The organism is Streptomyces sp. P9-2 (genome assembly GCF_051903975.1).
GTDB classification, from domain to species: Bacteria; Actinomycetota; Actinomycetes; order Streptomycetales; family Streptomycetaceae; genus Streptomyces; species Streptomyces cellulosae.
Genome location: NZ_CP192633.1, coordinates 4856004 through 4971346, shown reverse-complemented (window position 1 = coordinate 4971346; position 115343 = coordinate 4856004). Strand labels below are relative to the sequence as shown.

Sequence of the window (115343 nt, the reverse complement as noted above, 5' to 3'; positions counted from 1 at the left end):
TCGACTCCGGCGTCGACAACACTCACCCGGATCTGAAGGGCCAGGTCCTCTCGGGCAAGGACTTCTCCGAGCTACGCGGGGACGAACACACCGACATCGCCGACCACGGAACATCCACCGCGGCACTGATCGCTGCAACTGGGGCCCAGGGCCCTGTGCACGGCTCTTACGGCCTGGCGCCAGGAGCCAAGATTCTTCCGATTCGGATGCGCTACGCCACTGAGCAGTTTGGTCAGGTCGACGGCAAGGCGGAGTACTCGCGCACCCTGACCAAGGCGATCCGCTACGCGGCAGACACCGATGCCCGGATCATCAACATCTCCATGGGCAGTTCCAATGCGCCAGGCAGAAAGAATGTAGGGACTCCTGAGCTCGCTGCGGCAGTCCGGTACGCCATCGACCAGGGGAAACTGATCTTCGCCGCTGCCGGCAACACAGGAGACACCACCAATTTCCCGGAATATCCGGCAGCCACACCGGGCGTCGTCGGCGTTGGTGCTGCGGACAAGAACGCCAGAGTCCTCGACAATTCCCAGCGTGGCCCTGAGGTCGACCTCACCGCTCCCGGTGGCGACATCGTCAACGCCTGCGCGACCGGCACGAAGCTCTGCAAGGGAAGCGGCACGAGCTCTGCCGCGGCCCTTGCCTCGGCCTCAGCCGCCCTCATATGGTCCCAGCACCCCGACTGGACCAACCACCAGGTACTACGGGTCATGCTGAACACGGCGGGGAAGCCCAAGAGCGGGGACGAGCGCACGGACGCCGTCGGTTACGGCATGGTCCGGCCCCGCATCGCGCTGAAGAATCCGGGCGACCCGGGCCCCGCCGACGAATACCCTCTGCCCGACCTGGCAGCGGCTGCCTCGGCGCCTCCGTCGACGGAGAGACCGTCATCCACGGACGCGGACGACGGCACGGCAGCTAGCGAGAAGGCGGAGCCCGCGGCATCTGCTGCGGATGACTCGGACGACAGCGGCGTTCCGTGGGTGGCCCTGGGTATGGGAGCCGCAGCTCTCCTCGCGGCGGCGGTCGCCGTTTCCGCGGTCCGCGCCCGTCGCCGGCGCCCGGCCCCCGCGCCGGCGGCTCCGCCCTTCCCGCCCTCTGCCTACCCGTACGCGCCGCAGCAGCCGCCCCCGCCCTACGGGCCACCGCCGGGACACACCAACCCGCCGCCGCCGATGGCAGGGTCCGACCAAAGCCGGCATCTCTGAGGCCTGCCACACCGCCACGATCTTCCATCCGGGACAGCACGAGGGAACCGACGTGTCATTCGACGAGATGTGGGGCCAGGCCCGCAGCAACGCACTCGCGCGGCAGCGGAGCAGCATGCAGCTGAACCAGCTGCCTGCCGAGGGTGGCACGACCCAACCTCACTTGCATGTGGACGCCTCCGTGCTGGAGGAAAGATCAAAGAACGCCGAAACCGTGCGCAAGAACTTCATGGACGCGGACAACAAGGCGCTGAGCGCGACGAGTGGCATCAGCCTGAAGGGATTCAAGTCCGATTCGGGGGTCGCCGTCTTCCAGAAGCGCTGGCGCACCCAGATGCGGTATTTGGAGAGCCTGCTGGAGCAGGGGGTCAAGGGAAACCTTCAGGCCTCGGCAGCGGAGTTCAAAGCTGAAGAGGCCGAACGACTCAGCGACGTCAAGCGAGCGGGCAACGGCAGGGACAAGAACTGACATGGCCATCACCTACCAACAGTTGCGCACCGTGAATCTCTCGTCGTTGTCAGACGCAGTTGACGCATGGCGGCGCTTGCCAGGACAGTTCGACACCATCGCCCGGTCCTTCGGCAGTACCGTCACCAAGGGGCTCAGGGACTCGGACTGGAAGGGTGAGACAGCCACTGAAGCTCTTGAGAAGTTCGACCTCATTGAAAAACAAATGAAAGCGGCTTCTGACGAGGCTCACGACGTCCACACTCTGTTGCGCAGTGCACTCGACGCCTTTCAGGCAGCCAAGAACGAACTGAAGAAGATCGAGAAGTATGTAGCTGAAGACAAGTACCTCAAGATCACATCCGAAGGCCGTGTCTACTGCGACCCTTCTGCCGCGCCAGTAGAGAACCGCGAATCGTTGACTAAAGGATATTTCAACGCGGTACAGGACTGCAACAAGAGAGTGGAATCCGTCCTCAAGGATGCCGATGACGCCGACTCGGCCTTGCACTACGCGTTGACTTCAGACCCGAACGGCAGTGCGCGCGGGTTCAACACGGACACCGCCACCACGATCAAAGAGGCGGAGCAGCGGAGGAAGGAGGCTCTCCAGGATGCCAAAGCGATGGTCGAACTCGCCCGCAAGGGGGGCGACCTCTCCGTGGCCCAGGTCCAGCACATGCGGGGCATCTTCGCGGAGCATGAGGGAGACCCCCTGTTCAATGAGAGGTTCGCGACTTCTCTCGGCGCGAAGGGAACGCTTCAGTTCTGGGTCGACCTGTCGGAAAAGCATGCCGGTGCTCAAGGGGCGGATCTGAAGGATCTGAAGGGGTTTCAGGACCAGATCAGCACCAACTTGGCCAATGCGACCCACTCCGAATCTCGCGCTATGCAGCAGTGGAAGCAGGGAGTGATCGACGCTGGGAACATCAGTTTTAAAGCTGACTCCAGGGACCCCTTCTACCGCCCTCCCGGAGCGGTTGGCTTCCAGGTCATGAGCAGCCTGATGGGCAGCGGAAAGTACGATTCCGACTTCCTTGACGACTACGGCAAGGCCCTCCTGAAGGTGGACAAGGCTCCGGCCGGTGAAGGGAAGTACACGGATGAGATGTGGCAAAGAGGTGCCGACCTTGTTTTCGGTAAGGAAACCGGACGAGACCCCGTGATCGGCTATCTGAACGCACTTTCCCGCAACCCGGAGGCTGCTACAGAAACACTGGCGAGCAAGCCCGATCTGACCCATTTGCTCGAGAGCAGTAAGTACACAGACCGCGGCGAATCCTTGGGGAAGGCCTTGGAAGCAGCGGTAACTGGTGTCACCCCAGGAGAGCCGGCCTTCGGGGTTCCGCCTCACAGCAGGGAACAAGTAGGTATCGCCCAGAACGTCGTCCACGCGGTCGCAGAATCTGGCGGCGGGGACAGCCTCGTTTCCAAGGCTGGCTTGGGTGAGAGCTTCGGACACATTGCCTCGGCGTACATGCCGGAAATCAGTAACGTTTTGGCTGGACCCGGAGCCGACGCAGCTCTCCTCACAACCAGCAAGGCGTACGAAGGACTCGACCGGACGGACGTAACACGCTTCCTTTACGAAGTGGCCCGGGACCCCGACGGGAAGGCAGCAATTCAGTATGGTGAAAGCATCTATACCGCAAGCCTTCTTGCGGCGCATGTAGCCGATCCGTCCTTGTACGACGGAAGCACAGAAAGTGCGATCAAGACGGTTGCGTACAACGCGGGCCACATCCAGGGAATTGTGGCTCACTCGACAGCAGACTCCGGGATCGGGAGTGCCACCGGCACCGAAAAGGAATACAACGACGCCATCAAGAAGCAGGGAGATTTCATCAAAACCATCGTGGCCACCGGAATCGGGGTCGGCGCCAGTTCTTTCCCTGCCGTCTCCTCCCTGGTTACGGCAACTGCTGGAGGCTTCTTCTCCGGCGTATCAGGCATGGCCATCGACCGCTTCTATGATGGTAAGCAGCTGGAGGGAGCACTGGATGACTCTTTGTATCGGACAGGGAAGGATCTCAACAGGGCCCAGGATTCTGTCGTACAACAGACGCAGTGGTCTGCTCTCGATGCTATCGCAGCGCACGCTTCCGAGCTTCCGGTGGACTCCACCAGAGATCTGATCCGCGGCTCGGTGAATGACGGATGGAATCGCAGCGACGGCGCACTCGAAGACACACACGCGCGCCCGAGCGCCTGAGCTGTGACGGTGATGAGATCCATGAAAAAGAATGCCAGGGCACTGCTATACATCGGTGCGGGTTGCCTCCTTCTCACAGGAGGATTTACCGGTTACCGCTACCTCTTTACCAACGGGCTGGAGAAACTTCCGCATGAAGTATGCTCTGGCGCAGTGGACAGGGAGACCGCTGTACGGGCTCTCCCACCTTCCCGGAGCGCGGAAGAAGGTGACAGGAGCGGCAGTCCCGGCCAACACTTCTTCTTCTCGTGCTACATCTACTCCGGCGATGAATCTACTCTCTCCGGCGAATCCCAGGCTTCTGATTCCTCCGTTGCCACTTGGATGGATTTCTACAAGGGGAAGCGTGGGGGCGACAAGCTGGTGCGGATCAGGAAGGGACCAGTGCAGGCTCTGTCCCTGCCGGGCGGTTTGGTAAGCGTATACGTTCCGTGCACTCCCCCAAGGACCGATCCCGGTGAGGCAGTCCAGTCCTACTCTCTAATCACCGAAGCAAGGACGATCGGGGAGACTCGCGCAAAAGGGGAGGAACTGCGTCAAGCAGTTACCGATTTCGCATACGCTATCACTAAGCATGCATATCGAGTCGGCGAGTGCCAAGAACGTATTTCGTTGCCGGCGAACCTCTCGGATGTTGAATCTCAAGCGGGAAGCGAATGATCGCTTCGCCGAGGTCGCGTCCAGCGCCCTGCGCACGCTGGTGGGCAAGGACAAGCACAACTTCTCCGGTACCGAGTACGACTCCCTGAAGCAGGCAGGCAAAGCTCATCCTGGACAACTCACGTTTGGGGCAGATCGACAAGGGCTTCGAGAAGGACTCGGAGGAGTACAACAAGGAAGTCGCGCGAACAAACAACAGTTCCCCTGAACTCGTCTCGGAAGCGCCCCGCCCCGTTTCCGGACTCCATGCGTGAACCGGACACGACGAGCACGGCAAGCGCCGTTTCCGGGCCTCAACTGTCCATAACCGGCGGTAGCGGGTCTGATGGTGACGTCCTGCACTGCGGGCGAAATGCAGGCTCGACAGCGTCTGCATGTGCTGCGGCGTCGGCGCGAGGGGCGGAACGCCAGTGCGCCACGACTGCTGACGGTTGCGGTAGGAAGGGTTGCGTCTGGGCGCTCGTGTCAAAGCGTCCGGGAAACGACGATCACACCTCGCTCCAAAACACTCACGCCTTCGCCGGAGAAATCAACCTTCGCATTGTGAGGCGGATCAACAAAATCTACCGTTTCGCCGTAGCGGATGATACGCGTGAGCGTAATAGAGATATTTTCACCAAAGGAGTCTGGCGCAGAGTTTGTGGTGAATCGATGTCCCGTGCGAGCGACCCCACCTACACAGCGAACGACACAAGTGGCGTGAGTAGGCCCTCGATCTTCTACGGAGTAGATCTGCAACTTCCCGCACGCATTGTCATTTTCCATATTTGTACGCCTCCGACAGGAATTGTGCGATTTGCTCCGACGTGAGCTTCGGGATGTCCCACTCCAAGGCGTCGCTCATGCCCTCGTACGTCCTTACTTGTGGTACATGGATCCCCATTCCTTTAAGGATGTCATGTGCAACGTCCGACGGCAGATGAATACTTGCTCGCCGAGCCAACTCTGACGCCGGCAGGCCTACCGCGACCTCGGCTTCGGCTCGGATGTAGCCTGACTCCAGGGGTACACCGTCCAGTGCGCTCCGGGGGATCACTTGCACCACGGCTTCTCCGTACTGCTCGGAATGCCTGGCGAAGGCCGTGGCAACACCTGGGTCGGTGGAAGTTGGGGTGTATCCAGACTCTTGAGTGCCACTGCTGGCGTCGAAGCCTCGGGTGGTGCCGCGGAAGAGGTGCTCTTCGTTGGGGCACCCGTCGGGTGCCAGACCCAGTGAGTCGCTCCATGTGAACGGGTTAGCCACGTAAGCGCTGACGTTGAAGGCCGGCGCCAGACCGAGTGGGTCCGCCGTGAAGTACCGCGCTGTTTCCGGATCGTAGTGGCGGAAGTAGTTGTAGTGGAGGCCTGTTTCCGGGTCGTGGTACTGGCCGGGGAAGCGGAGGGGGGTGTAGGCCGTGCTGGAGGTCGGCCAGGTGGTGGTGCCCCAGAGGGTGCTGCGGGTGCGCCAGGCTATGTCGCCCTGCTCGTCGACGAGTTCGGTAGGGGTGCCGACCAGGTCCGTGACGATGGCGAAGAAACGGGAGTCGATCTCGTGCTGGGGGGCGTCCGCGGCGGTGATGCGTTCCGACTGGGTGATCGGGTGCAGGCCCCGGTGGTTCCAGGTCAGCGTGACCGGGTTGGGGAGGGACGCTGATCTCGTCGTCTGTTCGCAGAGGGTGGTGCCGTCCCAGGTGAAGAGGATCTCTTCCGTGACCGTTTCCCCGTCCGCTGCAAGGCGGCGTTTGGCCGTTCTGCGTCCCAGGGGGTCGTAGGAGTAGCTCCAGCGGGTGCCGTCCGGGGTGATGACCGAGGTCAGGCGGTCCTCCGCGTCCCAGGCGTAATGCCACGTGTCCGGCTTGCGGGACAGACGTGACTTCTGGCGGAGGGTGGTGCGGCCCAGGGCGTCGTGTTCGTATCGGACGCGTCCGGCTCGGGTGATGCGGGTGCCCGTGTAATCGCGGGAGCCGGTCGCCTCGCCGCCCGGATGGGACGTCGGCCAGGACGCGGACGTCTGGTTGCCGGCTTCGTCGTAGGCGTAGCGCTCCGTCCAGTTCGCCGCCTGCACCGCCGTCACACGGCCCGTCGGGTCCAGTTCGAAGCGGCGCGAGCCGGCCAGCTGGTCCTCGATGGCGGTCAGGTTGCCATCGGCACGGTAGGAATAGGCGCGGTGCTGCACGGGGCGGCCGGCCGGGCCAGTCACCGACTGTGTGGTCAGGCGCCCCAGGGCGTCGTACGCCTGGTCCAGAGTGAGCACTTCACCTATGCGGCGCGTCACTTCCCGTCCCGCCGGGTCGTACGCGAAGTCGATGGTGCGTCCCGAGGCCGTCATGCCGACGCTGCGGCCCGTCGTGTCGTAGGTCCATGTGGTGGTCACGCCCGAAGGGGTCGTGCGGGCCGTGCGGCGGCCGAAGTCGTCGTAGGTGTAGGTGAGAACGCGGCCATCGACCGTCTCGGAGAGGACGCGACCGTGGATGTCCCGGTCGATCGTCACCGTCGTGCCGTCGGGCCCGACGGCTTCGATCAGCTGGCCGGTCGGGTCGTACGCGTAAGTGGTGACACCGTCGGGTGTGCGCTTGACTGTCGCCCGGCCCAGCGCGTCGCGCTCGTAGGAGAGTGTCTGTCCCAGCACGTCTCTACGGGAGGCCAGGCGACCTGCTCCGTCGTAGGTGTAGGTGAGGGTGCGGCCGTCGAAGTCGGTCTCCGTGGCCAGGCGGCCCGCGGGATCGTAGGTGTAGTTCCAGGTCAGCCCCTGAGGATTGGTGACCTGGGTGAGGTTCAGCTCCGTGTCGTGCTCGAATTCGTAGCGCACGCCGTCGGGACCCGTGCGCGCCGTCAGCAGATCGAAGTGCGTGTATGCGAAGTGCGTGGTGCCGCCGAGTCGGTCGGTGTGGGTCGTGCAGTTGCCCTCGCCGTCGTAGGTCCAGGACTCGGTGCCGCCATCGGCCGTGGTGCGACGGGCCAGGCGGCCTTCCACCGTCCACTCGAGGCGCGTCACCGCGCCCGTGGGCTCCGTGATCGCGACAGGCCGGCCGAAGGGGTCACGGTCGTAGGACGTCGTCGCGCCGAGCGGGTCCACGACACGTACGGGCAGTCCCGCGTCGTCGCAGTGGACCGTCGTCGTGTTGCCCAGAGGGTCGACGACGCCCGTCAGGCGGCCCTGCTCGTCGCGGGTGAAGCGGGTGGTGTGGCCCGTCGGCGCCGTGGTGGACGACCTGTTGCCGCGGAGGTCGTACGCCTGGTGGGTGGTGGTGCCGTTGGAGTGCCGGACCGTCGTGGGGAGGTGAAGGTCGTTGTAGTCGGCCTGCGACTCGCTGCCGTCGGGGTGGGTGACCGAGGTGAGGTTGCCGGCCTCGTCGTAGGTGTAGCGCGTGGTGTGACCCAGCGGGTCCGTTCGGGTCAGCAGGCGGTTGTAGCGGTCCCGCTCGAAGCGGGTCACCGCACCCACCGGGTCGGCCTCTGCCACGACCTGGCACAGGTCGTTGACGAAGTACCGGTAGACGTGTCCGGTGCCCGTCGTGGCGGTGGTGGTGCGCAGGCCCGTCTCGGGGTCCCGGTCGGAGTAAGCGATGCGCAGGCTCATGTGGCCTTCGGTGCCGCCCTCGGCGATGCAGCGGTCGCGGTCGTCGTACTCGTAGGTGTAGCCGCGGTCGTTGGTGTCGGTCCAGGAGGTGATGCGTCCCGCTTCGTCGTAGGTGAAGCGCAGGGGCACGCCCGAGGAGTTCACCACCTCGGTGAGGTCGCCCGCCGGGGAGTAGCCGTAGCGGATCAGCTCCTGGTCGCCCCCGTCGGGAGCGGCACCAGCCAGGTGGAGGGCAATGATCCTGTGGTCCTCCGTGCTGACACGGATCCGGTAGCCGCCACTGTGCGTAACGGTTGTGGGGGTGCCGTCGGCGTCGTGTTCGAGCGTGATCCGGTTGCCGTTGCGGTCGTCTATCTGTTCCAGAAGCGCGTGGGCGTCGGTGTGCCGGGCGAAGTGCCAGGTGCGGCCCGCAGCGGGGTCGATGATCGTGTAGCCCTCGGGCTCGGAGCGCAGTTCCCAGCGTGGTCCTTCCGTGGGAAGGCTCGTACCACCCTCCCCCGGATGTGGGTACGCAAGGATCAGACCGTCCTCGTGGACGAAGACGATGCGCTCGGGCTCGATTTCGAGCCGCTGGTCCACGGTCGACGACCATGAGGGGCCGAACCAGCGGCCGGCACGGTAGCCGGACTCAGCGCGCCGCTTGAACAGGAGGGGCAGCGTCGCGGGAAGGGCCACGTCGGTCTGCGGCATGTACATCTTGCCGGTGGCCAGATCCACCGGGTCGGTGGGGTTGTGCTGCGTGGCGTGGCCGTCGCTGTGGGTGCCGGGGTCGCTGCCGTCCACGTGGGAGCCGGCCGTGCCCAGGCCCGTCGGACTGCCGAGGGCGTTACGGCCGTCCATGTGGCGCGCCAGGCTGCCCGCGCCCTTGAAGGCCGCTCCCCCGGCGAGGCTGGGCGCCATGTACCCGAGCATGCGGGCCGGGTCCTTCTGGAACTCGTCCCAGGTGTTGGAGGCGCCCTGGTAGACGTCCTTCGAGAAGCCGATCGGGTCCCTAACCGCGTTGACGCCGCCGTCTATGACCATCGCCGCGTCGTGCAGGTAGGCCTTCGGCTCGGTCAGCAGCCGGCCCGGGTTGACCGCCAGGCCGAACTCGACGAGGTCGTTCCAGCCCTCCTTCGCACCTTCGGTGGCGCGCTGCCAGCCGCTCGGCCGTTTCGGGGCCTTCTCGGCGGCTTTGTCGAGGCTCCGCCTGGCGGTGGTCGCTGCCTGCGCGACCTCCTCCTGCGCACCGTTGATCATCTCGACGAGTTCGGCCATCGCCGTTCTGCCGGGGTCCGTCTCGGGAGGCCGGGTCGGAAGGCTTGTCTCCCCGGCCTTGACCGCCGTGTTGTAGTCGTCCACGGCCTTGGCGTACTGACGCGAGAGGTCGCGGGCGAGCGGGGCCTCGTGGTCGAGGATCCGCTGGGTCAGTCGCTGGGCCCCGTCGAGCACCTCGCGGTAGGCGAGCACGGCGACGCCCGCCTCGACGAAGGCGTCCATCGCTTCGTCGAGGTCCTTGGGCAGTTTCTTGACCGTCTTGCGGAACTCCTCCGCGGCCTCGCCCTGCCAGGGATCGGTGTTGAGCTTGCGCAGTTGTTCCGCGCCCTCGCCGAAGTGGGCCGCCGCACCGCCGAGCTTCTTGACCAGCCGGTCGAGTTCGGCGGGCTTTCCCGGAACCCAGTCCTGGACGGTGTCGTCGGGGCCGATCCATATGCGGCGGAAGAGGAACCGTTTCTCCGACATGCTGGGTGTTCCTGCTCCTGCCTCTATCGCGGGGCCTGATCGGGGCCGGTTCCGCCGTCACGGTCGACCGGTTCCAGGCGGCCGCGGATCTCGGTGCGCTTCTCCGCGATGCCGTGCCCCTCGAAAAATTCGGTGACCGGATGGTCGTCCTCGAACTGCTGCTGCCGCTCGAGCATCATGGCCTTGTACCGGGTCTTGGTCTCGGTGACCAGGAAGTCGTTGATGGTGGCGCTCAGCGCGGCGACGATCACGTCCGCGTCGTCCGCGATGCAGCCGAGGCCGTGGCACCACTTGTCGAGGAAGTCGTTGACCGCGCCCGTCACTTCGTTCGCCCCAGTCTTGTCCTCACCGGCCAGCGAAGCCAGATCGAAGGCCGCCTCGGCGCGTTCCTTGGAGATTTTCCGCGCGGCGGCCGTGGACTCTTCGAGGGGGTGCGCGATCGACTGGAGGAACTGGACCTCCCACTTGAACTCGCCTCCGTCCGCGCCCAGCGGGATGAGCCATCCTTGGGTGTCACTCATGCCGCGCTCCCACGGGAGCGGTACGAGATGTGCAGGACCGGCTCGATCCTCGTGGCGGCCGAGGTGAGGCGTACCGCATGCTCGGCGGCCGGGTCCAGCCACACGTCGAGCCCCGGCGGCAGCAGGCCGAGAACGTCGGCGCCTGTCGTCGAGAACCAGGCTCCTCCGCCCGTGAACAGCGCGAACTGATCCAGCGATGTGAACACCGGAACCAACCGCGTCGGTTGCTCCGTGGCGTCGGTGGCGTCGGAGACGACGGCCAGGTCGAGGATGCGGGAGCCCCGAGGGGCGGGTTGGTCCTCGCCCGGGACCTCCGACGCGGTGACGGTCAGGAAACCGGGAGCGTCCGGTCGTTCGCAGTAGACGCGGGCCCGCAGGAACGTCTCGAAGACGTCATGAGGTGACGCCTCCCCGTTCCTTGCGCGTCGCACGACCTCGACCAGGCGCGTCTCGTCGTCCGGCTCACCCGGGTGTTCCGGCGCAGCCGTGGTGTCCGTGCTTCCCCCGTTCGCACACATGCGCCCAAAGATCACACATGCGCTTCACGGCGCGCAACGCGCCTTTGCGACACGGCTCGTGATGTTTCCCACATGCCAAGAGGTGGCCCGGGGCGGGCCACCTCTTGTCCGTTCAGGTCGGTGACGGGGGGTCAGCCCATCAGCATGCGGAAGCGGGCCGCGTTGCCGTGGTCCGTGTCCTTGTAGCCGATGACCGAGTCGTCCAGCAGCTTGGCGATGCGGTTCAGCTTCTGGCACATCTGGTCCATCTCCGAACTGCTGCTGCGCTGGATCTCACCGTAGGCGGTCTTCGCCTCGCCCTCCCAGGTCTCAGCGACGGCCTTGACCTTGCGCATGAGGACCTCGAGCTGGTCGGACAGCTCCTTGGCCGTCTTGCGCACGTCCTGGGCGGCCTGGGTGACGGTGTCGAAGTTGACTGCGGTGCGGTCGTAATTGACGCTCACTGTGCGTTTCTCCTGGGTAGCGGGCGGCGTTGCTGCGGTCAGGCGAGGTCGGTGATGCGGCTGGTGACCTGGTACGAGTTGTCCACCTGCCGGATCTCCGTGACACGCTGCTGCTCGTGCTCGCTGAAGCCCTTGACGCTCATCCGCATGACGTCCTCGAGGTCGACGAGGTCGTCCTGGATCTTCTTCAGGTGCTGGTTGACGCCGCGCTGGACGGAGTCGAACTCCTTGCCCGCGGCACCCTGCCAGCCCGCCTGGATCATGTCGACGACAGCGTTGAGGGACGTCACCCTGCTGCTCACGTCCGTATGGAAGTCGCGGATCTTGTTCGCGAGTTCGGTCAAGTCCGAGTCGCTGTAGTTGACGCTCATGGTCGCTTGCCCTCCTTCGATGCACCGGCGGCCGGGGCCACCGTGACGGGCCGCCGTGGATGGGTATCCAGGCTGTCCTGGCGGGCAAGAACCGCTGCACCCCGCGCGACGCGTGGTCGCAGCGCCGCGCCGCCCCCGTGCCGTACCACACTCGTGGCACCGAAGCCACTTTAGTCACTTGACGTGGGGGTTCCAACTGCAAAGCGAGGACAGGCCAGTTCGTGGCGGGTACCGTCCGCCAGAAGCGTGTGATCAGGTCATCCGGGGGTCTCGCGAAGCGACCCCCAGTACGGTGACCGATGGATCGTTGGTACGTCACGAAAGGACACCGTTCCGCCATGGCAGAGCTGCCGGACCAGGGGCGCGAGACGCCCGAGGAGATCAAGGCGCGCAAGGAGCGCGAGCGGGACGAGCTGTACGCGCTGGACATCTCCGGCGTCGAGTGGCACAGCGCCCCGGGCACGGAGACGCATGAGGAGCGGGTGGAGATCGCGTACCTGCCCGGCGGCGCCGTGGCCATGCGGTCGTCACTCGACCCCGGCACGGTGCTGCGGTACACCGAGGCGGAGTGGCGCGCCTTCGTCCTGGGCGCGCGCGACGGTGAGTTCGACCTGGAGACGTCTCCGGAGGGTGCGGCAGCCGCCGACTGACCTCCTGCAAGGGCCGGCGGCGGGCACGTCAGGTTGCTCGTGCTTGCCGGCGGCGGCGCAGGTCGCGCAGCACGACAGCCGTGCCGGTGACGACCGCGACCAGGACGGCGGTGATTCCCAGCGCGTAGGTGGCGTGGCGTTCGTCGCGTTCCGCCGGTGTCTCGGCCAGGGAGAACGGGGCCACGTCGGGAGCCTGGGCCCGTGGCACCCCGGGGTCGGGAGCGGGCGACGAGGGAGGGTCCTCGATGTCGGACTCCTGGACGGCGCGGACGGGGTCGATCACTCCCCAGCCGACGAAGTCGTCATGGCCGTTGACCGAACGCTCCGCCGTCTGCTCGATCTGCGTCACGATCTGGGCCGTGGTCCAGCCGGGGTGCTTCTCCTTCAGCAGAGCCGCCACCCCCGCGGCGAAGGGTGCCGAGAAGCTGGTGCCGCTGTCCGTGCACTGGCCGCCGCCGGGCACCGTGGAGACGATGTCGACCCCGGGGGCGGCCACCCCCACGAAGCTTCCCGTCTGGGAGAAGGCCGCGCGCTCGTTGTTCCGGTCGGAGGAGGCGACGGCCAGCACGCCGTCGAAGGCCGCGGGGTAGGTGTTCTTCTGCTTGCCGTCGAGGCCGTCGTTGCCCGCGGAGGCGACCACGACGACCTTCTGCTCGATTGCCTTGCGGACGGCCTCGGCCAGGGCCGAGGTGTTGGACAGCGGCTTGGTGGTGTCCTGGGAGATGTTGATGACATCGGCGCCGCGGGCGACGGCATGGTCGATGGCCCGGGCCATGCTGTCGGAGTCGCCGCTGCTGTCGGCGTCGTTCTGGCGGATGGGGATGATGGTGGCGTTGGGCGCCAGACCGACGAATCCGGTACCTTCCCGTGGCCGGGCGGCGATGATGCCCGCGACCTTGGTTCCGTGCCCTACCTGGTCGTCGGTGGGGCCGCCGTCCTTCCCTCCGGCGAGCAGATCCAGCCCGGCCGCCTTGTCGACGGCCCCGGCGAGTTGCGGGTTCTTGTCGTCGACGCCCGTGTCGATGACGGCCACCCTTACGCCCTTGCCCTTGTCGGTTCCTTGCCACAGCTCGTCCAGCAGGACGCGCTGCAGCGACCAGGGGCGGGCCTTGAACTGCCTCTCGCTGGGATACGTGCACTCACCGTTGCCCGCGAGCCGCACGGGCACCTGCGGGTTCCCTGGACCGTCCTGGCCGGCCGCGGCCGCAGTCCCGGGCGGGCAGACACCAAGAGCGGTCAGGGCTGCGGCGGCGGCCAGCAGGGCGGCCTTCGTCGGCGACACCGGTTCGGTCCTCTTCTCGTCCGTCGTCCATGGTCCGTACGCGCGAGGGGGACATGCGTCCACCCGTGGCCGGCGGATCACGAACCCTGGGGCTGCCGGGCGCTGTTGGTGGCGAGGCGCGGCCCCTTCGCCAGGAACTCCGACCAGGCCAGCGGGATCCTCGCCGGACGTACGTTCTGGTAGCCGAGCTTGACCTGCGCCTCGCTGAGCTCGGGGCTGCCGTCCGGACCGCCTTCCGGGTCGGCCCCGATGTCCGAGGTCTCGCTGTCACTGTCCCCGTTCGCCTGGACGGCGTACCGCAGTCCGGTGTCCGTCACCAGGAAGAGGGATCCGGCGTCGGACGCCGTGCCCTGGATCTGGGTGTAGAGCTGTCCCGTTCCCGGGGTGACGTACGTGCTCGTGCCGTCGGCCGTGATCTCCACGGGATAGTCCGTGCCCGCCCAGGTGCTGAGGACCGTCGAGTTGTCCTTGCCCACGTCCCGGAGCACGCTGCACACGGTGTCCCGCCCCCCGTCAGGGGAGTTGACCTGGCGGACGCGCAGATCCGGCCAGTCGTCGGACTGGCCCTCGAAGGGTTCGGTGTCAGGGGTGAAGTCCTGCAGGCCCACGGTGCGGGCCTTGCCGTTCATGTTCAGTCCGGCCGTCTGCGGCGAGGAGATCAGCAGCCAAGCGGTGAACTCGCTGACCGGCTGCGCTTTGCCGGGCAGGACGACGAAGTACCGGGTTCCTTCGCCGGTCTCCGTCCGGAGGACCATGCCGACCCGGTTCTCGTCGTCCGACAGTTGCCCGGGCACGTCCGCGGGGCCGCCGACGCCGGCAGGGAGCTCCGGGAAGCGGAGCGGGTCGCCCTCGTGCAGGGTGGCCAGCCACTCCTCGGTGACGAGTTGCGGCTCACGCGAGCCGACGAGCGCGATGGTCAGCGGGTCGGACTTCTCGCCGGTGACAGCGTAAGCGGTGCCGCGGGAGTCGACGAGGTAGCGATCACCCGCGCGGGTCTTCACGTACAGGGCGTCCCCGCCGGACAGACGGTCGGCGTCGTCGGTCTTCTTCCGGTCACCGTCGGCGAGTACGAACGTGGCTTCCTGGACCGTTCCCTTCCCGTCCTTGCCGCCGGGCTGGGCGCAGACGGCCCAGCGCTTGGCCTCGCCCGCCTCCTCGGCGGAGGGCAGACGGTCGGGCGCGTAGGGGATGCCGAGGATCGGTCCGCGTGGCAGCTTCCCGGAGTCGAGGACCTTGTCGCTGACCTGGACGACCTTGTAGCCCGCGTCCTTCATCAGCAGGCGCGCGGAGGCGAGGTTAAGGACCGGGTGCAGGCGGGTGACGCCGTCCGTCTTGAGGACGACGTAACGGGTCGTCGACTGCTTGCCCACGATCACCCGGGTACCGGGCTCGTCCCAGCCCGCGGGCGCCGTGGGCTTGAACATCCCCCACGCTCCGAAGACGCCCAGCGCCAGCACGCCGACGACGAGGCTGGGGACGACGGCCCGCAGCGGCCGTGGCGCCCCTTCCTCCGATCCCGACGGCGAGGGCTGGAGAAAAGCAGCCAGCATGCGCCGCTTCGCAAAGGTGTAGGCGTTGAGTTCGTCCCGCCGTGATGCCATCGGTGCCTGCCGCTCCCCCACTTACCGCCCCGGGTGCGAATCCCCGGCCGTCCACTGTCGGACGGGCCCCCTACTATGCCTGGTGATCGTCGGAGTGCGGCGACGGGTAGGGTACGCGAGCTCATTCTGAGCCGCTGACGGTGTTGTTGCTCAGGCTGTTGTGACCAGAGCGGGGGATGGAGTGAGGGCTTCGAGGACGCGGGCGCGCGGTCCCGCAGGGGCGACGCGATCGCCGGCAGCCGGGCCGGAGGGGGCCGCCGGGCCGTCGGCCGACGACCGGCAGGCGCGGGGTTCGCTCCAGCTCAGACTGCGTACGGGGCACGCCGGTTCGTTCCGCTTGCAACGACTCGTGCCGCTGGAGATCGCCGTGGCCCTCCTGCTCGCCGGGTGGGTGATCGGCCCTGTGGCGCTGGTGCCGGCCGCCGTCGTCGCCGTCGTGCTCACGGTGCTGGCCCTGGTCCGTCGCCGTGGGCGCTCGCTGCCCGAATGGCTGGCCACAGCTAGGGCGTTGAGGGCGCGGCAGAAGCGGGGCGCAGCCCTCGAACTGCCACCTGGGGCCGAGCCGGGACTGACGCCGGTGCTCGAGTGCGATCCGGCCCTGCGCACCTCCTCCTACGGCGTACGTGACCGCCGCCCCGTCGGGATCGTCGGGGACGGGACCTTTGTCACCGCTGTGGTGCAGGTGGAGGCCGACGCCACCGCGTTGCGGGCCGAGCGGAGCCGGCGGCCGTTGCCGTTGGCGCTGGTGCGGGACGCTCTCGAAGTGGACGGTATCCGGCTGGAGTCGGCGCAGGTGGTGCTGCACACCCAGCCCGCGCCCGCGTTGCATCTGCCGCCGCAGTCGGTCGCCGTCACCAACTACGCGCCGCTGCAGGCGCAGACTGGCGCTCCCGCGGTGCGCATCACCTGGATCGCGCTGAAGCTGGACCCCGAGCTGTGCCCGGAGGCCGTGGCCGCCCGGGGTGGCGGGCTGCACGGCGCGCAGAAGTGCGTCGTGCGCGTCGCCGACCACCTGGCCAGCCGGCTGACCGGCGCCGGGTTCCGTGCGACGGTGCTCGACGAGGAGGAGCTGATCTCCGCCGTCGCCACCTCCGCCTGCGCCAATCCTCTGGTGACCGCCGAGGCGGGGCGGGCCGACCGGCGGGAGCGGCGTACCGAGGAGTCCAGCCGCAGCTGGCGTTGCGACAACCGGCGGCACACCACCTACTGGATCCGCAAGTGGCCCTCCCTGGGCGGCGCTCAGGGTGCGTCCCTGCACCAGTTCGTCGCCCGGGTCACCGGCGTGCACGCGCTCGCCACCACGATCAGCCTCACCCTCTCCCCCGGCGACCGGCGCGAGATGTCGCTGACCGGCCACCTCCGGGTGACCGGACGCAGCGCCGAGGAACTGACCGGGGCCCGGCGCGCGTTGGAGGCGGCCGCCCGTGACGCGGGCGCCGCGCTGACCCGGCTCGACCGGGAGCAACTGCCCGGCGTGCTCGCCACTTTGCCGCTCGGAGGTGCCCGGTGACGGCCATGACGACACAGAACCCGCAGGGGCCCGGCAACTACGGCGTGCCGCCGGGTGCGGCGGCGGGTGACGGGCTGGCCGTCCCGGACGCCGGTGGGCGGCGGGCGCGTGGCGCGTTGCGTTTCGGCTTCGGGTTGTTCGGGCCTCGCCATGGTCGGCACACCCTGTCCGCGGACGACCTGGACGGCCTCGCGCTGCCCATCGGGGACGACGGTGTCGTCATCGGTGTGGACGCCCAAGGACAGCCCGCGGTCCTCGGGGTGAACCGGCCCACGCCGTACGACGTCGTGCTCATCGGCGGTCTGTGGACCGCCCAGGTGCTCGCGCTGCGGGCCGCTGCGACCGGCGCGCGGGTGGCCGTGGAGACCGGCCGGCCCCAGGCCTGGACGCAGATGATGCACGCCATGGGCGGCGGCCAGAACGGGCTTTCGGTGTACGACGTGGGGCGCGTGCCCCCGCAGGGCGCCTCGGCCGGCACCCCGGTGCTGGTGGTGCGGGACTGCGGCATGCGGCCTCCGCGGGGGCGCGTGGTGTCCGGACCCTGGCAGTCGGTGCTGACCCTGCTGCCCTACCTCAGCCCTGTCGCGCCCCGGCTGGTGCGGCAGGCCCGGCTTGTGGGCGTTCAACGGATATCTCCTGACGAGTCCGCCGAACTGGGGCGCACCATGGGCTTGCCCCGCGCCGACATCGACGCCCTGCCGACCCTCGTCGACGGTGTCACCCTGTGGTGCTCCGACCGCGACCGGCAGTACGTGACGACGCAGCCGACCGACGCGGAAGTGGGGTTGCTCGGTACGCCTCGGCGGATGGACTGACGTCCGGACGTTCAGCAGGACTCCCGTGGCCCGGGGGCGGCGCGTGATCAGCGCCTTTTCCCTTGGGGGAGTTCGTCGCGGTCGGCGTGCTTTCGTCCGGGTTCCCGGAGGGCGGGCCTCCCGGGGGGAGCGTCGTGGTGATTAGGCTGGTACCGGTGTGACGCCAGAACCTGTGCCAGAACCTGTTGTACGGGTACGGGCGTCCTGACGGGGAGGGCAGATGGTCGCCCCCAGCACGGCACAAGGGTGCTCGACCAACCAGGAGGAACTGTGAGCAGCGATCGGGACGGTACGCACGGGAGCTGGGCGACCCCCGGCGATGACCAGCCCGACGCGGAGTCCGCCGTCGAGACGACGGGCGAGTTCACCATCGACTACGCGCCGCCGGCCTGGTACACGCAGAACGCCTCGGAGGCTTCTTCGTCGGCTTCGGCCGCCGGTTCCTCCGGTTCCTCCGGTTCCACCCCTAGTTCCGACTCCGACTCCGGGTCCGGTTCCGGTGGCTCGTCCGGTTCGTCTGCGGGTTCCGCTGGTTCGGGGGCTTCGGGGAGTTCTTCGTCGCTGTCCGCCGGGGCCGTTCCGCCTCTGCCGGGGCTGACTCCGCCTCCGCATGCCGTGGGGGCCTCCGGGCCGTCCGCCCTTCCGACGCCTCCGGCGCCGGCTCCCGGCGCGCCCTTCACCCCGCCTCCGCCTGCGCCCGCTCCGGGCGCCCCGTTCACGCCTCCCGCGCCCGCGCCCGGTGCGCCGTTCACGCCTCCCCCTCCGCCCTCCGGCGGGCCTGTCGCCGTACCCCGGCTGCCTGTCGGCAGTGGGTTCGAGCCGCAGCAGCCGGAAGCGGACGCGGAGGAGGGGAAGCCTGCGACGGCTTCCTCCGACGCTTCTGTGTCTCCTGCCGCTGTACCCGTCATGCCGGTCGGGCAGGAGCCGTCGCAGCCCATCGAGCCCTCCGACGGGACCGACTCGGGCGACATCGAGAGCGGCGCCACCATTCGTTTCTCAGCCGCCGCCCTGAAGCGGGAGATCGCGGAGCGCGATGCCGCCGCCGAGGCGGAGAAGGCCGAGGCTGAGAAGGTTCAGGAGGAGGCCGCGGAGGAGGTCTCTTCCGGGGACGAGGACGGGGCCGAGTCCGAGTCCGACAGCCGCTCCGACGTCGACATCGACTCCCACACCGACAGCTCCGACGCTTCGGTTGATCCCGTCGTCGCGGAGGACGACGCTTCCGACGACTCCTCCGAGTCCGGTGAGAGCGCCGACGAGCCTGACGCTCTCGACGTCGACTCCTTCGGACCCGACGACGTGGAGAGCGCCGCTGCCGGGGACGAGGGCGACGAGGACGACGTTCCGACAGCGTCCCAGGACGAGAACGAGGCCGCAGACGAGCCTCAGGACGCCGTCCCCTCCGACGACGAGCCCGAGGACTCAATCCCCTCCGACGACGAGCCCGAGGACTCCGTCCCCGCCGGCGCGGACGAGCAGGACGACGGGCCCGAGGATGCCGTTCCGGCGTCGGTCGACGCGCCTCAGGCGCCTACGGCTCCGCCCGCCTTCCCGAGCGCTCCCCCTGCCGGTGGTGACTGGTCCGTCCAGCCCCCGCAACCGCAGGCGCCGGAGGCCGCCGCGCCCGCTCCACAGCCGCCTTTCCAGCCGCAGGCGCCCCAGCCGGCGCCCGCTGCCTGGAACCCCCCGCCGGTTCCCCCGGCGCAGCCGGCTGCCGCGGCGCAGCAGCCGCCCCAGGCTCCGACCCCGCCCGCGCCCCCGACCGGGTACGGCTTCCCGCCCACCGGGCCCACGCAGCCGCCCGCCCAGCAGCCCGGCTACGGGTTCCCACAGCCCACCGCCGAGCCCTCGGCGCCCGCCGCCCAGCAACCGCCCCAGGCTCCGACCCCGCCCGCGCCCCCGACCGGGTACGGCTTCCCGCCCACCGGGCCCGCCCAGCCGCAGTCCCAGCCCGAGGCGCAGCCCGGATACGGCTTCCCCCAGCCTCCCGCCCAGCCGCAACCACAGTCGGGTGCGCCCGCCACCCCGCCCGCCGGTTACGGCTTCCCCCAGCCCGGCCCCGCCGCCGGTGCCCCCGGTGCGCCCACTCCCCCGGCACAGCCCAGCGGTTACGGCTTCCCCCAGCAGCCCACCCCGCCCGCCCAGCCGCAGCCGCAGCACGCCCAACAGCCCCACCCCGGCATCCCGCCCCAGGCCCAGCCCCCGCAGGTGCCTCAGGCCCCGCAGACAGCCCAGCCCCAGCCCCCGCAGCCGCCCGTCGACCCGCGGACCGGCACCGCCTGGCCGCAGCCCGTGCAGCACGACCAGCGGCAGCCGGTCAACCCCGGTGCCGCGCCCCTCGGTTACACCGCCGCCGTCGAGCTGTCGTCGGACCGCCTACTCAACAGCAAGAAGCAGAAGGCGAAGAGCAGCCGTCCCGCGGCCGGCGGGTCGCGGTTCAAGCTGGGCGGGAAGAAGGAGGAGGCCGAGCGGCAGCGGAAGCTGGACCTGATCCGCACGCCGGTGCTGTCCTGCTACCGCATCGCCGTCATCAGCCTCAAGGGCGGCGTCGGCAAGACGACCACCACCACCGCGCTCGGCGCCACGCTCGCCAGCGAGCGGCAGGACAAGATCCTGGCGATCGACGCCAACCCGGACGCCGGTACGCTCGGCCGCCGGGTGCGGCGTGAGACCGGGGCCACCATCCGTGACCTCGTCCAGGCGATCCCGTACCTCAACTCCTACATGGACATCCGGCGGTTCACCTCGCAGGCGCCCTCCGGTCTGGAGATCATCGCCAACGACGTCGACCCGGCCGTGTCCACGACGTTCAACGACGAGGACTACCGGCGCGCGATCGACGTGCTCGGCAAGCAGTACCCGGTCATCCTCACCGACTCCGGTACCGGTCTGCTCTACTCCGCCATGCGCGGCGTGCTGGACCTCGCCGACCAGCTGATCATCATCTCCACGCCGTCCGTCGACGGCGCGAGCAGCGCCAGCACCACGCTGGACTGGCTGTCGGCGCACGGGTACGCGGACCTCGTGTCCCGCTCCCTCACCGTCATCTCCGGTGTGCGCGAGACCGGCAAGATGATCAAGGTCGAGGACATCGTGTCCCACTTCGAGACGCGCTGCCGTGGCGTCATCGTCGTGCCGTTCGACGAGCACCTGGCCGCCGGCGCCGAGGTCGACCTCGACATGATGCGGCCCAAGGTGCGCGAGGCGTACTTCAACCTCGCGGCGATGGTCGCCGAGGACTTCGTCCGGCACCAGCAGTCGCACGGGCTGTGGACGTCCGACGGCAACCCGCCGCCGGTCGCCGCCCCGCCGATGCCGGGCCAGCCGGTCCCGGGCCAGCCCTACCCCGGTCAGCCGGTCCCCGGTCAGCCGGTTCCCGGTCAGCCCGCCCCCGGGCCGTACGTGCCGGGTCAGGTCGTCCCCGGGCAGCCGGGCGCGTACCCGCAGCAGCAGCCCCAGCCGCCGCAGCACCCCCAGCAGGCCCCGCAGCAGCCTCAGCAGGCCCCGCAGCAACCTCAGCAGGCCCCCCAGAACCCGCAGGCGCCTCAGGCCCCACAGCCCCACCCGGGCCAGCCCTACGCCCAGCCGGGACAACCGGGACAACCGGGGCAGCCGGGGCAGCCGGGGCAGCCGGGGCAGCCGGGATACCCCGCCCAGCCCCCTGCCCAGCCGGGCCAGCAGCCCCAGCCCGGCCAGCAGCCCTACCCCCCGTACCCCGGCCAGCAGTAGCAGCGCGCAGCCAAACCCCGCCGTAACCGAAAGCGGCCCCTTCCACCGAGGGGCCGCTTTCCCGTATCCGCGTCGCCAGCCGCCCACCAGCACCGCGTCACCGGTCTCGACCAATGGGCGCAAACTCTGCGTCAAATCAGCGTTTCCGCAGGCCACACGGGGTGCCAGCGCCGTTGACGGCCGCACGGACCGCTGATAGACACACCCTCACTCATCTGATCAACCCGTCCCACCCGTGCGATCGACGACACGAGGTCTGCGCCCATGGACACGAACGATCAGTACGGCGGCCATCACCGCACCCCCGGCCGGGCCCCGCTCGGCCGCACTCCCCGCCGCGCCCGGCTCGTCGCGGCTGCCGGCGCCGCGGCGCTCGCGCTCAGCGCCGGGCTCGCCACTCCCCTCAGTCCCGCACCGTCACAGGCCCACGCGGCCGACGACGACGGCAAGAAGGTGCTGACGGTCGCGGTGGCGCAGAGCGTCGACTCACTCAGCCCCTTCCTCGCGGTGCGGCTGCTCAGCACCAGCATCCACCGGCTCACCTACGAGTACCTCACCAACTACGACCCCGAGGACAACAGCGTCGTACCGGGGTTCGCGACCAAGTGGGAGTCCTCCCCGGACAAGCTGACCTGGACGTACACGATCCGCTCCGACTCGAAGTGGTCGGACGGCGAGCAGGCGACCGCCGAGGACGCGGCGTGGACGTTCAACACGATGATGACCGACCCGGGCGCGGCCACCGCCAACGGCAGTTTCGTCTCCAACTTCGAGAAGGTGACGGCCCCGAGCCCCACCCAGCTGGTCATCGAGCTGAAGAAGCCGCAGGCCACGATGACGGCGCTGGACGTCCCGATCGTGCCCAAGCATGTGTGGGAGAAGGTCGACGACTACTCGAAGTTCAACAACGACAAGGACTTCCCGGTCGTCGGCAACGGGCCGTTCGTCCTCACCGACTACAAGCCCGACAGCTACGTACGGCTGAAGGCCAACAAGGACTTCTGGCGTGGCGCGCCGAAGTTCGACGAGCTGGTCTTCCGCTACTACAAGGACCAGGACGCGGCGGTGTCGGCGCTGCGCAAGGGCGAGGTGTCGTTCGTCGCCGGATCGCCCTCGCTGACGCCCGCCCAGGCGGCCTCGCTCAAGGGCGAGAAGAACATCCACGTCAACGACGCCCCCGGCCGCCGCTTCTACGCCCTCGCCACCAACCCGGGCGCCAGGGCGAAGAACGGCGAGACGATGGGTGACGGGCACCCCTCCCTGCTCGACCAGCGGGTGCGCAACGCGCTGTTCAAGGCGGTGGACCGCGAGGCCGTCATCGACAAGGTGTTCCAGGGGCACGCCGTGGAGGGCGCGGGCTACATCCCGCCGCGCTTCTCCCCGTACTTCTGGAAGCCGTCGCCCGGCCAGGAGTTGACGTACGACCCTGACGAGGCCGGGCGGATGCTCGACCAGGCCGGGCTGAAGAAGAACGCGGACGGGCGGCGTATCGGCAAGGACGGCAAGCCCATCACCTACCGCGTGCTGTGCCACGCCACCGACCCGAACGACAAGGCGATCGGCCAGTACCTCCAGGAGTGGTGGGGCGAACTCGGCATCGGCGTCACCCTCAACTGCCTGGACAACGTGACCGATCCCTGGCTGGCCGGTGAGTACGACCTCGCCTTCGACGGCTGGTCCGTCAACCCCGACCCGGACTTCGTGCTGTCGATCCACACCTGCGCCGCGCTGCCCGCCACCCCCGAGGAGACGGGAGCGACCGACAACTTCATCTGCGACAAGACGTACGACGAGCTGTACGCGCGGCAGCTCGCCGAGTACGACCCGGACAAGCGGGCGGCGATCGTCAAGCGGATGGAGTCGCGGCTGTACGACCTCGGGTACATGAACGTCATGGCGTACCCGAACGCGGTGGAGGCGTACCGCACCGACCAGATCGAGTCGATCACCACCATGCCGGCGAAGGCGGGCAACATCTACGGACAGGACGGCTACTGGAGCTGGTGGTCGGCGGTGCCGGCCGACTCCGGTGATTCTTCCGGGGGTTCGTCGTCGACCGGGGTGGTCGTCGGGATCGTGGCCGGTGTCGTCGTCCTCGCCGGTGCGGGCGCCTTCTTCACCCTGCGGCGCCGGGCGACGGCCGACGAGCGTGAGTAGCGGACGGAGGTGCCGATGACCGCCGACGCGGCGTCCGCACCGGTCGGGAAGACGGGCGCCGCCGGACCCGCGGCGGCGCCCCACGGGCCGGGCGCCCGCACCGCCACCGCGTATCTGCGGTACGTCGCCGGCAAGCTGGCGGGCGCGGCGGTCTCGCTGCTCGCGGTGCTCGTCACCAGCTTCTTCCTGTTCCGGCTGATCCCCGGCGACCCGGTGAAGTTCATGACCGGCGGGCGGCAGGTCTCGGCCGAGCAACTCGCCCATTACCGTAAGCAGTTCGGGCTCGACCTGCCGATGTGGCAGCAGTTCACCGACTACTGCGGCAAGGCCCTCACGGGAGACCTGGGGACTTCGTACCAGTTCAACGCCCCGGTGATCGACAAGATCACCGAGGCGCTGCCCAACACCCTGCTGCTCACCGGCACGGCCTTCGTGATCTACACCTTGCTGGGCATCTTCCTCGGCACCCGGTCGGCGTGGCGGCACGGGCGGCTCGGCGACCGGCTCAACACCGGTCTGGCGCTCACTCTTTACTCGGTGCCGTCGTTCTGGCTGGGGCTGCTGCTGATCGTCACGCTGTCGGTCGGGATCGGGCCGCTGCCGGGGCTGTTCCCCACCGGGGGCATGGAGTCGGGCGGCGAGGAGGGCTTCGCGTACGTCGTGGACGTGGCCCACCACCTCGTCCTGCCGGTGGTGACGCTGGTGGCCGTCGAGTACGGGCAGACGCTGCTGGTGACCCGGTCGGCGCTGATGGACGAGATGGGCAGCGACTATCTGACCACCGCCCGCGCCAAGGGGCTGCGCGACGACCTCGTACGGCGGCGTCACGCGGTGCCGAACGCGCTGCTGCCGACCGTGACGCTGATCTTCATCAACCTGGGCCGCACGGTGGCCGGGGTGATCCTGGTGGAGACGGTGTTCTCCTGGCCGGGCCTCGGCGGGCTGTTCTACCAGGCGCTCAGTGTGCCCGATCTGCCGCTGGTGCAGGGGCTGTTCCTCGTGTTCGCCGCCGCGGTGATCGTGATGAACACCCTGGCCGATCTGATCTATCCGCTGCTCGACCCCCGGGTGGGCCGATGACTTCCGAGAACGGAACGACCAAGGCGCAGACGGCGCTCGCGGTCCCGTCGCGCTCGCTCGCCTGGCGGCGGCGACGGGACTCGGCCGCGCGTTTCTGGCGGCAGTACCGGGCCCACCGGGCCGGGTTGTCCGGTCTCGCGGCCCTGCTGCTGTTCGCGCTGCTGGCGCTCACCGCTCCGCTGCTGGTCGGCTCCGACGTCGACAACGTGACCGATGCGCCCGGCGGCCCGCTGGAGGACCCGAGCGCTCGATTCCCGTTCGGCACCGACCGGTTCGGGCGGAACCTGCTCGGTCTGGTGATCTGGGGTGCGCGCGTCTCGCTGCTGGTCGGGCTGCTCGCGGCCGTCCTGTCGGTGGCGATCGGCACGCTGATCGGGGTCACGGCGGGGCACTTCAAGGGCTGGTACGCCACGGTGATGATGCGGATCACCGACTGGTTCCTGGTGATGCCGACGCTGGTGCTGGCGATCGCGCTGGCCACGGTGATGCCGCGGTCGCTGCTCACCATCGTGGTGGCGATCGGGGTGACCACCTGGCCGACCACCGCCCGGCTGGTACGCGCGCAGACCCTGGCCGTGGAGACCCGGCCGTACATCGAGCGGGCGCGGGCGCTGGGCGGTGGGCACTGGCACATCATGTCCCGGCATGTGCTGCCGAACGTGATGCCGCTGGTGCTCGCCCAGACGACCCTGATCATCTCCACGGCGATCCTCGCCGAGGCCACTCTCGCCTTCCTCGGGCTCGGCGACCCGACGGTCGTGTCCTGGGGCGCGCTGCTGCAGGACGCGCGGGAGGCGGGCGCGGTGAGCTCCGGGCACTGGTGGTACCTGGTGCCGCCGGGCGTCGCCATCGCCGTGGTGGCGCTGGCGTTCACGCTGTGCGGACGGGCCGTGGAGCAGGTTCTCAACCCGAGGCTGGGGGTGTCCCGGTGAGCCTGCTCGAGGTGAGGGACCTGACGGTGACGTACGCGGGCGGCGCGGCGGCCGTGCGCGGGGTGGACCTGCGGCTGGAGGCCGGCCAGAAGCTCGGGATCGCCGGAGAGTCGGGGTGCGGCAAGTCCACGCTCGCGCTGGCGCTGCTACGGCTGCTCCCTGCCGGCGCCCGGGTCGGCGGGGAGATCCTGCTGGACGGCGAGGACGTGCCGGCCATGAAGTGGGGCCGGGTGCGCGCGGTGCGGTGGGCCGGCGCCTCGATCGTCTTCCAGGGCGCCATGCACTCCCTCAACCCCGTGCACCGCATCGGCGACCAGATCGCCGAGCCGATCCTGTTGCACGGCCGGGCGACGGCGGCCGGGGCCCGGAAGCGGGCGGGGGAGCTGCTGGAGCAGGTGGGTCTGCCGGCGGCCCGTGCGTCGGCGTATCCGCACGAGCTGTCCGGCGGTCAACGGCAGCGGGTGATGATCGCGATGGCGCTCGCCTGCGACCCCCGTCTGATCATCGCGGACGAGCCGACCACCGCGCTCGATGTGATGATCCAGGCGCAGATCCTGCGCCTGATCGAGCAGTTGGTCGCCGACCAGGAGGTGGGGCTGATGATGATCAGCCACGACCTGGCGGTGCTCGCCGACACCTGCGACCGGCTCGCGGTGATGTACGCGGGGCGGGTCGTCGAGGAAGGGCCCGCCGCCCAGGTCTACGAGGACGCCCGACACCCGTACGCACGCGCCCTGTCGGCCGCGTTCCCCCGTATCGGCGACCCGTCCTCACGCTTCGCGCCGCGCGGCCTCCCCGGCGACCCGCCCGACCCGTCGGCGCTGCCGGACGGCTGCACGTTCCATCCGCGCTGCCCGGTGGCGCTGGACTCCTGCGCGGTAGAGGACCAGCCCCTGCGCGAGGCGGGCACGGCGGCCTGGCGGGCGGCCTGCGTACGGGTCGGGCGGGGCGGATCCGAAGGCGCGGGGGCGGAGGGGCGACGCGAAGGCGCGGGGGCGGACGGGTGGAGCAAAGACACAGGCCCGGCCCAGCGGGGAGAAGACGCGGGGCCAGACCAGCGCCCCGAAGACACGGTGCCAGACCAGCGGAGCGAAGACGCGAGCCCGGACGGGCGGAGCGAAGACGCGAGCCCGGACGGGCGGCGCGAAGACGCGGGCCCAGGCCACCGACGCGAAGACACAGGCCCGGCCCAGCGACACGAAGACACGGTGCCAGACCAGCGGAGCGAACACGCAAGCCCGGCCCAGCGACGCCAAGGCACAGGGCCAGACCAGCGACCCGTAGACGCGGAGCCGGACCAGCGGCGCGAAGGCCCCCCACCGCCCGGTGAGCCCGCCCGCCCCGGCAAGGAAGCGAGGCCCCGCACCCCATGATCCCCACGCCCCCCATCGCCTCCGTGACCCCCACGACGACCGCGCTGCTCAGTGCCCACCGCGTGCACGTCGCCTTCCCCGGGCGGCACGGCGCGTCCGACGCCCGGGCCGTGGACGGGGTCGACCTCGACATCCGGCGGGGTGAGATCGTCGCCCTGGTCGGTGAGTCGGGGTGCGGCAAGACCACGCTGGCCCGCACCCTGCTCGGGCTCGTCACCCCGACCGACGGCCGCGTCACCTTCGACGGGCGGCCCCTGGAGTACTCCGGCCACTCCCTGAAGGCGTACCGCAAGCGGGTGCAGCTGGTGCTGCAGGACCCGAGCGGCTCGCTCAACCCCCGGCACACCGTGTACGACGCGGTCGCCGAGGGGCTGCGCATCCACGGTCACCGCGGTGACGAACAGGCGGCCGTGGCGGGGGCGTTGTCCCGGGCCGGGCTGCGACCGCCGGAGCGCTTCTTCCTGCGCTATCCGCACGAGCTGTCCGGCGGTCAGCGCCAGCGGGTGGTGATCGCGGGCGCGCTGGTGCTGGAGCCCGAACTCCTCGTCGCCGACGAGCCGGTGGCGTCCCTCGACGCGTCCGTGCGCGGCGAGATCCTGGCGCTGCTGCTGCGCCTGCGCGACGAACTGGGGCTGTCCGCACTGGTCGTCACGCACGACCTGGGGCTGGCGTGGAACATCGCCGACCGGGTGGCGGTCATGTATCTGGGCCGGATCGTGGAGACGGGGCCGGTGGAGCAGGTGCTGACCGCTCCCCGGCATCCCTACACGCAGGCGCTGCTGTCGGTGCTCCCCGAGGCGCCCGGCGACCCGGTGGTGCTGACCGGTGAGCCGCCGGACCCGTCCCGTGTCCCGTCCGGCTGTCGTTTCCACGCGCGCTGCCAGATCCTGGCGGGCGGGGAGGCGGAACGGGCCGGGGTGGCCGAGGCCTGCCGGACGCGGGACCCGGGGATCCTGACCGGCGACGGCACCGCGCAGGTCGCGTGCCACTGGGCGGCTGGGCGCTGACCTCCCCGAAATACCTGAATGCCTCAGGCGTCTCTGGCCTGCTCGGCGGCCGCGGCGACGAGCTCCCTGCACCGCTCGACGTCCCGCCCCATCTGCTCCAGCAGATCGTCCAGCGTGTCGAACTTGGCCTGCCCGCGCACGAACGCCAGGAAGTCCACGGCGACGTGCAGCCCGTACAGGTCGAGGCCGACGCGGTCGATGGCGTACGCCTCGACGGTCCGCTCGGTGCCGTCGAACTGCGGGTTGGTGCCGACGGAGATCGCCGCCGGCATCGCCTCGCCCTGCGCGTGCAGCCAGCCCGCGTAGACCCCGTCGGCGGGGATCGCGGTGTGCGGGAGCGTCTCGACGTTGGCGGTGGGGAAGCCGAGGTCGCGGCCACGCTGGGCGCCGCGGACGACGACGCCCTCCACGCGGTGCGGGCGGCCCAGGATCTCGGCGGCGCCCTCGACGTCGCCCTCGGCGACCAGGCGGCGGGTGAGCGTGGAGGAGAACGGCTCGCCGCCGCCCGCCTCACCGGACACGTACAGGTCGACGACCTCGACGTCGAAGTCGTACACCTTGCCCTGCTCGGCGAGGAACTGCACCGTGCCCGCCGCCTTGTGGCCGAAGCGGAAGTTGGGGCCCTCGACGACGGCCTTGGCGTGCAGCTTGTCGACCAGCACCTTGACCACGAACTCGGCCGGCGACAGCTTCGAGAACTCGGTGGTGAAGGGCAGCACCAGCACCGCGTCGACGCCCAGCTCCGCCATCAGGTCCGCGCGCCGGTGGTGCGGGGCGAGCAGCGGCGGGTGGCTGCCGGGGCGGACCACCTCGCTGGGGTGCGGGTCGAAGGTGACGACGACCGCCGGGACTCCGAGCGCGCGGGCGCGGTCCACGGCGTGCCGGATGATCAGCTGGTGACCGCGGTGCACTCCGTCGTAGGAGCCGATGGTGACGACGCTGCGCCCCCAGTCGTGGGGGATGTCCTCCAAGCCACGCCAGCGCTGCACTGTGACTGCTCCTTGTCGAAACCTTGTCGGACGAACCCGAGTCCGTGACTTCTCTGCGCAGCTCTAAGAGTGCCATGCCGGGTGGCCCCGGCTCGCATCGGCATGGGGGCTGTGTGACGACGTGCACGCGCCGGGTGGCGTCACGTGCGCGCGCCGGTGGCGTCAGACGGGGACAGCCGCGCCCGTGAGCTCGTCGATCACCTCCCGGGTGGCGGGTCCGACGAGCGGTCCCCAGACGTGCGGGGCGTCGGTGAGCCAGCCGGCCACGGTGGCCGCGAGGCCGGGGACGTGGCGGGCCAGGTCGGCGAGGGTGCGGTCGAGGCGGACGGCGCCCTCGGCGGTGCGGACGAGCAGCAGTGCCGTGCGGTGGACGAGCACGCGCAGCTCGGGACCGGTGGTGCGGGCACCGGCGCGCAGCACCGCGTCCAGCACGCCGGGGTCGGTCTCCCGGTCGAGCAGCGTGTCGAGCAGGCCCCGTCGCAGGGCCCGGGAGGCGGAGGTGCCGGGCGCGGCCAGGACCCCGGCGAGGGCCTCCCGCAGGGGACGCGGACCGCTGTCCAGCAGCTCCGTGAGGAGCAGGCGCAGCACGGCGCGGGCGGCGGGGCCGAGCTCGATGCGGCGGTCGGCGTACCCGGCGACGCAGCCGGTCAGCTCGGGCCGCCGGGCGGCCGCCTCCCGGACGAGGGCGGCGACCGGCCGGGCGAGGGCGGGCGTGGTGGCGTCGGCGAGGGCGCGGAAGGTGTCGTCCGGATCCGTGCCCTGCGTGAGCCGGGTGCGGAAGGCGTCGAGGACGGGCTCGGTGTGGGTGGTGAGGGCGTCGCTGAGCGCGCTCGCCGGGAAGTGCGGGTCGCCGGCCGCGAACCGCTCCAGCGCGCGGGCGAGGTGGCGTCCCCTGCTGTCCGGGTCACGGACGAGGAGAGCGAGGGCGCCGCCGTGCAGCGCGCGGTCGGCGCTGCGCACCAGGACGGCGAGGGCGGCGTACCGCAGCAGGGTGCGGTCGCCGAGGTCGCGGGCGTAGGGCGCGACCCGCAGGCCGTGGGTGACGGCCGCGGCGCGGCGGGCGGGTCGGGGGTCCTCCGCCCACCGGTCGACGGCCCGGCACAGGGCTCCCGGGTCCTCCTCGGCGAGCACGGCGAGGAGTTCGTCGGCGCGCCGGTGCGGACTGTCGACGAGCGCCTCGGTGAGCGCGTCGGGCGCGCCGTGGCGGTGGGTGTGCAGCAGGGCCTGCGCGGCGGTCGCCACGGTGGCGTGCGGGGTGGCCGGCAGCGGCCGTTCGTCGTCGAACCAGCGGATCAGGTACGGCAGGACGGTCGCGGGGTCGGCGGTGAGCATCCCGGCGACGGTGTCGAGGAAGCGGGGGCCGCTCTCGCACGGGGGTCCGTCGGCCGGCAGCAGCCGGCGCAGCAGGGCACAGCGCGCCTCCACGGGCAGCCGCAGCCGCGTCCAGAAGGCGGGCCCCAGCTCGGGCGGGACGGTCCGCCGCTGCTCCCGCCAGGCCACGACACGGTCGGCGAGCAGCCGCAGCACGTCCGTGTACGGACCCGCGTCGGGTACGCGGGTGAGGGCGCCGGTGAGCAGGCGGGAGGCCCACCAGGAGCCGGGGTCGGCGTCCAGGGCGTGCGTCAGGTCCGCGAGGCGGGAGGCGAGCCGGGCGGGGCCGTGCCGGCGGGCGAGGCACAGCAGCGCCTCGACGACGGGGCCGATGCGGTGGCGCGGCACGGGGTCGGTGTCGGCGGCGGGGGTGTGCACGAGGGTGCGCAGGGCGCCGTCGAGGTCGAGGTGGGCCCCCTGGAGCCAGTCGGCGAGCTCCTCGCGCCCGAACCGGTAGCCGTCCCCGGCCGGGACGAGCAGCCCTTCGGCGACGACGGCGCCCGCCCAGCCGGGCGCTGTGCCGTCGGTACTGTTCACGGCGGTCGCGGGTCCGGACGCGGGGAACAGCTCCTCGAACGACGCGCGGTCCAGCGCCCCGTCCTCCGTGCCGAGGCAGCGGCGGGCCGCCTCGTGCGCCTTCCCGGCGGCCCGGACGGCCAGACGGCGTACGGCGGTGCCGCGGGCGCCGAGTCCCCCGGCGAGGCGCTGGGCGATGCGCAGGCAGGTCAGGTCCAGGTGGGCGGTGAGCACGTCGTCGCGGTCGACGGGGCCGTCGGGTGCTGTGGCGGCTACGTCGGAGCGGACCTCGGCGAGCAGGCGCAGGGTCAGCGGGTGGGCCGCGTCGGCGTCGGTGACGGCGCCCTCGGGGATGCCGTACCGGGCGCGGGCGTCGCGGGCCTCGTCGGCGGTGAGGTCGCCGAGGACCACACAGGGCGGGAGGTTTTCGGGGCACGCGCTTCCGTGGTGCAGCAGGGCGGGCGGGTAGCCGGCCTCCTCCCAGTGCTCGGGGGTGCAGGACACCACGAGGCGGGTGCCCGTCGCGCGCAGCCGGCGCACGGTCTCCTCGGTCCACGCGGCCCGCCGCCGGTACAGGCCGGGCTGCATCTGCTCGGGGTCGTCGAGGAGGAGCAGCAGGGGGCGGCCGGCCGCGTGGGCGAGCGCGGCGAGACGCTCGGGCGCGAGGTCGCCGAGGTCCTGCGGCGGGAACGGCAGGGAGGCGGCCACATCGGCGGCGGCCCGGTCCAGGGCGCGGCGGGCGGCGTCGGCGGCGGAGGTGTCGTCTTCGCGCAGGTCGGTTCCGCGCAGCCAGAGCGTGGGCAGGCCCGCGTGGTGGCGGCGGGCCGCGAGGGCGGCGAGTTCGGTGCTGCGGCCGCTGCCGGGCGGTCCTACGAGGCCCAGGACGGTCGCGTCGCCGCGCTCGAAGGCGTACAACTCGGCGCGGGCGGCGGCCCGTTCGGCCGGTTCCACGATCGGCCGCGGGGCGTGGCGGGCCACGGAGGCGGCGGTGAGCTCGACGACACCGGCGAGGTTGAGGTCGGTCCCGTACGCGGGGACCGTGGCCGCGTTCTCCATGAGCAGCGCGGCGAGGGCGGGGACCATGGGGTGCAGGGGGACGGCGAAGCCGACGTCGGAGGCGGCTGTGCGCAGCGCGGTGCCGAGGACGCCGACGACGGTGCCGGTCGCCGGGTCGAGCACCGGGCCGCCGGCCGCTCCGCCGCCGAGCCGCAGCGCGTCCCGGCCGGCCGTGCCGACGGCGAGTTCGAGGGCGCCGGGGACGTGGTGGGTGCGGTCGGTGGCGGTGTACGTGACCGTGGTCGTCCCGAGCACGCGCGCCTCGCGCCAGCCGCCGGCGGGGATGCGCACGTACGCGCCGGTCGGCACGGTGTCCCGTGAGGTGACGGGGAGGGGGGCCACGCCCAGGTCGCCGGCGCGTACGAGGGCCAGGCCGAGGGCGGGCAGCGGGGTGACGGCATCGGCGGTCACGATGCTGTGGCGGCCCTCCGCGCCGTGCAGGACGAGACGGGGGAGGCCGTCGACGGTCTCGTGGCTGGTGATCACGGTGCCGTGCCGGTCGGCCACGAAGCCGGTGCCGCGGGGACGGCCGGCCAGGTCGTGGAGTGTGACCAGCCCGGGGTCCGCGGGCGGGTCCCCGGCTGGCCGGAACCGCTCGAGGGCGTACCTCGGGGCGTCGAGCGACGGCATCATGGAGCCTCCTGCCGTGCCGTACCTGGTGCCTTGCCCGTGACCTTAGGGCCCCGATGATCAGCGGCGCAGTGCGGCAGGGGAACGCGCCCCCTTCCACTCCCCCGGTTCACTCCGAGCGCCCGCACATGAGGGTGAACAGGGAGGGGGTGATGGACAGACCCTAGGGGTGGGGGAACCGAGGGGGGCCGTGGAGCGGCGCAGAGCCGACCCCGTGCCGCGCCGCTCCACGGACGGCCTCCGGCGGTTCTGTGACACCGGGGTCGCTGCGGGTCCCGCCGTCCGGGATTCGCCCTCGCCGTCCCTTCCCTCCCCCACTCTCGGCTCCGCTCGAGGCGGGGGAACCCCGTCGTCCCCGGGGCTGCGCCCCAGACCCCCTCGTCGGCCCTGGCGGGCCTCGTCCTCAAACGCCGGAGGGGCTGCAGACAGCCCCTCCGGCGCTTGAGGTGCATGGTCCGGGGCGGAGCCCCGGGAACGGTCAGGGGGCGAACACCGCCACGCTCTTCGCCTTCCCCCGCTGCTCCTCCACCAGCGCCAGGAACCGCCCCTCGGGCCCGAAGACCGCCACCGGCCCCCGGCCGGCGTACTCCTCCGGCATCTCCAGGCGGACGCCGTTCGTCAGCAGCTTGGCCCGGCGTTCGTCGACGTCCCAGCGGGGGAACGCCGCCGCCGCGGCCTCGGCGATCGGCATGACCGTCAGGTTCTCCTGGAGTTCGTCCAGGGTCTTCGCCGCGTCCAGCCGGTAGGGCCCGACGCGGGTGCGGCGCAGCGCCGTGAGATGGCCGCCGACGCCCAGTCCCGCGCCCAGGTCGCGGGCGAGGGCGCGGATGTAGGTGCCCGAGGAGCAGACGACCGAGACGACCAGGTCCAGCACCGGTGTGCCGTCCTCGGCGACGGCCTCGCGGACGTCGTACACGGAGAACGAGGACACCGTGACCGGGCGGGCCGGGATGTCGAAGTCCTCCCCCTCGCGCGCCCGCTTGTACGAGCGCACCCCGTTGATCTTGATGGCGCTGACCTTGGACGGCACCTGCATGATGTCGCCGGTCAGGGCGGCGATCCCCGCGTCGATGGCCTCGCGGGTGACCCGTGAGGCGTCGGCGGAGGCGGTGATCTCCCCCTCGGCGTCGTCGGTGACGGTGGTCTGGCCGAGCCGGACCGTGCCGAGGTACTCCTTCTCGGTCAGCGCCAGATGGCCGAGGAGCTTGGTGGCGCGCTCGACGCCGAGGACGAGGACGCCCGTCGCCATCGGGTCGAGGGTGCCGGCGTGGCCGACCCGGCGGGTGCGGGCGATGCCGCGCATCTTGGCGACCACGTCGTGCGAAGTGAAGCCCGACGGCTTGTCGACGATGACAAGGCCGTCGGGCGGGGTCTGCTTCTGGGTCATTCGGCGGTGTCGTCCGTCTCGTCGTCTTCCGGCTTGCGGTACGGGTCGGCTCCGCCGGCGTACGTGGCGCCCGCGGACGCCTCGCGCACCTTCGCGTCGGACTGGCGCGCCTTGTCGAGGAGGTCCTCGATGTTGCGCGCGGTGTCCGGCAGGGCGTCCATGACGAAGGTCAGGGTGGGGGTGAACTTCACGCCCGCCGCACGGCCCACCTCGGAGCGCAGCACGCCCTTGGCGGACTCCAGGCCGGCCGCGGCCGCCTTCCGCTCCTCGTCGTCCCCGTACACCGTGTAGAAGACGGTCGCCTCCCTGAGGTCGCCGGTGACCCTGGTGTCCGTGATGGTGACGTGCGAGCCGAGCCGCGGGTCCTTGATCCCGCGCTGCAGCTTCTGGGCCACCACCTCTCGGATGAGGTCCGCCAGCCTCTTGGCACGCGCGTTGTCGGCCACTGGTCCGTCTCCTTAAGTGCTTAACGTCTTGCTTCAGTCTTCGTCGCTGTGGAGCCTGCGTCGAACCGAGAGCAGTTCCACCTCGGGCCGTGCCGCGACCAGCCGCTCGCAGCGGTCGAGGACGTCGGTGAGGTGGTCCCATTCCCCGGAGACCACCGCGAGGCCGATCTCGGCCCTGCGGTGCAGGTTCTGGTTCCCGGTCTCCGCCACGCTGACCGCGTACTTCCGCTGCAGTTCGGCGACGATCGGACGGACGACGGAGCGCTTCTCCTTGAGCGAGCGGACGTCGCCGAGGAGCAGGTCGAAGGACAGAGTCCCCACATACATGTGTGCATCCGGATGACCCGCCGGTTCGGGATCAGGGACCTCCCCGGCCCGGACGGAGCCGGTACCCCGGGGAAGGGCGCCGCAGCGGCGCCGGTACGGGAACCGTACACGCAACGGCCGGGGCCGATCGACGGAAATACGCTTCCGCCGACCGGCCCCGATCGCGTGCTGCTGCGGTCAGACGCGCGGCTTCTCGCGCATCTCGTACGTCGCGATGACGTCGTCGACCTTGATGTCGTTGAAGTTTCCGAGGTTGATACCGCCCTCGAAGCCTTCGCGGATCTCGGTGACGTCGTCCTTGAAGCGACGCAGACCCTCGATGTTGAGGTTCTCCGCGACCACCTTGCCGTCGCGGATGAGGCGCGCCTTGGTGTTCCGCTTGACCTCGCCGGAGCGGATGATGACACCCGCGATGTTGCCCAGCTTGGACGACTTGAAGACCTCGCGGATCTCCGCCGTGCCGAGCTCGACCTCCTCGTACTCCGGCTTGAGCATGCCCTTGAGGGCCGCCTCGATCTCCTCGATCGCCTGGTAGATGACCGAGTAGTACCGGACGTCCACACCCTCGCGCTCGGCCATCTGCTGCGCACGCCCGGCGGCGCGCACGTTGAAGCCGATCACGATGGCGTCGGAGCCCATCGCCAGGTCGATGTCGGACTCCGTGACCGCACCGACGCCGCGGTGCAGGACGCGGATGTCGACCTCTTCGCCGACGTCCAGCTGGAGCAGCGAGGACTCGAGGGCCTCGACCGAACCGGAGGCGTCACCCTTGATGATCAGGTTCAGCTGCTGGACCTCGCCGGCCTTGAGCACCTTGTCCAGGTCCTCGAGGGAGACACGGCGCGTGCGCTTGGCGAACGCGGCGTTCCGCTCACGGGCGGCGCGCTTCTCCGCGATCTGACGGGCCGTACGGTCCTCGTCCACCACGATGAAGTTGTCGCCCGCACCCGGGACGTTGGTCAGGCCCAGGACCTGGACCGGCGTCGAGGGTCCGGCCTCGGCGACGTTGTTGCCGTTGTCGTCGAGCATGGCGCGCACGCGGCCGTAGGCGTCGCCCACCACCATCGTGTCGCCGACCCGCAGGGTGCCTCGCTGGACGAGCACGGTCGCCACGGCGCCGCGGCCGCGGTCGAGCCGGGACTCGATCGAGATGCCCTGCGCGTCCTGCTTCGGGTTGGCCCGCAGGTCGAGCGAGGCGTCCGCCGTGAGGATGACGGCCTCGAGGAGGCTGTCGATGTTCTGACCCTGCTTGGCGGAGATGTCGACGAACATGGTGTCGCCGCCGTACTCCTCGGCCACGAGGCCGTACTCGGTCAGCTGACCGCGCACCTTGGTCGGGTCGGCGCCCTCGACGTCGATCTTGTTGACCGCGACGACGATCGGGACGTCGGCCGCCTTGGCGTGGTTGAGCGCCTCGACCGTCTGCGGCATGACGCCGTCGTTGGCCGCGACGACCAGGATCGCGATGTCGGTCGACTTCGCACCACGGGCACGCATGGCGGTGAACGCCTCGTGACCCGGGGTGTCGATGAAGGTGATCTTGCGCTCTTCGTCGTTGACCTCGGTCGTGACCTGGTAGGCACCGATGTGCTGGGTGATGCCGCCGGCCTCGCCCGCGATGACGTTCGTCTTGCGGATGGCGTCGAGGAGCCGGGTCTTACCGTGGTCGACGTGACCCATGACGGTCACGACCGGCGGACGGACGACCAGGTCCTCCTCGGAGCCCTCGTCCTCGCCGAACTCCAGGTCGAAGGACTCGAGCAGCTCGCGGTCCTCCTCCTCCGGGCTGACGATCTGAACGGTGTAGTTCATCTCGTCCGCGAGGAGCTGGAGCGTCTCGTCGGAGACGGACTGGGTCGCGGTGACCATCTCGCCGAGGTTCATCATGACCGCGACGAGCGACGCCGGGTTGGCGTTGATCTTCTCCGCGAAGTCGGTGAGCGACGCACCGCGCGACAGGCGAATGGTCTCGCCGTTGCCGCGAGGCAGCATCACGCCGCCGACCGACGGGGCCTGCATGGCCTCGTACTCCTGGCGCCTCTGCCGCTTCGACTTACGGCCGCGACGCGCGGGACCGCCGGGACGGCCGAAGGCGCCCTGCGTGCCACCACGGCCACCGGGACCGCCGGGACGGCCGCCGAAGCCGGGACGGCCACCGCCGCCGCCGAAGCCACCGCCGCCGGGACGACCGGCGAAACCGCCGCCGCCACCGGGACGACCGGCACCGCCACCGCCGCCCGGACGGCCGGCGAAGCCGCCGCCACCGGGACGGCCGGCGCCGCCGCCGGGACGACCCGCACCGCCCGGACCACGGCCGCCGGGGCCGGGACGCGGGCCGGCAGCGGGACGCTGCGGCATCATGCCGGGGTTGGGACGCGGACCGCCGGGACCGCCGCCGGGACGGGGACCGCCCTGCGGACGCGGCATGCCGCCCGGAGTGGGACGGGGACCGCCGGGAGCCTGCGGACGGGGACCGCCGCCCTGGCCGGGGGCCTGGGGACGGGGGCCGGCGCCGGGGGCGCCGGGACCGGGACGCTGGCCCTGCGGGCGCGGAGCCTGCGGACGGGCCATACCGGTGGAGCCACCCGAGGTGAACGGGTTGTTGCCCGGGCGCGGACCGGCCGGACGGGCGCCCGGACGCGGCGCACCGCCGCCGGGACGCTGACCCTGGCCTGCCGGACGGCCCTGGCCGCCCTGGCCCTGGCCGGGACCGGCGGGACGGCCGGCGGGCTTGGGAGCACCGGGACGCGCGCCGCCGGGCTTCGGACCGGACTGGGCCGGGGACGCCGCGGGCGGGGCCTGGAACTCCGGAGCGGCCGGCGCCGGACGCGGCGCGGGGCGCGGGCCCGGAGTCGGGCGCGGACCGGAGGCCGGCGCGGAGGGCGCCGACGGAGCCGCCGGCGGCTGGGCCGCGGCGGGCTTGGGCGCTGCCGCCGGCTTCGGGGCAGCCGGACGGTCCCCCGCTGCCTGACCGGCGCGGGAGGTGCCCCCAGCCTGCGCCGGGGAGGGCGCGGCGGGCCTGGGGGCCGCCTTCTTGGGCGCGCCGGGCTTCGCGGCGGACTTGCCGTTGCCCCCGCCCTGCTGGAAGGCGTCTGTCAGCTTGCGTACTACGGGCGCTTCGATGGTTGAAGACGCCGAACGGACGAATTCACCGAGTTCCTGGAGCTTGGCCATGACGACCTTGCTCTCCACACCGAACTCCTTGGCGAGTTCGTAGACCCGGACCTTAGCCACTTCGCTCCTTTGAGGTCCGGGTTGCGTCCGGACCGTCGCTAGTTCATGGGCGTACTCATCGCGTACTCATCGAGTGCTCATCGCAATCTCGACCTGCTTTCGACTCGCGAGGTACCAGGCCGCACGGGGGTTTCCGTGCGGCAAGTTCTTACCGTGCCGCCTGATCAGCCGACGTCTCGGCCGCTGATCGGCAACCTTGTGCCTGCTCGACGTAGTGACGCAACGCCTTTACGTCGAGCGGTCCCGGGACGCGGAACGCCCGCGGGAACGCCCTGCGGCGCACCGCCTGGTCGAGACAAGCCGGTACGGGATGCACATACGCACCCCGGCCGGGCAGCGTACCGCGTGGATCCGGGACGCATGCGTCCTCGATCACCACGATCCGCAGCAGCTCGCCCTTGACCGCTCGCTCGCGGCACCCCACGCAAGTGCGTTCGGGGCACACGCCAGCCTGTGTCCGGCCAGACACTCCTCAGTCTACCTCCCCGGACCGACCTCACCCCTCCGGGGCAGGAATCGAACAACGCCACGAGCAAAGCTGTCGTGATCTCAGCGGATCGCGGCCTGGATCTATTCCCCGGCCTGCTCGGTGTCCGGCCGGATGTCGATCCTCCAGCCGGTGAGCCGGGCGGCCAGGCGGGCGTTCTGTCCCTCCTTGCCGATGGCGAGCGACAGCTGGTAGTCCGGCACGGTGACCCGGGCGGACCGGGCCGCCAGGTCGACGATCTCGACCTTGGAGACACGGGCCGGGGACAGGGCGTTCGCCACCATCTCGGCCGGGTCGTCGGACCAGTCGACGATGTCGATCTTCTCGCCGTTCAGCTCCGCCATGACGTTGCGTACCCGGCCGCCCATGGGGCCGATGCAGGCGCCCTTGGCGTTGAGCCCGGAGCGGGTGGAGCGTACGGCGATCTTGGTGCGGTGACCGGCCTCACGGGCGATCGCGGCGATCTCCACGGAGCCGTCGGCGATCTCCGGCACCTCGAGGGCGAACAGCTTCTTCACCAGATTGGGATGCGTACGCGAAAGAGTGACGGACGGACCGCGCACTCCCTTGGCCACCCGGACGACGTACGACCGCAGGCGGGTGCCGTGCGGGTAGGTCTCGCCGGGGACCTGCTCCTGCACGGGCAGGATGGCCTCCAGCTTGCCGATGTCCACCAGCACGTTCTTCGGGTCGCGGCCCTGCTGGACCACGCCGGTGACGATGTCGCCCTCACGGCCGGCGTACTCGCCGAGCGTCGCGTCGTCCTCGGCGTCGCGCAGGCGCTGCAGGATGACCTGCTTGGCCGTGGTGGCGGCGATACGGCCGAAGCCGGACGGGGTGTCGTCGAACTCGCGGGGCTCCTGGCCCTCCTCGAGGTCCTCGGGGTCCTCCTTCGCCCACACGGTCACATGCCCGGTCTCCCGGTCGAGCTCCACGCGCGCGTGCCGGCGGCTTCCCTCGGTGCGGTGGTAGGCGATGAGGAGGGCCGACTCGATCGCCTCGACCAGCAGGTCGAAGGAGATCTCCTTCTCCCGTACCAAGCCCCGCAGGGCGCTCATGTCGATGTCCACGGCTACGCCTCCTCTTCCTTCTTGTTGTTCTTGTCGGACGCGTCGTCCTTGCGGTTGAACTCGACCTGGACGCGCGCCCTGGCGATGTCGTCGAAGGCGAGTCGGCGCGCGGTGGCCTTGCGGCCCTTGACGCCGGGCACCTCGAGGTCGAGGCCCTCGTCGTCGGCCGCGAGGATGCGGGCGACCAGCTCGCCGCCCTCGGCGAGCTGGAACCGCACCAGGCGGCCGGTGGCGCGCACGTAGTGACGGTGCTCGGTCAGCGGGCGCTCCGCGCCGGGGGTGCCGACCTCGAGGGTGTACTCCGCGCTGCCCATCGCGTCGGTCTCGTCGAGCTTCGCCGAGAGCGCGCGGCTCACATCGGCGATCAGGTCGAGGTCGGCCCCGGTGTCGGAGTCGACGACGACGCGCAGCACACGCTTGCGGCCGACCGTGTCCACGGCGATCTCCTCGAGATCCAGGCCCTGGGAGCTGACGAGCGGCTCCAGAAGTTCTCGAAGCCTCTCGCTCTGGGTGGTGCTCATCCGGGTGACTCCTCGGCCGCGTGTGCTGTTGTGGGACGGTGCGCGTGTCTGCACAAAGGGTATCCGGTCGCAAGGGGTGTTGCCGTCCACCCTTGCCGTCCACCCGGTCGGCCTGGGTGCCGCTGAGGGGCGCCGGGCGTACCTGCGGGTACGGTGATCGCGGGCCCTGCCCGAATCCCTGTTCCAGCCCCGTTCGTCACGAGCCCCCGAGGACGTCTGCCGTGTCGTTCCCCCTGTCTCCGCGCGCCCGTTCGGGGCCGCGCAGAAGGAGTCTGCTCGCCGCCGCCCCGGCGGCCCTGCTGGCGGCGGGGTGTTCCGCCGGGTCCGACGACCCGGGCGGCCCCGCCCCCGCGCGGCCCTCGGCCGCCGAGCGGACCCGGGCGCGCGCGGCCCGGGACAGCAGGGCGCTGGCCGCGCGGTACGACGCGGTCGCCGCCGCGCATCCGAAGCTGGCGGAGCGTCTGCGTCCGCTGCGGGCGGACGTGGTGCGGCACGCGGAGGCGTTCGAGGGGGGCGCGGACGGCTCGGCGTCGCCGGCGCCGTCGGCGTCCGCCGTTCCTTCGGCCGGGGCGACGGCGGCGGCCGCGCCGTCCGCCTCCGCTTCTCCCACGGCGCCCGCCGTGCCGGCGAACGAGAAGGACGCGCTGGCCCAACTGGCCGCCGCGGAGCGGGAGATCGCCGACCGGCGAGCGGAGGACCTGCTGACCGCGCCGGCCGAGCTGGCCCGGCTGCTGGCGTCGGTGTCGGCGTCCGGCGCCGCGCACGTGTACCTGCTGACGGAGGCCCGACGGTGAGTGACGCGCAGGACAAGGAGCTGCGGGCGCTGCAGGCGGCGCTCGCCGCGGAGCACGCGGCGGTGTACGGCTACGGCGTCGTCGGCGGGCGGATCGGTGAGCAGCGGCGCACGGAGGCGCGCACGGCGTACGACGCGCACCGGGCGCGCAGGGACGCGCTGGTGCGGGACGTGAAGGACGTCGGGGGTACGCCGGTGGCGGCGGCGGCCGGGTACGCGCTGCCGTTCCCGGTGCCGGACGCGGCCGGGGCGGTGCGGCTGGCTGCGGAGCTGGAGATGCGGGTGGCGGGCGTCTACGCCGACCTGGTGCGCTCCAGCGAGGGCGAACGGCGCAGGTCGGCGGCGGAGGCGATGCGTGAGGCGGCGGTGCGGTCGGTGCGCTGGAGCGGGGAGAGCGTAGCCTTCCCTGGGCTCGCCGAGCGGAGCGGAACGGCTCCGGGCGGCCCGGCGCCGGCGCCGTGACATGACGGGGGGCTCCGGCACCGTGTGACATCAGGAAGGAACGACTCGCGCATGGCATTTGAACCGCCGCGGCGTCTGGTGAGGGCGCTCGGTGAGACGGCGCCCGAGGGTGACGACTGGCTGGAGAAGCTGCCCGAGCTGGCGCGTGAGGCCGTGGAGCGGCGCGAGTTGACGGTGGAGCGGGTGCAGCTGCCGGGCGGGCGCAGCAGCCTGGTGGTGCTCGCCCGCAGGGCCGACGGCACGCCCGCCGTGCTGAAGCTGGCGCCGCCCCGTGCGCGTCCGGAGAGCGAGCGGGTGGCGCTGGCCCACTGGGGCGGCCGGGGGGCGGTGCAGTTGCTGGAGCCGGTGTCCGAGGGCACCGAGGGTGTGCTGCTGCTGGAGCGGCTGCACCCCGATGTGTCCGTGCGGACGCTTCCCGAGGCGAAGGCGCTCCTGGAGGCGGCGGGCACCCTGCGCAGGCTGTGGGTCGACCCGCCGGAGGGCCACGTCTTCGAGACGGTGGCCGAGCGCACCGGGCGGCAGGCGCGGGCGATGCGGGCCGGGGCGGACGCGGCGCCGGAGGTGGCCCCGCTGGTGGACGCGGCGTTGTCGGCGCGGGAGGAGCTGCTGGAGTCGCCTCCCGAACACCGGTTGCTGCACGGGACGTTCCGGCAGAGCAAGGTGCTGTCGGGGGAGCGGATGCCGTGGCTCGCGGTGGGGCCGGATCCGGTGGTCGGTGAGCACGCCTTCGACCTGGCGCGGCTGGTCCGGGACCGCGTGGAGGACCTGATCGCCCAGCCGTCGGGCGCGACGACGACGCGGCGGCGGGTGCGGCGTCTGGCGGAGTCGCTGGAGGTGGACCGGGAGCGGCTGCGGGGGTGGACGCTGTTCCGGGCGGTGGAGTCGGGGGTGCGGGCGCGGAGGGTCGGGCGCGAGAGGGACGCGGAACTCCTGCTGGAGTTCGCGAGCTGGTTGTAGGACGCGGGGCGTGTGACGCCGCCGGTGGGCTGGGCGTCACACCCAGGTCCCGTACCGCGGGGTGACGCCTCCCCGGCCCCTTCTCGACGCGCGGCCACTGCAGCACCCGCAAGGGGCGCGGGGAACTGCGTGACCAGCCACCGACGGGCCGCGATCGGCACTCAGCGGTGATGAGACGGCGAGGGTGCGCCCCCCCTGCGCGTGCAGGGGGGGCGCTCCGGTCGGCGGGCCTCCCGAGCTTGCCGGCCGGAGTCTCGGCCGTGCCGGGGTCAGAGAGGGCCGGCCAGGCCCGCCTGTACCGCCCCCTCCATCGCCAGCAGCCGCACGTGGCGACGAATCAGCGCGCCTTGGTCCACCGCGTCCGGCACGGCATGCTCATCCCCCGCCTCCGCCCGGAACGGCACATGCGCGAACAGCGCCAGATCCGCCGGCGGTATGTGCCACGACAGATGCCAGCCCCCGGCGATCAGGCACAGCCGGTGCGTCCCCTCGTGCTCCGGCCCGCCCAGCGGGGTCAGCACCGCGCTCGCGGGATGCAGCGCCGCGAGCCAGGACAGCAGGTGCGCCCGCTCCCGCTCCGCGTCGCCCAGCCGCCGTTCGTACGCGTCGGCGTGCTGCTGCCAGCGCTCCAGGCTCAAACGGCTCACGGCCAGTTCGTGCTCAAGACGCAGCCGGTCCACCGGCTCCGCGGCGGGGCGGCGGGGGCGCACGAGCCGCCCCAGCAGTCCCTCCCGTGCGTGCGCGGTCATCGGTCCCCTTCGTCCGGGGCCGGTTCCGGTTCCGACGGCGGCTCCGTCACGGGGGTCAACGGGCCCGCGTACTCGGCCACATGGGCCAGCGAGCACCGCTCCGGGCGGCCGTCGAGGGACATCAACGGCATCCCGTCGTAAGCGCGGTGCCCCTGGAAGTACCAGGTCTCGCCGTGCGCGTCGCGGTACGGCAGGGCCAGGTCGTACGCCGTGCCGCCGAACAGGAAGGGGCGCATGGGCCCGGCCGGCCCGTCCGGCGACGGCTCGTCGTCGGGGTGTGCGGCTGCGGCTTCCGGGGTCCCCTCCACCCCGGTGTCCGCTCCTCCGGTGTCCGCTCCCCGCGCGTGCTCCTCCTCGGGCTCGCCGTCCGGGCCGGACGGCAGCGGCTGGACGGCGGCGGTCACGCGGACCCCGTCCCTGCTGCCCTCCCCCGCCAGGATGTGCGGCGCGGTGCACTCGGCGGCCGCGGTGATGCCGAAGTACGCGCACCAGCCGGGCCAGCGGGCGTACGGCGGTTCGAGCTGGAGCAGGACGTGCACGGTGTCGCCGTCGGCCCGCACGGTGCGGACGTCCGGGTGGGTGCCGACCTCCCGCTCGATGGTCAGGGCCACGGACCGGGCGCGTTCGCGGGCCGCGTCCCAGGCGAGGGCCTGGCGTTCCAGCTCGGTCGGCGCGGGCGGCGGAAGGAGGCTCGGGTGCGGCAGGGCGCCGGACGGAACAGCGACCACCTCGGGCGGCGAGGCGGAGGCGAGGTACAGGTCGCGGAGGCCGGGCACGGCCACGGTGACGCGGAGGACGGGGACGGCGTCCGGGTACTCGTTCACGCGGGCACCGCCCCCGCCGCCCACCGCAGCCGGCACATGGCCCGGTGCGTCAGCGCCTTGACCGCGCCGACGGTGCGGCCCATCGTGTGCGCGGTCTGCTCGATGGACAGACCGCCGAGGAACCGCAGTTCCACGGCCGCCCGCTGGGACGGGGCGAGGGCGCTCAGGGCGCGGTGCACCGTCTCGCGGGCGTCGACGGCGTCCAGGTCGCGCAGGACCAGAGTCTCCGGCTCCGGACCCGGCTGTCTGGGGTCGCCGAACTCGGCGACCAGCATCTCGCGACGGTGGCGGCTGCGGCCCAGTTCGTCGAGGTGGATGTTGCGGGCGATGGTGGTCAGCCAGGCGGCGGGGTCGGTGCCGCGCCAGGCGAAGCCGGAGATGTTCCGCAGGGCGCGGGCGAAGACCTCCTGGGTCAGGTCCTCGGCGAGGTGCCGGTCCCGGGTGCGGGCCAGCAGATAGCCGTACACCGTGCCGTGGTACTCGCGGTAGAGAAAGGCGAACGCCTCGGGGTCCCCGGTGCGGGCCCGGGCCAGCCACGCCGGCTCCGACGCGCTCGGGGCGGCTCTCCCTACGGGAGTTCTCCCAACGGCGTTTCTCCCGCCCGTGGTTCTTCCGGCGGTGGATGAAGTGGTCGCTAAGGACACGTTCGTTGCTCCTCGGTAAGGGGGGCTGGCAAGGACGGGCGGACCGCCCGGCACGACCGCACGATGTCTGCGATCTTCATGTAGATGTAGATTCCGGGTGGGTGTTCGACGCGGGCCGGCGGACAGGGATGCGCGCACGGGGGCGGGTCCGGCCGGCGCGGCCGACCGTCGACGCAAGGGGTTCCGACTCCCGAAAGCATCTACAGTCTTCATGTAGATGAAGATCGGGTCAAGGTTGACAGGGCATATTCCGACCGACGAGTGAAAGGGCGCAGAGGGGGCGGACGGAGGAACGAAGGGCGGGGCAGGGTAGCGCGAATCGGGCCGAATGCACCGGCGCACACCCCCTGATCCGGCCGTCGATATGCAATCTACTTGCGCTTGTAGACAGGCATGACGGATGCTCGGACGCGTGACGAGCCGACAGACACTGCCTTCTTCGCCCGGGACCGCCGAGGGCGGTCCGGAGTCCCCGGGTGAGGATCTGGCGGCGCTGCTGGAGCGCCTCCTCGCACTTCCCCAGAGCGGTACGCAGAAGGACCTGGCGCGCGAGGCCGGCATCTCCTACCCGACCCTGAACGCCTGGATGAACCGCACGCGCGGCACGTCCCGCATCCCTCCCGAGAAGCTGCGGGCGATGGTCGAGGTGTTCCGGCGGTGGGGCGTGCGGACGACGCCCAAGGAGTTCTTCGAGGCGGTCGGGCGTCCCGTGCCGGGACCCAGCCGCGACGAGCGCGAGGCGCGGCTGCTGAAGCTGTACCGGCAGCTCCCCGAGGCCCGGCAGCGTGCGCTGATCAAGGACGCGGAGGCCATGCTGCAGGTCAGCAGGATCACCTGATCGTCCCCTGACGGCCGGAACCTCCCGACGCCCCACGAATGTCCCGAAAGCCCCACAGGTGCTCACCGGCATCGCTACGATCGGAAGCCGCTGGCCTCCCGAAGCGGAACACCGTGCCCTTGCGCACCCCTGGGGAGACAGTCATGTGCATTCGCGTTCACACGGCGGACGACCTGCCGGACATCGTGGTGTGGGACCCGGACGAGGTCAGCGTGCTGGTGGCGCGCGGCGCCCATCTGCTCGACGTGGTCCGTGAACTGCGCGCGCTCCTCACGGTCGACCTGGGCGCCCCCGAGGGCTCGGGCACGGCCCTCCTCTGCTTCTGCGGCGAACACGTCGACCTCCCCGCGAGCATCCTGAGCCGCGCGCTGACGGCGGAGGCGTGCTGACCGGCGCCCCTCCGGCCCGCCGCCCCACGAACAGCCTCCGCCCAGTGCGACGCCCAGGCAGGGCCACCTGCGGACACGCGTCGTCCCGGCCACGGACACCGACGGCGTCCGCGGCCGGGACGATTCCGGGGCTGCGCCGTGCGGATCAGCGCGCCGTCAGGCGGGCGATCGCCTCGTCCACCGTCAGCTCCTCACGCTCGCCCGTCCGGCGGTCCTTCAGCTCCAGGACGCGGTCGGCGGAGCGGCGGCCCGCCACCAGGATCTGGGGCACGCCGATCAGCTCGGAGTCGGTGAACTTCACGCCCGGGGAGACGCCCGCACGGTCGTCGACCAGGACGCGCACGCCCGCGGCGGCGAGCTTCTCGGAGACCTCGAGGGCCAGCTCGGTCTGGAGCGCCTTGCCGGCGGCGACCACGTGGACGTCGGCCGGGGCGACCTCGGCGGGCCAGCACAGACCCTTGTCGTCGGCGGTCTGCTCGGCGAGGGCGGCCACCGCGCGGGAGACGCCGACGCCGTAGGAACCCATGGTGACGCGGACCGGCTTGCCGTTCTGGCCGAGGACGTCGAGCTTGAGGGCGTCGGCGTACTTGCGGCCCAGCTGGAAGATGTGGCCGATCTCGATGGCGCGGTCCAGCTTCAGGCCGGTGCCGCACTTGGGGCAGGGGTCGCCCTCCTCGACGACCACGACGTCCACGTACTCGTCGACCTCGAAGTCACGGCCGGCGACGACGTTCTTCGCGTGGGTGTCGGCCTTGTTGGCGCCCGTGATCCAGGCGGTGCCGGGGGCGACACGCGGGTCGGCGAGGTACTTCACCTTGTCCAGGCCCTGCGGGCCGACGTAGCCGCGCACCAGGTCGGGGCGGGCGATGAAGTCGGCCTCGGTGACCATCTCGACCTCGGCCGGGGCGAAGTGCGCCTCGACCTTGCCCAGGTCGACCTCGCGGTCACCGGGCACGCCCACGGCGACGATCTCGCCGTCGACCTTGACCAGCAGGTTCTTCAGCGTGGCCGAGGCGGGGACACCGAGCTGGGCGGCGAGGGACTCGATGGTGGGGGTGTCGGGCGTGGGGATGTCCTCGGCGGCGGGCACCCCGGCGGCGTCCACCGGCTTCAGCTCGTACGAGACGGCCTCGGTGTTCGCGGCGAAGTCGCAGTTCGGGCAGTCGGCGAAGGTGTCCTCGCCGGCCTCGGCGGGCGCGAGGAACTCCTCGGACTTGGAGCCGCCCATGGCGCCGGCGGTCGCCGCGCAGATGCGGTAGTCGAGGCCGAGGCGCTCGAAGATCCGCTGGTACGCCTCGCGGTGCAGTGCGTAGGACTGCGCCAGGCCGTCGTCGTCGAGGTCGAAGGAGTAGGAGTCCTTCATCAGGAACTCGCGGCCGCGCAGGATGCCGGCGCGGGGGCGGGCCTCGTCGCGGAACTTCGTCTGGATCTGGTAGAGGATGACCGGCAGGTCCTTGTAGGAGGACGCCTGGTCCTTCACCATCAGCGTGAAGATCTCCTCGTGGGTGGGTCCGAGGAGGTAGTCGCCGCCCTTGCGGTCCTGGAGGCGGAACAGCTCGGCGCCGTACTCGTCCCAGCGGCCGGTGGCCTCGTAGGGCTCGCGCGGCAGGAGGGCGGGGAGGAGCACCTCCTGGGCGCCGATGGCGTCCATCTCCTCGCGCACGATCCGCTCGACGTTGGCGAGCACCTTCTTGCCGAGGGGCAGCCACGTCCAGATGCCGGCGGCGGTGCGCCGGACGTAGCCCGCGCGGACCAGCAGCTTGTGGCTGAGGACCTCGGCGTCGGCCGGGTCGTCGCGCAGCGTCTTCGCCATCAACTGGGACATGCGCTGGACCGGTGCGTTCGCCATGGTTCTCGTACTCCTGCTGCGTCTAGGTGATGAAGGCGAGGTTAGCCGGGCGGGACGGGACGGCGGAAATCGGTTAGCCGCGCGGCAGGGGCAGCGGGGCGCCCATGACGGTGTACGGGGTGGGCGCGCTGGGAAAGTGGACCTGCCGGGCGAGGTCCTGGTAGCCCAGCGACCGGTACAGGTGGCGGGCGGGGCTGTCGATGTCCAGCGCGGACAGGATCGACCGGGGCTGTTCGGCGGTGTCGGTGATCGTGGTGATCAGGGCGCGGCCGATGCCGTGCTTCTGGTGCCGGGGGTGGACGTGCAGCTCGGTGATGACGAAGGAGTCGTCGAGCCAGTCGTCGTGGCCGCGGGCGCGCAGGTAGGGCTCGACGACGGTGGACCACCAGTGGGAACGGTCGTTGGGCATGCCGTAGACGAAGCCGACCAGGCGTCCCCCGACGGTCGCGCCGAAGGCCCGCGCGCCGGGGAAGGTCATGTGACGCAGCACGATATGCCGGCGTACGGCCACCTCGTCGGGGCCGAGTCCGAACGCCACCGCCTGGACGGCCAGCGCCTCGTCGACGTGGGCGGGGAGGTCGAGGGGACCGATCACGATGTCGTCGGGCTGGGGGCGGCCGTGACCGGGAAAGCGCAGCATGCCGGGGAGACTACAGGGACGCGCCCGTCAGAACAGCACGCTCATGAAGGCGCCGACCTCGCGGAAGCCCACCTTGTCGTACGTGCGGCGGGCGGGGGTGTTGAAGTCGTTGACGTAGAGGCTGACCACGGGGGCGACGTCGGCGAGGGCGTAGCGCAGGACGGCGGCCATGCCGGGGACGGCGACGCCCTTGCCGCGGTGTTCGGGGGCGACCCAGACGCCCTGGATCTGGCAGGCGCGGTCGGTGGCGGCGCCGATCTCCGCCTTGAAGACGACGTTGCCGTCGGCGTCGAAGCGGGCGAAGGAGCGGCCGGAGCCGACCAGCTCGGCGACCCGGGCCTGGTAGAGCAGTCCGCCGTCGCCGGCCAGCGGGGAGACGCCGACCTCCTCGGTGAACATGGCGACGCACGCCGGCATGATCGTCTCGAGTTCGTCCTTGCGGACGCGGCGGACGTACGGGTCGGGCGCCACGGTGTCGGGCATGCGCTCGGTGACCAGCAGCGGCTGGCGGGAGCGGACCTCGCGGGCGGGGCCCCACTGGGGTTCGAGCAGTTGCCAGAGGGCGGCGGTGGGCTCGGCCGGGCCGACGATGGAGGAGCAGCGGCGTCCCGCGCGGCGGGCGCGGTCGGCGAAGGCGCGGACGGCTCGGGGGGTGGCGCAGATGGGGACGAGGTTGGCGCCCGCGTAGCACATCGACGTGAGGATGCCGTCCTCGTACCAGCCCCACATCTCGCCGCCGAGCCGCCACGGGTCGAGTCCGGCGATCTGGACGCGCGCGGTCACGAAGGCGTTGGCGACCGGGTCGCGGTCGAGTACGGCGAGGGCGGCGTCCAGGTCGCTCGGTTCGAGGACCCGGGAGGTGGTCTGCGTCAACACGTGCGGGGCCTCACACAAAAGGGTTCTGCCTGATTTCCGCACTGTACCCGCGGACGCCGGGGGCCGCCGCCCCCGGATCCCGCGTCCGCCGGGAGGGTCCGGTCAGCCGGCCACCGCGACCTGCGGCTCGCCGGAGACCACACCGTCCTTCTCCATCTGTTCGGCGATCTTCATCGCCTCCTCGATCAGGGTCTCGACGATCTTCGACTCGGGGACGGTCTTGATGACCTCGCCCTTCACGAAGATCTGCCCCTTGCCGTTCCCGGACGCCACACCCAGGTCCGCCTCACGCGCCTCACCCGGACCGTTCACGACACAGCCCATCACCGCGACGCGCAGCGGCACCTCCATGCCGGTCAGGCCCGCGGTGACCTCCTCGGCCAGCTTGTACACGTCCACCTGCGCACGCCCGCACGACGGGCAGGACACGATCTCCAGACCACGCTGCCGCAGGTTCAGCGACTCCAGGATCTGGATGCCGACCTTGATCTCCTCCACCGGCGGCGCCGACAGCGAGACGCGGATGGTGTCGCCGATGCCCTGCGACAGCAGCGCGCCGAACGCGACCGCCGACTTGATCGTGCCCTGGAACGCCGGACCCGCCTCCGTGACACCCAGGTGCAGCGGGTAGTCGCACTGCTCGGCCAGCTGACGGTAGGCCTCCACCATCACGACCGGGTCGTTGTGCTTCACCGAGATCTTGATGTCGCGGAAGTCGTGCTCCTCGAACAGCGACGCCTCCCACAGCGCCGACTCCGCCAGCGCCTCCGGGGTGGCCTTGCCGTACTTCTGCAGCAGCCGCCGGTCCAGCGAACCCGCGTTCACACCGATACGGATCGGCGTGCCGTGGTCCTTCGCCGCCTTGGCGATCTCCTTGACCTGGTCGTCGAACTTCTTGATGTTGCCCGGGTTCACCCGCACCGCCGCACAGCCCGCCTCGATCGCGGCGAACACGTACTTCGGCTGGAAGTGAATGTCGGCGATCACCGGGATCTGCGACTTCCTCGCGATCACCGGCAGCGCGTCCGCGTCGTCCTGCGTCGGACACGCCACCCGCACGATCTGGCAGCCCGAGGCGGTCAGCTCCGCGATCTGCTGCAGCGTCGCGCCGATGTCCGAGGTGCGCGTGGTCGTCATCGACTGCACCGACACCGGGGCGTCACCGCCCACCGCCACGGATCCGACCTGGATCTGCCGGCTCTTCCGGCGCACGGCGAGCGTGGTCGGGACGGACGGCATGCCGAGAGAAATCGCAGTCATCTGCTGTGCAACCCCAAGTCGTGGATCAAGGTCCGGCTCCCCGTGAGCAGCGGGCTCCGGGCTCCGAGATTACGGCAATGGCCAAGGCTCGAGCACATCGCGCCCTTAAACCCGCCCAAAGGGCGACGGCCCGGAACACCAGGGTTCCGGGCCGTCGTGAACAACGGGTGTCGTGGTGCGGGCAGGTCAGGAGATGCGCACCGGGTTCACCACGTCCGCGATCAGGACGAGGATCGTGAAGCAGACGAAGATCCCCGCCACGACGTAGGCGACGGGCATCAGCTTCGCCACGTCGAAGGGGCCCGGGTCGGGGCGGCGCAGCAGTCTGGCGAGGTTGCGGCGCAGCGACTCCCACAGGGCGCCCGCGATGTGTCCGCCGTCGAGCGGCAGCAGCGGGAGCATGTTGAACAGGAACAAGGAGAGGTTGAAGCCCGCGAGGAGCATCACGAACATTGCGAGCTGCTGCGAGGCCGGGATGTCGAGGGTGGCGATCTCGCCGCCGACGCGGGCGGCGCCGACGACGCCCATCGGGGAGTCCGGTTCGCGCGGTCCGTCGCCGAAGGCCGCGTCCCACAGGGCGGGGACCTTCGACGGCAGGGCGGCGAGGGAGTCGATCGCGTCGCCGACCCGGTCGGTCATCCAGGTCACGGACTCGCCGAGGTCCTGTTTGACGACGCCGGTGGCGGCGCTGAAGCCGAGGAAGCCGGCCTTGACGTACTCGCCCTCGACGTAGGCGCCGTTGCCGTCCTTCTTCGCGACCATGTTGGTGGCGATCGTGGCCTGCAGCGTCACCTCCTCGCCGTCGCGCTCGACGACGATCGGGACGGTCTTGCCGGCGCTGTCACGGATGAGGTCGGACAGCTTGCCCCAGTCGTCGGTGCGGACCCCGTCGAAGGCGACGATCCTGTCCTTGGCCTTCATGCCGGCCGCGGCGGCCGGCGACTGCGGGTCGGACTTCCGGCAGTCGTCGCGCTTCTCGCTCTGGGAGATCACGCACTGGGAGACGGAGCTGACGGTGGTGGTCTGCTGCTGGATGCCGAAGCCCATCAGCACGATGAGGAACAGCACGACCGCGAGGATCAGGTTCATGAACGGGCCGGCGAACATGACGACGACCCGCTTCCACGGCTTGCGCGTGTAGAACAGGCGCTTCTCGTCGCCGGGCCGCAACTCCTCGAAGGCGGCGGAGCGGGCGTCCTCGATCATGCCGCGCCACGGAGAGGTGGAGCGGGCCTCCAGCTTGCCGTCGGGGCCCGGCGGGAACATGCCGATCATGCGGATGTAGCCGCCGAACGGGATCGCCTTGACGCCGTACTCGGTCTCGCCCTTGTGCCGTGACCAGATGGTCGGGCCGAAGCCGACCATGTACTGCGGCACGCGGATGCCGAACATCTTGGCCGTGGACAGGTGCCCCAGTTCGTGCCAGGCGATGGAGAACAGCAGGCCGGCCGCGAAGACGACTATGCCGAGGATGAACATCAGGGTCGTCATGCACGCGCCTCCGCGCTCGCCGTCCGGGCTGTCAGTTCGCGGGCCCGCGCTCGGGCCCAGGTCTCCGCTTCGAGGACGTCCGGCACGGTCAGTGAGGTTCCCGCGGCGGGCGTTCCGTGTTCCTCGACCACCCGGGTGACCGTGTCGATGATGCCGAGGAACGGCAGCGCACCGGTGCGGAAGGCCTCGACGCACTCCTCGTTCGCGGCATTGAACACCGCGGGGGCGGTCCCCGCGAGTTCGCCGACGTGCCGGGCGAGGTTCACCGAGGGGAAGGCCTCGTTGTCGAGGGGGAAGAACTCCCAGGTGGACGCCTTGCTCCAGTCGAAGACCGGGGCCGCGTCGGGGACCCGTTCGGGCCAGCCGAGGCCGATGGCGATCGGCCCCCGCATGTCGGGGGGCGTCGCCTGGGCCAGTGTCGATCCGTCCGTGAACTCAACCATCGAGTGGACATACGACTGGGGATGCACGACCACCTCAATGCGGTCGAAGGGAATGTCGTAGAGGAGGTGCGCCTCGATGACTTCCAGGCCCTTGTTGACGAGGGTCGCGGAGTTGATCGTGATGACCGGGCCCATGGCCCAGGTGGGGTGGGCGAGGGCGTCCTCGACGGTGACCGCCGCCAGCTCCTGCCGGGTGCGGCCGCGGAAGGGCCCGCCGGAGGCGGTGACGACCAGTTTGCGGACGTCGGCGCGGGTGCCGGCGGCCAGCGCCTGGAACAGCGCCGCGTGCTCGGAGTCGACGGGGATGATCTGACCGGGCTTGGCCAGCGCCTTCACCAGCGGGCCGCCCACGATGAGCGACTCCTTGTTGGCGAGGGCGAGGGTGCGGCCCGCCTCCAGGGCGGCGAGGGTCGGGGCGAGCCCGATGGAGCCGGTGATGCCGTTCAGGACGGTGTGGCAGTCGGAGGCGGCGACCCGCGTGGCCGCGTCGGGCCCGGCGAGGATCTCCGGCAGCGGCTCCCCCGCGCCGTACCGCGCGGACAGCGCCTCGCGCAGCTCCGGCACGACGTCCTGGCGGGCGACGGCGACCGTGCGCACCCGCAGGCGGTGCGCCTGCTCGGCGAGGAGGGCGACCCGGCCGCCGTGGGCGGACAGGGCGGTGACCCGGAAGCGGTCGGGGTTGCGCAGCACGAGGTCGATGGCCTGGGTGCCGATCGACCCGGTGGAGCCGAGGATCACCACGTCCTTCGGGCCGTCTCCCGCGACGGGGTCGTACACCAGGTGCGGGTCGGCGAGGGGGGCTGGAGCGTCGGTCATGGCCCCCATTGTGTCCGGTCGCGGCGGCCGTCGGGCCCCCGCCCCGGTACCCCGGGGGCGTGTCCGCCGTGCGCGGGGAGCGGAGGGAGGGGACGCGCGCCGTGGCCGGCCCCTCCCCGGGGCGCTCAGCGGATCGGGCGGCGGACGTTCTCCCGGGTGCTCTCGCCCGGGGTGGCGTCGGCGATCCAGGGGCCGTCGTCGGAGGGGTCGATGACGCCTTCCTCCAGCCACGTGTAGGAGCCGCCGAGGACGTTCTTCACGACCTTGCGATCGAGGTCGTCGGTGTTGCTCCAGAGCCGGCCGAACAGCTCCTCGACGCGCAGTCGCGCCTGGCGGCAGAAGGCGTCGGCGAGCTGGTAGGCCTCCAGGCCGTGGTCGCCCCGGCCGCGCAGCAGTTCCGCGCGGACGCAGGCGGCGCTCATCGCGAACAGTTCGGCGCCGATGTCGACGATCCGGCCGAGGAAGCCCTGCTTGGTCTCCATCCGCCCCTGCCAGCGGGACATGGCGTAGAAGGTGGAGCGGGCCAGCTTGCGGGAGGTGCGCTCGACGTAGCGCAGGTGCGGGGACAGGTCGATGCCGTGCTTGAACTCGCCGTACGTGCCCGGGAGCTGGCCGGGTCCCGCGACCAGCTTCGGCAGCCACCTGGCGTAGAAGGCGCCGGCGCTCGCGCCCGCCCGTGCCTTGTCGCCAAGGGTCTTGTCCGGATCGATGAGGTCGCCCGCGACGGACAGGTGGGCGTCGACGGCCTCGCGCGCGATCAGCAGGTGCATGATCTCGGTGGAGCCCTCGAAGATGCGGTTGATGCGCAGGTCACGCAGCATCTGCTCGGCGGGGACGGCGCGTTCGCCGCGGGCGCGGAGCGAGTCGGCGGTCTCGAAGCCGCGGCCGCCGCGGATCTGGACCAGTTCGTCGGCCATCAGCCAGGCCGTCTCGGAGCCGTAGAGCTTGGCGAGGGCGGCCTCGATGCGGATGTCGTTGCGGTCCTCGTCGGCCATCTGCGAGGAGAGGTCGACCACGGCCTCCAGGGCGAAGGTGGTCGCCGCGATGAACGCGATCTTGGAGCCGACGGCCTCGTGCAGCGCGACGGGCTTGCCCCACTGCTCGCGCTCGGCGGACCACTCGCGGGCGATCTTCAGGCACCACTTGCCGGCGCCGACGCACATCGCGGGCAGCGAGAGCCGTCCGGTGTTGAGGGTGGTCAGGGCGATCTTCAGGCCCTGGCCCTCCTCCCCGATGCGGTGCGAGGCGGGGACGCGCACGCGGTGGAAGCGGGTGACGCCGTTCTCCAGGCCGCGCAGGCCCATGAAGGCGTTGCGGTTCTCCACGGTGACGCCCTCGGAGTCCGCCTCCACGACGAACGCGGTGATGCCTCCCCGGTGGCCCTCGGACTTCGGGACGCGGGCCATGACGACGAGCAGGTCGGCGACCACGCCGTTGGTGGTCCACAGCTTCACGCCGTCCAGCACGTACTCGTCGCCCTCCGGTACCGCCGTGGTGGCGAGGCGGGCCGGGTCGGAGCCGACGTCGGGCTCGGTGAGCAGGAAGGCGGAGATGTCGGTGCGGGCGCAACGCGGCAGGAACGTCTCCTTCTGCTCCCGCGTGCCGAAGATCTTCAGCGGCTGGGGCACGCCGATCGACTGGTGCGCGGAGAGCAGCGCGCCGATGGCGGGGCTGGCGGAGCCGACCAGGGCGAGGGCCTTGTTGTAGTACACCTGGGTGAGGCCGAGGCCGCCGTACTTGGTGTCGATCTTCATGCCGAGGGCGCCGAGCTCCTTGAGCCCGTTGATCACCTCGTCGGGGATGCGCGCCTCGCGTTCGATCAGGGCGCCGTCGACCTTCGTCTCGCAGAAGTCGCGCAGCCCGGCCAGGAACTCCTCGCCGCGGCGGACGTCCTCGTCGGCGGGGAGCGGGTGGGGGTGGATGAGGTCGAGCCGGAAGCGTCCGAGGAACAGTTCCTTGGCGAAGCTGGGCTTGCGCCAGTCCTGCTCCCTCGCCGCCTCGGCGACCTGCCGGGCCTCACGTTCGGTGACGGTCGGCCGGGACGGGGCCGCGGGTGTCTCGGGTACTGCGGACATGAGGCTCACCTCGCCGCGAATAGGATGGAGTCATTGCGGTACGGACCGGTGCTACTCGATCGTATGTACCCGATTCGTAGCGACCCCACCACCCTTCGTGCCGCCGTCCGGCCGATCCCCGTACGGCGGTGGTCGCGTGCAAGGTCCCTGTCGAAGCGCTTCGACTGTCTGGACATCACGACCCTCCGGGGTCTAGGGTCGAACCGGTTCTCATAAGCTTCTTTACCGCTTCTGTGCACTGTCGAAGCGCTTCACACCCTGGGAGAATGCCGGATGGTCACCCTCGCCGAGGTCGCCCAGCACGCCGGAGTCTCGGCGAGCACGGTGAGCTACGTCCTCAGCGGCAAGCGGTCGATCTCCGCGACCACCCGGCAGCGGGTCGAGCGCTCCATCCGCGAGCTCGGCTACCACCCCAACGCGGGCGCCCGCGCCCTGGCCAGCAGCAGGTCCAACATCATCGCCCTGATGGTGCCGCTGCGGACCGACATGTACGTGCCGGTGATGATGGAGATCGCCATCGCGGTCGCCACCACCGCCCGCACCCACGGGTACGACGTGCTGCTGCTCACCGGCGAGGAGGGCCCGGACGCGGTTCGCCGGGTCGCCGGGAGCGGTCTCGCCGACGGCATGATCCTCATGGACGTCGAGCTGGACGACGAGCGCCTGCCGCTGCTGCGGGAGTCCTCCCAGCCGGCCGTGCTGATCGGGCTGCCCGCCGACACCACCGGCCTGACCTGCGTGGACCTCGACTTCAAGGCGACCGGCGCGCTGTGCGTGGAGCACCTGGCCGGGCTGGGCCACCGGGACGTCGCCGTCATCGGCGAGGCCCCGGCGGTCTACGAGCGGCACACCGGTTTCGCCGAGCGCACCCTGGACGGACTGCGCTCCCGCGCCCGGGAGCTGGGACTGCGGCTGCTGCACCGCCCCTGCGAGGGCGGGTACGACGCGACGGCCGTGACGGTCGCCCGCATCCTCGACGAACGCCCGGACACCACCGGCTTCGTGGTGCAGAACGAGGCCGCGGTCGAGCCGCTCCTCGCCCTGCTGCGGCAGCAGGGGCGCGCCGTGCCCGAGGACGTCTCGGTGGTGGCGGTCTGCCCGGAGCAGGTCGCCGTGCAGGCGTCGGTGCGGCTGACGTCGGTGTCCCTGCCCGCCCAGGAGATGGGCCGGCACGCCGTGGAGCAGCTGGTCGCCAAGCTCGACGGGCGGGGCGGCGACGAGGTCGTGCTGCTGCCGCCGGAGCTGACGGTCCGGGCGAGTTCGGGTCCCGCGCCGGTGCGCTGACCGGCCCTGTGCCGTCCGCACCGGTGCGGACGGCACAGGGGGGTGTGTGTCAGCCGCCCGAGACGGTCAGGCTGTCGGTGCGGAAGTCGAGGCCGCCGGCGGACGAGGTGATCTCGTAGCCGAACTGCACGTCGCCGATGGTCTCGTTGCCCATCCAGCCCTTGGTGTCCTTGATCCATTTCAGGACGGGGAGGATGTCGACGGTGCCGGACGTCGAGTCCGAGGTGCGCAGGAACGAGAAGACCTCGTTGGCGCCGTTGTTCCCCTTGTGGACGTTCCAGGTGTGGCCGCCGAGGCTCACGGTGCCCTGCGCGGTGCCGAGGGGGCCCACGGCTCCGTTGTAGTTGACCCAGAGCATGATCTCGTAGTCGTAGTCCGTGTCCCAGATGTCGTACGACGTGTTGTACGCGCCCGCCGACGGGACGGTGACCCGGTAGGTGCTGGTGAGCGAAGTCAGCGAGGAGATGGGCTTGTTGATCACCTTTTTGCTGTTCGGGTAGGACTTGATGCCGCCGGTGTCCGGGTGGTCGGCCCAGACGCCCCAGTTGGTGCCGGAGTTGGCCCAGACGCACTGCGAACCGGCGCCGGTGCCCCAGATGTTGTTGTAGAGGGTGTAGCCGTCCAGGGTGGTGTTGCCCCACTGGTCGCAGGAGTTCCAGACGGCGGCGTGCGCGGGCGCGGAGGCCGGTCCGGCCGTCGCGCCGAGCGCGAGGGCGGGGGCGATCAGCGCCCGGACGATTCCGCGCAGGGTTTTCGGTGCCATGGTGTTCCTTCCATGGGTGGGGGGGACGTGCCTGGTCATCGCGTCGCCGCGGGCAGCGGGACGACGCGTTCCTCGCCGGCGGCCAGACGGAGCGGCTCGGCGCCGGCGGAGGTCCACAGGGTGATGCGGGCGGTGCGGTCGGGCCGGAGCACAGCGGTGCCGCCGTCCGGTGTCCAGGTGAGGTCGAGTGCGGCGCCGAAGCGGGTGCGGACGCCGGTCAGCCGGCCGCTCGGCAGCGACGGGAGCGGAGCGGGCAGCAGCACCAGCCGGTCGGGGGTGGACTGCACGAGCGCCTCGATCAGCACGGCGGGCAGGGTGTGGGCGGCGTCGGCGTTGAAGACGTGGCGGCGGGGATAGTGGGCGCTCATCAGGGAGTCGTGGAAGAAGTCGCCGTCGAGTACCCGGCCGAGCGCGGCGGCGACCCGTTTGCCGTCCCGGAGGCGGGCGGCGATCAGGGCGTGGTGCAGATGGCCGTGCGCGGAGTCGTTCTCGGGGCCGCGCAGTTCCAGGGCGCGGCGGGCCGCTCGGGCCGGCTCGGGGGTGTCGTAGGGGGTGATCTCGTCCAGGGGCCAGACGCCGTAGAGGTGGCTGAGGTGGCGGTGGTCGTAGGTGTCCTCCAGACCGGGCCAGGCCCATTCGGCCAGCGCGCCGTCGGCGTTGACCCGGTGCGGGGGCAGCAGGTCGGCGAGGGCGCGCAGGCGGTCGGCGCGGTCCGGGTGGTAGCCGGCGGCGGTGTGCAGGGCGTGGCGGGCGGCGGAGAGGTCCATGGCCGCGTTCAGCGCGCCCCAACTGCCGTTCGCGGGGCGGTTCTCCGGCGAGTAGGAGGGGACGACGACCAGGCGGCCGCCGGGTCCGGTGCGGGTGAGGAAGTCCTCGTAGAAGTCGGCGAGTTCGCCGAGCGCGGCGGCGGTGCGCGGGTCGCGGGAGCCGTACGTCTCGTCGTGGTCGACGAGGGGCTTGAGCAGCCAGTCGGCGCCGGCGGTCCACAGGTGCAGGGGGTACTCGCGGCTGAAGTGGTAGCTGTGCCCGGACTCGCCGTCGGTGTGCGCGGGCGCGACCACGCCCCTGGCGCCGAAGACGGCGCGGGCGTTGTCCCGCCAGTGCGCCAACTGCCCCTGGACCAGCGTCGCCAGGGCCTCGGTGACCTCCGGGAGGGCGGCCGCGGCGGCGGACGCGGTCTGGAGGTTGAGGTTGGCGTCCAGGGTGAAGCCGCCCGACCAGGCCGTGTCCCAGTCGCCGGTCCACAGTCCGGTGAGCCGGGGCGGGAACATCCCGCCGGCCGACAACAGGTGGTAGCGGCCGGCCGCGAACAGCCGCTCCAGCAGCGCGGTGCTACGCGGCCGGGCGAGCAACGCCGAGCCAGAGAACGCCCGTTCGGCGGGGTCTGCGTCCAGGTCGAGGGTGACCCGTTCGTATGCGGTGCGGTGCAGGGCGAGATGCCGGTCGAGCAGCGTGTCGTACGCCCGCCCGTCCGTGGTGAGCAGGTCGCGCAGGGCGCGGCCCTCGGCGACCACGTCCGCCTCGCCGGTGTGCCGCAGCACCCGCGTGAGCAGCAGGACCGAGCATGCGCCGGTGATCCGCACCCCGGGCGGGGCGAGTTCCGTGCGTCCGCCGGTGACGGCCGCCACGGTCACCCCGGTGTACGCGAGGTCGCTGCCGGGGTAGCGGGCGCGCAGGCTGAGCAGGGCGCCCTCCGGGGTGAGGACGGCGCCGTGTCCGACGCGCAGCCGCTCGGGCGCGTTCGGCAGCCGGTGGTCGAGGGAGAGGCGGAGGGTGAGGTCGCGGCCGGTGACGTGCTGGACGATCACGTCGTCGGCGCGGGAGACGAAGACGCGGCTGGTGCGGCCGTCGTGGCGGGCGGTGGCCTCTCCGGTGGCGAAGTCGGCCTCGCGGCGGTAGCCGGTCAGGTCGGCGGCGCCTTCCTGGTGGCGCAGGCGGGTCTGGAAGGCGGGATGGAAGGGCCGCACCCACTGCAGCGGGCGCCCGTCGGTGAAGTCCTCGGCGGCGGTGAGGTCGCCGGACAGCAGCCGGTCCTGGACGCCGGGGAGCGCGTCGGCCAGCAGGGGCGGCAGCCGGTGCCGGCCGCCCGCGTCGTCGTTCGGGCGGACCAGGGTGTGGTGGGTGACGACGGTCCGGTCGTCGTCCGGGTCGCCGAGCGCGAGGGCGCCGTGCCGTCCGTTGCCGCACAGGAAGGCGTCCTCCCAGCGGGCGGCGGGCCGGGGCTCCCAGGTGCCGTGCACGGGTCCGCCGGTCATGGCGCCAGCACCGCCACGCCGTAGCGGCCGAGGGTGACCCGGCCGGTGACGGTGGCGCCGGTGAGCAGGTCGCGGTGGGTGCCGGGGACGTCCACGGTGACCTCGCCCCGCCCGTGGTGCAGCAGGAACAGCAGCCCGCCCCGGCGCACCGCCTCCACCGCGTCCGGGAGCCCGTCCAGCACCGGCCGCACCCCCGCCCCGGCGGCGACGCGGGTGAGCAGGTCCCGCAGGGCGTCCGGTTCGGGGAGGGTGGAGACGTACCAGGCGCTGCCCTTGCGGAGCACGGCGGGCAGTCCGTCGAGTTCGCCGCCCCGGTAGGCGAGGGTCTCGTCGGCGGTGCCGTCGGCCTCCAGTTCCTCGGACCACAGGGTGCCGCGCACTCCGCCCTCCGTCTCCACGGTCGCGCCCGGCTGCAGCGGCCACCACTCGTGCAGGGTGCGGATGCCGAAGAGGGCGCGCAGCCGCTCGTCCATGCCGCCGGGCCGCACCCGGTCGTCCTCGTCCACGACGCCGGTGCCGAAGCCGCAGACCAGGGTGCCGCCGCCGCGCACGTACGCGACGAGGTTGTCGGCGGCGCGGTCGGTGAGGAGGTGCAGCTGCGGGACGACGACCATCCGGTGGCCGGTGAGGTCGTGCTCGGGGTGGACGACGTCCGTGGTGAGATGGGCCCGCCACAGGGCGCGGTGCCAGGCGCCGAGGAGTTCGGCGTGGCCGGTCTCCCGGGAGGGGCGGCCCTCCTGGTCAGCCGCCCACCAGGCGTGCCAGTCGTGCAGCACGGCGACGTCTGCGGTGACCGCGCTGCCGCTCACGTGCGGGGCGATGCGCGCCAGGTCGGCGCCGAGCCTGCGTACCTCCTGGTGGGCGCGGCCTTCGGGGCCGGCGTGGCCGAGCATGCCGGAGTGGTACTTCTCGGCGCCCTGCCGGGACTGGCGCCACTGGAAGCAGCAGACGGCGTCCGCGCCGCGCGCCACGGCCTGGAGGGACCACAGGCGGTTGAGGCCGCGCGGCTTGGGGCGGTTCACGGGCCGCCAGTTGACCGCGCCGGCCGCCTGCTCCATGAGCATCCACGGGCCGCGCGCCTGCGAGCGGGTCATGTCCTGCACGAGCGCGCCGTGCTGGGCGCCGAAGGGGTCGTCCGGGTCGGGGTAGAGGTCGACGGAGACGACGTCCTCCTCCTCGGCCCAGCGCCAGGCGTCCTGCCCGGACCACAGCGGCATGAAGTTGGTGGTGACCGGGAGGTGCGGGGTGTGCCGGCGGACGATGTCCCGCTCGGCGGTGAAGCACTCCAGGAGCATGTCGGAGGTGAAGCGCCGGAAGTCCAGGACCTGCGCGGGGTTCTTCAGGTAGTGGGTGCGCCGGGGCGGCAGCACCTCCTCCCAGTCACCGTAGGTCTGGCTCCAGAAGGCGGTGCCCCAGGCGGTGTTGAGGGCGTCGAGGGTGCCGTACCGGTGGCGCAGCCAGATGCGGAAGCGGGCGGCGGCCTCGTCGCCGTGGTCGTAGGTGCAGTACTCGTTATTGATGTGCCAGAGGGTGAGCGCGGGGTGGGCGGCGTAGCGGGCGGCCAGGTCCTCGGTGATCGCGGCGGCGAGGCGCCGGTAGGTGGCGCTGGAGTGCGAGAAGTGCTGGCGCCCGCCCCACAGTTCGGTGTGGCCGTCTGCGTCGACGGGCAGCGTGTCAGGGTGCAGCCGGCCCATCCACGGCGGCGGCGAGGCGGTGGGGGTGGCGAGGACGACGCCGATGCCGTGGTCGTGCGCCAGGTCCATCAGCCGGTCCAGCCAGCCGAAGTCCCGCTCGCCCGGCCGGGGTTCGATCCGGGACCAGGAGAAGACGCCGAGGGTGACGGAGTTGACTCCCGCCTCGCGCATCAGGCGGACGTCCTCCTCCCAGGTCTCCTCGGGCCACTGCTCGGGGTTCCAGTCGCCGCCGTAGAGGATGCGGCCGCGGGTGACGTCGTCCAGGCGGGGCATCAGAGGGTCCCCCGAAGAGCGGCCGTCGCGGGACGCCGGCGGGGAGAGGGCACGGGCATGTCAGGGTCCTCGGGCAAGGGGCGGACGGGGAGGATGCGCGCGGGTGCGGGACGCCCGGAGGCGTCCCGCACGGGGGGTCACCCCTTGACCGCGCCGGTGAGCATCCCCTTCTTGAAGTGCTTCTGGACGAAGGGCGAGAGCACGGCGACCGGCAGCAGGGCCAGCACCATCACGGCCATCTGGATGGCCAGCGGCGACAGCTGTCCCGTGTTGATCTGCGCGGCCAGTCCGACGGGCCGCTCCTGCCTCTGCACCAGCTGGATCATGACGTTCTGCAGCGGCATCATGTCCTGGTCGGTGAGGTAGATGGAGGCGTTGAACCAGGCGCTCCAGTAGCCCACCGCGTAGAACAGGGAGATGACCGCGATGACCGCGCGGGACAGCGGCATCACGATGCGGAACAGGATGCGCCACTCCCCCGCCCCGTCGATGCGGGCGCTGTCGACCAGCTCCTGCGAGATGTTCATGAAGAACGCGCGCAGCACCAGGATGTTGAAGACGCTCACCGCGCTGGGGAGGATCAGCGCCAGATAGGTGTCGGTCAGCCCGAGCGCCTGCACCAGCAGGTACGTCGGGATGAGCCCTGCGCCGAAGAACATCGTGGCGAGCAGGGTCATCAGGATCCAGCGGTGCCCCAGCGAGCCGCTGCGGGACAGGCCGTAGGCGCACAGCACGGACACGGCCATGCTGAACAGCGTGCCGACGACGGTGACGCCGACGCTGACCAGGGCGGCGCGCTGCACCTGACCGCCGCCGAGCAGCTCCTGGTAGGCCACGAAGGTGATGTCCTTGGGGATCACCACCAGGCCGCCGGCCTCGTCGATGGTCTTCTTGGTCTGCAGACTGGTGACGATCACGATCCACAGCGGGAAGAGGATCGCCAGGCAGGCGAGGCCGAGGGCGATGCCCTTGCCGGCCTGTCCGGCGCGGGAGGGCTCCTCCTCCCACACCGGGCGGGGCGGCGCGGACCAGCGGCCGTGCTTCTTCACGCGGCTCTTCTCCTGGTCCGGGCGGGTGCCGAGGACGGCGGTCATTTCTTGTACACCCCCTGCTCGCCCATGAGGTGGGCCACCTTGTTGGCGGTGAGGACCAGGCCGAGGCCCACCGCGCCCTTGACGAGGCCCGCCGCGGCGGCGTAGCTGAAGTCCTGGTTGCGGATGCCGTTCCACCACACGTAGGTGTCGAGGACCTCGGAGGCGTCGACGCCCACCGCCTGTCTCTGCAGCAGCAGTTGCTCGAAGCCGACGGTGAGGGCGTCTCCGACGCGCAGCACGAGGAGCAGGGCGATCACCGGGCGCAGCGCGGGCAGGGTGACGTGCCACATGCGGCGCCAGCGTCCCGCGCCGTCCATGGCGGCGGCCTCGTACAGGTCGTTGGAGACGGAGGAGAGGGCCGCGAGGAAGACGATGATGCCCCAGCCGGCGTCCTTCCAGACGGTCTCGGCGGTCACCAGGTACTTGAAGACCTCCGGGTTCGTCATCAGGTCGAAGCCCTCGTAGCCGTGTCGGCGGAGGGTCTGCGCGATGATGCCGGCGCCGCCGAAGATCTGCATGAAGACGGTGACGACGAGCACCCAGGAGAAGAAGTGCGGGAGATACATGATCGCCTGCGCGACCGCCCGCACCCGGGGCCGCACCACGCTGTTGATGAGCAGCGCGAGCAGGATCGGGACCGGGAAGTAGAGCACCAGCTGGAGGAAGAACAGCACGAACGTGTTCCGCACCGCGTGCCAGAAGGCCGAGTCGGCGAAGATTCGTTCGAACTGCTCGAACCCGGTCCACGGGCTCTCGAAGATGGCGACGAAGCCGTTCTCGCTGAGATAGGGGTCGTAGTCCTGGAAGGCGACCACGTTGCCGAGGATCGGCACGTAGTTGAACACCAGGACCAGCAGCAGGGCGGGCACGGTCATCAGGATCAGCGTGCGGTCGCGCCGCCATCGGATCCCGAACGGGAGCCGTCCGGCCTTCTTCGCGCGGGGCCCGCGCCCGCCCTTCCCGGACGGGGCCGGGACCTTCGGGGTCCGGGTCGTCCCGTCCTCGTCCTGCGGGGATGTCTGTGCCTCGGTCGTCCCCCGAGGCACCGTGCTGTGCGACACGGCCGTCTCCTCGCCTCGCCCCGGGTCAGTCGGCCGAGCCGTTGTCGTCAAGCAGCTTGCGGTACCAGTCGCGCAGTCCGTCGCCGCCCCTGCTCCTCCAGTCGGACACGGCCTGCTGCACGTCGCTGATCTTCTTGCGGCCGCGCACCACGTCGTCCTCGAGCTGCTCGAAGTCGTCGGCGAGGTTGGCCCAGCGGGTGGGCTCGGTGACGGTCAGTCCGAAGAACGACGACTTCTTGGTGAAGGCGCCCATGCGCTGCTGCCACTCGACCATCCCCTTGCTGACCTGGGGCAGGTCGGGGTAGGCGATGTACGGGGCCGGGTTGCCGGTGTAGTCGTAGGCGCCGTTGACCTCGTTGATGCCCTGCTGGGTCTTGACCGGCAGGCCCTTCTCGACGGTGTAGTCGGTGCCCTCGACGCCGTAGGCGGTGAGCATGAACTCCTTGGTGCCGTAGGGCGCGGCGCAGAAGTTGCAGAGCGCGAGGAGGTCCTTGATCTGCTGCTCGGAGGCCTTCTTGGAGACGAAGGTGAAGATGTTGGACGGCTGGACCGCCCACAGCGTGGGGTCGCCGCCGTCGGGGCCGAAGTAGTCGAACGCCTCCATCTCGAAGTCGGCGTTCTGCGTGCGCTGTTCGGCGGTCTTGCCCCACCAGTCGGAGATGTTCTGGTTGTAGACCAGCACCTCTCCGGCGGTGAACCGGTTGCCCGCGTCACCGCCGGACTCGCCCTGCACCGCGTCGGGGTGGACCACTCCGGCGGCGTACAGCTTGCGGGTCCACTCCAGCGCCTCGAGGTACTGCTCGGTCTCGATGCGGTTGACCAGCTTGTCGCCCTCCAGGTTCCACCACAGCGCCTTGTCGCCGCCGGAGAGGACGCCGAAGACGTGGAACGCCGTCCACTTCATGTCGTCGCACGCCCACAGCTTGGACTTCGCGTCGGTCGCCTCCTTCGCCCAGGCCAGGAACTCGTCGGGGCTGCCCGGGACGGTGTAGCCCTTCTTCGCGAAGAGGTCCTTGCGGTAGAGCGGCGCGATGTCGGTGACGTAGGGGGCGGGCATGGGGATGCCGCGCAGCCGGCCGCCGAAGATGCCGCGCTGCCATGCCTCGGTGGGGACGGCGGCGAGGTTCGGGTAGTCCTTCACCTTGTCGCCGGAGAGGTAGGGGCCGAGGTCGGCGAACTTGGCGTTGACCGCGCTGGGGATGCGGCCCATCAGGTTCCAGCCGGGGACGACCACCACGTCGGGGATCTCGCTGGAGGCGAGCACCGCGCCGAGCTTCTGGTCGTAGGTGACGCCGTCCTGGTTCTGCCAGGTGACGTCGACGCCGACGGCCTTGTTCATCGCCGTGTAGTACGGGTTGTCGCCCCTCGGCGGGGTGCCCCAGAACGGGGACATGATCTTCAGCTTGCCGCCGCTGCCGAGCGTCTTCGGCACGGAGGTCTTCAGCTCGGCCGTCGGTATCGCCCGGGTGAAGCCGGCCGCCGAGCCGTTCTTCGCCGGAATGTCGGGCGTGACGACGCTCGACGCCACGAACGCCGGGAGGATCTTCGCGGCTTCCTTGCCCGAGGTGGTGCCTTCCTTGCGGCCCTCCTGGCCCCCGCCGCCGCAGGCGGCCAGCAGCGGCGAGCCCACGGCGACCGCCGCGGTGGCTGCCGCCGTGGAGGTGAGGAAGCCTCTCCGGCTCGGACCGGAGGAGGAAGCGGCGTTCGGCGTCATTGCGTCAACCCTTCGTGGCGCACCAGGACACCCGGCAGGTGGCCGTCGGCTGTGGTGTCTTCGGTGGAACTGGCCGATCGGAAGCGGTCGTCCGGCTGAAGGTGCACGCCATCACGGCGGCCTCGCTGTCGAAGCGCTTCGATGTTGCTGCGAGGTTAAGTGAACACCCAGTGGCACACAAGGCCCGGTCCGATAATTCCTGAGACGGATGTGCGATCACTAGGGAGGAGAGTCAGGAGAGTCGAACCCACGCGTGACCTGAGGACTCAGTGGTCCAGGAACCGGGATGCTTGACACCCACCCTGGCATCCCTTGAGCATCGAAGCGCTTCGAAAGCGCCGTAGCGCTCCATCCCGAGGGGACCCACGTGACCGCACCCACCCCGCCCACGCCGCCGTTCCGCGACCCGGACCTGCCGTTCGCCGAGCGCATCGACGACCTTCTGTCGCGGCTCACCCTGGACGAGAGGATCGGCTTCCTGCACCAGTTCGGTCCCGCCGTCGAGCGGCTGGGCGTCGCCGCGTTCCGCACCGGCCAGGAGGCCCTGCACGGGGTCGCCTGGATGGGCCCGGCGACCGTCTTCCCGCAGGCCGTCGGGCTGGGCGCGACCTGGAACGACGACCTGGTGCGCCGGGTGGGCGAGGCGGTCTCCCGGGAGACCCGCGCGATGCGCGCCCGCGACGAGCGGGTCGGCCTCAACGTCTGGGCGCCCACCGTGAACCTGCTGCGCCACCCGCTGTGGGGCCGCAACGAGGAGGGCTACTCGGAGGATCCGCGCCTCACCTCGGCGATCGCCACCGCCTACACCCGCGGCCTGCGCGGCGACCACCCCGTGTACTGGCGGACCGCGCCCGTCCTCAAGCACTGGCTGGCGCACAACAACGAGACGCGCCGGGACACCACGTCCAGCTCGGTCCGGCCGCGCGTGCTGCACGAGTACGACCTGCGCGCCTTCCGCGACGCCGTTCAGGCGGGCGCGGTGGCCGGGGTGATGCCGGCGTACAACCTGGTCAACGGCCGCCCCAACCATGTGTCGCCCTATCTGCGCGAGCATCTGCGCGCCTGGACCGACGAGGAGCTGCTGGTCTGCTCGGACGCGGGCGCCCCGTCCAACCTGGTCGACTCCGAGCACTACTTCGACACGCACGAGGAGGCCACGGCGGCGGCGCTGCGCGCGGGCGTCGACAGCTTCACCGACCACGGCACCGACAGCTCGACCATCGTCAGCCGCATCAAGGGGGCGCTGGACCAGGGCCTGTTGACCGAGGAGGACATCGACACGGCGGTCCGTCGGCAGTTGTCGGTGCGGTTCCGGCTCGGCGAGTTCGACCCCGGCCGTGACCCGTACGCCGACGAGCGGGCCTTCGACACCCCCGAGCACCGGGCGCTCGCCCAGGAGGCCGCCGAGCAGGCGGTCGTGCTGCTCAAGAACGACGGCCTGCTGCCGCTCGCGCCGGAATGCCGGGTCGCCGTCGTCGGACTGCTCGCCGACGAGTGCAAGCTCGACTGGTACAGCGGCAGCCTGATCCACCGCTCCACCCCGTTGGAGGGCCTGTACGAGCGGTTCGGCCCCGACCGTGTGGAATTCGCGGAGGGCGTCGACCGCGTCCTGCTGCGCACCTCCGCCGGCGCCTTCCTGCACGTGCCGCCCGCCCCCGACGCCCCGGACACGGCGCGCGGCGAGGAGGGCGCCCTCGACCCGGCGCTGCTCGCGGGCCGCACCGACCTGCCGCCGCTCACCACCGCCCCGGAGGGCACCGGACTCGCCCTCGTCGACTGGGGCGACGGCGTGCTCACCCTGCGCGCCCCGGACGGCCGGTACCTGTCGGTCGCCGACGACGGATACCTGCGCGCCTCCGCCGACCAGCCGGGCGGCTGGATCGTGCAGGAGACGTTCCGGCTGGAGCCGCACAGGGACGGCCGGCTGCTGCGACACCTGGGCACCGGGCATCCCGTGCGGGTCACCCCGGACGGGGTGCGGGCCGCCGAGGGCGAGCCCGAGGTGTTCGAGGTGGTCGTCACCGAGCGCGGCGAGGACGCCGTGGCCCGCGCCGCCGCCGCGGCCGACGTGGTCGTGGTGGTCGCGGGCAACGACCCGCACATCAACGGCAGGGAGACCGAGGACCGCACCACCCTGCGCCTGCCCGCCCAGCAGGAGCGGCTGCTGCGCGCCGCCCGCGCGGCCAACCCGCGCACGGTGCTGACCCTGGTGTCGGCCTACCCGTACGCGGTGGACCCGGCGGACCTCCCGGCGGTGCTGTGGACCGCGCACGGCGCCCAGGCGGCCGGCACGGCACTCGCGCGCGTGCTCGCCGGGGACGTCTCCCCCGCCGGACGGCTGCCGCAGACCTGGTACGCCGACGACGCCGACCTGCCGGAACTCCTCGACTACGACGTGATCGGCGGCCGCCAGACCTATCTCTACTTCGAGGGCGGCCCGCTGTTCCCCTTCGGCCACGGCCTGTCCTACACGGCCTTCGCCTACGGGGAGTTGGCGGCCGACGTGACGGAGTCCGGGGTGCGGGTCGCCTTCGAGGTGACCAACACCGGCGCGGTCACGGCCGACGAGGTGGCCCAGCTCTACGGGCGGGCGGTGGACCCGTCGGTGCCGCGCCCGCGCCGCGAACTGCTCGGCCACCGCCGGGTGACGCTCGCGCCCGGCGAGAGCACCCGCCTCCTCTTCGACCTCCCGCTGTCCGCGTTCGCCTTCTGGGACGTGGCCGCCGGCCGGTGGCGGGTGGAGCCGGGGGCGTACGAGCTGCTGGCGGGCGCGTCCAGCGAGGACGTGCGGCGGGGCACCACAGTGACCCTGGAGGGCGAGCCGGGTTCCCCGCGTCCGGTCGCCGAACTCGGCCTGGACGCGGCCGCCTTCGACGAGCAGAGCGGCACGGAGATCGTGGACCGGACGAAGGAGTCGGGCGACGCGGTGACCCCGCTGGGCGGGAAGGACGGCGAACTGCTGTACCGGCGCTGCGACTTGGGCACCGGGGTGCGGGAGGTGTCGGTGGAGGTGTCCGGCACGGGCACGGTGGAGGTCGCGCTGGACGGCGGCCCGTTGCTCGCCTCCGTTTCCCTGGAGGCGTCCACGGATGATCCTTACGCGTACGTCCCGCTGACCACGCCCGTCGACGGGACGCCCGGCGGGGTGCGGGACGTGCGGGTGCGGGTGCGGGGGCCGCTGCGGGTGGCGCGGGTGGGCTTCACCGCCTGAGTCCGCACGGCGAAGGGCCCGGCACCGAACGCGTCGGTACCGGGCCCCTCTGCGTCAGGTGCTCAGAGGGCGAGACCGGTGAGGACCATCACCCGCTCGTAGGTGTAGTCCTCCATCGCGAACCGCACGCCCTCGCGGCCCACACCGGACTGCTTGGCGCCGCCGTACGGCATCTGGTCGGCGCGGTAGGAGGGCACGTCGCCGACGACCACGCCGCCGACCTCGAGGGCGCGGTGGGCGCGGAAGGCGGTCTGCAGGTCGTGCGTGAACACGCCCGCCTGGAGGCCGTACTTGGAGTCGTTGACGGCGGCGAACGCCTCCGCCTCGCCGTTCACCTTCTGCACGGTGAGCACCGGGCCGAAGACCTCCTCGCAGGAGATCGTCACATCGGCGGGCACGTCGGTGAGCACGGTCGGCGCGTACGAGGCGCCGTCGCGCTTGCCGCCGGTGCGGAGCGTGGCGCCGGCCGCGACGGCCTCGTCCACCCACCTCTCGACGCGCTTGGCGGCGTCCTCGCTGACCAGCGGGCCGACGTCGGTGGCGTCGTCGGACGGGTCACCGGTGACCTGGGCCTCCACGGCGGCGACGATGCGCGGCAGCAGCCGGTCGTACACCGAGGCGTCCGCGATGACGCGCTGCACGGAGATGCAGGACTGGCCACCCTGGTAGTTGGAGAAGGTGGCGATGCGGGTCGCGGCCCGGTCGAGGTCCTCGTCGCTCGCGAAGTCGGCGAGGACGACGGCCGCGCCGTTGCCGCCCAGCTCCAGGGTGCAGTGCTTGCGCGGCACCGAGTCCATGATCGCGTAGCCGACCTTCTCGGAGCCCGTGAAGGAGATGACCGGCAGCCGCTCGTCCTGGACCAGGGCGGGCATACGGTCGTTGGGCACCGGCAGGACACTCCAGGAGCCGGCGGGCAGCTCGGTCTCGGCCAGCAGCTCGCCGAGGATCAGCGCGGACAGCGGGGTGGCGGGCGCCGGCTTCAGGATGATGGGCGCGCCGGCGGCGATCGCGGGGGCCACCTTGTGGGCGCACAGGTTCAGCGGGAAGTTGAACGGGGCGATGCCGAGGACGACGCCCTTCGGGAAGCGGCGCGTGAAGGCGAGCCGGCCCTGGCCGCCCGCGTCGGTGTCGAGCCGCTGGGCGTCGCCGCCGTTGAAGCGGCGGGCCTCCTCGGAGGCGAAGCGGAACACGGACACGGCCCGCCCGACCTCGCCGCGCGCCCACTTCATCGGCTTGCCGTTCTCGGCGGAGATCAGCCGCGCGATCTCCTCGGTGCGCTCGGCCAGCCGGCGGCTGACGTGGTCCAGAGCGGCGGCCCGGACATGGGCGGGGGTGGCGGCGAACTCGTCCCGTACGGCGTACGCGGCGGCCACGGCCTCCTCGACCTGGGCGTCGGTCGGAACGCTCACGGCGCCGACGACCCGGCCGTCCCAGGGGGAGGTGACGTCGAAGGCGGTCTCGCCGGTGGCCTGGCGGCCGGCGAGCCAGAAGGCGTGGGTGGAAGTCATCGTGAGTCCCGGCCCTTCCGCGTTGGAGGAGTACGTGGGTTTGCTGGGCACCACGGTAGGTGCGGGGCGGCGGGGCAGCGTTTGTCCGGGGCGGAGTAGTACCCGGCACGTCCGTGCCAGATTGGCCTACGACTGAACGCCGGCGAGCGCGACCCGCTCAGGGACGCGGGGAACTGCGCGCTCAACCCCCACCGGCCCTGCACGGCACAACCCCGGCAACTGCGCCCGCTCAGAGACGCGGGGAACTGCGCGCTCAACCCCCACCGGCCCTGCACGGCACAACCCCGGCAACTGCGCCTGCTCAGGGACGCGGGGCACTGCGCGCTCAACCCCCACCGGCCCGGCACGGCACAACCCCGGCAACTGCGCCCGCTCAGAGACGCGGGGAACTGCGCGCTCAACCCCCACCGGCCCGGCACGGCACAACCCCGGCAACTGCGCCTGCTCAGGGGCGCGGGGAACTGCGCGCTCAACCCCCACCGGCCGGTCAGACAGAACCCCGGCGGGCACCACTCTCAAAGGGGCGCGGGGAACTGCGCGACCAGCCTCCACTCACCCGCACCCGGCCCCGAGGCCTCAGCCCTTCACCCCGTATCCGCCGCCGTCGCCTTCAAGGCGAGCCACAGCTCCATCCGCACGTCCGGGTCGTCCAGCGACCGCCCCAGGATCTCCTCCACCCGCCGCATCCGATACCGCAGCGTGTGCCGGTGCACCCCGAGATCCGCCGCCGCCGCGTCCCACTGCCCGTGCCGCGACAGCCAAGCCCGCAGCGAGGCGACAAGGTCACCCCGCCCGGTCGCGTCATGGTCCCGCAGCGCCCGCAACAACCCGTCGGCGAACGCCTTCACTGCATCATCGGCAAGCAACGGCAGCACAGACCCAGCCGCCATCTGCTCGTGCTCCACCAGCACCCTCCCCCGCCGCCGGGCCACGGACAACGCCTGCTCGGCCTGCTTGTAGGCGGCGGACGCGGCGATCGGCCCGGCCGGCGCCGACAGCCCGACGACCAACTCGTCGTCGTCAGCCTTACGCGCGGCTTCCCGCGCAGCGGCGAAATCACCGCAGGCACCGACGACGGTGCCACCGTCCGCCGCCAGCACCACCAGCCGCTCCCCCTCCGGCACCACCAGCACCGCCTCCCCCGACCGCGCGGCAGCCGACTCGGCGGCCTCGGCAAGCGCCCCGAGCGCGTCCCCCTCCGCCACCCCCTGGGCGACGATGATCCGGAACGGCGCGTCGAGCAGCCCGCCGTACAGATCACCCGCGACCGCGCGGGCGTGGTCCGGCTCCCCCGCCAGCAGCATGCGCAGCACCGCCGCCCCGATGCGCTGTTCGGCCGCGTGCAGCGAGCGGGAGCGTTCGGTGGTGAGGGTGAGCAGCGCGACGGCGGAGTGGACGGCGTAGCGCTCGGCGGTGCCGGGGGCGGACGCGGTGCCGACGGCGAGCGCGGCGCGGGGCCGCCGTCCGGTGCCGAGGGAGTGCAGTTCGACCCGGTCCTCGTTCTCCGGTCCCGCGACCACCGAGGAGGCGGGCGCGGGCCGCTCCCGCAGCCGTGTGACCTCCGCGGTGAGCCGGGCGGCACGCCGGCCCGCCCAGTCGGGGGCGGCGGCGACGACCGACCCGGAGGCGTCGTACAGGGCGGCCCACCCGTCGACCTGGGAGGCGAGCGCGGCGAGCAGCCCCTCGGGGCCGTCGCTGAGGGCGTGGCGGGTGAGTTCCCGCTGGGCGGCGAAGCCGGCGGTGACCGCGCGGTACTGGTCGGCGGCGATCGCGGCGGACACGGCCTTGCTGATCGCGAGGAACGGGGTGCGGCGCGGCACCTCGAGCAGCGGCAGCCCCTCCTCGCGGGCGGCCTCCACCAGCGCCTCGGGGATGTCGTCGTAGTGGACGCCGACGGCGAAGCCGAGTCCTACCACGCCCGCGCCGACCAGCCGCTTCACGTAGCGGCGCATGGCGTCCCGGTCCTCCGCGTCGAGTTTCAGCGCGGTGATCAGGAGCAGCTCGCCGCCCTCCATGTACGGCACGGGGTCGGCGAGCTCGCTGGCGTGTGCCCAGCGGACGGGCGCGTCGAGGCGGTCCTCCCCCGCGCGCACGGTCAGTTTGAGCGCGGAGTGGTGGACGAGCGAGGCGAGCGTCGGGGGCATCGGGGCGGTGAGCCTTCGGTTCGGCGGTCGGGGGTCGGTGTCGGTGTGCAAGAACGGTGATCTTTTGGCCGTCTCGTATGAACGACCTGTGTCGATTCTGCCTCACCGTACGGTCCCCGGCGGCCACGCCCGCTCACTCCCGCAGGTCCACCAGGAGCGGAGGCGCGTGCTCCCCCTTCACGGTGGTCAGCGACAGCACCGCGTGGCCCGCGGGCACCGCGTGCGCCAGCTCGGACGCGGACCAGCGCTCCCGCTCGACCTGGCGGACGGTGACCGCCCGCGCGGTGGGCGCCTTGCCGGTGATGGCCCGCCGCAGCGCGTGCACGGCCTTGCCGGCCGGGCTCTCGGCGATGATCTGCCGGTCGGTGACGTCCCGCGCCTCGGTCCACTCCTTGCCCCACACCTCGGCGAAGTCCTGCCCGTCCCAGGGGGTCACCCCGGACAGCGCCATCCGGCAGCCGGTGGCGCCGAGCAGCGGCCCGCGCAGCTGCCGGGGCACGTCGTCCAGGGTGCGCAGGGTGAGCAGCACGCCCGCGTTGGCGGACCGCAGCCGCTGGATGCCGCGCACGGCCTCGGGGGTGACCACACCGGTGGCGTCGTCCAGCACCAGGCAGGCGAACAGGGAGCGGTCCTCACGCACCGTGACGCTCGCGGTGAACTGGGCGAGGACCAGCCGCGCCAGCATCCGCGAGGCGTCGGCGTGGCCCCGCTCGGGCAGGTCCACGCGGACCCGGACGGGGTGGTCGAGCGCCTTGAGGGTGAACGGCCGGGACTCGCCGGAGGTGTCGAAGAACCCGGCGAAGGCGGGCCGGTCCAGCAGCGCCACCCGGTCGGCGAGGATGCCGCCGACGTCGCCGGGGTGGCCCATCTGCCGTTCCCGCGCGTCGAGTTCGCGCAGCAGCGACTCCTGGCCCGCCTCCTGGAGTCCCTGGCGCAGGGCGGCCAGGGGCGCGGGGGCGCCGTCGAGGAGCTGCCGCAGCTCCGGCACCGAGGGGAAGCGGCCGTGCACCGCGCGGAACGGTCCGAGAAGCTGGGCGAGGACGGTGGTGGAGCGTCGGGTGTCGCTGCCGGGGTGCGGGTCCGCGAGGTCACCGACGAGCGCCTCGGCGAGCACGGCGGCGGCCTCGTCGGGGTCGGCGGTGCCGCCGTACAGGTCGAGGTCGTAGACGGAGTCGGGGCTGCCGATGCGGATGACGACGTCGTAGGCGTCGGACGGGCCGAGGCCCGCGCCGGCCGCGCCGACCACCACCACGGCGGTCCGCCCGGCGAGCGCCTGGAGGCACAGCGACTCGGCGACCGGCCGGACCACACCGCCGGTCTTTCCGGACCCGGCGGGACCGACCACCAGCATGGAGGTGCCGAGCAGGTCGGTGCCGAGGGCGAGGCCGGCGCCCCGGTAGGCGTAGGGGTTGCGCGGGTCGTCGGCGGTGGTGCCGAGCCGCACCTGGCCGGTGAGCAGGTCGTGGCGGGCCTGCCGGACGGGCAGGTCGCGGGCGCCGGAGGGGTGTGGGCAGGCGGCGGCGCCGTCCTTGAGCACGGCCCCGGTGAAGGTGGCGAGGCTGTGCCGGCCGGTGCGCACGCCCTGCCAGGCGCGGGCGATCCGGGCGTGGTCGACGTCCCGCATCAGCCCGGCGCGGGCGTCGGAGGCCAGCCGCTCGGCGGCGTCCACGGCGCCGGCGGCGCGCAGCGCGGGCCAGGCGGCCGGGTCCTCCTCGGGGGCGGGCGGGGGCCCCTCGCGGGGGGTGGGGCGCCAGGCGGGCGGACCGTAGCGGCGCCAGATCTCGCTCCAGCGGCCGAGCCGGCCCACGCCGACCATGATGACCCCGGCGACGAGCACGTAGTAGGCGTAGACGACCACGACGGAGGCGAAGCTGTGCGGCTCGGCCCAGGAGTCGGGGATCATCGCGTACAGCGGCAGCAGCCACCAGCCGCCCAGGTAGCCGTTCCACAGCAGCGACCAGATCAGCCAGCCGACGAGGAAGGCGATCAGCGCGCCGCTGAACAGCTGGCGGCCGGGAATGCGCTCCGGCTCCTCCTCGGGGCGGGGCCGGTGGCCGAACCGCCAGATGCCGGGGAGCGTCTCCGGGCGCGCGGTGCGCAGCCAGGCGAGGAACGCGGAGCCGTCCGGGGGCGGCGGCGTCCCCGGCGCGTGCGCGGGGCGCGGTGGCGCCGCCGGTACCTGAGGTGGTCCCGCCGGGCGCGGCACGGGTCCTGCCTGTGTGCCCCGCGCGTCCTGGGTACCCTCGCTGTCCATCGCCCCTGCCCCCTGAGCAGCCGCCTCGTACGCCTACAGACACGTCAATCTAACGCCCCGACAGGCCCGGTCCACCGATGGCACGGCCGGGGTCCGCGTCCGGCCGGAACCCACCGCCGCGCCGCGTCGGCACGGCCGCCGTCCGGCGGGTATGTCCATCACGGACAACCCGGACCCCCGGACAACGCCCACATGGAGCATGCCCAGCCTTCTCCCCCCGCCCTAGCCTGCGAGAAAAGAAGCATCGAGCGTCCGTCACACCCCCCAGGAGCCCCGCATGACCGCACTTCCGCAGGAGCGCCGCGTCGTCACCGCCATCCCCGGCCCGAAGTCGCAGGAACTGCAGGCCCGCCGCACCGCCGCGGTCGCGCAGGGCGTGGGCTCCGTGCTGCCCGTGTTCACCGCGCGGGCCGGCGGCGGCATCATCGAGGACGTCGACGGCAACCGTCTGATCGACTTCGGCTCCGGCATCGCCGTGACGTCCGTCGGCGCGTCCGCCGAGGCCGTCGTCCGCCGCGCCTCCGCACAGCTCGCCGACTTCACCCACACCTGTTTCATGGTGACGCCGTACGAGGGCTACGTGGCCGTCGCCGAGGCGCTCGCCGAGCTGACGCCGGGCGACCACGCGAAGAAGTCCGCGCTGTTCAACTCCGGCGCCGAGGCCGTCGAGAACGCCGTGAAGATCGCCCGCGCGTACACCAGGCGCCAGGCGGTCGTCGTGTTCGACCACGGCTACCACGGCCGCACCAACCTCACGATGGCGCTGACCGCGAAGAACATGCCGTACAAGCACGGCTTCGGTCCGTTCGCGCCCGAGGTGTACCGCGTGCCGGTCGCCTACGGCTACCGCTGGCCGACCGGGCCGGAGAACGCGGGCCCGGAGGCCGCCGCGCAGGCCATCGACCAGATGTCCAAGCAGGTCGGCGCCGAGAACATCGCCGCGATCATCATCGAGCCGGTGCTCGGCGAGGGCGGCTTCATCGAGCCCGCCAAGGGCTTCCTGCCCGCCATCAGCACGTTCGCCCAGGACAACGGCATCGTCTTCGTCGCCGACGAGATCCAGTCCGGCTTCTGCCGCACCGGCCAGTGGTTCGCCTGCGAGGACGAGGGCATCGTCCCCGACCTGATCACCACGGCGAAGGGCATCGCGGGCGGTCTGCCGCTGGCCGCGGTCACCGGCCGCGCCGAGATCATGGACGCCGCGCACTCCGGCGGCCTGGGCGGCACCTACGGCGGCAACCCGGTGGCCTGCGCGGGTGCGCTCGGCGCCATCGAGACGATGAAGGAGCTGGACCTCAACGCCCGCGCCAAGCGGATCGAGGAGGTCATGAAGGGCCGCCTGACCGCCATGGCCGAGAAGTTCGACATCATCGGCGACGTCCGCGGCCGCGGCGCGATGATCGCGATCGAGCTGGTCAAGGACCGCGCCACCAAGGAGCCGAACCCGGAGGCGACGGCCGCGCTGGCCAAGGCCTGCCACCAGGAGGGCCTGCTGGTCCTGACCTGTGGCACCTACGGCAACGTGCTGCGGTTCCTGCCGCCGCTGGTCATCGGCGAGGACCTGCTGAACGAGGGCCTCGACATCATCGAGCAGGCCTTCACCCGCATCTGACGCGGCCCGTTCCGGACTGACGCCGTGTCGGATCCCGCATCGGGGCAGGTGGGCCGCCCAGGACCCCCTGCCCCGGCCGGCCGGATCCGGACAGCGGCAGAGCGTGTGAAGAACGTGTGCGAGGTGGATGACAGGTGCCCGTGTGCCCTGTCGCCGGGCGACCCCCTGCCGTAGGTTTCTACCCGGATGAGAGATACACCCCGCCCGCAGGGAACTGTGGGCGGTTCAGGCCGGGGCCTCCCCAGCTTCGACCTGGTCGTGCCCTCGCGCACACAACCGGGGCCTGCGGGTCCCGGGTCTCCTCACGATCGGACGGTCGCCCGCCCCAGACCCCCCGGGGCGCGCGACGTTCCGATCCGGACGGCCGTCCGGGCACCAGACACGGCAAGCCGTTCCCCGGAGGGCCGGCGCACACCCCCCCTTTGTGCCGGCCCTCCGGTGTGTCCGCCCCCTTCCGCCTGCGAGGCTGTCCCGCATGCTGCTGCTGGTCGTGCCGCTCGTCCTCTTCGCCCTGATCATCTGGCAGGTCCTCGCCGACGGCCCGCTCCTCGGCCTCGACGAGCGTCTGAGTGACGCGCTGGTCCACCCCGACCGGCCCTCCGAACTCCTCTCCGACCTCGGCAACGTCGAGGTCGCCGTGCCCGTCCTGGCCCTCGCGCTGGCGGTGACGGCGTGGCGGCTGCGCGCCACAGGTATGGACCGCTGGTGGCTGCCGCCCGCGGCCGGCGCGGCGGCCATGGTCCTGGTCCCCGTGCTGGTCGCCCCGCTGAAGGCCTGGACCGACCGCCCCGGCACCCCCGCCGTGCCCCCGGCGACCGGTTACTTCCCCTCCGGCCACACGGCCACGGCGATGGTCGCGTACGGCACGGCGACCCTGATGCTCCTCCCGTTGCTCGGGTCACCGGCCGTGCGCCGGGGCCTGGTCGCGCTGTGCGCCCTGCTGGTCCTGGGCGCGTCGTACGGGCTGGTGCGCCGGGGCTACCACTGGCCGCTGGACGTGGCGGGGAGCTGGTGCCTCGGCGCGATGCTGCTGACCGGTGTGGCGCTCGTCAGCCGAAGTAGCCGTCGAACGTCCGCCGGAACTCCCAGCCGCCGAAGCGGTCCCAGTTGATCGACCAGGTCATCAGGCCGCGCAGGGACGGCCAGGTGCCGTGGGTCGTGTAGGAGCCGCAGTCGGTCTTCTTCGTCAGGCAGTTGAGGGTCTTGACGACCTCCGCCGGGGGCACGTGGCCGTTGCCGGCGTTGACCGTGGCGGGCATGCCGATGGCGACCTGGCCGGGGCGCAGGGGCGGGAAGACGTTGTTCGTGTCGCCGGCGACCGGAAAGCCGGTGAGCAGCATGTCGGTCATGGCGATGTGGAAGTCGGCGCCGCCCATGGAGTGGTACCGGCCGTCCAGGCCCATGACCGGGCCGGAGTTGTAGTCCTGGACGTGCAGCAGGGTGAGGTCGTCCCGCAGGGCGTGGATGACCGGGAGGTAGGCGCCCGCGCGCGGGTCCTGGCCGCCCCAGGGGCCGCTGCCGTAGTACTGGTGGCCGAGCTGGACGAAGAAGGTCTCCGGGGCCATGGTGAGGACGAAGTCGTCGCCGTAGCGGGCCTTCAGCGTCCTCAGGGCGGAGATCAGGTTGACGACGACCGGGGTCTTCGGGTTCCTGAAGTCGGTGTCGCCGGTGTCCAGGGAGAGGGAGTGGCCCTCGAAGTCGATGTCGAGGCCGTCGAGTCCGTACTCGTCGATGATGCGCGAGACGGAGCTGACGAAGGTGTCGCGGGCGGCCGTCGTGGTGAGCCGCACCTGGCCGTTCTGGCCGCCGATGGAGATCAGCACCTTCTTGCCCGCCGCCTGCTTGGCCTTGACCGCCGCCTTGAACTCGGCGTCGCTCTCCACGCCGGGGCACTCCGTGGCCGGGCAGCGCTCGAAGCGGATGTCGCCGGAGGTGACGGAAGTGGGTTCGCCGAAGGCCAGGTCGATGACGTCCCAGCTGTCGGGCACGTCGGCGAGGCGCGTGTAGCCGGAGCCGTTGGCGAAGCTCGCGTGCAGGTAGCCGACCAGGGCGTGGGCCGGGAGGCCGGAGTCGCCGCCGCCGGAGCCGGGCGCCGAGGTGGTCGCGGTGACGGTGGCCGAACGGGCCGACTCCCCCGCGTCGTTGAGGGCGGACACCTGGAAGGCGTACGCCGTCGACGGGGACAGGCCGGTGACGGTGGTGGAGGTGCCGGTGACGGTGCGGATCCGCGTGCCGTCACGGAAAACGGCGTACGAGGTGGCGTCCGCGGCCGGTGACCAGGACAGGGAGACGCTGGTGGAGGTCGTCCCGGACGCGGTGAGGCCGGTCGGCGGGGCGGGCGGCTGCCCGGTCTCGCCGCCGGGGCCGACGAGGGTGATGTCGTCGGCGTGGTAGGCGCCGGTGCCGTACCAGCCGTGGGTGTAGATCGTGACGCTGGTGGTGGAGGGGCCGGTGCGGAAGGTGGTCGTGAGCTTCTGCCAGTCGGGGGCGGACTGGGTCCAGGTGGAGACGTCCGTGGTGCCGGTTCCGCTCGCGCCCAGGTAGACGTAGGCGCCGCGGACGTGACCGGACAGGGTGTAGGCGGAGTCCGGCTTCACGGTGACCGTCTGCGCGCAGCGGGCGTTGTCCGACCCGGCCGGTGTGGCTTTCAGGGCGGACGCGCCGGTGCGGACGGGCGAGGTGACGGTGGCGCCGGCCGGACAGCTCCAGCCGTCGAGGCCGGCCTCGAAGCCGCCGTTGCGGACGAGGTCGGCGTCGGCCGCGCGGGCGTCCGGCGTCAGGGCGGTGACGCCGGCCGCGGCGACGGCGGTGGCGGTGAGCAGCACGGCGAGGGGGCGGGGGGCGTGGGGTCTGGCGCGGTCCACAAGGGCCTCCGGGCAGGGGGGATTTGGAGGGGTGGAGCGCGCTCAATTTGGTCCAGACCAATTGGGTTGTCAAGACCTCACGCAGCGACCCCGCACGCCCCCTGCTCACCCCTGCCCGGTCCCGGAGAGACTCAGCTGTCGAAGCCCAGGCCCAGCCGGTCCATCGTCCGCAGCCACAGGTTCCGCCGGCCCTGGTGCGCGTCCGCCCTGGCCAGCGACCACTTGGTGAGGGCGATGCCCGTCCAGGCGAACGGCTCCGGCGGGAACGGCAGCGGCTTGCTGCGCACCATCTCCAGCTCCGTGCGCTCGGTCCGCTCCCCCGCCAGCAGGTCCAGCATCACCTCCGCGCCGAACCGCGTCGCGCCCACCCCGAGCCCGGTGTAGCCGGCCGCGTACGCCACCCGGCCCGCGTGGGCGGTGCCGAAGAACGCCGAGAAGCGGGAGCAGGTGTCGATCGCGCCGCCCCAGGCGTGGGTGAAGCGCACCCCCTCCAGCTGCGGGAAGCAGGAGAAGAAGTGGCCCGCGAGCCTGGCGTACGTCTCCGGCCGGTCGTCGTACTCGGCGCGCACCCGGCCGCCGTACGGATAGACCGCGTCGTAGCCGCCCCACAGGACGCGGTTGTCGGCGGAGAGCCGGAAGTAGTGGAACTGGTTGGCGCTGTCGCCGAGCCCCTGGCGGTTCTTCCAGCCGATGGAGTCGAGCTGCTCCTCGGTGAGCGGCTCGGTCATCAGGGCGTAGTCGTAGACCGGGACGGTGTAGGGGCGGACCCGGCGGACCAGGCTGGGGAAGACGTTGGTGCCGAGCGCGACCCGGCGGGCGCGGACGGCGCCGTACGGGGTGCGGACGGACATGCCGGCGCCGTACCGCCTGAGGGTGAGCGCGGGCGTGTGCTCGTACACGCGCACCCCGAGGTCGAGGCAGGCCCGCTTCAGGCCCCAGGCGAGGCGGGCCGGGTTGAGCATGGCCACGCCCCGGCGGTCGTACAGCCCGGCGAGGAAGGTGGGCGAGTCGACCTGCTCGCGGACCGCGTCGGCGTCCAGGTACTCGATGCCCTCGGCGAGACCTCGGGCGCTGATCTCGTCGTACCAGGCGCGCAGTTCCTCCGCCTGGTACGGCTCGGTGGCGACGTCGATCTCGCCGGTGCGCTCGAAGTCGCAGTCGATGGAGTGGCGGGCGACCGTCTCCTCGATGGCGTCGAGGTTGCGGGCGCCCAGCCGCTCCAGGGTGTGGATCTCGCCGGGCCAGCGGGCGAGGCCGTTGGACAGGCCGTGGGTGAGGGAGGCGGCGCAGAAGCCGCCGTTGCGGCCGGAGGCGGCCCAGCCCGCCTCGCGGCCCTCGACGAGCACGACGTCCCGCGAGGGGTCGCGCTCCTTGGCGATCAGCGCGGTCCACAGTCCGCTGTAGCCGCCGCCCACGACGAGCAGGTCGCAGGTGGTGCGGTCGGTGAGGGCCGGCTCGGGGTCGGGGCGGCCGGGGTCGTCCAGCCAGTAGGAGACCGGCCGGGCCTCGGAGAGGAACTGCGTCCAACGGCTCATGGCGCTCGGGGCCATGATCTCAACTCCCTACTGCGGACTGTGGATCAGCGGGTCATGCCTTCTGCCGCTTGCGGCGGTTGCCGACGGCCATGGAGACCAGCACCAGAGCCACGGCGACCACGAACATGGCCGTGCCGATGACGTTGATCTGGACGGGCGTGCCGCGCTGCGCGGAGCCCCACACGAACATCGGGAAGGTGACGGTCGAGCCGGCGTTGAAGTTGGTGATGATGAAGTCGTCGAAGGACAAGGCGAAGGCGAGCAGCGCGCCCGCCGCGATGCCGGGGGCGGCGATCGGCAGCGTGACCCGCAGGAACGTCTGCGCCGGTCCGGCGTAGAGGTCCTGCGCGGCCTGTTCCAGCCGGGGGTCCATCGACATCACGCGCGCCTTCACCGCGACGACGACGAAGCTGAGGCAGAACATGATGTGGGCGATGAGGATCGTCCAAAAACCCAGCTCGGCGCCCATGTTGAGGAACAGGGTGAGCAGCGAGGCCGCCATCACCACCTCGGGCATCGCCATCGGCAGGAAGATCAGCGAGTTGACGGCGCCGCGGGCGCGGAAGCGGTAGCGGACCAGCGCGAACGCGATCATCGTGCCGAGGAGGGTGGCGCCGAGCGTGGCCCAGAAGGCGAGCTGCAGGCTGAGGCCGAGCGACTCGCACAGTCCGGAGACCCCGCACGGGTCCTTCCAGGCGTCGGCGGAGAACTGCTGCCACTCGTAGTTGAAGCGCCCCTTCGGCCGGTTGAAGGAGAACACCGTGACGACGACGTTCGGCAGCAGCAGGTAGGCGAGCGTCAGCAGGCCCGCGATGACGACGACGTTGCGCTTGAACCAATTGACGAAGGCCATTTAAACCAGATCCTCCGTGCCGGACTTGCGGATGTAGACCGTGACGACGGCGAGGATCGCGGCCATCAGGATGAACGAGAGCGCCGCGGCCGTCGGGTAGTCCAGGATTCGCAGGAACTGCGACTGGATGACGTTGCCGACCATCCGGGTGTCGGTGGAGCCGAGCAGGTCCGAGTTGATGTAGTCGCCGGACGCCGGGATGAAGGTCAGCAGCGTGCCGGAGACCACGCCCGGCATCGACAGCGGGAAGGTGACCTTGCGGAAGGTGGTCGACGGCTTGGCGTAGAGGTCGCCGGCGGCCTCGTGCAGCCGGGGGTCGATCCGCTCCAGCGAGGTGTACAGCGGCAGGATCATGAACGGCAGGAAGTTGTACGTCAGACCGCACACCACCGCGAGCGGAGTGGCGAGCACCCGGTCGCCGGCGGTCCAGCCGAGGAACGCGGTGACGTCCAGGACGTGCAGCGCGTCCAGGGCGCCGACCACCGGGCCGCCGTCGGCGAGGATCGTCTTCCAGGCGAGGGTGCGGATCAGGAAGCTGGTGAAGAACGGCGCGATCACCAGGATCATGATCAGGTTGCGCCAGCGTCCCGCGCGGAAGGCGATCAGATACGCCAGCGGATAGCCGAGCAGCAGGCACAGCACGGTCGCGGAGGCGGCGTAGAGCACCGAGCGGACGAACTGCGGCCAGTACTCGGACAGCGCGTCCCAGTAGGTCGCGAAGTGCCAGGTGACCTTGTAGCCCTCCTCCAGGGAGCCCGTCTGCACGGACGTGGAGGCCTGGTAGATCACCGGCAGCGCGAAGAACACGACGAGCCAGAGCAGACCGGGCAGCAGAAGCAGGTACGGCGTCCAGCGGCCGCGTTTGCGCGGCGGTTTCTTCTCGGGGGCGACGGGCGCCGGCGTCGGCGGCGCCTCGGTGACCGTGGCCATCAGGCGACCTCTTCCTCGACCGTCTCGACGCCCGCGTCGATGTCCTGGGCAGCGTCGAGGCCGAAGGTGTGCGCCGGGTTCCAGTGCAGGACGACCTCGGCGCCGGGCGCGAGCCGCGGGTCCCGGTCGATGTTCTGCACGTAGACCTCGAAGTCGGAGCAGACGGGGCTGTCGACGACGAACTGCGTGGAGACGCCGATGAAGCTGGACTCGGTGATCCGGCCCGTGATGCGGTTGCGGCCCTCGGGTATCTCGCCCGCGTCGTCGGCGTGCGTGAGGGAGATCTTCTCCGGGCGCACCCCGGCGAGGATCTTGCCGCCCGTGGTGGCGGGCGCGCTCGCGCGGGCCCGGTGCAGGACCAGCTTGCCGCCGCCCGCCTTGAGCACGATGTCGTCGCCCGACGTGGAGTCGACCTCGGCCTCGATGAAGTTGGAGGTGCCGAGGAAGTTCGCGACGAAGGTGGTGCGCGGGTTCTCGTACAGGTCGGCGGGGGTGCCGAGCTGCTCGACCCGGCCGGCGTTCATCACCGCGACGCAGTCGGCCATGGTCATGGCCTCCTCCTGGTCGTGGGTGACGTGCACGAAGGTGATGCCGACCTCGGTCTGGATGCGCTTGAGCTCGAGCTGCATCTGGCGGCGCAGCTTCAGGTCGAGGGCGCCGAGCGGCTCGTCGAGGAGGAGCACCTTGGGGTGGTTGATCAGCGCGCGGGCCACGGCGACGCGCTGCTGCTGGCCGCCGGAGAGCTGGTGCGGCTTCTTGCGCGCCTGCTCGCCGAGCTGGACCAGCTCCAGCATCTCCTCGACCTGCTTCTTCACGCTCTTGATCCCGCGCCGGCGCAGACCGAAGGCGACGTTCTCGTAGATGTCGAGGTGCGGGAAGAGGGCGTAGGACTGGAAGACCGTGTTCACCGGCCGCTTGTACGGCGGCAGCGCGGTGACGTCCTGGTCGCCGAGGTGGACGGTGCCCGCGGTGGGCTCCTCCAGGCCGGCGATCATACGCAGGGTGGTGGTCTTGCCGCAGCCGGACGCGCCGAGCAGGGCGAAGAAGGAGCCCTCGGGGACGGTCAGGTCCAGCGGGTGCACGGCGGTGAAGTCGCCGTAGGTCTTGCTGATGCCGGTGAGGCGGACGTCACCGCCGCCGGCCGTGGTGGTCTCTTCGGTGGTCTTCATCTCGTCACGCCCCAGTGAGCTTCGCGAACTTGCCTTCGAATGCCGTCTCTTCCTCGGAGCTCAGCGAGCGGAAGGCACGGGACTTGGCCTGCATGGCCTTGTCGGGGAGGATCAGCGGGTTGTTCGCCGCGTCCTCGTCGAGCTTCGCGAGCTCCCCCTTCACCCCGTCGACCGGACAGACGAAGTTGATGTAGGCGGCGAGCTGGGCGGCCGGCTGCGGCTCGAAGTAGTAGTCGATCAGGCGCTCGGCGTTCGTCTTGTGCCGGGCCTTGTTGGGGATCAGCATGTTGTCGCTGGAGAGCATGTAGCCGCTGTCCGGGATGACGAAGCCGATGTCCGGGTTGTCGGCCTGGAGCTGCACGACGTCACCGGCCCACGCGACACACGCGGCGAGGTCGCCCTTGGTGAGGTCCGAGGTGTAGTCGTTGCCGGTGAAGCGGCGGATCTGCCCCTTGTCGACGGACTTCTGCAGCCGCGCGAGGGCCGCGTCGTAGTCGTCGGCGGTGAAGGACCGCGGGTCCTTGTCCATGTCGAGCAGCGTCATGCCCATGGTGTCGCGCATCTCGGTGAGCAGCCCGACCCGGCCCTTGAGCTTAGGGTTGTCCAGCAGGTCGGACAGGGTCTTCACCTCGACGCCGTCGAGCGCCTTCTTGTTGTACGCGATGACGGTCGCGATGCCCTGCCAGGGGTACGAGTAGGCGCGGCCCGGGTCCCAGTCGGGGGTGCGGTACGACGACGCCACGTTGGCGAAGGCGTGCGGCAGGTTCGAGGCGTCGAGCTTCTGCACCCAGCCGAGGCGGATCAGGCGGGCGGCCAGCCAGTCGGTGAGGACGATGATGTCGCGGCCGGTGTCCTGGCCCGCTGCGAGCTGCGGCTTGATCTTGCCGAAGAACTCGGTGTTGTCGTTGATGTCCTCGGTGTACTTGACCTTGATGCCGGTGCGTTGGGTGAACGCGTCCAGCGTCGGGTGCCGGCGTCCGCTGTCGTCGGTGTCCATGTACTCGGTCCAGTTGGAGAAGTTCACCGTCTTCTCCTTGGCCGAGCGGTCCTCCGCGGAGACGCCGCCCTCGGTGTTCCCCGCGGCGGGGATGCCGCAGGCGCTCAGCGCGCCCAGGCCGCCGACCGCGAGGGCGCCGCCCGCTGAGGCGCGCAGCAGGGAACGGCGGGTCATGGCCGCCCTGCCGTTGCGGAAACTGCGCCGTATCGCGGCCTGCTGGGCCGGCGAGAGGCGGTCGGGCTCGTACTGCTCCATGCGCGTGGTGCCCTTTCGGGAAGTGGCCGCGGGTCTGGCGGCCTGGCTGCTATCGGTCCCCGAAGACGGTGCGGTGCCAGTCCTTGCGGACCACCGCGGTGTTGTCGAACATGACGTGCTTGATCTGGGTGTACTCCTCGAACGAGTACGCGGACATGTCCTTGCCGAAGCCGGACGCCTTGTAGCCGCCGTGCGGCATCTCGCTGATGATCGGAATGTGGTCGTTGATCCACACGCACCCCGCCTTGATCTCGCGGGTGGCCCGCCCCGTGCGGTACACGTCCCGGCTCCAGGCGGAGGCGGCGAGCCCGTACGGGGTGTCGTTGGCGAGTGCGATGCCCTCGTCGTCGGTGTCGAAGGGCAGGACGACCAGCACCGGCCCGAAGATCTCCGACTGCACGACCTCGCTGTCCTGCGGCGCATCGGCGATCAGCGTGGGGAGATAGTACGCACCTCGGGCGAAATCGCCCAGAGGTGTCTCACCGCCGGTCACCACGCGCGCGTAGGCACGCGCGCGCTCGACGAACCCGGCCACCCGGTCGCGCTGGGCGTGGGAGACGAGCGGGCCGAGGTCGGTGCCGGGGGCGAAGGGGTCGCCCAGGCGGACGGTCTCCATCAGCGCGGCGGTGCGCTCGACGAACGCGTCGTACAGCGGGCGCTGCACGTACGCGCGCGTGGCGGCCGTGCAGTCCTGGCCGGTGTTGATGAGCGCGCCCGCGACGGCGCCGTTGACGGCCGCGTCGAGGTCGGCGTCGTCGAAGACCACGAAGGGGGCCTTGCCGCCCAGCTCCAGATGGAGGCGCTTGACGGTGGCCGTGGCGATCTCCGCGACGCGCTTGCCGACGGCGGTGGAGCCGGTGAAGGAGGTCATGGCCACGTCGGGGTGCCCGACCAGGTGCTCGCCGGCCTCCTTGCCGGTTCCGGTGACGACGTTGATCACACCGCCCGGGATGCCGGCGTCGGTGGCGGCCTGCGCGAACAGCAGCGAGGTCAGCGGCGTGAGCTCGGCGGGCTTCAGCACGATGGTGTTGCCCGCGGCGATCGCCGGGAGGATCTTCCACGCGGCCATCTGCAGCGGGTAGTTCCAGGGGGCGATGGAGCCGACGACGCCGATGGGCTCGCGCCGGACGTAGGAGGTGTGGTCGCCCGAGTACTCGCCGGCCGACCGGCCCGCGAGGTGGCGGGCGGCGCCCGCGAAGAACGCGATGTTGTCGATCGTGCCCGGCACGTCGAACTCACGGGTCAGCTTCAGCGGCTTGCCGCACTGCAGCGACTCGGCGCGGGCGAAGTCCTCCGCCCGCTCGGCGACCACGGCGGCGAACCGGTGCAGGGCGTCGGAGCGCTCGCCGGGGGTGGCGGCGGCCCAGGCCGGGAACGCCTCACGCGCGGCGGCGACGGCCGCGTCGACGTCGTCGGCGCCGGCGAGGTCGTAGGTGTACACCTCGTCGCCGGTGGCCGGATCGACCACCGAGTGGGTGCGTCCTGAGGTGCCCTTCGCCGGGCGGCCCGCGATGAACTGCGCGCCGTCCGCGAACCGTTCGGCGGCCGGGAAGCGGTCCTGCGGGGTGGAGCCGGGTGTGTGCATGTCGCTCTCCTCCGTGTCCCCGAGGGGGGCGGCGTGGCTTGAGCTCGATTTGAGTGCCGATCCTGACAGAGGGAAGGCACTCCAACAAGTGATTCCGTTGTTGCCATTTGGTTACGCGACGGAATCTGTCGACCAGGTGTCGAGTGGCAACGGAAAAGGCAGGACGGAGTGTCCGTGGTGCCTGCCAGACTGCTCTGCGCACAGACCGACATGGGGGTGGATGAGCGTGGACGGATCCGTACGAACGGTGGCGTCCCGGGAGGCGCTGATCGAGGCGGTGCGGGCCGGGGAGCGGGTGAAGTACCTGCACTTCTGGGGGCACCGGCCGCTGCCCGACGGCCGCGTCGGGACGAGCTGCCTGAGCCAGTGGTGGCCGTCGCCGTTCACCGTCGACGGCGTCGAGTACGCGACGGCGGAGCACTGGATGATGGCGGCGAAGGCGCGGCTCTTCGGCGACGCGGAGGGTGAGCGGCGGGTCCTGGCCGCGGGCCACCCCTCGGAGGCGAAGAAGGCGGGCCGGCTGGTCTGGGGCTTCGACGGGGAGGTCTGGGAGCGGGAGCGGTTCGGGATCGTGGTGGAGGGAAGCGTGCACAAGTTCGCAGCTCATGGTGAGCTGCGGTCTTTCCTTCTGAACACGGGTGAGCGCGTCCTGGTCGAGGCGAGTCCGGTGGACCGGGTGTGGGGGATCGGTCTGGCGGCGGACGCGGACGGGGCGAACGACCCGGCCCGCTGGCGGGGGCCTAATGTGCTGGGGTTCGCGCTGATGGAGGCGCGGGGGCGACTGCGGGCGGTCGGTGGCTGGCCGCGCAGTTCCCCGCGCCCCTGAGGGACGCCCCAGCTGCGGGCAGTCGTGCCGCAGGGCGGACGGGTGGGCTCAGCGGCACCCTTGCAACGCCGAGTGCGGGCCGTCCGTCGCTGGCCGCGCAGTTCCCCGCGCCCCTGAGGGAGACGCCCCAGCAGCGGGCAGTCGTGCCCCAGGGCGGCACGGGTGGGCGCAGCGGCACCCTTGCAACGCCGAGTGCGGGCCGTCCGTCGCTGGCCGCGCAGTTCCCCGCGCCCTTGAGGGACGCCCCAGCAGCGGGCAGTCGTGCCCCAGGGCGGCACGGGTGGGCTCAGCGGCACCCTTGCAACGCCGAGTGCGGGTCGTCCGTCGCTGGGCGCGCAGTTCCCCGCGCCCCTTAAGGGCGCCTCCACCGCTCAGGTGACCAGCACGAGCACGCCGAACGTGAGTGCCAACGCACTGCCCACCGCCCCGCAGATCACCCCCGCCAGAGCCTGCCCCTCGTTCGTCGCCTCGCCCCGGTTCGCCTTGCCGCGCCCGATCGCCCCGAAGATCACCGCCAGGACACCCAGCACGATGGCCACCGGCCACAGACAGAACGCGGCCGCCGCGATGATCCCCAGCACCAGGGACGCGACCCCCATGCCGTTGCTCGGCAGAGGCGGCACCCCACCCCAGCCGGGGTATCCCTGACCGACGGGCGGATAGCCGTACGGCACCTGCCCGGGCCCCTCCGGCCCGATGGGCGGCGGTGGAACAGCCGCCCCCGCAGCCGGGGGCGCGAACGGATCGGCGGGCGCGGGACGAGCGGCAGGCTGCGGCACAGGCGAGGTGGCCCCGGTGGGCCCCGCCCACGCACCCCCGTACGCAGGCGCCGGCGGCGTCGCATCGGAAGCCGCCGGAAAAGACGTCACCGTCTGCTGATCATGCACGGTGGGCGCCGCCCACGGCGCACCCTCCCCCGCCACCACGGTCTCCCCCGGCCCGCCGGCCCCCGCCGCCCGGTCCCCGGGCAGCGCCCACGGATCGCCCGCAGGCGTCGCGGTGTCCCGAGCCGCCCCCGCCGGCCCACCCGTCTCCGTGGTCCGCGCGTCCACCAGCGAACCGTCCAAGGGGGCCACATGCGGCGCCCCGCCGTCGGCCGGTGCCGGCCACGCCTGAGGGGCGGACGAACCCGCCGGAGGCGTTCCCTCCCCCGCGCGGTCCCCTGCCCCCGGTGCCGGTGCGTCGTCGGACATGCGCTGCGACCCCTTCCTCGGACGAACCGTCATGCTACGGCCCCGGCCCCTCGCGCGTACGCCGGGCCTACGATGATCCCCGCACCACCGATCAGCCGATCACCCGCGTCCCGCCGCGACCCGACCGGGACGCCGTTCCCGGGGAGGAACCTTGACCGACCGCCACGACACCGCGGCCACCGCCGGACAGGTCCGTGACCTGCACCCCTTCATCGCCGGACTGCCCAAGGCCGAACTGCACGTGCACCACGTCGGCTCCGCCTCCCCCCGCATCGTGTCGGAACTGGCCGCCCGCCACCCCGACTCGAAGGTCCCCACCGACCCCGAGGCCCTCGCGGACTACTTCACCTTCACGGACTTCGCGCACTTCATCGAGGTGTACCTGTCCGTCGTCGACCTGGTCCGCACCCCCGAGGACGTGCGGCTGCTGACGTACGAGGTGGCCCGTGAGCTGGCCCGGCAGCAGGTGCGGTACGCCGAGCTGACCATCACCCCGTTCTCCTCGACCCGCCGAGGGATCGACGAGCGCGCCTTCATGGACGCGATCGAGGACGCCCGCAAGGCGGCCGAGAGCGAGCTGGGCACCGTGCTGCGCTGGTGCTTCGACATCCCGGGCGAGGCCGGCCTAGAGGCCGCCGAGGAGACGACGCGGCTCGCCACCGACGACCGGCTGCGCCCGGAGGGCCTGGTCTCCTTCGGCCTGGGCGGCCCCGAGATCGGCGTGCCGCGCCCGCAGTTCAAGCCGTACTTCGACCGCGCGATCGCCGCCGGGCTGCGCTCGGTGCCGCACGCGGGCGAGACCACCGGCCCGGAGACGATCTGGGACGCGCTGAACGAGCTCGGCGCCGAGCGCATCGGCCACGGCACCAGCGCCGCCCAGGACCCGAAGCTGCTCCAGCACCTCGCCGAGCGGCGCATCCCCCTGGAGGTGTGCCCGACGTCCAACATCGCCACCCGCGCGGTCGCCACCCTGGACGAGCACCCGATCAAGGAGTTCACCCGGGCCGGCGTGCTGGTGACGGTCAACTCCGACGACCCGCCGATGTTCGGCACCGACCTCGGCAACGAGTACGCGGTCGCCGCCCGGCTGCTGGACCTCGACGAGCGGGGCCTCGCCGGCCTGGCGAAGAACGCGGTCGAGGCGTCGTTCCTGGACCCGGCAGGCAAGGCGCGTCTGGTGGCCGAGATCGACACGTACACCGCCTCCTGGCTCTCCTCCTGACCGTCCCGCGACCCTCCTGACCCACCCCGCGAAGGGCACCATGCGAAACGTGACGGCCGTGGCCCACCGCGGCGACCCCTACCGCGTCCGGGAGAACACCCTCCCCTCCCTGCGTTCCGCGATCGGGCGGGGCGCGGACGCGGTCGAGATCGACGTACGGCTCACCCGGGACGGCGTCCCGGTGCTGCTGCACGACGCGACCCTCGAACGCCTGTGGGACCACGACCGGCCGCTCGCATCCCTCACCTGGGACGAGGTGCGCGAGGTGACGGACGGCGGGGTGCCCGCCCTCGCCGACGCGCTGGCCGCGACCGAGGGCAGCCGGGTGATGATCGACCTGCCGGGCGCCCCGGGCGAGCGCGCGGTGCGCCGGATCGTGGACGTCGTCCGCGAGCAGGGCGCCGAGGACCGCGTGTACTACTGCGCGGGCGCCCCCGCCATGCTGGCCGTGCGGGCGGTGGACCCGGACGCGGAGATCGCGCTCACCCACACCTCCCACGCCCCGCCGCGCGCCGGACTCCTGGACGCGGTCCGGCCGCGCTGGCTCAACTACCGCTTCAGCCTGGTGGACCGGGCCCTCGCGGACCGCGTCCACCGCGACGGCTGTCTGCTGTCGGTGTGGACCCCGGACACCCGCCGTTCGATGCGCCGTCTGCTGGCCGCGGGCGTGGACTCGGTCACCACCAACCGCATCGACGTCCTGTGCGCGCTGCGGGACCGCCTCACGTCATGACGGCCGTCGCGCCGGCCTGAGCAGCCGGCGCGCCACGAGGTGCGAGGCGACCGTGGCCGCCCCGGCGGCGGCGAGCCCGGCCACCGCGTCACGCGGCCGCGCGGGACGCAGCACACCGGCCTTCCGCAGCCGCCCCCGCGCCCACAGCGTGAACGGCACGACGACCAGCGGCGCGGTCACGGAGCCGGGGGTGTAGCCGCGTACGGCGGCGGCCTGGGCCATGTGCATCAGGCCGTGCAGTCCTAAGCCGGTCAACGCGCCCTGGTAGAAGCCGGACCGCCCTCCGGTGAGCCGCCCGGCGGCCGACGCCGTGCCGACGACGGCCCCCATCACCCCCACGGCGGCGGCGAATTCGGCGGCCCCCATGCTCTCGGCCCGCCGCCACACACCCTCCGGCACCCGCGGGAACCGCTTCCGCAGCTCGGGCACGTTCCGCCTCAACCACCAGGGCACGGTGGCCAGTTCCTCCAGGTCGTGCACGGCCCACGCGCCCAGGAGCCCCCACGTGACGGCCCCGCCCACCCGTTCACTTCTCATGGGCCCAACCTACTGAGCGGGGACGGCGGCGCCCCCCGGAACAGCCGCCTCCGTGAGCGCCTCCAGCCGCTTGATCTTCTGCCTGACGACGTACAGCGGGACGGCGCCGAACACCCCGAACGCCATGTCGCCGACGCTCCACCAGAAGGGAATGCCGCGTATCGGCCCGCAGATGAGGGCGAGCGGGACGACGCCGGCGCAGGCGATCAGACCGAACTCCACGACCCAGATGTTGCGTACGGGGTCCCGGTAGGGGCCGAGGAAGGCGACCGCGATGACGAGGTGCGCGAAGGCCAGCCAGTCGGTGCCGTAGAGCAGGAAGGGGTGGTCGGCGTCGGCGGTGTCGAGCCCGTACCGTACGCGTGCGATCCACTCCATGAGGCCGGGGAGGTGCTCGGGCGCCCCGAGGGACCGCAACGCCTCCTCGGTCCAGCGCAGTTCGTGCACCAGCGGGAAGGCCGTGACCCCGCTGAGCACCAGACAGACGACGAAGAACACCAGCCACACGCGAATGCCCTTGAGCAGGGCGGCTCTGTCGCTCATGGCAGGAGCGTACGCCCGAAGTTGAACATGTTCAAAAATGCCTGACGGCGCCTTCCGGGAAACACGTCGGCCCCGGACCGGCGGGTGCACCGGTCCGGGGCCGAACGTCACGCCGAAGAGGCCCTAGTCCTCCAGCGACGTCATCACGTGCTTGATCCGCGTGTAGTCGTCGAAGCCGTAGGCCGACAGGTCCTTGCCGTAGCCCGACTTCTTGAAGCCGCCGTGCGGCATCTCCGCGACCAGCGGGATGTGGGTGTTGATCCACACGCAGCCGAAGTCCAGCTTCTTCGACATCCGCATGGCGCGGGCGTGGTCCTTGGTCCACACCGACGAAGCCAGCGCGTACTCCACGCCGTTGGCGTACTCGACGGCCTGGTCCTCGTCCGTGAAGGACTGGACGGTGATGACCGGGCCGAAGACCTCCTTCTGGATGATCTCGTCGTCCTGCTTGAGGCCCGAGACGACGGTCGGCGCGTAGAAGTAGCCCTTGTCGCCGACCCGCTTGCCGCCGGCCTCGACGCGCGCGTGGGCGGGCAGCCGCTCGATGAAGCCCTCGACCTGCTTGAGCTGGTCGGGGTTGTTGAGCGGGCCGTAGAGGACGTCCTCGTCGTCGGGCATGCCCGTCTTGATGTCGGACGCGGCCTTGGCGAGCGCCTGGACGAACTCGTCGTGCACGGACTCGTGGACGAGCACGCGCGTGGCGGCCGTGCAGTCCTGGCCGGCGTTGAAGTAGCCGGCCTCGGAGATGCCCGCCACGGCCTTGGCGATGTCGACGTCCTCGAAGACCACGACCGGGGCCTTGCCGCCGAGCTCCAGGTGGACGCGCTTGAGGTCCTTGGAGGCGGACTCGGCCACGGCCATGCCCGCGCGCACCGAACCGGTGATGGAGGCCATCGCCGGGGTCGGGTGCTCGACCATCAGACGGCCGGTCTCGCGGTCGCCGCAGACGACGTTGAAGACGCCCTTGGGCAGGACCGAGCCGAGGATCTCGGCGATGAGGACGGTGGAGGCGGGGGTGGTGTCCGACGGCTTGAGGACGACCGTGTTGCCCGCGGCGATCGCCGGGGCGAACTTCCAGACGGCCATCATCATCGGGTAGTTCCAGGGCGCCACCTGGGCGCAGACGCCGACCGGCTCACGGCGCACGAAGGAGGTGAGGCCCTCCATGTACTCGCCGGCGCCCTTGCCCTCGAGCATCCGCGCCGCGCCCGCGAAGAAGCGGATCTGGTCCACCATCGGCGGGATCTCCTCGGTGCGGGTGAGCCCGGTGGGCTTGCCCGTGTTCTCCACCTCGGCGGCGACGAGTTCCTCGGCGCGCTCCTCGAAGGCGTCCGCGATCTTCAGCAGCGCCCTCTGCCGCTCGGCCGGGGTGGTGTCGCGCCAGCCGGGGAAGGCCTCGGCGGCGGCCGCCATCGCGGCGTCGACGTCCGCGGCACCGGACAGCGGGGCCGTCGCGTACGCCTCGCCGGTCGCGGGGTTGACCACCTCGGTGGTCCGTCCGTCGGCGGCGTCCCGGAACTCACCGCCGATGTAGTTGCGCAGACGACGCAGCTCGGTGCTCACTGCAGGCCCTCCTGGTGTTCCTTGTGGGTGCCCGAGGTGTCGGGTGTGAACGGATGTGAGGTGTCCAGCCTCTGAGACACCCACCCTAGACGGACCGCTGACGTTTTCAACACCCCCACTCCCCTCGCATCTGCGAAATCCGCATGCGTAGGCTTCGTTAACAACGGATTTCATCGATCGAGCCTTGCGAAACTGTCGATACGTCGTGCACAGTGACCCCGTGGCCAGTCGAAGCGCAGACCCGAGGGACTCCCGCGAGTCCAAGAACGGCGGCGGACCGCAGTTGGACGCCGTCTCCCTCGCCATCATCGAGCAGCTCCAGGAGGACGGCCGCCGGCCGTACGCCGCGATCGGCAAGGCCGTGGGCCTGTCGGAGGCGGCCGTGCGCCAGCGCGTGCAGAAGCTGCTCGACCAGGGCGTGATGCAGATCGTCGCCGTCACGGACCCGCTCACCGTGGGCTTCCGCCGGCAGGCGATGGTCGGCGTCAACGTCGAGGGCGACGTGGAGGCCGTCGCCGACGCGCTGGCCGAGATGGCCGAATGCGAGTACGTGGTGATGACCGCCGGCTCCTTCGACCTGATGGTCGAGATCGTCTGCGAGGACGACGACCACCTGCTGGAGGTCATCAACAAGCGCATCCGCGCCGTGCCCGGCGTGCGCTCGACCGAGAGTTTCGTCTACCTCAAGCTCAAGAAGCAGACCTACATGTGGGGAACCCGATAACCGTGAGCACCGACACCCCCAAGGACCTCAGCAAGTCCGCGTACGACCACCTGTGGATGCACTTCACCCGCATGTCGTCGTACGAGAACGCGCCCGTCCCCACCATCGTCCGCGGTGAGGGCACCCACATCTACGACGACAAGGGCAAGCGCTACCTCGACGGCCTGGCGGGCCTGTTCGTGGTGCAGGCCGGCCACGGCCGCCAGGAGCTCGCCGAGACGGCCGCCAAGCAGGCGCAGGAGCTGGCGTTCTTCCCGGTCTGGTCCTACGCCCACCCCAAGGCCGTGGAGCTCGCGGAGCGGCTCGCGCACGAGGCCCCCGGCGACCTCAACAAGGTCTTCTTCACCACCGGCGGCGGCGAGGCGGTGGAGACCGCCTGGAAGCTCGCCAAGCAGTACTTCAAGCTGACCGGCAAGCCGACCAAGTACAAGGTCATCTCCCGCGCGGTCGCCTACCACGGCACCCCGCAGGGCGCCCTGTCCATCACCGGACTGCCCGCCCTGAAGGCGCCGTTCGAGCCGCTGGTGCCGGGCGCGCACAAGGTGCCGAACACCAACATCTACCGGGCGCCGATCCACGGCGACGACCCGGAGGCATTCGGCCGCTGGGCCGCCGACCAGATCGAGCAGCAGATCCTCTTCGAGGGCCCGGACACGGTCGCCGCGGTCTTCCTGGAGCCCGTGCAGAACGCGGGCGGCTGCTTCCCGCCCCCGCCCGGCTACTTCCAGCGGGTCCGCGAGATCTGCGACCAGTACGACGTGCTGCTGGTCTCCGACGAGGTCATCTGCGCCTTCGGCCGCCTCGGCACCACCTTCGCCTGCGACAAGTTCGGCTACGTCCCGGACATGATCACCTGCGCCAAGGGCATGACCTCGGGCTACTCCCCGATCGGCGCGTGCATCGTCTCCGACCGTCTGGCCGAGCCGTTCTACAAGGGCGAGAACACCTTCCTGCACGGCTACACCTTCGGCGGCCACCCGGTGTCGGCGGCGGTCGGGATCGCCAACCTCGACCTGTTCGAGCGCGAGGGCCTCAACCAGCACGTCCTCGACAACGAGGGCGCGTTCCGCTCCACCCTGGAGAAGCTGCACGACCTGCCGATCGTCGGCGACGTCCGCGGCAACGGCTTCTTCTACGGCATCGAGCTGGTCAAGGACAAGGCGACCAAGGAGTCCTTCGACGCCGACGAGACCGAGCGCGTGCTGTACGGCTTCCTGTCCAAGAAGCTGTTCGAGAACGGCCTGTACTGCCGGGCCGACGACCGCGGCGACCCGGTCATCCAGCTCGCGCCGCCGCTGATCTCCGATCAGGAGACCTTCGACGAGATCGAGCAGATCCTGCGCGCGACGCTCACGGAGGCGTGGACGAAGCTGTAGAGCTTCCCCGGCCGCGGTCGTGAACCGTAGGCCGTCCGAGGTACCGATCTTCTCTTTGAATGATCAACACCGGCCCCGGTGCCGCCCGTTCGAGTGAGAAACGGCGGCCCGGGGCCGCGTGCTGTCCTGCCGTCCGCCACCGCCTGCCTAGCGTGCCCAGTGACCGATCGGCCCGCCCTTCGTTCCCCCGGACGGGGGATTTACCCGAAGAGCGCACGGCATTTCCGATCCGAACCGAGGTGTACGCCATGGTGGCCCCACCGGACAACGACGTGCTCTGGGCGCGCGCCCTGCACTTCCGGCACGAGGACGGCTCACCCGGCCTGAGCGGGGTCTCGCTCGGCGTCCGGGAGGGCGAGATCCTCGCCGTCTCAGGCCCGCGCGGCAGCGGCAAGTCGACCTTGCTGCGCTGTCTGTCCGGCCTGGTGCGCGCGGACGACGGCGAGGTCTGGTTCAACAGCGTGCCCGTGCACACCATGGGCCCGGCGGCCCGGGAGCGGCTGCGCCGCGACCGGTTCGGCTGGATCGACCCGGCCCCGGTGCTGGTGCCCGAGCTGAACGTGTGGGAGAACGCCGCGCTGCCCCTCATGCTGCGCGGTACGGGCCGCCGCCGTGCCAAGGCGGCCGCCCTGGAGTGGCTGGAGCGCCTCGACGTCGGCGACCGGGCGCGCAAGCACCCCGTGGAGCTGACGCACGCGGAGCGCCAGCGGGTGTGCATCGCCCGCGCGCTGGCCCCGGCGCCGTCGGTGCTGTTCGCCGACGAGCCGACCGCGCCGCTGCACCGCGTCGACCGCGCCCATGTGCTGCGCACCCTCACCACGGCGGCCCGCTCGCACGGCATCACCGTGGTCCTGGCGACCCACGAGGCGCAGACCGCCGCCCTCGCCGACCGCACGGTGTCACTGCTCGACGGGCGATGCGTGCGGACCGTGCACCTCCCCCCGGTCTCCGGACCGGCCGAGTCGGAAGGCCGGGCGGCGTGCTCGCTCTCCGTTTGACCCTCGGGGCCCAGCCCGCCGTCCAGATCCGGCGGCTCCTCGTCGCGGGCGCGTCGGGCGGCACGGGTTTCCTGCTGCTGAGCGCCCTCGGCCACGCGATGAGCCACCCCGACCCCGCCGCCTCCGCGCTCCGGCTGGCCTGGTGCACGGCGCCCCTGGCGGCCACGGTCTATCTCGCGGTCGCCGTCGCCCGCACCGATCCGGCGACCCGGCCCCGGCCCGGTCTGTCGGCGGTCGGGCTCGGCCCCGTGAAGCTGATGGCGATCTCCGCGGCGACCACGGCCGCGTCCTGCCTGCTCGGCTCCGTGCTGGCGCTGCTGGTCTTCCTCCAGCTGCGCGGTGACCTGGCCGGCATGCCCCTCGGCGGGGGCGCGCAGCAGTTCCTGGCCGCCGGACGTCCCCTGCCGCTGCCGGCCGCGCTGACCCTGCTGGCCCTGGTGCCGCTGAGCGCGTCGGCCGCGGTGGCGGTGTCGCTGCGGCCGCGCGAGCCGGTGACGGGCGCGGGCCGGGCGGCACGGGCGTACGGCAGGTTCGGGGCCTACCGGCGCACCCCGGCGCTGGAGTCGTTCGGCGCGTACGGGCGGTTCGGCCGGCAGCTGGGGGCCGCGGCGCGGGGGCGGCGCACGGTCACGGAGGCGCCGGCGCGGGAGGAGGACGGTACACAGGACGAAGCGGCCGAGGAGACCGCCGACGGCTCCCCCGCCGTCGTCCCGCCGCCCGTGCCGACCGCGGCCCCGTCGGGGCTGCCCTGGGGCGTCGCGGTGCTCGCGGTGGGCCTGGCGGTGGAGGCGCTGACGAGCCGTACCGGGTCCGAGGGCAGTCCGGCCGCGTTCCTCGGGCTGGCCCTGACCTCCCTCGGCCTGGCCCTGGTCGGTCCCGGGCTCGCCCATCTGTGCGGGCGGCTGCTCCAGGCGGTGCGGCCGGGCGCGCTGCGCCTGCTGGCCGGGCGGGTGCTGATGACGGAGGCGACGCGCATCGGACGCCCGCTGGGCGTGGTCTGCGCGGTGGTGTCGGCCGCGTACGCGATGGCGTCGCTGCACGACCGGGACGACCCGTCGGCCGGTCCGCTCGTGGTGCTCGGGGTGCTGCTGGTGGCCGGCTGCACGGTGGCGACGCTGCTCACGGCGGCCGTCGAGGCGAAGCAGGCGCACGCGGACACCACGGCCTCGCTGCGTCGGCTGGGGGCGCCCGCGGGGACCCTCCGCCGGGCCGCCGCCCTGCGCGCGGTCGCGCTGCTCGCCCTGTTCGGGCCGCTCACCGTGGCGGTGGCCGAGCTGTCGGCGTGGCCGCTGGGCGGCTGAGCGGCTGAGCGGCTGAGCGGCTGAGCGGCTGAGCGGCTGAGCGGCTGAGCGGCTGAGCGAAGAGAATCCGAAAAAACCTTCCCGCGGCGCGATGAGTTCCGCGCGGACCTCCGGTCTACCCCCTCGAACCGCAACACGTGAGGGAGAGGCCCCGTCATGTACCAGCAGATGATCTTCGTGAACCTGCCCGTCGAGGACATCGACGCGTCGCGGACGTTCTACACGGCGCTCGGCTACTCCATCAACGAGCAGTTCAGCGACGAGTCGACGGCGTCCGTCGTGATCAGCGACACGATCGTCGCGATGCTGCTGACGAAGGAGAAGTACGCGCAGTTCACGAAGAAGGAGATCGCCGACGCCCGCAAGACCAGCGAGGTGCTGCTGGCGCTGAGCGCCGAGAGCCGGGAGAAGGTCGACGAGCTGGTGGAGCAGGCGCTGGCGGCGGGCGGCTCCGTGGCCGGCGACACCCAGGACCTCGGGTTCATGTACGGCCGCTCCTTCGACGACCTCGACGGCCACACCTGGGAGGTCGTCTGGATGGACCCGGCGGCGATCGAGGGCTGAGGTCAACATAGGGTGGCGGCAGGCTTGTTGACCTGCCGCCGCCCCAACTGCGTCCGGACACACAGTCGGTGACCGTTCTCGGACGCCGCGGCCGGATCGACGCGGTTCGCACGGCGCGTAAACGTGCGGGTGGTTAACAAATAGGCAAAGCCGGGGCCCCCGGTAGGCATATGCGTTGACACTACTTATGCGGCGCTTATAGACCTGAGAGCCTCATGGGAGTGCTGATCTTTCATCACCCCTCCCTCAACCCCCCGCATTTGCGCATCATGTAAAGGACAAACGTGGCAGTTCTGTCCGTATCACGCCGTACCGTGACCCGCTCCGTGCGCGCCCTCGGTGTCGTCACCGCGTCCGCCGCGCTCGCGCTCGGTGCCGCCGGCAACGCCGCGGCGTGCAACATCAACGAGTTCTCGGCCGAGGCCACGTGCGACGGTGACAAGGGTGTCATCACCGTCACCGACGTCGACCCGGCCGGCGTCCCCGCCACCGTGACCGTGTTCCTCCAGAACAACGGCGCCGACATCGAGAAGGTCGGCGAGCAGGTGGTCAAGGGGTCCAAGGAGGGCACCACCATCACCTTCGAGGAGGACTGGAAGCCCAACGCCGAGTACCGCATCCACGTGACGGCCAAGCCGTACGTGGACGAGGACATCAAGCCGAACCTGGTGACGCCGTCGACGCCGTGCAAGGAGGACGAGGAGACCCCGTCCCCCGAGCCGACGCCGTCGGAGGAGACCTCGGCCCCGGCCGAGGAGAGCGAGGAGCCCACCCCGGCTCCGTCGGAGAGCACGAGCGAGAGCGCTCCGCCGGCGGACACGTCGGACAACGCCCCGTCCCCGGCCGGTGAGTCCAACCTCGCCGAGACCGGCGCCAACTCCAACACCGGCATGATCGCCGGTGTCGCGGCCGCCCTGGTCGCGATCGGTGGTGGCGCGGTGTTCTTCGGCATGCGCCGCCGCGGCGCGAACAGCCAGCGCTGACGCCTCACGGAACGCCTGCGGCCCGTCCCCGAACCGGGGGCGGGCCGCTCGCCGTTGGCCCTTCCTCAGCCGAACGTGGCGCGCTCCAGCCAGTGTTCGAGCAGTGTGCGCTCGCCGAGCACCTCGATGCGGGAGTCGTCCAGCGGGATGCGGCGGTAGAAGGCGAGCAGCACCCAGGTGAGCGGCCCGCGCAGCGCGACCGTGGCCTTCTCGTGGCCGCGGCTCCAGGACACCCCGTCCTCGTCGAGCCGCACCAGCCACTCGGCGTTCAGCTCAGGAGCGGTGTCGGTGGCATGCAGATGGATCGTGCGCAGGGGGCCGCGCAGCCCGTGCACCTCGTCGTCGGGGATCGTCCGCTGCGCCCACTCCACGATCTCCAGCCACTCGTCGACCGCGTCGGCGGCCACCTCGGGCGCGACGTCGTAGGGCAGTCCGGCGGCGAGCGTGGCGTCCGCGCGGTGCACGGTCACCTCATGGGCCATACGGCGGGCCCAGAAGCCGGCGTTCTCGACGCCCGCCCAGCTCCACACCCGAGCGTCGGGCCCGGCCTCCCGCAGCGCGGTCACGACCAGGCCGCCGCTCTCCGCCAGCCAGGCGTCCAGCGCGGCGGCGTCCCCGCGCGCCTCGGGCCCCTCGAAGCCCGGCACGTCCTCCTCCTCGGCCTCCTTCTCGGCCCCGGTCCGCACCATCAGGGCCGCCCAGCGCAGGGCGCCGCCGAGGTGCCGTACGAGCTGCTCCACGGACCAGTCGGGCGTGGTCGGCACCGTGCGGGACAGGTCCGTCCCCGAGGTCACCACCGCCCTCAACTGCCCGATCTGGTGGGCGATCTCGTCGCAGTAGCGCGTGTGTGCGAGTCGTGTCATGCCGCACACCCTAGGCAGCGGCGTTCAGCCGAGCACGGCGATTTCCGCCGCGTCGAACTCCACGCCGGTGACGTCCCCGACCTCCGGGGCGTCCCGCAGGGCGCAGGCCGCCTCCAGCGGGGGCGCGTCCTCCGGCTGGAGGCGCACGGCGACATGGGTGCCGCGGAAGGTGCGCGCGGTCACCGTGCAGCGCAGCCCCTCCCCGGCCGGGGCCAGCCACACCCCGGCGGGCCGCACCAGCAGCGGCCGAGTGCCCTCGGGGGCGTCCCGCGGCACCGGCACCTTGCCCCAGGGGGTGACGGCGACGCCGTCGGCGACGGCCGCCTCGACGACGTTCTCGAAGCCGAGGAAGCGGGCCACGAACGCGTCGGCGGGCCGCTGCCACACCTCGAGGGGCGTGCCGGACTGGGCGATCCGTCCGTCGCGCATCACCACCACCCGGTCGGCCAGCGCGAACGCCTCGCCCTGGTCGTGCGTCACGGCCAGCACGGTGGTGCCCAACCGGCCGAACAGCTCGCGCAGTTCGACCACAAGGCGTTCCCTGAGCGACCGGTCCAGCTGGCCGAGCGGCTCGTCGAGCATCAGCAGCCGGGGGCTGGGCGCGAGCGCACGGGCCAGCGCCACGCGCTGCTGCTCACCGCCGGACAGCGCGGCGACGGCCCGCCCGGACGCCCCGGGCAGCCCGACCAGCTCCAGCAACTCCCGCACGCGCCGGGTCTGTTCGGCGCGCGGCGTGCCGTGCATGCGCAGACCGAAGGCCACGTTGCCGCCCACGTCCCGCTGCGGGAACAGCTGGTGGTCCTGGAACATCAGCCCGACGCCCCGCCTGTGCGCGGGCACGCCCGCCTGGTCCCGTCCGTCGAGCAGGATCCGCCCGGCGTCCAGCGGCTGGAGTCCGGCGACCGCGCGCAGCAGCGTGGACTTGCCGCTGCCGCTGGGGCCGAGGACGCAGACGATCTCGTGTTCGGCGACGTCGAGGCCGACGGCGTCCAGGGCGGCCCGGCCGCCGAAGCGGACGGTCGCTTCCTGGAGGCTGAGCAGGCTGTCGGTGGGCGTCGGGCTTTCGACGGACATCAGAACTCCCCCGTCCGGTCGGTCCGCAGCCGCTCGAGCACCAGCAGAGCCACGGCGCACACGATCATCAGAATCGTCGACAGGGCCATCGCCTGCCCGTAGTTGAGGTCCCCGGGCCGTCCCAGCAGCCGCGCCACGGCCACCGGCAGGGTCGGGTTGTCGGGCCGCGCGATGAACACCGTCGCGCCGAACTCGCCCAGGGACACGGCGAAGGCGAACCCGGCGGCGATCAGCAGCGCCCGCCGCACCAGCGGCAGGTCCACCTCCCGCCACGCCCGCCACGGCGACGCCCCGAGCACCGAGGCCGCCTCCCGCAGCCGCACGTCCACCGCCCGCAGCACGGGCAGCATGGTCCGTACGACGAAGGGGACGCCGACCAGAGCCTGCGCGAGCGGCACCAGGATCCAGGAGGCGCGCAGGTCCAGCGGGGGCTCGTCGAGGGCGATGAGGAAACCGAAGCCGACGGTCACGGCGGAGACACCGAGCGGCAGCATCAGCAGCGCGTCGAAGCCGCGTACCAGCCGTCCCGCGTCGCGCCGGGTCAGCGCGACGGCGGCGAGACCGCCGATCACCACGGCGATGGCGGTGGCGGCGACGGCGTAGCTCAGCGAGTTCCCGATCGCCTCGATCGGGGCGACCAGGAAGACCCCGCCGTCCGCCTCGGTCAGCGCCCGGTAGTAGGTGAGGCCGGCGCCGCCGAAGGAGCGCTGCACCAGGACGGCGAGCGGCAGCAGGAGGAGTACGACGACGGTGGCGACGACCCCGGCGAGCAGCGCCCACTGTCCGGCACCGCGCGGGCGGCGCGCGGTCACCGAGGCGTCGACCAGCCGCAGCGCTGTCTCGCGCCGCCGCACGGTCCAGGCGTGCAGGGCGAGGATGGCGCCGACGGCGACGAACTGGATCATCGTGAGGACGGCCGCCGTGGACAGGTCGAAGAGGTCGGCGGTCTGCCGGTAGATCTCCACCTCCAGGGTGGAGAAGGCGGGCCCGCCGAGGATCTGCACCACGCCGAACGAGGTGAAGGTGAAGAGGAAGACCATCAGCGCGGCGGCGGCCACGGCGGGCGCGAGCGCCGGGAGGGTGACCGTGCGCCAGGCGGTGAACCGTGAGGCGCCGAGCATCCGCGCGGCCTCCTCCTGCCGTGGGTCGAGCTGCGCCCACAGCCCGCCCACGGTGCGGACGACCACGGCGTAGTTGAAGAAGACGTGGGCGAGGAGGATCGCCCAGACCGTGGTGTCGAGGCGCACGCCCCACAGCTCGTCCAGCAGCCCGCCACGCCCGACGAGCGCCATGAACGCCGTGCCGACGACAACGGTCGGCAGCACGAACGGCACGGTGATCACCGCGCGCAGCACCTGTTTGCCGGGGAAGTCGAAGCGGGCCAGGGCGTAGGCGCCGGGCAGGGCGATCACCAGGGTGAGGGCCGTGGAGACGAGCGCCTGCCAGGTGGTGAACCACAGCACCTGGCGGATGTCGGACTGCGTGAGCACGTCCGCGATCCGCCCGAACTGCCAGCCGCCGTCGGCCTTCAGTCCCCGGGCGACGATCGCGGCGACCGGGTAGGCGAAGAAGACGGCGAAGAACACGGCCGGCACGGCCATCAGACCGAGCCGGGCCACGTTCCGCCGCCACCAGCCGGGGCGGCGCGGGCGCGCTCCGGGCGGGCTCACCTCGGGCGGGCTCACTTCAGTACGAGCGAGGTCCACGACTTGACCCACTGGTCACGGTTCTCGGCGATCTTCGCCGGGTCCATGGTCCGCGGCTCCTTCGCCTGCGGCCCGAACTTCACGAACTCCTCGGGCACCTGGGCGTCCTCGCGCACCGGGTACACGAACATGTTGAGCGGCATGTCCTCCTGGAAGGTCTTGCCGGCCATGAAGTCGAGCAGCGCCTTGCCGCCCTCGGGGTTCTTGGCGTTGCTCAGCAGGCCCGCGTACTCGACCTGGCGGAAGCAGGTGCCCTCGGCGACGCCGGTGGGGGCGGTCTCGGGCCGCGGGTCGGCGTAGATCACCTCGGCGGGGGGCGAGGAGGCGTACGAGACGACGAGCGGACGGTCGGCCTTGGCCTTCTTGCCGCCGGCCGACCCGGAGAACTCCTCGTTGTACGCCTGCTCCCAGCCGTCGACGACCTTCACGCCGTTGGCCTTCAGCTTCTTCCAGTAGTCCTCCCAGCCGTCGTCGCCGTACTCGGCGGCGGTGCCGAGCAGGAACCCGAGGCCGGGCGAGGAGGTGGCGGCGTTCTCGACGACGAGGAGATCCTTGTACGCGGGCTCGGCCAGGTCGTCGAAGGTCTTCGGCGGGGTGAGCTTCTTCTTCTCGAACCACGCCTTGTCGTAGTTGACGCAGACGTCACCGGTGTCGACGGGGGTGACCCGGTGCTTGCCCTCGTCGACCCGGTACGCGGGCAGGATCTGGTCCGATCCCTCGGCCTCGTAGGACTGGAAGAGGCCGTTGTCGAGGGCGCGGGACAGCAGGGTGTTGTCGACGCCGAAGAAGACGTCGCCCTGGGGGTTGTCCTTGGTCAGGATCGCCTTGTTCACGGCCTGCCCGGCGTCGCCGTCCTCGAGGACCTTGAGCTTGTAGCCGGACTGCTTCTCGAAGGCGGCGACGACGTCCTCGGACACCGCCCACGAGTTGTGACTGACGAGGGTCACGGTCGTGGAGCCCTCGCCGCCGGCGCCGCTGCCGTCCCCGTCGGACGACCCGCAGGCGGACAGCGTGACGAGCCCCAGCCCGACGGCCAGGACGGTGACCTTCTTGGTGATGCCCACTTGATTCCTCCTGGGGTGACCAGGAAGAGACGCGGCCCTGCCCGGAACCCCTGGGGGTCCCGGGCAGGGCGCAACAGCTCGAGTGATGACCGATCTCCCTACCCAGAATGACCTGGGCCAGGTTCGGAGGGTCTGCGGCCGGTGCCGCACTCTCAGCGCTGTGGCGCTCCCCTGTCGGAATATGCAGATGTGTTGACGCCGGTCAGACTACCGCTCGGTGGCGGCGAGCTGACCACACGCCCCGTCGATCTCCTGACCACGGGTGTCCCGGATCGTCACCGGCACACCGTGCGCGGCGATCGCCTCGACGAACGCCTTCTCGTCCTCGGGCCGCGACGCGGTCCACTTGGAGCCGGGCGTCGGGTTGAGCGGGATGAGGTTGACGTGCACGGGACGCCCCTTGAGCATTCGCCCGAGCCGGTCACCGCGCCACGCCTGGTCGTTGATGTCCCGGATCAGCGCGTACTCGATGGACAGCCGGCGCCCGGACTTCGCCGCGTACGCGAACCCGGCGTCGAGCACCTCGCGCACCTTCCACCGCGTGTTCACGGGGACGAGGGTGTCGCGCAGCTCGTCGTCCGGGGCGTGCAGGGAGATCGCGAGGCGGCACTTGAAGCCCTCGTCGGAGAACCGGTGGATGGCCGGGACAAGGCCCACCGTCGACACGGTGATCCCGCGCTGGGACAGCCCGAGCCCGTCCGGCTCGGGGTCGGTGAGCCGCCGGATGGCGCCGACGACCCGGTTGTAGTTGGCGAGCGGCTCACCCATGCCCATGAACACGATGTTGCTGAGCCGCGCGGGCCCGCCGGGCACCTCGCCCTCACGGAGGGCGCGCATGCCGTCGACGATCTGGTGCACGATCTCGGCGGTGGACAGGTTCCGGTCCAGCCCGGCCTGCCCGGTCGCGCAGAACGGGCAGTTCATGCCGCAGCCGGCCTGCGAGCTGATGCACATGGTGACCCGGTCCGGGTACCGCATCAGCACGGACTCGACGAGCGTCCCGTCGAACAGCTTCCACAGCGTCTTGCGGGTGGTCCCCTGGTCGGTGGACAGATGCCGCACGACGCTCATCAGCTCGGGAAGCAGCGCTTCCCGCAGCTTCCCGCGGGACCCGGCGGGGATGTCGGTCCACAGCTCCGGATCGTGCGCGTACCGCGCGAAGTAGTGCTGCGAGAGCTGCTTGGCACGGAACGGCTTCTCACCGACCGCGACAACCGCCTCCTTGCGCTCGGCAGGCGTGAGATCGGCAAGATGCCGCGGCGGCTTCTTGGCTCCGCGCGGCGCGACGAATGTAAGTTCTCCGGGCTTAGGCATGGCTGTACCAGTGTCGCAGATCGAATCGCGTGACCTGCGGGTGTCGGGGGCCACACCTGTCGGTGGGGGTCGTGGCTGATCGGACGGGCTGTGCGGTGGGTCACCGGAGGAGACGTTCGCGTGCCACGATCTTCCCCGGGGAGGTGCGATGGTCCACGTGGTCCTGCCGGCGCTGACGGCCGTCGCCCTGGGCATGGTGGGGCTGGGCGTGGCGGGGCTCACCACCGGCTGGATCCACCCATGGGAGCGGGGCCGGGTCCTGCGCCTCGTGCCCCACGGACTGGGCCACATCTTTTCGGGGTGCGGCTTCTTCTGCTTCTGCGTGTTCTTCCTCTTCGCGCTGTCGGATGAGTTCTCGCTGAAGTCGCTCGCAGGAGGAGCAGTCCTCTTCTCGATCGGGGTTGTGCTGCGTGGCGTGGCCGCCTTCCCGGACCGCTGAACTGCGTACGTCACGCCCCTCGGTCGACCTGCCGGGCCTCTAGCTGTGTTGTCCGGGGACGTTGGTGACACGCGTGCTGGGTTCTTGAACGGGTGAGGGCCTCCGGGTTCGGTGTGGATTGCGACATCTGCACCGATCCGAGGAGGCCCTCGTGCCCCACCGTAATGCCCCGCTGACCGAGACCGGGCGTCTTCGCCTGGCCCGCTGTGTCGTCGACGACGGCTGGCCGCTGCGCCGGGCTGCCGAGCGTTTCCAGGTCAGCCACACCACCGCCGCCCGCTGGGCCACCCGCTACCGGCAGCTCGGCGTCGCCGGAATGAACGACCGCTCCAGCCGGCCCCACCACCAGCCCCGCAGGACGCCGGCCGAGATCGAGATGGAAGTCCTCCGGCTCCGGCGCGAACACCGCATCGGCCCGCTGCGGCTGGCCGTCCGGTGCCACATCGCGGCCTCCACCGCCCACCGCATCCTCCAGCGGCACGGCCAGCCGCCTCTGAGGGCCCTGGACCGGGCCACCGGCGAACCCGTCCGCCGCTACGAACGCGCCCGACCCGGCGAACTGGTCCACATCGACGTCAAGAAGCTCGGCAGGATCCCCGACGGCGGCGGCCACAAGACCCTCGGCCGGGCCGACGGCCACCGCAGCCGGACCAACGGCGCCGGCTGGGCCTACCTGCATACCGCCCTCGACGACCACAGCCGGATCGCCTACACCGAGGACCTGCCCGACGAGACCGCCCCGACCTGCGCAGCTTTCCTCGTCCGGGCCACGGCCTACTTCGCATCGCTGGGCATCCGCATCGAGCGGGTCCTGACCGACAACGCCTGGGCCTACAGCAAGAACACCTGGCGTGACACCTGCCGCGACCTGGGCATCAGCCCCCGCTGGACCAGGCCTTGGCGGCCCCAGACCAACGGCAAGGTCGAACGCTTCCACCGCACCCTGCTCGACGAATGGGCCTACCAGCGGCCCTACACCTCAGACCACGAGCGCAGGGAAGCGTTCACCGACTGGCTGCACTGGTACAACTACCACCGCCCCCACACCGGCATCGGCGGCCACCCACCAGCCAGCCGCGTCACCAACCTGCCCGGTCAGCACATCTAGCGGGGCGGGGGCCGACCCCGAGGGCTCCTCACTCGGGGGCGCGCAGGTCCGTGGTAGCCGCCAGCACCGCCCCCGTCAGGACGGCGTCGGTCAGGTCCGCGCCTGTGAGGATCGCGTTCGTCAGGTTCGCGTCGGTCAGGTCGGCGTATGTCAGATCCGCGGCGGTCAGGTCCGCGCCGCACAGCAGCGCACCGCGCAGGTCCGTGTCCGTCAGGGCCGCGTCGCGCAGGACGGTGTCGGTCAGGTTCGCGTGGCTCATCGTCGCGTTGCTCAGGTTCGCGTCGGTCAGGTCCGCGCCTGACAGGATCGCGTGGCCCAGACCCGCGCCCGTCAGGTTCGCACCCGACAATTCCGCGCCGGTCAGGTCCGCACCCGTCAAGTCCGCGCCGTGCGCGTCCGCGTGGTTCAGGTCAGCGGCCGTGAGGCTCGCTCCACGCAGGTCCGCGCCGCACAGGTTGAGAGGGTCCTCGCTGTACGGGCGCCGGGGGCGGCCGAGATCTGCGGCCTCCGGGACCGCTTCCGCAGGTGGCTCCGCCGCGCGCTCCGTGATGGCCTCCGCCGTGTACTCGAGCGCTCCGGCCGGGGCGTCCGGGCAGGCCAGGTAGAGCAGTCCGCGCAGGCGGGCCGCGTGCTCCGCCCGCTCGTCGTCCGTCAGGTCGCCTCCGGCACGGGCCGGCGGCCGAGGGAGGGGTGCCTGAGGCCTCACGCAGATGGGACAGCGGTGACCGGGCACGTTGTCGACCGCGAGCAACAAATGGACGGCCTCGTGCTCGGCCGCCTGCGAGGGCACCGCCCCCGCGATCACTGCGATCAGCCGGGCGAAGTGCCGCTTCGCCCGCTCCCAGTCAGGCGCGGCCTCGCCGAGACGGCGGTGACAGGCACCGAACGCCAGCACGGCGGCCCTGACGGACGCGCCGCCCCGCTCGCGCACCTCGGCCAAGGTGCTCAGCGCGGCGCCTCCGTACGCGCCCCCCGCTGCCTGACGTACCGCGAGATCACGAACACCAGCGAGGCCAGCAGCGCGCCGAACCAGATGGTGATCTCCATCCCTCCCATACCGCTGCCGAGCGCCAGCAGCACCAGCGCGAAGACGGCGACGACCAGCACGACATTCACGATCAGGCTGCGCACGGTGTGCCCCTCACGGTGTGTATGACCAACCCCGTGATCATGATCGCAGGTCGCCAGAGGCGTGTACACAGCACTCGGGCCCCCGTCCGAGAGGACAGGGGCCCGACGACAGCGAGGACGCGAACCTCAGCCCGCCCCCACGAAAAGCGCCAGCAGCAGCCACACCACCGGCGCCGTCGGCAGGAGGGAGTCCAGGCGGTCCATGATGCCGCCGTGGCCCGGCAGCAGCGTGCCCATGTCCTTGATGCCCAGGTCCCGCTTGATCATCGACTCGCCGAGGTCGCCCAGCGTCGCGCTGGCCGCGACCGCGAGGCCCAGCAGCAGGCCCTGCCACCACTGGCCGTCGTCGATCAGGAACTGCATGCACAGCGCGCCCGCCGCCATCGAGAAGGCGACCGCGCCCAGCAGGCCCTCGCGGGTCTTGCCCGGGCTGATGCGCGGGGCGAGCTTGTGCTTGCCGAAGCGCCAGCCGACCGCGTACGCGCCGGTGTCGCTGACCACGGTGAGCAGCAGGAAGGTCAGCACGCGCCACGGGCCGTCCTCGGCCTTCAGCAGCATCGCGACGAACGTCGCCAGGAAGGGGACGTAGAACGCGGCGAAGACACCGGCCGTGACGTCCTTGAGGTAGCCCTCCGGCGGCGCCGTCATGCGCCACACCAGCACCGCCAGCGTGGTCAGGGCCATGGCGATCCACGCGCCCTCGGCGCCCCGGGCGTACCCGGCGACGACCATGGCCGCGCCCCCCAGCGCCAGCGGCACGAGGGGCGCCTTGATCCCCTTGCGCTCGTCCAGACGCGTCGTCAGCTCCCACAGGCCCACCACGACGGCGACCGCGATCACGCCGACGAAGACGGCCTTGACGAAGAACAGGGACGCGACGATCACCGCGCCGAGTCCGACGCCGACGCCTATCGCGGCGCCGAGGTCCCGCCCCGCGGTCTTCTTCTGCGGTGCGGGTGCCGGCTGCGGGGCGTGGGGCATGGGCTCCGGATTCTGCGGCACCTCCCCCGGCAGGGGGCGGGCCCGCGTCGGCTCGTCTCGGAACAGGGGGCCGCTCAGCCGAGCAGCCCCCCGGTCCGCATCCTGGTCTCCGCCGTGTTCGGGTACATCAGGCACGATGGGCATGGGCCGCGTCTGCTGTGCTTGGTGCGCATCGTACGCGGGACCCGCCGGGACAGCTCCCGGGCCGGGTCCCTGGTCGGACGGCCCCCAGTACCCGGTCTGCGGCGTCCCCCAGGAAGAGTCGTTCATCAGACCTCGAGCAGCTCCGCTTCCTTGTGCTTCAGAAGCTCGTCCACCTGAGCGACGTACTTCGCCGTGGTGTCGTCGAGCTCCTTCTCCGCACGGCGGCCCTCGTCCTCGCCGACCTCGCCGTCCTTGATCAGCTTGTCGATGGCTTCCTTGGCCTTGCGGCGCACGGAGCGGATCGAGATCTTCGCGTCCTCGCCCTTGCCCTTGGCGACCTTGATGTACTCGCGCCGGCGCTCCTCGGTCAGCTCGGGGAACACCACCCGGATGATGTTGCCGTCGTTGCTCGGGTTGACGCCCAGGTCCGAGTCACGGATCGCCTGCTCGATGTTGCGCAGGGCGCTCTTGTCGAACGGGGTCACCACGGCCATGCGCGGCTCGGGCACGGAGAACGAGGCCAGCTGGTTGATCGGCGTCGGCGCGCCGTAGTAGTCGGCCACGATCTTGTTGAACATCGCCGGGTGCGCACGGCCGGTGCGGATCGCGGCGAAGTCCTCCTTGGCGACCACGACGGCCTTCTCCATCTTCTCCTCGGCCTCGAGGAGGGTCTCTTCGATCACCACTTGCTCCTGCGTGTCTTGAGTAGGCCCGGCTGCGGTCCTCGGTCGGGGCGGCGGCCGGCTGCGTCGCGTCTTCTTCCTGCACGGTTCACGACCGGCAGGACATTGTCCATCCCCCGGTCAGTTGTGCCCGGGCTGGTCGCCCACCAGCGTGCCGATCTTCTCACCCTTGACGGCGCGGGCGATGTTGCCCTCCTGCAGGAGTTCGAACACGACGATCGGGAGGCTGTTGTCACGGCAGAGCGTGACGGCCGTGGCATCGGCGACCTTGAGGTTCCGGGTGATGACCTCGCCGTAGCCGAGGGCGTCGAACTTGACGGCGTCGGGGTTGGTCTTGGGGTCGGAGTCGTAGACCCCGTCGACACCGTTCTTGCCCATGAGGAGCGCCTCGGCGTCGATCTCGAGGGCGCGCTGCGCGGCGGTGGTGTCGGTGGAGAAGTACGGCATGCCCATACCGGCGCCGAAGATGACCACGCGGCCCTTCTCCAGGTGGCGCACGGCGCGCAGCGGGATGTAGGGCTCGGCGACCTGGCCCATGGTGATGGCCGTCTGCACACGGCAGTCGACGCCTTCCTTCTCCAGGAAGTCCTGGAGGGCCAGGCAGTTCATCACGGTGCCGAGCATGCCCATGTAGTCGGAACGGGCGCGGTCCATGCCGCGCACCTGGAGCTCGGCTCCGCGGAAGAAGTTGCCGCCGCCGATCACGATCGCGATCTGCGCGCCGTCGCGTACGACGGCCGCGATCTCACGGGCGATGGCGTGCACCACGTCGGGATCGACGCCCAGGCCTCCGCCACCGGAGAAGGCCTCTCCGGACAGCTTCAGCAGAAACCGGCCGCGCACTTTGCCGTCGTCGCTCTTCTCAGCCTTGGTCGTCATGGTCGAATCCCGCCTCTTTCACGTGTTGCACATACGAAGAAGGCCATTGCCGGTGGGGCGTGTTTCGCATCCCATGCGGCAATGGCCTCCTCGTCAGATCTGCTGTCGCCCGGCACGCGCGCGTGCGTGGACGCATGTCCGAACGACTGCTGTCGACCCTATCGGGGTCGCGCGTCCGTCGCGGTGCGGACTCAGATGCCGACCTTGATGCGCGAGAAGCGCTTCAGGGTGACACCGGCCTCGTCCAGCACCTTCTGGACGGACTTCTTGTTGTCGAGCGCGTACGGCTGGCCGAGCAGCGTGGCGTCCTTGAAGAAACCGTTGAGACGACCCTCGACGATCTTGCCGATCGCGGCCTCGGGCTTGCCCTCGGCGCGGGTGGTCTCCTCGGCGATGCGGCGCTCGGACTCGACGACCTCGGCCGGCACGTCCTCCTTGGAGAGGTACTTCGGCGCGAAGGCGGCGATGTGCTGGGCGACGCCCTTGGCGATCTCGGCGTTCGGCTTGTCCAGCTCGACGAGCACACCGATCTGCGGGGGCAGGTCGGGCATCGTGCGGTGCATGTACGCCGTCACGTAGCCGTCGGCGAACTGCGCGAAGCGGTCGAGGACGATCTTCTCACCGAGGTTGGCGTTGGCCTCGTCGACGAACGCCTGGACGGTCTTGCCGGCCTCGATCTCCGAGGCGAGCAGGGCCTCGAGGTCGGCCGGGGAGGTCTTGGCGACGTGCTCGGCGATCGCCGTGGCGACGGCCTGGAACTTCTCGCCCTTGGCGACGAAGTCCGTCTCGCACTTCAGCTCGACGATGACACCGGAGGAGTTGTCGTCGGCGATGACCGAGACCACGGCGCCGTTCTCGGCGGAGCGGCCCTCGCGCTTGGCGACGCCCTTCTGGCCCTTGATGCGGAGCGCCTCGACGGCCTTCTCGACGTTGCCGTCGGCCTCGTCCAGCGCCTTCTTGCAGTCCATCATGCCGGCGCCGGTGAGCTCCCGGAGCTTCTTGACGTCGGCGGCGGTGTAGTTCGCCATGAGTCTGTGAATCTTTCTCGAAGTCTGGAGGTTCGAAGAGCGGCGGGGCGGGACCGCTTCGTGGGCAGGTCCCGGGCCACCGCCGGTCTACGGGTGAACGGCGGGAGCGGACGTCATGTCACCGCTCCCGCCGTCATCGGCTCTGACGGAGCGGTCAGGCCTGCTCGGCCTTGGGCTCGGCCTCGGCCTGCGGGGCCTCGGCGGCGGGGGCCTCAGCCGGCTTCTCGCCCTCGGCGGCGGCCGGAGCGGCCTCGTCGGCCTTCTTCTCGCCCTCGAGCAGGTCGCGCTCCCACTCGGCCAGCGGCTCGCCGGCGGCCTTCTCGCCCTTGCCCTCGGCGCCACCGCTGCGGGCGATGAGGCCCTCGGCGACGGCGTCGGCGATCACGCGGGTGAGCAGGGTGACGGAGCGGATCGCGTCGTCGTTGCCCGGGATCTTGTAGTCGACCTCGTCGGGGTCGCAGTTGGTGTCGAGGATGGCGACGACCGGGATGTTGAGCTTCCGGGCCTCGCCGACCGCGATGTGCTCCTTCTTGGTGTCCACGATCCAGACGGCGCTGGGCACCTTCTGCATCTCGCGGATACCGCCGAGGGTCTTCTCCAGCTTCGCCTTCTCGCGGGAGAGGACCAGCAGTTCCTTCTTGGTGAGGCCGGAGGCGGCCACGTCCTCGAAGTCGATCTGCTCGAGCTCCTTGAGGCGCTGCAGACGCTTGTAGACGGTCGAGAAGTTGGTGAGCATGCCGCCCAGCCAGCGCTGGTTGACGTAGGGCATGCCGACGCGGGTGGCCTGCTCGGCGATGGCCTCCTGCGCCTGCTTCTTCGTGCCGACGAACATGACCGTGCCGCCGTGGGCCACGGTCTCCTTGACGAACTCGTAGGCGCGGTCGATGTACGACAGCGACTGGAGCAGGTCGATGATGTAGATGCCGTTGCGCTCCGTGAAGATGAAGCGCTTCATCTTCGGGTTCCAACGACGGGTCTGGTGACCGAAGTGGACGCCGCTCTCCAGCAGCTCCCGCATCGTGACGACGGCCATGGCCGTATCTCCTTGAATTTCTCGGTTGTGCCGCGGGGGCCGGACGGCTCCCGCGCCTGACGCCCACGACGCGCCGTGCCACGAAGGACCGAGGGGCGCTGACACCGGGCCACGGCCGTGACCGGTCCCGATGTCGGGGCGTGCGAAGTCGACCCGGTGGCCCGGGTCGCCACCAGAAGTGTACGGGACCCGCGGGGTGCCGGGTGACGCCGTTGTCCACAACCCGGCCGTCCGTCCACAGGTCCCGGCGGAGATCACCTCCTCGGGAGACGCTTCCGCCATGCGAGGACCGGTACGGAGCGAGGGACGTGGGTGGCGTGAACGGGCCGAAATGGCTGATGGGAGCGGGCGGGGCGGTTGGCCGAGGCGGTGCGTGCGGCTGGTGCTGGTGGTGGCCCTGACGGTGGTGACACTGCTGGCGCCGCCGGCCTCACGGCTGTTCGCGGCGGGAGCGGGAGGGTCGCCGACGGCCGTCGTCGGGGCGCTCCCCGCCGCGGACGACGAGGCCGTCCCGGCCGTCGGCCGTACGTGGCCGGTGGGGGTACGTCCGCGGGTGCTGCGCGGCTGGGAACCGCCGGCGAGTGCCTACGGGCCCGGACACCGGGGTGTCGATCTCGCGGCGGCTTCGGGGACGCCGGTACGGGCGGTGGCGGACGGCCGGGTGTCCTTCGCGGGCCGGGTGGCCGGGAAGGGGGTCGTGTCGGTGGAGCTCGCCGGCACCGGGGATCCGCCGCTGCGTACGACCTACGAACCCGTCCGCTCCTCGGTGCCTCAGGGCGCGGAGGTGACGGCGGGCGAGGTGATCGGCACGGTGGAGGCGGGCGGCTCCCACTGCGCGGCGCCCTGCGTCCACTGGGGTCTGCTGCGGGACGAGACCTACCTGGACCCGCTCTCGCTGCTGCCCCCGTGGCTGCTGCACCGGGGTCCGTCGCGGCTCCTGCCGGTGCTCGGGGTGTCGTTGCCTTGAGGGGGCCGGGCGCCTCGCGGGCGGGCAGGCGGCTTCAGCCCCGGACGCCGTCCAGGGCCAGGGAGACCGCCGCCCGGACGATCACGTCGGGGTGCTCGGCCGCCCCCAGCTCGATACGGCGCACGGCCGCGTCGACCACGCCCTGGAGCAGCATGGCGGTCAGGCGCGGCTCGGCGTGGCCCAGCTCGGCGAGCGCGTCGACGATCATCGCGATCAGCCCGCCGTGGGCGGCGCGGATCTTCTCCCGGGCGCCGGCGTCGAGTTCGCTCGCGGAGATCGCGACGACCGCGCGGTGCCGCCGGTCCCCGACCAGTTCCAGCTGCTTGCGGACGTACGCCTCGATCTTGCCCTCGGGGCCCTCGGCGTCCGCCATCGCCGCCTCGACCTCCGCCGCCCAGACGGGGAAGTCGGCCTCGCACAGCTCCTCGACGACGGCCGCCCGCGAGCGGAAGTACTCGTACACGGACGACCGGGCGAGGCCCGTGCGCTCGGCGAGGGCCGGGAAGGTCAGCGCCTCCGTACCGCCCTCGGACAGCAGGGAGCGTGCCGCGTCCAGCAGGGCGGCTCGCTGCATCGACCGGTGCTCGGCCACGGAGGCCGCTCGAATCCTTGGCACGACGTCCACTTTACGGACGCCCCGCCCACCGCGGCCAGGGGTTCGCCCGGCCGGTCACCCCGGCCGCCGGCCGAGGTCAGCGACGGGTCAGCGACAGGTCAGCGGCCGAAACCGGCCAGCTTGGCGCGCAGCTGGAGCACCGACTTGGTGTGGATCTGGCTCACCCGGCTCTCCGTGACGCCCAGCACATTGCCGATCTCGGCCAGGGTCAGGCCCTCGTAGTAGTACAGCGTGACCACGGTCTTCTCCCGTTCGGGCAGCGTGTTGATGGCCCGCGCCAGGAAGCGGCGCAGCTCCCGGTCCTCGGCGACCTCCACCGGGTTGTCGGCGGCGGTGTCCTCCAGGGTGTCCATGAAGCTGAGCTGGTCGCCGCCGTCACCGCCGACGTGCAGCAGCTCCTCCAGGGCGACGACGTTGGCGAGCGAGAGCTGGCTGAACACCGCGTGCAGCTCGCCGACGGTGATGCCCATCTCGGCGGCGACCTCGTTCTCCGTCGGGGTGCGCCGCAGCCGCGCCTCGAGGGTGGCGTAGGCGCGCTCCACGTTGCGCGCCTTCTGCCGCACGGAGCGGGGGATCCAGTCCAGCGCCCGCAGTTCGTCGATCATCGCGCCGCGGATCCGGGTGATCGCGTACGTCTCGAACTTGATCTCGCGGTCGACGTCGAACTTCTCGATCGCGTCGATCAGCCCGAAGACCCCGGAGGACACGAAGTCCGCCTGTTCGACGTTGGGCGGCAGCCCCACGCTGACCCGGCCGGCGACGTACTTCACCAGTGGTGAGTAGTGCAGGATCAGCTGCTCCCGCAAACGTTCGTCCCCCGTCGCCTTGTACGACCGCCACAGCTCGTCGAGCGTCGAGGGAGCGGGCGGCCGCACGCTGCCACCGTCGCGGGCGGCTGGGGGGATCGCCGCCCGGTCGGACCCGGAGGTGTGCTGGGGCATTCGTCGCCTAGTGCCGTTCTGCCGTGGGCTGGTACTGCCTGGGTGCGTGGTCTGTCCGATGTCTGTTCTGGTGTCTGTTCTGGGCTGTCCGTGTCTCGGCCCTCGTGAGCGTAGCGTGACTGCGGCGTCGCGGTGTGCGAAGAACGGGGGCCGGGCCGTGCGCAGATACGTTCCGGGGGCAGTCCCGCCGGGGCACAGCCGTCGCTCTGCGTGATCACTCGGATACCCCAACTGACGTATTCTCCAAGGCGTGTCGGGGTTCCCCCGGACGGCCGAACACGCTGCGTCAACGGACATCGGCGCCGCCCCGGACCGAGATCATCGCCTGGCGCGTCAACTTCCAGGCGTCGCCGTGTCGTTCGACGTAACCAAGTGCTCGGAGTTCGTACAGTTTCGCGATCGCGTCGTCCGTGGTGGTCTGCGCCGTGCGGGCGATGTCGTCCGGGCGGGCCGCCCTACGGGCCGGCAGCGCGGCGAGGACCTGGCGGACCGCCGGATCCAGCAGGTCACGGGGCAGGACGGGGCCTCTGCGCTCAGGGGCGAGCTCGCCCATGTCGCCGACCAGTTCGACGATCTCGTCGGTGTCGGTGACGAGGACGGCGTCCTGCCGGAGCAGCTCGTGCACCCCTGCGGAGAGGCCGCTGGTGGCCGGGCCCGGTACCCCTATCGTGTGACGTCCCAGCCGGCGGGCGGCGCGGGCGGTCACCAGGGAGCCGCTGCGGTGGGCCGCCTCGACGACGACCGTGCCCCGGGTGAGGGCGGCGATCACGCGGTTGCGGAGGAGGAAGCGGCTGGGGGTCGGATGCTCGCCCGGCG

At 71.5% G+C, this 115343-nt stretch carries 93 protein-coding genes, 2 pseudogenes and 1 riboswitch (2 of these 96 cut by a window edge); of the genes and pseudogenes, 34 read left to right on the top strand and 61 right to left on the bottom strand.

Annotated elements, in window-relative coordinates; genetic code table 11:
* The 4 genes from mycP (ACQY0Z_RS22825) to ACQY0Z_RS22810 all read left to right on the top strand — a co-directional run.
* On the top strand, positions 1–1211 hold the 3' portion of the coding sequence (mycP, locus tag ACQY0Z_RS22825) for a type VII secretion-associated serine protease mycosin (RefSeq protein WP_254586662.1). The gene continues 193 nt to the left of window position 1, outside the view; 1211 of the gene's 1404 nt are visible here — the last part of the coding sequence; its start codon lies beyond the left edge, outside the window; it ends in the stop codon at positions 1209–1211.
* Between the two features lie 52 nt (positions 1212–1263).
* Positions 1264–1680 carry a hypothetical protein gene (locus ACQY0Z_RS22820; protein ID WP_028961805.1) on the top strand — a complete coding sequence of 139 codons (417 nt, stop codon included), beginning with the start codon at positions 1264–1266 and terminating at the stop codon, positions 1678–1680.
* A 1-nt stretch (position 1681) separates the two neighbouring features.
* Positions 1682–3871: a PPE domain-containing protein gene (locus ACQY0Z_RS22815; RefSeq protein WP_254586661.1), complete on the top strand. Its 2190-nt coding sequence runs from the start codon at positions 1682–1684 to the stop codon at positions 3869–3871.
* Between the two features lie 574 nt (positions 3872–4445).
* Positions 4446–4739: a hypothetical protein gene (locus ACQY0Z_RS22810; protein ID WP_254586660.1), complete on the top strand. Its 294-nt coding sequence runs from the start codon at positions 4446–4448 to the stop codon at positions 4737–4739.
* A gap of 546 nt (positions 4740–5285) precedes the next feature.
* Here ACQY0Z_RS22810 and ACQY0Z_RS22805 read toward each other — a convergent pair.
* From ACQY0Z_RS22805 to ACQY0Z_RS22785, 5 genes are all read right to left on the bottom strand, one after another.
* Complete coding sequence (locus ACQY0Z_RS22805; RefSeq protein ID WP_254586659.1) at positions 5286–9812, bottom strand: putative T7SS-secreted protein; 4527 nt, start codon at positions 9810–9812, stop codon at positions 5286–5288.
* Positions 9813–9835: 23 nt separating this feature from the next.
* A complete protein-coding gene (locus tag ACQY0Z_RS22800) occupies positions 9836–10333 on the bottom strand; it encodes a hypothetical protein (protein ID WP_028961804.1) in 498 nt (165 codons plus the stop codon).
* Entirely contained in the window at positions 10330–10851 is a 522-nt protein-coding gene (locus tag ACQY0Z_RS22795; RefSeq protein ID WP_137207679.1) for an SseB family protein, read from the bottom strand. Before ACQY0Z_RS22795 ends, ACQY0Z_RS22800 begins: the two co-directional genes overlap by 4 nt.
* A 131-nt stretch (positions 10852–10982) precedes the next feature.
* The gene (locus ACQY0Z_RS22790; protein WP_019527761.1) at positions 10983–11294 is read right to left on the bottom strand and encodes a WXG100 family type VII secretion target; all 312 of its coding nucleotides are present in this window, start codon (positions 11292–11294) and stop codon (positions 10983–10985) included.
* Positions 11295–11332: 38 nt separating this feature from the next.
* A complete protein-coding gene (locus tag ACQY0Z_RS22785; RefSeq protein WP_019527760.1) occupies positions 11333–11665 on the bottom strand; it encodes a WXG100 family type VII secretion target in 333 nt (110 codons plus the stop codon).
* A gap of 338 nt (positions 11666–12003) precedes the next feature.
* On the opposite strand from ACQY0Z_RS22785, the gene ACQY0Z_RS22780 reads away from it, so the two are divergent.
* Positions 12004–12315 carry a DUF397 domain-containing protein gene (locus ACQY0Z_RS22780; RefSeq protein WP_019527759.1) on the top strand — a complete coding sequence of 104 codons (312 nt, stop codon included), beginning with the start codon at positions 12004–12006 and terminating at the stop codon, positions 12313–12315.
* 28 nt (positions 12316–12343) lie between these two features.
* On the opposite strand, the gene mycP (ACQY0Z_RS22775) is transcribed toward ACQY0Z_RS22780, so the two are convergent.
* Both mycP (ACQY0Z_RS22775) and eccB read right to left on the bottom strand, forming a co-directional pair.
* On the bottom strand, positions 12344–13597 hold the full coding sequence (gene mycP / locus ACQY0Z_RS22775) for a type VII secretion-associated serine protease mycosin (protein WP_254586658.1): 1254 nt from the start codon (positions 13595–13597) through the stop codon (positions 12344–12346).
* A 77-nt stretch (positions 13598–13674) separates the two neighbouring features.
* Entirely contained in the window at positions 13675–15198 is a 1524-nt protein-coding gene (gene eccB / locus ACQY0Z_RS22770) for a type VII secretion protein EccB (RefSeq protein ID WP_439812727.1), read from the bottom strand.
* Between the two features lie 181 nt (positions 15199–15379).
* Here eccB and eccE point away from each other — a divergent pair, with 181 nt between their 5' ends.
* From eccE to ACQY0Z_RS22730, 8 genes and pseudogenes are all read left to right on the top strand, one after another.
* The gene (gene eccE, locus ACQY0Z_RS22765) at positions 15380–16708 is read left to right on the top strand and encodes a type VII secretion protein EccE (protein WP_439812726.1); all 1329 of its coding nucleotides are present in this window, start codon (positions 15380–15382) and stop codon (positions 16706–16708) included.
* Positions 16705–17523, top strand: coding sequence for a hypothetical protein (locus tag ACQY0Z_RS22760; protein WP_381728326.1), 819 nt, complete (start codon positions 16705–16707; stop codon positions 17521–17523). The genes eccE and ACQY0Z_RS22760 overlap by 4 nt, the downstream gene beginning before the upstream one ends.
* Before the next feature lie 270 nt (positions 17524–17793).
* Positions 17794–21249, top strand: coding sequence for an SCO5717 family growth-regulating ATPase (locus ACQY0Z_RS22755; protein ID WP_439812725.1), 3456 nt, complete (start codon positions 17794–17796; stop codon positions 21247–21249).
* 264 nt (positions 21250–21513) lie between these two features.
* The gene (locus ACQY0Z_RS22750; protein WP_254588612.1) at positions 21514–23406 is read left to right on the top strand and encodes an ABC transporter substrate-binding protein; all 1893 of its coding nucleotides are present in this window, start codon (positions 21514–21516) and stop codon (positions 23404–23406) included.
* Between the two features lie 15 nt (positions 23407–23421).
* On the top strand, positions 23422–24486 hold the full coding sequence (locus ACQY0Z_RS22745) for an ABC transporter permease (protein ID WP_381727805.1): 1065 nt from the start codon (positions 23422–23424) through the stop codon (positions 24484–24486).
* Positions 24483–25418, top strand: a complete 936-nt coding sequence (locus tag ACQY0Z_RS22740) for an ABC transporter permease (protein WP_189906375.1) — start codon at positions 24483–24485, stop codon at positions 25416–25418. Before ACQY0Z_RS22745 ends, ACQY0Z_RS22740 begins: the two co-directional genes overlap by 4 nt.
* A pseudogene (locus ACQY0Z_RS22735) lies at positions 25415–26449 on the top strand (ABC transporter ATP-binding protein); the annotation flags it as partial. The gene ACQY0Z_RS22740 and the pseudogene ACQY0Z_RS22735, both read left to right, overlap by 4 nt.
* 338 nt (positions 26450–26787) lie before the next feature.
* Positions 26788–27798 carry an ABC transporter ATP-binding protein gene (locus tag ACQY0Z_RS22730; RefSeq protein WP_439812724.1) on the top strand — a complete coding sequence of 337 codons (1011 nt, stop codon included), beginning with the start codon at positions 26788–26790 and terminating at the stop codon, positions 27796–27798.
* A gap of 23 nt (positions 27799–27821) precedes the next feature.
* On the opposite strand, the gene ACQY0Z_RS22725 is transcribed toward ACQY0Z_RS22730, so the two are convergent.
* From ACQY0Z_RS22725 to rimP, 9 genes are all read right to left on the bottom strand, one after another.
* Complete coding sequence (locus ACQY0Z_RS22725; protein WP_189906919.1) at positions 27822–28787, bottom strand: bifunctional riboflavin kinase/FAD synthetase; 966 nt, start codon at positions 28785–28787, stop codon at positions 27822–27824.
* A gap of 162 nt (positions 28788–28949) precedes the next feature.
* Positions 28950–32363 (bottom strand): trypsin-like peptidase domain-containing protein, encoded by a 3414-nt coding sequence (locus ACQY0Z_RS22720; protein WP_439812723.1) that lies wholly within the window; start codon positions 32361–32363, stop codon positions 28950–28952.
* Between the two features lie 475 nt (positions 32364–32838).
* Positions 32839–33747, bottom strand: coding sequence for a tRNA pseudouridine(55) synthase TruB (gene truB, locus ACQY0Z_RS22715; protein WP_189906915.1), 909 nt, complete (start codon positions 33745–33747; stop codon positions 32839–32841).
* Positions 33744–34193 carry a 30S ribosome-binding factor RbfA gene (gene rbfA / locus ACQY0Z_RS22710; RefSeq protein WP_019527009.1) on the bottom strand — a complete coding sequence of 150 codons (450 nt, stop codon included), beginning with the start codon at positions 34191–34193 and terminating at the stop codon, positions 33744–33746. The genes truB and rbfA overlap by 4 nt, the downstream gene beginning before the upstream one ends.
* Positions 34194–34226: 33 nt before the next feature.
* Positions 34227–34520, bottom strand: a complete 294-nt coding sequence (locus tag ACQY0Z_RS22705) for a DUF503 domain-containing protein (protein ID WP_019527008.1) — start codon at positions 34518–34520, stop codon at positions 34227–34229.
* Between the two features lie 177 nt (positions 34521–34697).
* The gene (gene infB, locus ACQY0Z_RS22700) at positions 34698–37754 is read right to left on the bottom strand and encodes a translation initiation factor IF-2 (RefSeq protein WP_189906913.1); all 3057 of its coding nucleotides are present in this window, start codon (positions 37752–37754) and stop codon (positions 34698–34700) included.
* 148 nt (positions 37755–37902) lie between these two features.
* On the bottom strand, positions 37903–38223 hold the full coding sequence (locus ACQY0Z_RS22695; protein WP_189906911.1) for a YlxR family protein: 321 nt from the start codon (positions 38221–38223) through the stop codon (positions 37903–37905).
* 101 nt (positions 38224–38324) lie between these two features.
* The gene (gene nusA, locus ACQY0Z_RS22690; protein ID WP_189906909.1) at positions 38325–39311 is read right to left on the bottom strand and encodes a transcription termination factor NusA; all 987 of its coding nucleotides are present in this window, start codon (positions 39309–39311) and stop codon (positions 38325–38327) included.
* 2 nt (positions 39312–39313) lie between these two features.
* Positions 39314–39832 carry a ribosome maturation factor RimP gene (gene rimP, locus ACQY0Z_RS22685; protein ID WP_019527005.1) on the bottom strand — a complete coding sequence of 173 codons (519 nt, stop codon included), beginning with the start codon at positions 39830–39832 and terminating at the stop codon, positions 39314–39316.
* Positions 39833–40053: 221 nt separating this feature from the next.
* Here rimP and ACQY0Z_RS22680 point away from each other — a divergent pair, with 221 nt between their 5' ends.
* Genes ACQY0Z_RS22680 through ACQY0Z_RS22670 form a run of 3 tightly spaced genes read left to right on the top strand, consistent with a single transcriptional unit; the run spans position 40054 to position 42044 of the window.
* Complete coding sequence (locus ACQY0Z_RS22680) at positions 40054–40626, top strand: hypothetical protein (protein WP_347226522.1); 573 nt, start codon at positions 40054–40056, stop codon at positions 40624–40626.
* Positions 40623–41087, top strand: a complete 465-nt coding sequence (locus ACQY0Z_RS22675) for a ferritin-like domain-containing protein (RefSeq protein WP_439812722.1) — start codon at positions 40623–40625, stop codon at positions 41085–41087. The genes ACQY0Z_RS22680 and ACQY0Z_RS22675 overlap by 4 nt, the downstream gene beginning before the upstream one ends.
* Positions 41088–41138: 51 nt before the next feature.
* Complete coding sequence (locus tag ACQY0Z_RS22670; RefSeq protein WP_439812721.1) at positions 41139–42044, top strand: aminoglycoside phosphotransferase family protein; 906 nt, start codon at positions 41139–41141, stop codon at positions 42042–42044.
* A 269-nt stretch (positions 42045–42313) separates the two neighbouring features.
* On the opposite strand, the gene ACQY0Z_RS22665 is transcribed toward ACQY0Z_RS22670, so the two are convergent.
* The 3 genes from ACQY0Z_RS22665 to ACQY0Z_RS22655 are packed head-to-tail and all read right to left on the bottom strand — an operon-like array spanning position 42314 to position 44150.
* Positions 42314–42793 carry a hypothetical protein gene (locus ACQY0Z_RS22665; RefSeq protein ID WP_189906892.1) on the bottom strand — a complete coding sequence of 160 codons (480 nt, stop codon included), beginning with the start codon at positions 42791–42793 and terminating at the stop codon, positions 42314–42316.
* Positions 42790–43617, bottom strand: coding sequence for a BN159_2729 family protein (locus tag ACQY0Z_RS22660; protein WP_347226520.1), 828 nt, complete (start codon positions 43615–43617; stop codon positions 42790–42792). The genes ACQY0Z_RS22665 and ACQY0Z_RS22660 overlap by 4 nt, the downstream gene beginning before the upstream one ends.
* Positions 43614–44150, bottom strand: a complete 537-nt coding sequence (locus ACQY0Z_RS22655; RefSeq protein WP_347226540.1) for an RNA polymerase sigma factor — start codon at positions 44148–44150, stop codon at positions 43614–43616. Before ACQY0Z_RS22655 ends, ACQY0Z_RS22660 begins: the two co-directional genes overlap by 4 nt.
* Before the next feature lie 523 nt (positions 44151–44673).
* On the opposite strand from ACQY0Z_RS22655, the gene ACQY0Z_RS22650 reads away from it, so the two are divergent.
* Both ACQY0Z_RS22650 and ACQY0Z_RS22645 read left to right on the top strand, forming a co-directional pair.
* Positions 44674–45099: a helix-turn-helix domain-containing protein gene (locus ACQY0Z_RS22650; RefSeq protein WP_234008184.1), complete on the top strand. Its 426-nt coding sequence runs from the start codon at positions 44674–44676 to the stop codon at positions 45097–45099.
* A 143-nt stretch (positions 45100–45242) separates the two neighbouring features.
* The gene (locus ACQY0Z_RS22645; protein WP_189906888.1) at positions 45243–45488 is read left to right on the top strand and encodes a hypothetical protein; all 246 of its coding nucleotides are present in this window, start codon (positions 45243–45245) and stop codon (positions 45486–45488) included.
* Between the two features lie 145 nt (positions 45489–45633).
* Here ACQY0Z_RS22645 and ACQY0Z_RS22640 read toward each other — a convergent pair whose 3' ends face one another.
* From ACQY0Z_RS22640 to ACQY0Z_RS22610, 7 genes are all read right to left on the bottom strand, one after another.
* A complete protein-coding gene (locus ACQY0Z_RS22640; RefSeq protein ID WP_189906886.1) occupies positions 45634–47337 on the bottom strand; it encodes a proline--tRNA ligase in 1704 nt (567 codons plus the stop codon).
* A gap of 73 nt (positions 47338–47410) precedes the next feature.
* Positions 47411–47977 (bottom strand): GNAT family N-acetyltransferase, encoded by a 567-nt coding sequence (locus ACQY0Z_RS22635; RefSeq protein WP_347226519.1) that lies wholly within the window; start codon positions 47975–47977, stop codon positions 47411–47413.
* Between the two features lie 27 nt (positions 47978–48004).
* Positions 48005–48853, bottom strand: a complete 849-nt coding sequence (locus tag ACQY0Z_RS22630; protein WP_254587533.1) for a GNAT family N-acetyltransferase — start codon at positions 48851–48853, stop codon at positions 48005–48007.
* A gap of 102 nt (positions 48854–48955) precedes the next feature.
* Complete coding sequence (gene ispG / locus ACQY0Z_RS22625; protein WP_439812720.1) at positions 48956–50113, bottom strand: flavodoxin-dependent (E)-4-hydroxy-3-methylbut-2-enyl-diphosphate synthase; 1158 nt, start codon at positions 50111–50113, stop codon at positions 48956–48958.
* A gap of 186 nt (positions 50114–50299) precedes the next feature.
* On the bottom strand, positions 50300–51592 hold the full coding sequence (locus ACQY0Z_RS22620) for a site-2 protease family protein (RefSeq protein ID WP_189903540.1): 1293 nt from the start codon (positions 51590–51592) through the stop codon (positions 50300–50302).
* Positions 51593–51600: 8 nt separating this feature from the next.
* On the bottom strand, positions 51601–52863 hold the full coding sequence (gene dxr / locus ACQY0Z_RS22615; RefSeq protein WP_254587137.1) for a 1-deoxy-D-xylulose-5-phosphate reductoisomerase: 1263 nt from the start codon (positions 52861–52863) through the stop codon (positions 51601–51603).
* 125 nt (positions 52864–52988) lie between these two features.
* Positions 52989–54938: an acyl-CoA dehydrogenase family protein gene (locus tag ACQY0Z_RS22610; RefSeq protein WP_189903531.1), complete on the bottom strand. Its 1950-nt coding sequence runs from the start codon at positions 54936–54938 to the stop codon at positions 52989–52991.
* 273 nt (positions 54939–55211) lie between these two features.
* Here ACQY0Z_RS22610 and ACQY0Z_RS22605 point away from each other — a divergent pair, with 273 nt between their 5' ends.
* A complete protein-coding gene (locus ACQY0Z_RS22605) occupies positions 55212–56222 on the top strand; it encodes a LacI family DNA-binding transcriptional regulator (protein ID WP_254587136.1) in 1011 nt (336 codons plus the stop codon).
* 49 nt (positions 56223–56271) lie between these two features.
* Here the strand turns inward: ACQY0Z_RS22605 and ACQY0Z_RS22600 are convergent, their stop codons facing one another.
* The 6 genes from ACQY0Z_RS22600 to ACQY0Z_RS22575 all read right to left on the bottom strand — a co-directional run bounded on the left by ACQY0Z_RS22600 (position 56272) and on the right by ACQY0Z_RS22575 (position 65076).
* The gene (locus tag ACQY0Z_RS22600; protein ID WP_347226735.1) at positions 56272–56985 is read right to left on the bottom strand and encodes a glycoside hydrolase family 12 protein; all 714 of its coding nucleotides are present in this window, start codon (positions 56983–56985) and stop codon (positions 56272–56274) included.
* A 35-nt stretch (positions 56986–57020) separates the two neighbouring features.
* Positions 57021–59240, bottom strand: coding sequence for a glycosyl hydrolase family 95 catalytic domain-containing protein (locus ACQY0Z_RS22595; protein WP_347226736.1), 2220 nt, complete (start codon positions 59238–59240; stop codon positions 57021–57023).
* Entirely contained in the window at positions 59237–61207 is a 1971-nt protein-coding gene (locus ACQY0Z_RS22590; RefSeq protein WP_347226737.1) for a beta-galactosidase, read from the bottom strand. Before ACQY0Z_RS22590 ends, ACQY0Z_RS22595 begins: the two co-directional genes overlap by 4 nt.
* A gap of 137 nt (positions 61208–61344) precedes the next feature.
* Complete coding sequence (locus tag ACQY0Z_RS22585) at positions 61345–62301, bottom strand: carbohydrate ABC transporter permease (RefSeq protein WP_254587132.1); 957 nt, start codon at positions 62299–62301, stop codon at positions 61345–61347.
* Entirely contained in the window at positions 62298–63362 is a 1065-nt protein-coding gene (locus ACQY0Z_RS22580) for an ABC transporter permease (protein ID WP_189903519.1), read from the bottom strand. The genes ACQY0Z_RS22585 and ACQY0Z_RS22580 overlap by 4 nt, the downstream gene beginning before the upstream one ends.
* A gap of 25 nt (positions 63363–63387) precedes the next feature.
* The gene (locus ACQY0Z_RS22575; RefSeq protein ID WP_189903517.1) at positions 63388–65076 is read right to left on the bottom strand and encodes an extracellular solute-binding protein; all 1689 of its coding nucleotides are present in this window, start codon (positions 65074–65076) and stop codon (positions 63388–63390) included.
* A gap of 367 nt (positions 65077–65443) precedes the next feature.
* Between ACQY0Z_RS22575 and ACQY0Z_RS22570 the strand changes: the two genes are divergently transcribed.
* On the top strand, positions 65444–68287 hold the full coding sequence (locus ACQY0Z_RS22570; protein WP_439812719.1) for a glycoside hydrolase family 3 C-terminal domain-containing protein: 2844 nt from the start codon (positions 65444–65446) through the stop codon (positions 68285–68287).
* Between the two features lie 62 nt (positions 68288–68349).
* On the opposite strand, the gene ACQY0Z_RS22565 is transcribed toward ACQY0Z_RS22570, so the two are convergent.
* The 3 genes from ACQY0Z_RS22565 to ACQY0Z_RS22555 form a co-directional block, all read right to left on the bottom strand.
* Positions 68350–69795, bottom strand: coding sequence for an aldehyde dehydrogenase family protein (locus ACQY0Z_RS22565; RefSeq protein ID WP_439812718.1), 1446 nt, complete (start codon positions 69793–69795; stop codon positions 68350–68352).
* Positions 69796–70379: 584 nt separating this feature from the next.
* Positions 70380–71939 (bottom strand): PucR family transcriptional regulator, encoded by a 1560-nt coding sequence (locus ACQY0Z_RS22560; RefSeq protein ID WP_254587129.1) that lies wholly within the window; start codon positions 71937–71939, stop codon positions 70380–70382.
* A gap of 133 nt (positions 71940–72072) precedes the next feature.
* Positions 72073–74193: an ATP-binding protein gene (locus ACQY0Z_RS22555; protein ID WP_381726381.1), complete on the bottom strand. Its 2121-nt coding sequence runs from the start codon at positions 74191–74193 to the stop codon at positions 72073–72075.
* Between the two features lie 277 nt (positions 74194–74470).
* Between ACQY0Z_RS22555 and gabT the strand changes: the two genes are divergently transcribed.
* Complete coding sequence (gabT, locus tag ACQY0Z_RS22550; protein WP_189903509.1) at positions 74471–75805, top strand: 4-aminobutyrate--2-oxoglutarate transaminase; 1335 nt, start codon at positions 74471–74473, stop codon at positions 75803–75805.
* 475 nt (positions 75806–76280) lie between these two features.
* Positions 76281–76916, top strand: a complete 636-nt coding sequence (locus ACQY0Z_RS22545) for a phosphatase PAP2 family protein (RefSeq protein ID WP_439812717.1) — start codon at positions 76281–76283, stop codon at positions 76914–76916.
* Here the strand turns inward: ACQY0Z_RS22545 and ACQY0Z_RS22540 are convergent.
* The 7 genes from ACQY0Z_RS22540 to ACQY0Z_RS22510 form a co-directional block, all read right to left on the bottom strand.
* Positions 76855–78669 carry a chitinase gene (locus ACQY0Z_RS22540; RefSeq protein ID WP_439812716.1) on the bottom strand — a complete coding sequence of 605 codons (1815 nt, stop codon included), beginning with the start codon at positions 78667–78669 and terminating at the stop codon, positions 76855–76857. The genes ACQY0Z_RS22545 and ACQY0Z_RS22540 overlap by 62 nt on opposite strands.
* A gap of 131 nt (positions 78670–78800) precedes the next feature.
* Entirely contained in the window at positions 78801–80219 is a 1419-nt protein-coding gene (locus ACQY0Z_RS22535) for an NAD(P)/FAD-dependent oxidoreductase (RefSeq protein WP_439812715.1), read from the bottom strand.
* 37 nt (positions 80220–80256) lie between these two features.
* Positions 80257–81057, bottom strand: a complete 801-nt coding sequence (locus ACQY0Z_RS22530; RefSeq protein ID WP_347226702.1) for an ABC transporter permease — start codon at positions 81055–81057, stop codon at positions 80257–80259.
* The gene (locus ACQY0Z_RS22525) at positions 81058–81987 is read right to left on the bottom strand and encodes an ABC transporter permease (protein WP_033275947.1); all 930 of its coding nucleotides are present in this window, start codon (positions 81985–81987) and stop codon (positions 81058–81060) included.
* Positions 81987–83156, bottom strand: a complete 1170-nt coding sequence (locus tag ACQY0Z_RS22520; RefSeq protein ID WP_254588387.1) for an ABC transporter ATP-binding protein — start codon at positions 83154–83156, stop codon at positions 81987–81989. Before ACQY0Z_RS22520 ends, ACQY0Z_RS22525 begins: the two co-directional genes overlap by 1 nt.
* Positions 83157–83160: 4 nt before the next feature.
* Positions 83161–84408, bottom strand: coding sequence for a polyamine ABC transporter substrate-binding protein (locus tag ACQY0Z_RS22515; protein ID WP_254588388.1), 1248 nt, complete (start codon positions 84406–84408; stop codon positions 83161–83163).
* Between the two features lie 49 nt (positions 84409–84457).
* Positions 84458–85993: a gamma-aminobutyraldehyde dehydrogenase gene (locus ACQY0Z_RS22510; protein ID WP_439812714.1), complete on the bottom strand. Its 1536-nt coding sequence runs from the start codon at positions 85991–85993 to the stop codon at positions 84458–84460.
* A 220-nt stretch (positions 85994–86213) separates the two neighbouring features.
* Between ACQY0Z_RS22510 and ACQY0Z_RS22505 the strand changes: the two genes are divergently transcribed.
* Positions 86214–86819: an NADAR family protein gene (locus ACQY0Z_RS22505; protein ID WP_439812713.1), complete on the top strand. Its 606-nt coding sequence runs from the start codon at positions 86214–86216 to the stop codon at positions 86817–86819.
* Positions 86820–87190: 371 nt separating this feature from the next.
* Here ACQY0Z_RS22505 and ACQY0Z_RS22500 read toward each other — a convergent pair whose 3' ends face one another.
* Positions 87191–87418, bottom strand: coding sequence for a DUF4190 domain-containing protein (locus ACQY0Z_RS22500; RefSeq protein WP_439812712.1), 228 nt, complete (start codon positions 87416–87418; stop codon positions 87191–87193).
* 692 nt (positions 87419–88110) lie between these two features.
* Between ACQY0Z_RS22500 and ACQY0Z_RS22495 the strand changes: the two are divergent.
* Both ACQY0Z_RS22495 and ACQY0Z_RS22490 read left to right on the top strand, forming a co-directional pair.
* A pseudogene (locus ACQY0Z_RS22495) lies at positions 88111–89234 on the top strand (adenosine deaminase).
* A gap of 40 nt (positions 89235–89274) precedes the next feature.
* Positions 89275–89967 carry a glycerophosphodiester phosphodiesterase gene (locus ACQY0Z_RS22490; RefSeq protein WP_189903489.1) on the top strand — a complete coding sequence of 231 codons (693 nt, stop codon included), beginning with the start codon at positions 89275–89277 and terminating at the stop codon, positions 89965–89967.
* On the opposite strand, the gene ACQY0Z_RS22485 is transcribed toward ACQY0Z_RS22490, so the two are convergent.
* The 3 genes from ACQY0Z_RS22485 to ACQY0Z_RS22475 form a co-directional block, all read right to left on the bottom strand.
* A complete protein-coding gene (locus ACQY0Z_RS22485; protein ID WP_347226707.1) occupies positions 89962–90504 on the bottom strand; it encodes an HXXEE domain-containing protein in 543 nt (180 codons plus the stop codon). The genes ACQY0Z_RS22490 and ACQY0Z_RS22485 overlap by 6 nt on opposite strands.
* Positions 90505–90513: 9 nt before the next feature.
* Positions 90514–91047: a hypothetical protein gene (locus ACQY0Z_RS22480; RefSeq protein ID WP_347226708.1), complete on the bottom strand. Its 534-nt coding sequence runs from the start codon at positions 91045–91047 to the stop codon at positions 90514–90516.
* 123 nt (positions 91048–91170) lie between these two features.
* The gene (locus ACQY0Z_RS22475) at positions 91171–92610 is read right to left on the bottom strand and encodes a gamma-aminobutyraldehyde dehydrogenase (protein ID WP_189903483.1); all 1440 of its coding nucleotides are present in this window, start codon (positions 92608–92610) and stop codon (positions 91171–91173) included.
* Between the two features lie 205 nt (positions 92611–92815).
* Between ACQY0Z_RS22475 and ACQY0Z_RS22470 the strand changes: the two genes are divergently transcribed.
* From ACQY0Z_RS22470 to ACQY0Z_RS22445, 6 genes are all read left to right on the top strand, one after another.
* The gene (locus tag ACQY0Z_RS22470; protein WP_189903481.1) at positions 92816–93334 is read left to right on the top strand and encodes an Lrp/AsnC family transcriptional regulator; all 519 of its coding nucleotides are present in this window, start codon (positions 92816–92818) and stop codon (positions 93332–93334) included.
* 2 nt (positions 93335–93336) lie between these two features.
* Complete coding sequence (locus ACQY0Z_RS22465) at positions 93337–94710, top strand: aspartate aminotransferase family protein (RefSeq protein WP_189903479.1); 1374 nt, start codon at positions 93337–93339, stop codon at positions 94708–94710.
* Positions 94711–94958: 248 nt separating this feature from the next.
* A complete protein-coding gene (locus ACQY0Z_RS22460; RefSeq protein WP_189903477.1) occupies positions 94959–95708 on the top strand; it encodes an ABC transporter ATP-binding protein in 750 nt (249 codons plus the stop codon).
* Complete coding sequence (locus tag ACQY0Z_RS22455) at positions 95690–97009, top strand: hypothetical protein (RefSeq protein WP_347226709.1); 1320 nt, start codon at positions 95690–95692, stop codon at positions 97007–97009. The genes ACQY0Z_RS22460 and ACQY0Z_RS22455 overlap by 19 nt, the downstream gene beginning before the upstream one ends.
* Positions 97010–97165: 156 nt before the next feature.
* On the top strand, positions 97166–97573 hold the full coding sequence (locus tag ACQY0Z_RS22450; protein ID WP_189903473.1) for a VOC family protein: 408 nt from the start codon (positions 97166–97168) through the stop codon (positions 97571–97573).
* Positions 97574–97887: 314 nt separating this feature from the next.
* A complete protein-coding gene (locus ACQY0Z_RS22445; RefSeq protein WP_189903472.1) occupies positions 97888–98556 on the top strand; it encodes an LAETG motif-containing sortase-dependent surface protein in 669 nt (222 codons plus the stop codon).
* A gap of 65 nt (positions 98557–98621) precedes the next feature.
* Here the strand turns inward: ACQY0Z_RS22445 and ACQY0Z_RS22440 are convergent, their stop codons facing one another.
* The 5 genes from ACQY0Z_RS22440 to rlmN all read right to left on the bottom strand — a co-directional run bounded on the left by ACQY0Z_RS22440 (position 98622) and on the right by rlmN (position 104577).
* Complete coding sequence (locus ACQY0Z_RS22440; RefSeq protein ID WP_189903471.1) at positions 98622–99419, bottom strand: maleylpyruvate isomerase family mycothiol-dependent enzyme; 798 nt, start codon at positions 99417–99419, stop codon at positions 98622–98624.
* 24 nt (positions 99420–99443) lie between these two features.
* The gene (locus tag ACQY0Z_RS22435) at positions 99444–100493 is read right to left on the bottom strand and encodes an ABC transporter ATP-binding protein (protein ID WP_347226710.1); all 1050 of its coding nucleotides are present in this window, start codon (positions 100491–100493) and stop codon (positions 99444–99446) included.
* Positions 100493–102199: an ABC transporter permease gene (locus ACQY0Z_RS22430; RefSeq protein WP_381726369.1), complete on the bottom strand. Its 1707-nt coding sequence runs from the start codon at positions 102197–102199 to the stop codon at positions 100493–100495. Before ACQY0Z_RS22430 ends, ACQY0Z_RS22435 begins: the two co-directional genes overlap by 1 nt.
* Entirely contained in the window at positions 102175–103263 is a 1089-nt protein-coding gene (locus tag ACQY0Z_RS22425) for a thiamine ABC transporter substrate-binding protein (RefSeq protein ID WP_254587195.1), read from the bottom strand. The genes ACQY0Z_RS22430 and ACQY0Z_RS22425 overlap by 25 nt, the downstream gene beginning before the upstream one ends.
* A gap of 77 nt (positions 103264–103340) precedes the next feature.
* Positions 103341–103446: riboswitch (TPP riboswitch) on the bottom strand.
* Positions 103447–103470: 24 nt separating this feature from the next.
* Entirely contained in the window at positions 103471–104577 is a 1107-nt protein-coding gene (gene rlmN, locus ACQY0Z_RS22420; protein ID WP_189903463.1) for a 23S rRNA (adenine(2503)-C(2))-methyltransferase RlmN, read from the bottom strand.
* A 148-nt stretch (positions 104578–104725) separates the two neighbouring features.
* Here rlmN and ACQY0Z_RS22415 point away from each other — a divergent pair, with 148 nt between their 5' ends.
* The gene (locus ACQY0Z_RS22415) at positions 104726–105016 is read left to right on the top strand and encodes a hypothetical protein (protein WP_189903461.1); all 291 of its coding nucleotides are present in this window, start codon (positions 104726–104728) and stop codon (positions 105014–105016) included.
* Between the two features lie 151 nt (positions 105017–105167).
* Positions 105168–106124 carry an IS481 family transposase gene (locus ACQY0Z_RS22410; protein ID WP_439812711.1) on the top strand — a complete coding sequence of 319 codons (957 nt, stop codon included), beginning with the start codon at positions 105168–105170 and terminating at the stop codon, positions 106122–106124.
* 28 nt (positions 106125–106152) lie between these two features.
* On the opposite strand, the gene ACQY0Z_RS22405 is transcribed toward ACQY0Z_RS22410, so the two are convergent.
* The 7 genes from ACQY0Z_RS22405 to rpsB form a co-directional block, all read right to left on the bottom strand.
* Positions 106153–107055 carry a pentapeptide repeat-containing protein gene (locus ACQY0Z_RS22405; protein ID WP_347226436.1) on the bottom strand — a complete coding sequence of 301 codons (903 nt, stop codon included), beginning with the start codon at positions 107053–107055 and terminating at the stop codon, positions 106153–106155.
* A 14-nt stretch (positions 107056–107069) separates the two neighbouring features.
* Positions 107070–107255, bottom strand: a complete 186-nt coding sequence (locus tag ACQY0Z_RS22400) for a hypothetical protein (protein WP_347226433.1) — start codon at positions 107253–107255, stop codon at positions 107070–107072.
* A 126-nt stretch (positions 107256–107381) separates the two neighbouring features.
* Positions 107382–108506, bottom strand: coding sequence for a phosphatidate cytidylyltransferase (locus tag ACQY0Z_RS22395; RefSeq protein WP_347226432.1), 1125 nt, complete (start codon positions 108504–108506; stop codon positions 107382–107384).
* Positions 108506–109063, bottom strand: coding sequence for a ribosome recycling factor (frr, locus tag ACQY0Z_RS22390; protein WP_006136598.1), 558 nt, complete (start codon positions 109061–109063; stop codon positions 108506–108508). Before frr ends, ACQY0Z_RS22395 begins: the two co-directional genes overlap by 1 nt.
* A gap of 120 nt (positions 109064–109183) precedes the next feature.
* On the bottom strand, positions 109184–109942 hold the full coding sequence (gene pyrH, locus ACQY0Z_RS22385; protein WP_189903452.1) for a UMP kinase: 759 nt from the start codon (positions 109940–109942) through the stop codon (positions 109184–109186).
* A 191-nt stretch (positions 109943–110133) separates the two neighbouring features.
* Positions 110134–110970 carry a translation elongation factor Ts gene (tsf, locus tag ACQY0Z_RS22380; protein ID WP_189903450.1) on the bottom strand — a complete coding sequence of 279 codons (837 nt, stop codon included), beginning with the start codon at positions 110968–110970 and terminating at the stop codon, positions 110134–110136.
* Positions 110971–111124: 154 nt separating this feature from the next.
* Positions 111125–112003 carry a 30S ribosomal protein S2 gene (rpsB, locus tag ACQY0Z_RS22375; RefSeq protein ID WP_189903448.1) on the bottom strand — a complete coding sequence of 293 codons (879 nt, stop codon included), beginning with the start codon at positions 112001–112003 and terminating at the stop codon, positions 111125–111127.
* 382 nt (positions 112004–112385) lie between these two features.
* On the opposite strand from rpsB, the gene ACQY0Z_RS22370 reads away from it, so the two are divergent.
* Positions 112386–112970 carry a M23 family metallopeptidase gene (locus tag ACQY0Z_RS22370; RefSeq protein WP_430541786.1) on the top strand — a complete coding sequence of 195 codons (585 nt, stop codon included), beginning with the start codon at positions 112386–112388 and terminating at the stop codon, positions 112968–112970.
* Positions 112971–113004: 34 nt separating this feature from the next.
* On the opposite strand, the gene ACQY0Z_RS22365 is transcribed toward ACQY0Z_RS22370, so the two are convergent.
* The 3 genes from ACQY0Z_RS22365 to dprA all read right to left on the bottom strand — a co-directional run.
* Positions 113005–113562 carry a TetR/AcrR family transcriptional regulator gene (locus ACQY0Z_RS22365; protein WP_019523278.1) on the bottom strand — a complete coding sequence of 186 codons (558 nt, stop codon included), beginning with the start codon at positions 113560–113562 and terminating at the stop codon, positions 113005–113007.
* Between the two features lie 122 nt (positions 113563–113684).
* A complete protein-coding gene (whiG, locus tag ACQY0Z_RS22360; RefSeq protein ID WP_189903445.1) occupies positions 113685–114527 on the bottom strand; it encodes an RNA polymerase sigma factor WhiG in 843 nt (280 codons plus the stop codon).
* 286 nt (positions 114528–114813) lie between these two features.
* Positions 114814–115343: the 3' end of a DNA-processing protein DprA gene (dprA, locus tag ACQY0Z_RS22355; RefSeq protein WP_347226435.1), read on the bottom strand. Its footprint extends 598 nt past the window's final position; the window shows 530 of its 1128 coding nt (coding positions 599–1128); its start codon lies beyond the right edge, outside the window; it ends in the stop codon at positions 114814–114816.

Excerpts from the sequence above, each read along its gene's own strand:
- rpsB (WP_189903448.1), bottom strand. The coding sequence starts at position 112,003 with ATGGCCGTCGTCACGATGCGGGAGCTGCTGGAGAGCGGCGTCCACTTC.
- pyrH (WP_189903452.1), bottom strand. The coding sequence starts at position 109,942 with ATGACGACCAAGGCTGAGAAGAGCGACGACGGCAAAGTGCGCGGCCGG.
- ACQY0Z_RS22740 (WP_189906375.1), top strand. The coding sequence starts at position 24,483 with ATGACTTCCGAGAACGGAACGACCAAGGCGCAGACGGCGCTCGCGGTC.
- ACQY0Z_RS22575 (WP_189903517.1), bottom strand. The coding sequence starts at position 65,076 with ATGACGCCGAACGCCGCTTCCTCCTCCGGTCCGAGCCGGAGAGGCTTC.
- ACQY0Z_RS22815 (WP_254586661.1), top strand. The coding sequence starts at position 1,682 with ATGGCCATCACCTACCAACAGTTGCGCACCGTGAATCTCTCGTCGTTG.
- ACQY0Z_RS22640 (WP_189906886.1), bottom strand. The coding sequence starts at position 47,337 with ATGGCGAACGCACCGGTCCAGCGCATGTCCCAGTTGATGGCGAAGACG.
- rimP (WP_019527005.1), bottom strand. The coding sequence starts at position 39,832 with ATGAGCACCACCCAGAGCGAGAGGCTTCGAGAACTTCTGGAGCCGCTC.
- ACQY0Z_RS22720 (WP_439812723.1), bottom strand. The coding sequence starts at position 32,363 with ATGATGCCGTCGCTCGACGCCCCGAGGTACGCCCTCGAGCGGTTCCGG.
- ACQY0Z_RS22750 (WP_254588612.1), top strand. The coding sequence starts at position 21,514 with ATGGACACGAACGATCAGTACGGCGGCCATCACCGCACCCCCGGCCGG.
- ACQY0Z_RS22565 (WP_439812718.1), bottom strand. The coding sequence starts at position 69,795 with ATGACTTCCACCCACGCCTTCTGGCTCGCCGGCCGCCAGGCCACCGGC.
- ACQY0Z_RS22530 (WP_347226702.1), bottom strand. The coding sequence starts at position 81,057 with ATGGCCTTCGTCAATTGGTTCAAGCGCAACGTCGTCGTCATCGCGGGC.
- ACQY0Z_RS22515 (WP_254588388.1), bottom strand. The coding sequence starts at position 84,408 with ATGGAGCAGTACGAGCCCGACCGCCTCTCGCCGGCCCAGCAGGCCGCG.
- ACQY0Z_RS22670 (WP_439812721.1), top strand. The coding sequence starts at position 41,139 with ATGGCATTTGAACCGCCGCGGCGTCTGGTGAGGGCGCTCGGTGAGACG.
- ACQY0Z_RS22555 (WP_381726381.1), bottom strand. The coding sequence starts at position 74,193 with ATGGACAGCGAGGGTACCCAGGACGCGCGGGGCACACAGGCAGGACCC.
- ACQY0Z_RS22620 (WP_189903540.1), bottom strand. The coding sequence starts at position 51,592 with ATGTTCATCCTCGGCATAGTCGTCTTCGCGGCCGGCCTGCTGTTCTCC.
- ACQY0Z_RS22800 (WP_028961804.1), bottom strand. The coding sequence starts at position 10,333 with ATGAGTGACACCCAAGGATGGCTCATCCCGCTGGGCGCGGACGGAGGC.
- ACQY0Z_RS22730 (WP_439812724.1), top strand. The coding sequence starts at position 26,788 with ATGATCCCCACGCCCCCCATCGCCTCCGTGACCCCCACGACGACCGCG.
- ACQY0Z_RS22520 (WP_254588387.1), bottom strand. The coding sequence starts at position 83,156 with ATGAAGACCACCGAAGAGACCACCACGGCCGGCGGCGGTGACGTCCGC.
- ACQY0Z_RS22450 (WP_189903473.1), top strand. The coding sequence starts at position 97,166 with ATGTACCAGCAGATGATCTTCGTGAACCTGCCCGTCGAGGACATCGAC.
- ACQY0Z_RS22490 (WP_189903489.1), top strand. The coding sequence starts at position 89,275 with ATGCGAAACGTGACGGCCGTGGCCCACCGCGGCGACCCCTACCGCGTC.
- ACQY0Z_RS22810 (WP_254586660.1), top strand. The coding sequence starts at position 4,446 with ATGCATATCGAGTCGGCGAGTGCCAAGAACGTATTTCGTTGCCGGCGA.
- ACQY0Z_RS22600 (WP_347226735.1), bottom strand. The coding sequence starts at position 56,985 with ATGGCACCGAAAACCCTGCGCGGAATCGTCCGGGCGCTGATCGCCCCC.
- ACQY0Z_RS22545 (WP_439812717.1), top strand. The coding sequence starts at position 76,281 with ATGCTGCTGCTGGTCGTGCCGCTCGTCCTCTTCGCCCTGATCATCTGG.
- ACQY0Z_RS22480 (WP_347226708.1), bottom strand. The coding sequence starts at position 91,047 with ATGAGCGACAGAGCCGCCCTGCTCAAGGGCATTCGCGTGTGGCTGGTG.
- ACQY0Z_RS22605 (WP_254587136.1), top strand. The coding sequence starts at position 55,212 with ATGGTCACCCTCGCCGAGGTCGCCCAGCACGCCGGAGTCTCGGCGAGC.
- ACQY0Z_RS22635 (WP_347226519.1), bottom strand. The coding sequence starts at position 47,977 with ATGCTGCGCTTTCCCGGTCACGGCCGCCCCCAGCCCGACGACATCGTG.
- ACQY0Z_RS22610 (WP_189903531.1), bottom strand. The coding sequence starts at position 54,938 with ATGTCCGCAGTACCCGAGACACCCGCGGCCCCGTCCCGGCCGACCGTC.
- eccB (WP_439812727.1), bottom strand. The coding sequence starts at position 15,198 with ATGGCATCACGGCGGGACGAACTCAACGCCTACACCTTTGCGAAGCGG.
- ACQY0Z_RS22785 (WP_019527760.1), bottom strand. The coding sequence starts at position 11,665 with ATGAGCGTCAACTACAGCGACTCGGACTTGACCGAACTCGCGAACAAG.
- ACQY0Z_RS22665 (WP_189906892.1), bottom strand. The coding sequence starts at position 42,793 with ATGACCGCGCACGCACGGGAGGGACTGCTGGGGCGGCTCGTGCGCCCC.
- gabT (WP_189903509.1), top strand. The coding sequence starts at position 74,471 with ATGACCGCACTTCCGCAGGAGCGCCGCGTCGTCACCGCCATCCCCGGC.
- ACQY0Z_RS22510 (WP_439812714.1), bottom strand. The coding sequence starts at position 85,993 with ATGCACACACCCGGCTCCACCCCGCAGGACCGCTTCCCGGCCGCCGAA.
- rlmN (WP_189903463.1), bottom strand. The coding sequence starts at position 104,577 with ATGCCTAAGCCCGGAGAACTTACATTCGTCGCGCCGCGCGGAGCCAAG.
- dxr (WP_254587137.1), bottom strand. The coding sequence starts at position 52,863 with ATGACCGACGCTCCAGCCCCCCTCGCCGACCCGCACCTGGTGTACGAC.
- ACQY0Z_RS22745 (WP_381727805.1), top strand. The coding sequence starts at position 23,422 with ATGACCGCCGACGCGGCGTCCGCACCGGTCGGGAAGACGGGCGCCGCC.
- ACQY0Z_RS22780 (WP_019527759.1), top strand. The coding sequence starts at position 12,004 with ATGGCAGAGCTGCCGGACCAGGGGCGCGAGACGCCCGAGGAGATCAAG.
- ACQY0Z_RS22535 (WP_439812715.1), bottom strand. The coding sequence starts at position 80,219 with ATGGCCCCGAGCGCCATGAGCCGTTGGACGCAGTTCCTCTCCGAGGCC.
- ACQY0Z_RS22585 (WP_254587132.1), bottom strand. The coding sequence starts at position 62,301 with ATGACCGCCGTCCTCGGCACCCGCCCGGACCAGGAGAAGAGCCGCGTG.
- ACQY0Z_RS22560 (WP_254587129.1), bottom strand. The coding sequence starts at position 71,939 with ATGCCCCCGACGCTCGCCTCGCTCGTCCACCACTCCGCGCTCAAACTG.
- ACQY0Z_RS22440 (WP_189903471.1), bottom strand. The coding sequence starts at position 99,419 with ATGACACGACTCGCACACACGCGCTACTGCGACGAGATCGCCCACCAG.
- ACQY0Z_RS22485 (WP_347226707.1), bottom strand. The coding sequence starts at position 90,504 with ATGAGAAGTGAACGGGTGGGCGGGGCCGTCACGTGGGGGCTCCTGGGC.
- truB (WP_189906915.1), bottom strand. The coding sequence starts at position 33,747 with ATGACCCAGAAGCAGACCCCGCCCGACGGCCTTGTCATCGTCGACAAG.
- ACQY0Z_RS22500 (WP_439812712.1), bottom strand. The coding sequence starts at position 87,418 with ATGGGGGTCGCGTCCCTGGTGCTGGGGATCATCGCGGCGGCCGCGTTC.
- ACQY0Z_RS22505 (WP_439812713.1), top strand. The coding sequence starts at position 86,214 with ATGAGCGTGGACGGATCCGTACGAACGGTGGCGTCCCGGGAGGCGCTG.
- ACQY0Z_RS22415 (WP_189903461.1), top strand. The coding sequence starts at position 104,726 with ATGGTCCACGTGGTCCTGCCGGCGCTGACGGCCGTCGCCCTGGGCATG.
- ACQY0Z_RS22595 (WP_347226736.1), bottom strand. The coding sequence starts at position 59,240 with ATGACCGGCGGACCCGTGCACGGCACCTGGGAGCCCCGGCCCGCCGCC.
- ACQY0Z_RS22590 (WP_347226737.1), bottom strand. The coding sequence starts at position 61,207 with ATGCCCCGCCTGGACGACGTCACCCGCGGCCGCATCCTCTACGGCGGC.
- whiG (WP_189903445.1), bottom strand. The coding sequence starts at position 114,527 with ATGCCCCAGCACACCTCCGGGTCCGACCGGGCGGCGATCCCCCCAGCC.
- ACQY0Z_RS22435 (WP_347226710.1), bottom strand. The coding sequence starts at position 100,493 with ATGTCCGTCGAAAGCCCGACGCCCACCGACAGCCTGCTCAGCCTCCAG.
- ACQY0Z_RS22795 (WP_137207679.1), bottom strand. The coding sequence starts at position 10,851 with ATGTGTGCGAACGGGGGAAGCACGGACACCACGGCTGCGCCGGAACAC.
- ACQY0Z_RS22395 (WP_347226432.1), bottom strand. The coding sequence starts at position 108,506 with ATGAACGACTCTTCCTGGGGGACGCCGCAGACCGGGTACTGGGGGCCG.
- ispG (WP_439812720.1), bottom strand. The coding sequence starts at position 50,113 with ATGACTGCGATTTCTCTCGGCATGCCGTCCGTCCCGACCACGCTCGCC.
- tsf (WP_189903450.1), bottom strand. The coding sequence starts at position 110,970 with ATGGCGAACTACACCGCCGCCGACGTCAAGAAGCTCCGGGAGCTCACC.
- ACQY0Z_RS22705 (WP_019527008.1), bottom strand. The coding sequence starts at position 34,520 with ATGTATGTGGGGACTCTGTCCTTCGACCTGCTCCTCGGCGACGTCCGC.
- ACQY0Z_RS22460 (WP_189903477.1), top strand. The coding sequence starts at position 94,959 with ATGGTGGCCCCACCGGACAACGACGTGCTCTGGGCGCGCGCCCTGCAC.
- ACQY0Z_RS22525 (WP_033275947.1), bottom strand. The coding sequence starts at position 81,987 with ATGGCCACGGTCACCGAGGCGCCGCCGACGCCGGCGCCCGTCGCCCCC.
- ACQY0Z_RS22805 (WP_254586659.1), bottom strand. The coding sequence starts at position 9,812 with ATGTCGGAGAAACGGTTCCTCTTCCGCCGCATATGGATCGGCCCCGAC.
- ACQY0Z_RS22645 (WP_189906888.1), top strand. The coding sequence starts at position 45,243 with ATGTGCATTCGCGTTCACACGGCGGACGACCTGCCGGACATCGTGGTG.